This window comes from Actinosynnema sp. NPDC053489 (genome assembly GCF_044544865.1).
In the GTDB taxonomy this organism is placed as follows: Bacteria; Actinomycetota; Actinomycetes; order Mycobacteriales; family Pseudonocardiaceae; genus Actinosynnema.
In genome coordinates this window covers 57672-139907 of record NZ_JBITXT010000018.1, presented here as the reverse complement: position 1 = coordinate 139907, position 82236 = coordinate 57672, and the positions used below count along the sequence as shown (strand labels likewise).

The 82236-nt window shown below is 72.3% G+C and carries 81 protein-coding genes (1 of these 81 cut by a window edge); 42 read left to right on the top strand and 39 right to left on the bottom strand.

All coding sequences use genetic code 11. The features are described 5' to 3' along the window. Window positions 1-167: 167 nt before the first annotated feature. Window positions 168-653 (top strand): RrF2 family transcriptional regulator, encoded by a 486-nt coding sequence (locus ACIGNX_RS31320; protein ID WP_396544544.1) that lies wholly within the window; start codon window positions 168-170, stop codon window positions 651-653. Between the two features lie 259 nt (window positions 654-912). Further along, entirely contained in the window at window positions 913-1065 is a 153-nt protein-coding gene (locus ACIGNX_RS31315) for a hypothetical protein (RefSeq protein WP_396544542.1), read from the top strand. Window positions 1066-1127: 62 nt separating this feature from the next. Here ACIGNX_RS31315 and ACIGNX_RS31310 read toward each other — a convergent pair whose 3' ends face one another. From ACIGNX_RS31310 to ACIGNX_RS31290, 5 genes are all read right to left on the bottom strand, one after another. Continuing rightward, the gene (locus ACIGNX_RS31310; RefSeq protein ID WP_396544540.1) at window positions 1128-1997 is read right to left on the bottom strand and encodes a carbohydrate-binding protein; all 870 of its coding nucleotides are present in this window, start codon (window positions 1995-1997) and stop codon (window positions 1128-1130) included. Between the two features lie 154 nt (window positions 1998-2151). Next, entirely contained in the window at window positions 2152-3045 is an 894-nt protein-coding gene (locus tag ACIGNX_RS31305) for an AraC family transcriptional regulator (protein WP_396544538.1), read from the bottom strand. A gap of 123 nt (window positions 3046-3168) precedes the next feature. Continuing rightward, window positions 3169-4629 carry an AAA family ATPase gene (locus ACIGNX_RS31300; RefSeq protein ID WP_396544536.1) on the bottom strand — a complete coding sequence of 487 codons (1461 nt, stop codon included), beginning with the start codon at window positions 4627-4629 and terminating at the stop codon, window positions 3169-3171. A gap of 25 nt (window positions 4630-4654) precedes the next feature. Further along, window positions 4655-6349: an HNH endonuclease gene (locus ACIGNX_RS31295; protein ID WP_396544534.1), complete on the bottom strand. Its 1695-nt coding sequence runs from the start codon at window positions 6347-6349 to the stop codon at window positions 4655-4657. Continuing rightward, the gene (locus ACIGNX_RS31290) at window positions 6346-8232 is read right to left on the bottom strand and encodes a DNA/RNA helicase domain-containing protein (RefSeq protein ID WP_396544532.1); all 1887 of its coding nucleotides are present in this window, start codon (window positions 8230-8232) and stop codon (window positions 6346-6348) included. The genes ACIGNX_RS31295 and ACIGNX_RS31290 overlap by 4 nt, the downstream gene beginning before the upstream one ends. Window positions 8233-8401: 169 nt before the next feature. Between ACIGNX_RS31290 and recQ the strand changes: the two genes are divergently transcribed. Genes recQ through ACIGNX_RS31275 form a run of 3 tightly spaced genes read left to right on the top strand, consistent with a single transcriptional unit; the run spans window position 8402 to window position 11499 of the window. After that, window positions 8402-10204, top strand: a complete 1803-nt coding sequence (gene recQ / locus ACIGNX_RS31285; protein WP_396544530.1) for a DNA helicase RecQ — start codon at window positions 8402-8404, stop codon at window positions 10202-10204. Next, a complete protein-coding gene (locus ACIGNX_RS31280; RefSeq protein ID WP_396544528.1) occupies window positions 10201-10998 on the top strand; it encodes a pentapeptide repeat-containing protein in 798 nt (265 codons plus the stop codon). The genes recQ and ACIGNX_RS31280 overlap by 4 nt, the downstream gene beginning before the upstream one ends. A gap of 60 nt (window positions 10999-11058) precedes the next feature. Continuing rightward, on the top strand, window positions 11059-11499 hold the full coding sequence (locus ACIGNX_RS31275; protein ID WP_396544526.1) for a hypothetical protein: 441 nt from the start codon (window positions 11059-11061) through the stop codon (window positions 11497-11499). Here the strand turns inward: ACIGNX_RS31275 and ACIGNX_RS31270 are convergent. Then, window positions 11468-13525, bottom strand: a complete 2058-nt coding sequence (locus ACIGNX_RS31270; RefSeq protein ID WP_396544524.1) for an NACHT domain-containing protein — start codon at window positions 13523-13525, stop codon at window positions 11468-11470. The two genes, ACIGNX_RS31275 and ACIGNX_RS31270, sit on opposite strands and share 32 nt — an antisense overlap. Window positions 13526-13642: 117 nt before the next feature. Then, window positions 13643-14443: an alpha/beta fold hydrolase gene (locus tag ACIGNX_RS31265; RefSeq protein ID WP_396544523.1), complete on the bottom strand. Its 801-nt coding sequence runs from the start codon at window positions 14441-14443 to the stop codon at window positions 13643-13645. Window positions 14444-14532: 89 nt separating this feature from the next. Between ACIGNX_RS31265 and ACIGNX_RS31260 the strand changes: the two genes are divergently transcribed. After that, window positions 14533-14916, top strand: a complete 384-nt coding sequence (locus ACIGNX_RS31260) for a RidA family protein (RefSeq protein WP_396544521.1) — start codon at window positions 14533-14535, stop codon at window positions 14914-14916. Window positions 14917-14979: 63 nt separating this feature from the next. Further along, on the top strand, window positions 14980-16173 hold the full coding sequence (locus tag ACIGNX_RS31255; RefSeq protein ID WP_396544519.1) for an MFS transporter: 1194 nt from the start codon (window positions 14980-14982) through the stop codon (window positions 16171-16173). On the opposite strand, the gene ACIGNX_RS31250 is transcribed toward ACIGNX_RS31255, so the two are convergent. The 4 genes from ACIGNX_RS31250 to ACIGNX_RS31235 form a co-directional block, all read right to left on the bottom strand. Beyond that, window positions 16174-16593 carry a CoA-binding protein gene (locus ACIGNX_RS31250; RefSeq protein ID WP_396544517.1) on the bottom strand — a complete coding sequence of 140 codons (420 nt, stop codon included), beginning with the start codon at window positions 16591-16593 and terminating at the stop codon, window positions 16174-16176. Window positions 16594-16733: 140 nt separating this feature from the next. Further along, a complete protein-coding gene (locus ACIGNX_RS31245) occupies window positions 16734-17567 on the bottom strand; it encodes a serine protease (RefSeq protein WP_396544515.1) in 834 nt (277 codons plus the stop codon). A gap of 78 nt (window positions 17568-17645) precedes the next feature. Next, window positions 17646-18155, bottom strand: coding sequence for a DinB family protein (locus tag ACIGNX_RS31240; protein WP_396544513.1), 510 nt, complete (start codon window positions 18153-18155; stop codon window positions 17646-17648). A gap of 10 nt (window positions 18156-18165) precedes the next feature. After that, the gene (locus tag ACIGNX_RS31235) at window positions 18166-19749 is read right to left on the bottom strand and encodes a thiamine pyrophosphate-binding protein (RefSeq protein ID WP_396544511.1); all 1584 of its coding nucleotides are present in this window, start codon (window positions 19747-19749) and stop codon (window positions 18166-18168) included. A 263-nt stretch (window positions 19750-20012) separates the two neighbouring features. On the opposite strand from ACIGNX_RS31235, the gene ACIGNX_RS31230 reads away from it, so the two are divergent. The 7 genes from ACIGNX_RS31230 to ACIGNX_RS31200 all read left to right on the top strand — a co-directional run bounded on the left by ACIGNX_RS31230 (window position 20013) and on the right by ACIGNX_RS31200 (window position 26954). Continuing rightward, a complete protein-coding gene (locus ACIGNX_RS31230) occupies window positions 20013-20975 on the top strand; it encodes a hypothetical protein (RefSeq protein WP_396544509.1) in 963 nt (320 codons plus the stop codon). Window positions 20976-21181: 206 nt separating this feature from the next. Then, complete coding sequence (locus ACIGNX_RS31225) at window positions 21182-21787, top strand: ANTAR domain-containing response regulator (RefSeq protein ID WP_396544507.1); 606 nt, start codon at window positions 21182-21184, stop codon at window positions 21785-21787. 278 nt (window positions 21788-22065) lie between these two features. After that, entirely contained in the window at window positions 22066-23241 is a 1176-nt protein-coding gene (locus ACIGNX_RS31220) for a branched-chain amino acid ABC transporter substrate-binding protein (protein ID WP_396544505.1), read from the top strand. A gap of 123 nt (window positions 23242-23364) precedes the next feature. Next, a complete protein-coding gene (locus tag ACIGNX_RS31215) occupies window positions 23365-24327 on the top strand; it encodes a branched-chain amino acid ABC transporter permease (protein ID WP_396544504.1) in 963 nt (320 codons plus the stop codon). Further along, entirely contained in the window at window positions 24324-25487 is a 1164-nt protein-coding gene (locus ACIGNX_RS31210; RefSeq protein ID WP_396544502.1) for a branched-chain amino acid ABC transporter permease, read from the top strand. The genes ACIGNX_RS31215 and ACIGNX_RS31210 overlap by 4 nt, the downstream gene beginning before the upstream one ends. A gap of 32 nt (window positions 25488-25519) precedes the next feature. Then, entirely contained in the window at window positions 25520-26260 is a 741-nt protein-coding gene (locus ACIGNX_RS31205; RefSeq protein ID WP_396544557.1) for an ABC transporter ATP-binding protein, read from the top strand. Further along, entirely contained in the window at window positions 26250-26954 is a 705-nt protein-coding gene (locus ACIGNX_RS31200) for an ABC transporter ATP-binding protein (RefSeq protein WP_396544501.1), read from the top strand. The genes ACIGNX_RS31205 and ACIGNX_RS31200 overlap by 11 nt, the downstream gene beginning before the upstream one ends. A 70-nt stretch (window positions 26955-27024) precedes the next feature. Here the strand turns inward: ACIGNX_RS31200 and ACIGNX_RS31195 are convergent, their stop codons facing one another. Then, the gene (locus ACIGNX_RS31195; RefSeq protein WP_396544499.1) at window positions 27025-27588 is read right to left on the bottom strand and encodes a DUF4352 domain-containing protein; all 564 of its coding nucleotides are present in this window, start codon (window positions 27586-27588) and stop codon (window positions 27025-27027) included. A 60-nt stretch (window positions 27589-27648) separates the two neighbouring features. Beyond that, entirely contained in the window at window positions 27649-28071 is a 423-nt protein-coding gene (locus tag ACIGNX_RS31190; RefSeq protein ID WP_396544497.1) for a hotdog fold thioesterase, read from the bottom strand. 52 nt (window positions 28072-28123) lie between these two features. Between ACIGNX_RS31190 and polA the strand changes: the two genes are divergently transcribed. Next, window positions 28124-30799, top strand: coding sequence for a DNA polymerase I (gene polA, locus ACIGNX_RS31185; RefSeq protein WP_396544495.1), 2676 nt, complete (start codon window positions 28124-28126; stop codon window positions 30797-30799). 122 nt (window positions 30800-30921) lie between these two features. Next, the gene (locus tag ACIGNX_RS31180; RefSeq protein WP_396544493.1) at window positions 30922-31371 is read left to right on the top strand and encodes a hypothetical protein; all 450 of its coding nucleotides are present in this window, start codon (window positions 30922-30924) and stop codon (window positions 31369-31371) included. Here ACIGNX_RS31180 and ACIGNX_RS31175 read toward each other — a convergent pair. Continuing rightward, window positions 31360-31815, bottom strand: a complete 456-nt coding sequence (locus ACIGNX_RS31175; protein ID WP_396544491.1) for a winged helix-turn-helix transcriptional regulator — start codon at window positions 31813-31815, stop codon at window positions 31360-31362. The genes ACIGNX_RS31180 and ACIGNX_RS31175 overlap by 12 nt on opposite strands. 77 nt (window positions 31816-31892) lie before the next feature. On the opposite strand from ACIGNX_RS31175, the gene ACIGNX_RS31170 reads away from it, so the two are divergent. The 4 genes from ACIGNX_RS31170 to ACIGNX_RS31155 all read left to right on the top strand — a co-directional run bounded on the left by ACIGNX_RS31170 (window position 31893) and on the right by ACIGNX_RS31155 (window position 34641). Next, complete coding sequence (locus ACIGNX_RS31170; protein WP_396544489.1) at window positions 31893-32396, top strand: GNAT family N-acetyltransferase; 504 nt, start codon at window positions 31893-31895, stop codon at window positions 32394-32396. 65 nt (window positions 32397-32461) lie between these two features. Then, window positions 32462-33418 carry a Gfo/Idh/MocA family oxidoreductase gene (locus tag ACIGNX_RS31165; protein WP_396544487.1) on the top strand — a complete coding sequence of 319 codons (957 nt, stop codon included), beginning with the start codon at window positions 32462-32464 and terminating at the stop codon, window positions 33416-33418. 9 nt (window positions 33419-33427) lie between these two features. Beyond that, window positions 33428-34024, top strand: coding sequence for an AAA family ATPase (locus ACIGNX_RS31160; RefSeq protein ID WP_396544485.1), 597 nt, complete (start codon window positions 33428-33430; stop codon window positions 34022-34024). After that, a complete protein-coding gene (locus ACIGNX_RS31155; RefSeq protein ID WP_396544483.1) occupies window positions 34021-34641 on the top strand; it encodes a hypothetical protein in 621 nt (206 codons plus the stop codon). The genes ACIGNX_RS31160 and ACIGNX_RS31155 overlap by 4 nt, the downstream gene beginning before the upstream one ends. Window positions 34642-34785: 144 nt before the next feature. On the opposite strand, the gene ACIGNX_RS31150 is transcribed toward ACIGNX_RS31155, so the two are convergent. The 5 genes from ACIGNX_RS31150 to ACIGNX_RS31130 all read right to left on the bottom strand — a co-directional run bounded on the left by ACIGNX_RS31150 (window position 34786) and on the right by ACIGNX_RS31130 (window position 39741). Continuing rightward, window positions 34786-35379 carry a TetR/AcrR family transcriptional regulator gene (locus tag ACIGNX_RS31150; protein ID WP_396544481.1) on the bottom strand — a complete coding sequence of 198 codons (594 nt, stop codon included), beginning with the start codon at window positions 35377-35379 and terminating at the stop codon, window positions 34786-34788. Beyond that, window positions 35376-37271, bottom strand: a complete 1896-nt coding sequence (locus ACIGNX_RS31145) for a YhgE/Pip family protein (RefSeq protein WP_396544480.1) — start codon at window positions 37269-37271, stop codon at window positions 35376-35378. The genes ACIGNX_RS31150 and ACIGNX_RS31145 overlap by 4 nt, the downstream gene beginning before the upstream one ends. Then, the gene (locus ACIGNX_RS31140) at window positions 37268-37891 is read right to left on the bottom strand and encodes a hypothetical protein (protein WP_396544478.1); all 624 of its coding nucleotides are present in this window, start codon (window positions 37889-37891) and stop codon (window positions 37268-37270) included. Before ACIGNX_RS31140 ends, ACIGNX_RS31145 begins: the two co-directional genes overlap by 4 nt. Window positions 37892-37976: 85 nt before the next feature. Beyond that, the gene (locus ACIGNX_RS31135; protein WP_396544477.1) at window positions 37977-38900 is read right to left on the bottom strand and encodes a GNAT family N-acetyltransferase; all 924 of its coding nucleotides are present in this window, start codon (window positions 38898-38900) and stop codon (window positions 37977-37979) included. A gap of 10 nt (window positions 38901-38910) precedes the next feature. After that, a complete protein-coding gene (locus tag ACIGNX_RS31130) occupies window positions 38911-39741 on the bottom strand; it encodes a class I SAM-dependent methyltransferase (RefSeq protein ID WP_396544475.1) in 831 nt (276 codons plus the stop codon). Between the two features lie 190 nt (window positions 39742-39931). Between ACIGNX_RS31130 and rpsA the strand changes: the two genes are divergently transcribed. The 3 genes from rpsA to coaE all read left to right on the top strand — a co-directional run bounded on the left by rpsA (window position 39932) and on the right by coaE (window position 43365). Next, window positions 39932-41425, top strand: coding sequence for a 30S ribosomal protein S1 (gene rpsA / locus ACIGNX_RS31125; RefSeq protein ID WP_306750136.1), 1494 nt, complete (start codon window positions 39932-39934; stop codon window positions 41423-41425). A gap of 140 nt (window positions 41426-41565) precedes the next feature. After that, on the top strand, window positions 41566-42174 hold the full coding sequence (locus tag ACIGNX_RS31120) for a hypothetical protein (protein WP_396544473.1): 609 nt from the start codon (window positions 41566-41568) through the stop codon (window positions 42172-42174). A 27-nt stretch (window positions 42175-42201) separates the two neighbouring features. Then, a complete protein-coding gene (coaE, locus tag ACIGNX_RS31115) occupies window positions 42202-43365 on the top strand; it encodes a dephospho-CoA kinase (protein WP_396544471.1) in 1164 nt (387 codons plus the stop codon). Here coaE and ACIGNX_RS31110 read toward each other — a convergent pair. Both ACIGNX_RS31110 and ACIGNX_RS31105 read right to left on the bottom strand, forming a co-directional pair. Continuing rightward, window positions 43362-43868, bottom strand: a complete 507-nt coding sequence (locus ACIGNX_RS31110; RefSeq protein WP_396544469.1) for a DUF402 domain-containing protein — start codon at window positions 43866-43868, stop codon at window positions 43362-43364. The genes coaE and ACIGNX_RS31110 overlap by 4 nt on opposite strands. 148 nt (window positions 43869-44016) lie before the next feature. Next, the gene (locus ACIGNX_RS31105; RefSeq protein ID WP_396544468.1) at window positions 44017-44529 is read right to left on the bottom strand and encodes a DUF402 domain-containing protein; all 513 of its coding nucleotides are present in this window, start codon (window positions 44527-44529) and stop codon (window positions 44017-44019) included. 108 nt (window positions 44530-44637) lie between these two features. Here ACIGNX_RS31105 and ACIGNX_RS31100 point away from each other — a divergent pair, with 108 nt between their 5' ends. Beyond that, window positions 44638-45873: a DUF5685 family protein gene (locus ACIGNX_RS31100; protein ID WP_396544466.1), complete on the top strand. Its 1236-nt coding sequence runs from the start codon at window positions 44638-44640 to the stop codon at window positions 45871-45873. An 81-nt stretch (window positions 45874-45954) separates the two neighbouring features. After that, complete coding sequence (gene uvrB / locus ACIGNX_RS31095; protein ID WP_396544464.1) at window positions 45955-48114, top strand: excinuclease ABC subunit UvrB; 2160 nt, start codon at window positions 45955-45957, stop codon at window positions 48112-48114. A gap of 311 nt (window positions 48115-48425) precedes the next feature. On the opposite strand, the gene ACIGNX_RS31090 is transcribed toward uvrB, so the two are convergent. After that, the gene (locus ACIGNX_RS31090; RefSeq protein WP_396544462.1) at window positions 48426-48818 is read right to left on the bottom strand and encodes a hypothetical protein; all 393 of its coding nucleotides are present in this window, start codon (window positions 48816-48818) and stop codon (window positions 48426-48428) included. Window positions 48819-48883: 65 nt separating this feature from the next. On the opposite strand from ACIGNX_RS31090, the gene ACIGNX_RS31085 reads away from it, so the two are divergent. Continuing rightward, window positions 48884-49249 (top strand): MmcQ/YjbR family DNA-binding protein, encoded by a 366-nt coding sequence (locus ACIGNX_RS31085; RefSeq protein WP_396544460.1) that lies wholly within the window; start codon window positions 48884-48886, stop codon window positions 49247-49249. Between the two features lie 99 nt (window positions 49250-49348). Here the strand turns inward: ACIGNX_RS31085 and ACIGNX_RS31080 are convergent, their stop codons facing one another. Continuing rightward, a complete protein-coding gene (locus ACIGNX_RS31080; RefSeq protein ID WP_396544458.1) occupies window positions 49349-50275 on the bottom strand; it encodes an ABC transporter permease in 927 nt (308 codons plus the stop codon). Next, complete coding sequence (locus tag ACIGNX_RS31075; protein ID WP_396544456.1) at window positions 50272-53184, bottom strand: alpha/beta fold hydrolase; 2913 nt, start codon at window positions 53182-53184, stop codon at window positions 50272-50274. The genes ACIGNX_RS31080 and ACIGNX_RS31075 overlap by 4 nt, the downstream gene beginning before the upstream one ends. 314 nt (window positions 53185-53498) lie before the next feature. On the opposite strand from ACIGNX_RS31075, the gene ACIGNX_RS31070 reads away from it, so the two are divergent. The 4 genes from ACIGNX_RS31070 to ACIGNX_RS31055 all read left to right on the top strand — a co-directional run bounded on the left by ACIGNX_RS31070 (window position 53499) and on the right by ACIGNX_RS31055 (window position 57777). Further along, the gene (locus tag ACIGNX_RS31070) at window positions 53499-54509 is read left to right on the top strand and encodes a TerC family protein (protein WP_396544455.1); all 1011 of its coding nucleotides are present in this window, start codon (window positions 53499-53501) and stop codon (window positions 54507-54509) included. 53 nt (window positions 54510-54562) lie between these two features. Continuing rightward, window positions 54563-56473, top strand: a complete 1911-nt coding sequence (locus ACIGNX_RS31065) for a S9 family peptidase (RefSeq protein WP_396544453.1) — start codon at window positions 54563-54565, stop codon at window positions 56471-56473. 101 nt (window positions 56474-56574) lie between these two features. Beyond that, window positions 56575-57168 (top strand): hypothetical protein, encoded by a 594-nt coding sequence (locus tag ACIGNX_RS31060; protein ID WP_396544451.1) that lies wholly within the window; start codon window positions 56575-56577, stop codon window positions 57166-57168. Window positions 57169-57213: 45 nt separating this feature from the next. Beyond that, complete coding sequence (locus ACIGNX_RS31055) at window positions 57214-57777, top strand: GNAT family N-acetyltransferase (RefSeq protein WP_396544449.1); 564 nt, start codon at window positions 57214-57216, stop codon at window positions 57775-57777. Here ACIGNX_RS31055 and ACIGNX_RS31050 read toward each other — a convergent pair. From ACIGNX_RS31050 to ACIGNX_RS31035, 4 genes are all read right to left on the bottom strand, one after another. Next, a complete protein-coding gene (locus ACIGNX_RS31050; RefSeq protein WP_396544447.1) occupies window positions 57759-58415 on the bottom strand; it encodes an RES family NAD+ phosphorylase in 657 nt (218 codons plus the stop codon). The two genes, ACIGNX_RS31055 and ACIGNX_RS31050, sit on opposite strands and share 19 nt — an antisense overlap. Window positions 58416-58454: 39 nt before the next feature. Beyond that, window positions 58455-59039, bottom strand: coding sequence for a DNA-binding protein (locus ACIGNX_RS31045; RefSeq protein ID WP_396544445.1), 585 nt, complete (start codon window positions 59037-59039; stop codon window positions 58455-58457). A 184-nt stretch (window positions 59040-59223) separates the two neighbouring features. Next, window positions 59224-60051: a hypothetical protein gene (locus tag ACIGNX_RS31040; protein WP_396544443.1), complete on the bottom strand. Its 828-nt coding sequence runs from the start codon at window positions 60049-60051 to the stop codon at window positions 59224-59226. Between the two features lie 170 nt (window positions 60052-60221). Next, entirely contained in the window at window positions 60222-60596 is a 375-nt protein-coding gene (locus tag ACIGNX_RS31035; protein WP_106620349.1) for an FKBP-type peptidyl-prolyl cis-trans isomerase, read from the bottom strand. A gap of 146 nt (window positions 60597-60742) precedes the next feature. Between ACIGNX_RS31035 and ACIGNX_RS31030 the strand changes: the two genes are divergently transcribed. Further along, window positions 60743-62644 carry a beta-propeller domain-containing protein gene (locus tag ACIGNX_RS31030; protein WP_396544440.1) on the top strand — a complete coding sequence of 634 codons (1902 nt, stop codon included), beginning with the start codon at window positions 60743-60745 and terminating at the stop codon, window positions 62642-62644. On the opposite strand, the gene ACIGNX_RS31025 is transcribed toward ACIGNX_RS31030, so the two are convergent. After that, window positions 62637-63389, bottom strand: a complete 753-nt coding sequence (locus tag ACIGNX_RS31025; RefSeq protein WP_396544555.1) for an EI24 domain-containing protein — start codon at window positions 63387-63389, stop codon at window positions 62637-62639. The two genes, ACIGNX_RS31030 and ACIGNX_RS31025, sit on opposite strands and share 8 nt — an antisense overlap. A gap of 110 nt (window positions 63390-63499) precedes the next feature. On the opposite strand from ACIGNX_RS31025, the gene ACIGNX_RS31020 reads away from it, so the two are divergent. Beyond that, entirely contained in the window at window positions 63500-63718 is a 219-nt protein-coding gene (locus ACIGNX_RS31020) for a hypothetical protein (RefSeq protein ID WP_396544438.1), read from the top strand. A gap of 124 nt (window positions 63719-63842) precedes the next feature. Here ACIGNX_RS31020 and ACIGNX_RS31015 read toward each other — a convergent pair whose 3' ends face one another. Further along, window positions 63843-64025 (bottom strand): hypothetical protein, encoded by a 183-nt coding sequence (locus ACIGNX_RS31015; RefSeq protein ID WP_396544436.1) that lies wholly within the window; start codon window positions 64023-64025, stop codon window positions 63843-63845. A 191-nt stretch (window positions 64026-64216) separates the two neighbouring features. Further along, a complete protein-coding gene (locus tag ACIGNX_RS31010; protein WP_396544434.1) occupies window positions 64217-64663 on the bottom strand; it encodes a DUF309 domain-containing protein in 447 nt (148 codons plus the stop codon). Window positions 64664-64725: 62 nt separating this feature from the next. On the opposite strand from ACIGNX_RS31010, the gene ACIGNX_RS31005 reads away from it, so the two are divergent. Beyond that, window positions 64726-64905 (top strand): hypothetical protein, encoded by a 180-nt coding sequence (locus ACIGNX_RS31005; RefSeq protein WP_396544432.1) that lies wholly within the window; start codon window positions 64726-64728, stop codon window positions 64903-64905. A 61-nt stretch (window positions 64906-64966) separates the two neighbouring features. Next, window positions 64967-65302 (top strand): hypothetical protein, encoded by a 336-nt coding sequence (locus ACIGNX_RS31000; RefSeq protein WP_396544430.1) that lies wholly within the window; start codon window positions 64967-64969, stop codon window positions 65300-65302. On the opposite strand, the gene ACIGNX_RS30995 is transcribed toward ACIGNX_RS31000, so the two are convergent. Further along, window positions 65272-66060, bottom strand: coding sequence for an SDR family NAD(P)-dependent oxidoreductase (locus ACIGNX_RS30995; RefSeq protein ID WP_396544428.1), 789 nt, complete (start codon window positions 66058-66060; stop codon window positions 65272-65274). The two genes, ACIGNX_RS31000 and ACIGNX_RS30995, sit on opposite strands and share 31 nt — an antisense overlap. A 47-nt stretch (window positions 66061-66107) precedes the next feature. On the opposite strand from ACIGNX_RS30995, the gene ACIGNX_RS30990 reads away from it, so the two are divergent. Then, a complete protein-coding gene (locus ACIGNX_RS30990) occupies window positions 66108-66485 on the top strand; it encodes a winged helix-turn-helix transcriptional regulator (RefSeq protein ID WP_396544426.1) in 378 nt (125 codons plus the stop codon). A gap of 83 nt (window positions 66486-66568) precedes the next feature. Here ACIGNX_RS30990 and ACIGNX_RS30985 read toward each other — a convergent pair whose 3' ends face one another. Continuing rightward, on the bottom strand, window positions 66569-67285 hold the full coding sequence (locus ACIGNX_RS30985) for a S1 family peptidase (protein ID WP_396544424.1): 717 nt from the start codon (window positions 67283-67285) through the stop codon (window positions 66569-66571). Between the two features lie 131 nt (window positions 67286-67416). On the opposite strand from ACIGNX_RS30985, the gene ACIGNX_RS30980 reads away from it, so the two are divergent. Continuing rightward, a complete protein-coding gene (locus ACIGNX_RS30980) occupies window positions 67417-68250 on the top strand; it encodes an ADP-ribosylglycohydrolase family protein (protein WP_396544422.1) in 834 nt (277 codons plus the stop codon). A gap of 223 nt (window positions 68251-68473) precedes the next feature. On the opposite strand, the gene ACIGNX_RS30975 is transcribed toward ACIGNX_RS30980, so the two are convergent. After that, complete coding sequence (locus ACIGNX_RS30975; RefSeq protein WP_396544553.1) at window positions 68474-68770, bottom strand: ArsR/SmtB family transcription factor; 297 nt, start codon at window positions 68768-68770, stop codon at window positions 68474-68476. 158 nt (window positions 68771-68928) lie between these two features. Between ACIGNX_RS30975 and ACIGNX_RS30970 the strand changes: the two genes are divergently transcribed. Continuing rightward, complete coding sequence (locus tag ACIGNX_RS30970; protein ID WP_396544420.1) at window positions 68929-70062, top strand: PLP-dependent aminotransferase family protein; 1134 nt, start codon at window positions 68929-68931, stop codon at window positions 70060-70062. Between the two features lie 8 nt (window positions 70063-70070). Here the strand turns inward: ACIGNX_RS30970 and rnhA are convergent, their stop codons facing one another. After that, the gene (rnhA, locus tag ACIGNX_RS30965; protein WP_396544418.1) at window positions 70071-70562 is read right to left on the bottom strand and encodes a ribonuclease HI; all 492 of its coding nucleotides are present in this window, start codon (window positions 70560-70562) and stop codon (window positions 70071-70073) included. 248 nt (window positions 70563-70810) lie between these two features. Between rnhA and ACIGNX_RS30960 the strand changes: the two genes are divergently transcribed. Continuing rightward, a complete protein-coding gene (locus ACIGNX_RS30960; protein WP_396544416.1) occupies window positions 70811-71065 on the top strand; it encodes a hypothetical protein in 255 nt (84 codons plus the stop codon). 510 nt (window positions 71066-71575) lie between these two features. Here the strand turns inward: ACIGNX_RS30960 and fxlM are convergent. The 4 genes from fxlM to ACIGNX_RS30940 form a co-directional block, all read right to left on the bottom strand. Next, window positions 71576-72823, bottom strand: a complete 1248-nt coding sequence (gene fxlM, locus ACIGNX_RS30955; RefSeq protein ID WP_396544414.1) for a methyltransferase, FxLD system — start codon at window positions 72821-72823, stop codon at window positions 71576-71578. A 29-nt stretch (window positions 72824-72852) separates the two neighbouring features. Beyond that, window positions 72853-74001: a lanthionine synthetase C family protein gene (locus ACIGNX_RS30950; RefSeq protein ID WP_396544412.1), complete on the bottom strand. Its 1149-nt coding sequence runs from the start codon at window positions 73999-74001 to the stop codon at window positions 72853-72855. Beyond that, window positions 73998-76991: a lantibiotic dehydratase gene (locus ACIGNX_RS30945; protein WP_396544410.1), complete on the bottom strand. Its 2994-nt coding sequence runs from the start codon at window positions 76989-76991 to the stop codon at window positions 73998-74000. The genes ACIGNX_RS30950 and ACIGNX_RS30945 overlap by 4 nt, the downstream gene beginning before the upstream one ends. Window positions 76992-77059: 68 nt before the next feature. Next, window positions 77060-77212: an FxLD family lanthipeptide gene (locus tag ACIGNX_RS30940; protein WP_396544408.1), complete on the bottom strand. Its 153-nt coding sequence runs from the start codon at window positions 77210-77212 to the stop codon at window positions 77060-77062. Between the two features lie 335 nt (window positions 77213-77547). Here ACIGNX_RS30940 and ACIGNX_RS30935 point away from each other — a divergent pair, with 335 nt between their 5' ends. From ACIGNX_RS30935 to ACIGNX_RS30920, 4 genes are all read left to right on the top strand, one after another. Continuing rightward, window positions 77548-78789, top strand: a complete 1242-nt coding sequence (locus ACIGNX_RS30935; RefSeq protein ID WP_396544406.1) for a helix-turn-helix domain-containing protein — start codon at window positions 77548-77550, stop codon at window positions 78787-78789. Window positions 78790-78852: 63 nt separating this feature from the next. After that, on the top strand, window positions 78853-79233 hold the full coding sequence (locus ACIGNX_RS30930; RefSeq protein ID WP_396544404.1) for a hypothetical protein: 381 nt from the start codon (window positions 78853-78855) through the stop codon (window positions 79231-79233). Between the two features lie 241 nt (window positions 79234-79474). Next, window positions 79475-80953, top strand: coding sequence for a DUF4145 domain-containing protein (locus ACIGNX_RS30925; protein WP_396544402.1), 1479 nt, complete (start codon window positions 79475-79477; stop codon window positions 80951-80953). Then, window positions 80856-82236, top strand: partial view of a type I restriction-modification enzyme R subunit C-terminal domain-containing protein gene (locus tag ACIGNX_RS30920; RefSeq protein WP_396544400.1) — the 5' portion only. Its footprint extends 749 nt past the window's final position; the window shows 1381 of its 2130 coding nt (coding positions 1-1381); its start codon is at window positions 80856-80858; the stop codon falls past the right edge of the window. Before ACIGNX_RS30925 ends, ACIGNX_RS30920 begins: the two co-directional genes overlap by 98 nt.

Here is an 82236-nt window from a genome sequence, read left to right as displayed (position 1 = left end):
CGTCCTCTGGGCACTGCTGCGCGACGGCCGAACCTTCACACCGACCGCGCCACCACCGGCCACCACCGCAGCTTGACACGATCATTCAGATTCCTTCCGCTGCTGTGCTCCACCGCGAACGTATCTCGGACTAAAAAGATCCGCAATATCGGGGTTAGACTGGCCCGGTGAAGCTGCCGGTGAGCACGGAGTGGGTCCTGCACTGCGCCACGACGCTGGCGCAGCTGGAGCCGGGCGCCACCGCGTCGGCGGGTCAGCTCGCGGCCTACTACGACGTGCCGGCGCCCTACCTGGCCAAGCAGCTCCAGTCCCTGGTCAAGGCGGGCGTGCTGGCCGCCACGACGGGCCCGCGCGGCGGTTTCCGGCTCGGCAGGCCGGCCGCGGAGATCACGTTGCTGGACGTCGTGGAAGCGGTCGACGGCGCGGCGCGGCCCTACGAGTGCCGGGAGATCCGGCAGCGGGGGCGGGGGGCGTTGCGCCCCGAGGACTGCCGGGACACCTGCGTGCTGGCGGACAGGATGGCCGGCGCGCACGAGGCGTGGCGGCGCGCGCTGGCGGCGGAGACGCTCGCCGACGTCCTGGCCACGCTGCCGCCGACGGCACCGGCCCGCACCCGCGCCCTGCTGGCGGCGACGCCGCGGCGCGGTTCCTGACCCCGGCCGCCGGGCCGCACGCTTCTGCGGCGTCCTATGTGGACTGCGCCGTCACGCGCGCGGTGGCGGGCCGTGTCGCGAGTGGACGACGGGGTGTTGTGGAATTCCGTGGTGGTCGTGCCGGAACGACGTGTACCGTGGGTGTCATCGGGGTATTGCACGTTCACGAACCCCGAACACCCTCGCGTCGTGCGCAACCCTCCGTGCCGGCACCGCCGGCCGTGAGCACGCACCGAACGCGGAGAAAGTCGGAAAGCACATGTCAACGACGTACCACGAGCTGTTCAGCCACCCGGACACCGAGCGGGCGGAGAACTTCGCCCTGCCGCGCCGGGAGGAGCAGCGCTCCTACACCGACCTGTTCCGCGAGCCGGTCGACGTGCCGCCGCAGGGCACCGGCGGCGGTTCCTGAGCTGATGCGGGGAGACCCCTCGGCGCGCCCGTGCGCGCGCCGAGGGGTCGATGGGGCAGCGGTCACTCCGCGCGCCACAGCGCGGGCACGTTCGGCGGTTCCCACCCGGGCTGGGCCAGGTGCCCCTGCAAGCACACGTACCCGACGCCGTTGTAGGTGACGGTCGCGCCGACCGCGTAGTTCGTGCCCACCGCCCACGTGCCGCCACCCGGCGACGACGGGGTCGTCGTCGTGGAGGTCGGCCGCGTGGTCGTGCTCTGCGGCACGTTCAGCACGAAGTCGAACTTCGCCTCGCGGGCGTTGCCGACGGTGCTCACCTCCATCAGCAGCCGGGGGTCGAAGATGGTGTCGGTGCTGTTGCGCGGCTCGCCCGGGAAGTACAGCTGGGTGGTGAGCACCGGGCGCCCGGGCGCCTGCAGCTTCACGTGGATGTGCCGCGTGCGGCCGGGGTAGAGGCCGGGCACGATCGTGCTCAGCGTGAACGTGCCGTCGGGCTTGGTGAACTGGTGGCCGCGGAACTTGAAGCCGGTGTTGTCGTAGACGCCGTTGACGTCGGCCTGCCAGAAGTCCATCAGCACGTTGCCCAGCGGCAGGCACGCCAGGCCGAACACGTAGCCGGTGACGGTGAGCCGGGTGCCGGGCGTGCTCGCGTCGACCAGCGACGTGCGCTGCGGCGAGTTCGGCTTGAAGTACGGGCCCTCGGTCTGCGGCGGGGTCGGGTCGTCGCCGTCGTCGCACGCCGGGGTCAGCTCGACCGGGTCGCCGTTCGCGCCGACCGTGCGGGCCAGCGCGGGCACGCCCATCATGGCCACCGGCAGCGCGACACCCGCGGCGAACGCCGCGCGCAGCACCGTCTTCCGGCTGAGGTGGCGGGGATCGGTCTCCTCGCCCGGGGGTCGCCCGGTGAGGTCGCCGTCCGTGGATGCGTCCATGTCTGCTCCTTAAGGCCAGCTCCTTCGGGCCGGCGCCGCGCGAGGGGCGCCGGGTTCGGGATTCGGCTCGAACCTACGGACGCGGTCCGTGCCGCGACGATGGACTGACGCCGCTGTTCGTGGTGATCCTCGTGGTCGCCGTTGCGCGTGCCGCTCACTGTGAACGGCCGGCCGCGCGGCGGAACCCGCCCGGGCTCACGCCGGTCTCGCGCCGGAAGAACCGGCAGAAGTAGGCGGGGTCGTCGAACCCGACCCGGTTCGCCACCTGCCGCACGGTCAGCTCCGTCTTGACCAGCAGCCGTTGCGCCTCCTGCGTGCGGGCCTGGCGGACGAGCTGCGACGGCGTCCGCCCGGTCGCCGCCTTCACCGCCTCGGTCAGGTAGCCGGGGGTGACGCCGATGCGGTCCGCGTAGGCGCGCACGGTCCACAGCCGGTGGTCCGTGCGGCCGGAGAGCCGGACGAACTCCTCCGCCACCGCGCCCGGCCTGGCGGGCGGTGGGGCCGGTGTGGCGGGCAGCCGCGCCGCGCGCACGACCAGCACGTGCAGCAGCGCCCGCAGCACCGTCTCCACGCCCGCCTCCGCGCGCCGGTACTCGTCGTGCAGCTCGGTGATCGAGCGGCTGATCAGGGCGTGGGCGCGCTCGTCCAGCGTCAGCCAGGGGCGTTCGCTCAACCGGCGCAGCAGCTCGCGGTCGGCGGGGTGGTCGAGCAGGAAGTCGTCGGTGAACAGCAGCACGGTGCCCTGCAGGTCGCGGGCGTCGTCCCAGTGGTGCACCTGGCCGGGCGCGATCACGCACAGGTGCGGCGGGTGCAGCGGCCAGCGGGCCAGGTCGACGACGTGCGTGCCGGTGCCGCCGGTGACGTGCACGATCTCGTGGAACGTGTGCCGGTGCGGGAACGACGCGCGCGACATCGGTCCGATGGTGTCGAACGTGCCCACCGCGAACGGCAGCGCGTCGGGCACCGGCACCTCCAGCCGGTGCAGGGGCAGCTCGCCGTCACGTGGCGTCCGGCTGGGCGTTCCCGGTAACACGGTGGTGCCGCGCATCGCCTCGATCCCTTCTCCGGTGAAGGTCCAGACCAATTTTCAGGTCTGGACCACCATGGCACGCCGGGTCGTGCGGCGTAACCGGGGAAAGGTCGGACGGGTGCTGCGCGTTCGGCCCGGGTGCTATGCGTTCGGCGGAGCCAGGCCCGGCCGGGGCGGACCGGGCACGACGCGCGCCGCCGGTGGCGGCCCGTCCGAGCCGCCCAGCAGGACCCCGGTGAGCGAGGCCCGTTCGGCGGCCATCGCGCGCGCCACGTCGACCAGCTCGTCACCCAGCACCGGCACGCCGTCCGCGTCGCCCGCCCGCACCGCGCCCAGCACGGCCCGCCGCAGCATCTCCTTGATGAACGACGCCGTGACGCCCTCGGTCGCCTCGACCACCGGCCCGAGGTCCGCGCGCAAGTCGACACCCCTGGCGTACAGCTCGACCAGCCTGCGGCGACCCTCGGCGTCGGGCCGCGGCACCTCGACGGCGAGGTCGACCCGGCCGGGCCGGTCGGCCAGCGCGCGTTCCAGCTCGTCGGCGCGGTTCGTGGTGAGCACGAACGTGACGTCCGCGTCCGCGCCGACCCCGTCCATCGCGTCCAGCAGCGTGAACAGCAGCGGGTTGGTCGGCCCGGCGGCGACACCGCGGTCCAGGGCCACCAGGTCGACGTCCTCCACCACGACCATCGACGGCTGCAACCGCCGCGCCAGCGCCACCGCCTGCCCGATCAGGCGCAGGGCCGGACCGGTCAGCAGGATCACCGTGCAGTCGCGCAGCCGGCTCATCAGGTAGCGGACGGTGTGCGTCTTGCCGGTGCCGGGCGGGCCGTGCAGCAGCAGGCCCCGCTTGAGGTGCTGCCCCGCCGCGAGCAGCCGTTCCGAGTGCTCGGCGATGCCGACCACGTGCTCCTCGATCGAGTCGAGCACGCCGTCGGGCAGCACCACGTCGTCGGCGTCCAGCGCGGGGCGGGGCAGGAACGTCACCAGCTCGTTGCCGCGGTGCTCGCTCACCCCGAACGCGAGCACCTGGCGGCGGAACACGTCGTGCTCCCGCATCAGCCGCTCGACCTCCGCGCCGACCGCCCGCGCCGCCGCCCGGTCGGCCGCCAGCACCTCCAGCCGGCAGGACGGCGGCCCGAAGTCGTCGTAACCGCGAACACCGATCAACACCGGCGTGCCGTCGGGCGCGGTCGTCGGCACCAGGCCGAGCTGGACGACGTCGACGGTGTCCCGCGGCCCCACCGCCGCGGTCGCGTAGTCGGCCGAGCCGAGCCCGTTGGCCTGGTGCCGTGCGGCCAGGAGCATGGCCATGAGGTCGTCGTGGCCGCGGTGGTGCCCGGCCACCCCGAACCACCGGGCGCCCGGCGTGCGCCCGGCGAGGTACGCGTCGACCCCGCGCTGGAGGTTGACGTGCTCCCACACCTCGAACTTCGTGGTGACCGACAGGGCCTGCTCCAGCTCGCACCCGAGGTGGTCGCGGACGTGCCGGAGCAACGCCCCGCCCCCACCGCCTTCCTCCACCAGCTCCGCCGCGACCCGCACCAACCGCGTCAGGCCGCGCGCGAGCGCCTTCGCCTCGTCACCGGAAATGTCCCCCATGCCCGCCACCCCCCAGGGTCCATCATCACGCAAGCAAGGCGACTTGTCCCGGTTTGGCGTCCTCGGGGAGTGCCGGTGGCGCGATCACGCAGAGCTCCCGGTGGTAGGCGATGTGGTCCGCGTTGATCTCGTGGCCCGGGACCCGGCGCAGCTCGCCGACCACCGAGCCGTCACCGACCCGCCGCACCAGGTCGTCCACGTCCACGTACAACCCGAACCCGTCGAACTCGACGTGGCAGTTCGCGCACAGGCACAACAGGTTCTCCAACTCGTCAGGCCCGTCGTGCACGGTGAGCCCGCGGATGTGCGCGGCCTCGCTGTAAAAGCCGAACCCGGTCTTCAGCCGCGTGCCGCAGAACTGGCACATGTGGTCGTGCAGGGCTTTCACCCGCTTGACCACGTCCTGGGCGCGGACGACCGACGAACTCTGGATCGTCCGCCGACGGCGTTCCCCGCTCGTGCCGTCGCCCCGCTGTCGCGAGCCGCTGACCGTCGCGTAATCCGCCAAGCCGACGCTCGACAGCAGCAGCTCCTGGTCCTCGACGTGGTCCAGGTGCCGCGACCGCAGGGCGTTGATCGCCTTCGTGCGGAACGAGATGTCCATCAGCAGCCTGCGGGAGTCCTCCGTGAAGCCCGCCCGCGGTTCCGTCCCCTCTGCGGTGCTCGGTGGTTCGACCTGCCAGAAACCCGTTCGTCCCAGGTCGTAGAACGGTCGTTCCGGCTCGTCGGCGCCCTCCAGACCGCAGTTGGCGAGCACTCCGGAGACCTCACGTCGGAACGTCGACAACGGGTGCAGGCGCGGCTCGCGCTTGACCTGGCCGATCGCCCACAGCACGGCGACGGAGTCCCGCGACACGGCCTGCGGGTGGCCGTTGAGGGTGAGCAACTCGGCGAGGAGCTCTTCGGCGACGGACCGCTTGGCGACCGGTGGAACGCTCGGCGGCTCCGGCCGGTCGGCCGGCGCGCCGAGCCCTTCGGCGGGGACCAGCGTTACGGAGCGCAGCGTGTCCTGACCCGTCCACCGGCGCACGAATTCGGTCGCGTCCTCATCGATCATCCGGACGTCGCCCAGCGCCATCATGTGCTCGAACGTGTGCCCGGTCTCGTTCGCGCCCCAGATGGCGCGAGCGGCGTCGGGGTTGCGGAACAGCTTGAGGATCACGGCCTCGGCGATGAACCGGTGCCTGGCGTAGAACCGCACCCGGTCGCCCACGCGCCTGTCGCGGATCGCCTTCGCCTTGGTGTTGTTGCCGTGCGCGGGGGAGGTGTTGCCCCACAGCTTCGCCGTCCCGTCGCGGTAGAGCGCCCGCAGTTCGTCGAGGTCCGCGCCGAACGCCTCGGCGTGGTCGGCGAGCCGGACACCCCCGACGACCGTGCGGATGAAGTTCCCCTGCCCACCGTCCCGGGTACCGCCGCGCGGTTGCAGCAGGAGCCGCGGGGGGTCACGGCGCTCCTGCACCACGAAGCCGAGGCGGCCGAGGTGGCGCGCCACGGTCTCGCGACCGCCGCTGAACTCGCCGGGGCCGAGCGCGCGGCCGTCCAGGAACTCGTGCGCCACACCCGTGATCGCCTTCGAGTCGTACTGCCTCCCGTTGTGCACCAGCACGAAGGTGCGCGCCTTGTCGTACCCGTACCGGGCGAGGAAGGCATCGGTACCCAGCTCGTCGCACCTGGCGATCGCGGCGAGCACGTCTTGTTCGCGGACGTCCCGGTAGCTCATGGGCGGAGCGTAGGGGAGGCGACCGGCAGCCCGGCGCGCGGTCGGAACAGGTCGCGCAGGAAGTGCCGGGTCTCCGGGTCGGTGGAGTGGAACCGGCAGCCCGAGGTGCCGCGCGTGGCCAGCACCCAGTACGTGTTCAGCGCCAGCCGCAGGTACTCGTCGGGGGTCACGTCCCGCATCACGCGGTCATGGCTCTGCTCGGGCCGGGCCACCCACTCACCGTCCCTGCGGACCAGGTCGGGGCCGATGATGACACCGCTGTAGTCGTACTCCAGCGCTTGGGCGGTGTAGACGCACCCGACCTGGTCCTCCCCTCCCGGGTCGGTCGCCCAGAACTCCTTCTTCGGCACCTCCCCGCCGTCGTCGGTCCGGCGCGGGTCCCTGGAGTTCCACGGCCGCCGCCAGGTGTGCCGCGCGCCGTGCTCGTCGGTCCACTCGATCACCACGTCCTCGCTGAGCGGACGTCCCCGCACGTCCTTCGGCCACGGCCAGCAGAAGCCGGCCGAGATGCGGGCCGTCCGGCCGTTCGTACCGCGCACCCGGATCCACTCCGACAACTCGGCCGGGCTCTCCGCCACCCCCACCTCGTAGTCGGCCTCCACCCACGGCTCCGCCACACCGCCCACCGAGAACAGGCGGTCCAGCCAGTTCAGGTACCGCTGAGAGCCACCGCAGCGGAACTGGCTGGTCAGGGCGATGTGGGTGAACTCCGCGCCGAAGCGTGCCGCGATCCGCTCCAGCTCCTCGACGGTGACGCCCTCCCGCGGGCGGACGACCTGCCGCTCGTCGAGGAAGAACACGCTGACGGGCGAGTGGCCGACCAGCCGTTCGAGGGCGCTGCGGTCCCGCCGCAACCGTTGGGCCTCGTCGACCAGGGGAATGACGTTGACACCACGCCCACCGGGTCGGAAGGCGTCGGGGACCAGGAAGAGCTGTTTCGCCCACGGCGACGCGGTCGCCCGGACCAACTGCTGCCGCAGGGTCCCGGACGGCGTGATGAACCGGGTCTGCACCTGGCCCCGTTCCGACCGCAGCCGCGGGATGTCGGCCAGGAGCCGCAGCGCGACCACGGTCTTGCCGGTGCCGGGGCCGCCGGTGACCGCGATCACCTGCCTGCCGGTCGACCGCTCCGGGTCGAGCGTGCGGAGGACGCGGACCTGCGCCGCCTGCTGGTCGCCCACCAGCGTGAACTCGGACTTCTGCGACAGCAGGTCGTCGAGGTCCTCGAACACCGACCTCGACGGTCGCTGCTCGGCGGCGAGGAACCGGTCGACCTGCTCGCGCGTGGGTGGGCGCAGGTCCCCGCAGCACAAGGCCCGCGCCAACTCGTCGCCGTTCGCGCCGGACAGCTCGTCGCGCCCGACGATCGGCACGTCGCGGCTGCCCGGGCTGTCCGAGACGGCGTCCCGCAGCCGGTGGACCACGTCCATTGGCGCGTTGTGCATGAACGCCACACCGCGGTACTCCAGGCCGAGCGTCGCCTCCTCCAACCACCGCTCCAGGTGACTCGTGTAGCCGAACGCCTGTCGGCACGGGTGCGGTCGTACGACGTCGTCCAGCGCCACTTCGAGCGACGAGGCCCAGGTGAGCCGGCTCCACTGCTTGAGCTCGACCACGACACCGGTGAGCCCACCCCGGGGACGGCTGCCCAACAGCAGCGCGTCCACCCGCTCCGCGCTGCCGGCCAGCGTGTACTCGAGCAGCAGCCACGACTCGGCCTGCCCGGCTCGTACCAGCGCGTCCAGCAGCACCGGCCAGCTGTTGACCCAGCTCCGCAGCTCGGCCGCACCGGGTCGCTCGCCGTGCTGTTCCTCGAAGCGATCAGCGCACTCGCGCGCGAACCGCTGGGGCGACGACCGGACCGACTCCAGCGTCTGACCCACTTGCCCGCAGTGGACGTGCATGATCTACAGCTACCAGACACCCCGCCGGGGAACGTCGGGATGACGAGCACGGGCACGGGACCAGCACCGTCACCACCGGAAGGCACCTAGTGCGGAGACCAGGTGGACACGTCCCCGGGGTGTCGGAGGGGTCGGTTAGGATCGCGCGATGGCTTCGCAAGAGGTGCTGCGAAGGATCTTCGGGTACGAGTCCTTCCGCGGGGAGCAGCAGGACATCGTCGACCACGTCGTCTCCGGCGGGGACGCGCTGGTGCTCATGCCCACCGGCGGTGGGAAGTCGTTGTGCTACCAGATCCCCTCCCTGGTGCGCGAGGGCACCGGGGTGGTGGTCTCGCCGCTCATCGCGTTGATGCAGGACCAGGTGGACGCGTTGCGCGACCTCGGCGTGCGCGCCGGCTTCCTCAACTCCACCCAGTTCCCCGACGAGCGCGCCCTGGTCGAGGCCGAGTTCCTGGCAGGCGAGCTGGACCTGCTCTACCTCGCCCCCGAGCGCCTGCGCACCGAGCAGACCACCCGCCTGCTCGAACGCGGCCGGATCGCCCTGTTCGCGATCGACGAGGCGCACTGCGTCTCCCAGTGGGGCCACGACTTCCGCCCCGAGTACCTCGCCCTCTCCCACCTGCACGAGCGGTGGCCCGAGGTGCCCCGCATCGCGCTCACGGCGACCGCCACGCCGGCCACGCACGCCGAGATCGCCGAACGCCTCAACCTCGCCGACGCCAAGCACTTCGTCGCCAGCTTCGACCGCCCGAACATCCAGTACCGCATCGTGCCCAAGAACGAGCCGAAGAAGCAGCTGCTGGAGCTGCTGCGCACCGAGCACCAGGGCGACGCGGGCATCGTCTACTGCCTGTCCCGCAACTCGGTGGAGAAGACCGCCGAGTTCCTGGTCCAGAACGGCATCCCGGCCCTGCCCTACCACGCCGGCCTGGACGCGGGCACGCGGTCGCGCAACCAGTCGCGCTTCCTGCGCGAGGACGGGCTCGTGATGGTCGCCACCATCGCGTTCGGCATGGGCATCGACAAGCCGGACGTGCGGTTCGTGGCCCACCTCGACCTGCCGAAGTCCGTGGAGGGCTACTACCAGGAAACGGGCCGCGCGGGCCGGGACGGGCTGCCGTCGACCGCGTGGCTGGCCTACGGCCTGCAGGACGTCGTGCAGCAGCGCAAGATGATCGACGACTCCGAGGGCGACCAGCAGCACCGCCGCAAGCTCATGGCGCACCTGGACGCGATGCTCGCGCTGTGCGAGACGGTCGAGTGCCGCCGGGTCCGGCTGCTGGCCTACTTCGGCCAGGAGTCCGCGCCGTGCGGCAACTGCGACACCTGCCTCGCGCCGCCGGAGACCTGGGACGGCACGGTGGCCGCGCAGAAGGTGCTGTCCACCGTGGTCCGGCTGCGCAACGAGCGGCGGCAGAAGTTCGGGGCCGGGCAGACGATCGACATCCTGCTCGGCCGCAAGACCGCGAAGGTCATCCAGCACGACCACGACCAGCTCAAGGTCTTCGGCATCGGCACGGAGCTGAACGAGAGCGGCTGGCGCGGCGTGATCCGCCAGCTCCTGGCGCAGGGCCTGCTCGCGGTCGAGGGGGAGTACTCCACGCTGGTCCTCACCCCGGCCGGCGACGAGGTGCTCTACCAGGGCCGGCAGGTGCCGATGCGGCGCGAGCCCGAGCGGGCGGCGCGGGTCCGGACCGCCAAGGCGGCCAAGACCGCGCCTGCGGACCTGCCCGCCGAGGCCGCCCCGGTGTTCGAGAAGCTGCGGACGTGGCGGACGGCGCAGGCCCGGGAGCAGGGCGTGCCGCCGTACATCATCTTCAACGACGCCACGCTGCGGCAGATCGCCGCCACCACGCCGACGACGCTGACCGAGCTGAGCGCCATCAGCGGCGTCGGCGAGAACAAGCTCGCCAAGTACGGGCAGCAGATCCTCGACGCGTTGAGCGCATGAACGACCTCCGCGCCGACTGCTCCCGCTGCTTCGCCCTGTGCTGCGTGGTGCCCGCGTTCGGCAGGTCGGTCGACTTCGCGATCGACAAGCCCGCCCGCACGCCGTGCCCGAACCTGCGCGAGGACTTCCGCTGCGGCATCCACACCCGGCTCCGGGACAGCGGCTTCACCGGCTGCACGGTGTACGACTGCTTCGGCGCGGGCCAGCAGGTGGCGCAGGTGACGTTCGGCGGCACGAGCTGGCGCGACGACCCGGCCTCGGCGCGGGCCATGTTCGACGTGTTCCCGGTCATGCGCCGGCTGCACGAGCTGCTCTGGTACCTCACCGAGGCGCTGGAGCTGGCGCCGGCGCGCGAGCTGCACCCCGCCGTGCGCGAGCTGCGGGCCGAGGTCGAGGCGCTGACCCGGGGCACGCCCGACGAGCTGCTGCGGCTGGACGTCGACCCGCACTGGTCCCGGATGAACGACCTGCTGCTGCGCGCCAGCGAGCTGACCCGGGGCAGGGGCCGCAACCGCCGGGGCGCCGACCTGATCGGCAAGGACCTCCGCGGCGCGAAGATGAGGGCGTCCACGCTGCGCGGCGCGTACCTGATCGGCGCCCGGCTGGTCGACGCCGACCTGCGGCTGGTCGACTTCATCGGCGCGGACCTGCGCGGCGCCGACCTGTCCGGCGCGGACCTCACCGGTGCCTTCTTCCTCACCCAGGCGCAGCTCGACGCGGCCAAGGGCGACGAGCGGACGAAGCTGCCGAGGTCGGTGGCGCGGCCCGCGCACTGGGTACGTCGGCAGGCGTAGCCGCGCGAGCCGCCACCGGGCGGACGCGGTGACGGCGTCGGCCCGGCCACGCTGTGCGCCATGAGACCGAAGGCGCGCAAGACGTGGCTGCTGCTGCACGTCATCTCGTCCGTGGGCTGGCTCGGCGTCACCGCCGGGATGCTCGTGCTGGCGCTGGCGGCGTTCGACGAGCCGCGGCTCTACCAGGCGATGGCGCTGCTCGGCGACCTCGTGGTGCTGCCGCTGGCGCTGGCCGCCCTGGCCACCGGCGTGGTGCTGTCGCTGGGCACGAGGTGGGGCCTGGTGAAGCACCGGTGGGTGCTGGTGAAGTTCGTGCTGACCGTCGTCGCCGTGGTCGCCACGGCGTTCGCGCTGCGCTCGGGCCTGCACGACGCGGCGGACGGCGTCGTGGGCACGGCCGGGCGCGACGTGCTGGTCGCGTCGTGCGTGTCCCTGGTGCTGTACACGGTCAACACCGCGCTGTCGGTGTTCAAGCCGTGGGGCCGGACCCGCTGGGGCTGAGCCCGGCGCGCCTGCGCTCGACGGTGGCCGCCAGCTCGACCGGGTCGCACCCGGCGAGGTGGTCGCGGACCAGGTCGTGCGGGAAGCGGTGCTCGTCCACCAGCAGCACCCGGTCGCGCGCGGAGTGCAGGATCGCCTTGCGCCGCAACGGGAACTCGTCCAGCGCGAGCGGCCGGGCCAGCACCTCGGCCACCGCGTGCAGCGGCCGGTCGGCGATCGGCGCCACGGCCAACCCGACCAGCAGCCCGGTCACCGCGCCCCACGCCGACGGCCGGACGACCGCGCCGGCGAGCGCCGCGGCACCCACCCCGACCGCGCCCGCCACGGGCAGCCAGGGCAGCGCGGCGACCGGCCGCACCCGCAACCCGGACCACACCTCCCGCAGGCCGCCGACGAACCCGCCCGTCACCGCGCCCGCGCCGAGCCCGGTCCCCAACCCCGCGAGCAGCTCCGGCGACGGGCCCGTCAGCACCATCACCCCGGCGGGCACGAGCGCGCACACCACCGCCCAGTACCGGTCCCGCGTGACGCCGTGCGCGACGAGCAGGGTGACCACGACGACCAACCCGTACCCGACCGGCGCCGGCCACCGCGCCACCTGCCCGACCAGTGCGCCGCCCAGCATGGCCACCGCGCCGACGACCACCGCGCCGACGACGAAACCCGTTGCCGCCCACAGGTTCCCGCGCCGGGCGTCACCACGCGTGGCGCGGAAGGCGCTGCGCGGCACCAGGACCGCGGCCGCGGCGGTGACGGCGGCGGCCACCAGTCCCAGCCGCACGCCCACCACGAAGCACAACGCCGCCGCCGCGCCCGCCAACGCGCCCGGCACCGCGCGCCGGAACAGCCGCCACACCACCTCGGGGCCGACGAAGTCCAGCCACACGTGCCGCGCGGGCAGCCGCGACCGCGCCAGCAGGTCGCGCTCGCGCCGGGCGATCCGCGCCAGGAACCGCAGCGCCCGCACCGTCCGATCGGGACGTTCCGCGCCCCGGGCCGCCGACTCCACCAGGTAGGTGTCCAGCACGCCCCGGTACTCCGCCCGCCCCGCCCGGTACGCCAGGGCCAGCAGGCCGAACGCCAGCGGCGTGCGCAGCTCGTCCCACAGGTCCGGGTTCTTCTCCAGCTCGTCGCGCAGGCCGGCCAGCCGCGGGCCGCACGCGTCGACCAGGTCCCCGACCGCGGTGCGGGACAGCGGTTCCACCCGGACGACGTCGTACCGGGGCAGGTGCTCGTACTCGTCGCCGGAGGTGCACAGCACGACCTGCGGCACGTTCAGCGCGGTGATCCACGCCAGGCACTCCACCCGGTCGGCGGGCGCCAGCCCGTCCAGGTCGTCGAACAGCAGCACCAGGTTGCGCTCCCGCAGCCACGCCCGCCCGACCCGGGCCGCCACGCGGTACCGGTCGGCCAGCACCCGCAGCAGCCACCGGTCGAAGTCCTCGTCCCGCCGCCACCCGCCCAGGTCCACCACCACGGGGATCGGCCGGAGCGGGTCGAGCGCGGCACGCGCCAGCAGCGCCTCGGCCAGCCGGAGCAGCAGCGTCGTCTTGCCCGAACCCGGTTCGCCCACCACGACCAGCGGGTGGCGCACGCGCGTCGGCAGGCGCGGCCCGACCGCCGGCGCCACGCCGAGCTTGAGCCGCACCTGCTCGGCCAGCGAGCCTGCCACCCGCGCCCGCACGAACCGCTCCACCCGGTCCAGCGCCGACCGCCGGTTCGCCGGGTGCGCGGGCCGCCTGCGCAGCAGCAGCGCGCCGATCCGGTCCCACGCCGCCAGGCACGCGGTGAGCGCCGACAGGCCGACCAGCGACGGCCACAGCCACCGGGCGTGCGGCCCGAGCACGGGCAGCGCCGACCCGCCGGTGGCGGCGTTGATCGCGACGGGGACGAGCACGAGGCACGTCACCCCGCCGACCGCGGCCAGGGCGACCAGGCGGGCGGTGCGGCCCAGCCGGGAGCCGCAGCCGCGACGCGCGTCGAGGTGCCCTCCCCCTAAGTGCCCTTCCCCCGGGTGCTCTCCCATCGGGTGCCCTCCCACCAGGTCGCGCTCGACGGTAACGGCGTTCGCGGCGCGGGGGTAGGCGGGTTGTCGTGGTCGACCGGTCACGGTCCGTGGTGGCACCGTCCACACCGGTCCGGTTCAGCCCTTGAGGAAGTCCACCAGGAGCCGGTTGACGGCGGCGGGCTGCTCCAGGAACCCGTAGTGGCCCGCGTCGGCCACCTCCTCGTAGCGCGCTCCCGGGATGGCGTCGGCGACTTCGCGGGCCAGGTGCGGCGGCAGCACCCGGTCGTCGGCGAACCCGATCACGAGGCACGGCACGGTGATGGCGCGGTAGGCGCCGAGCCGGTCGTCGAACTCGTTCATCTCCATCTGCGCCCGCACGCCCTTGGTCACCGCCGACCCGGTGAACTCGAAGACGTCCAGCCAGTCCCGCGCGCCGACGGGGTCGCGCAGCGTCGCGGGGGACAGGTTCAGCACCGCGTTCACCGCCGCGTAGTAGCGCGGGGGCAACGTGATGCCCTGGTCGTGCAGCGCGCGCTCACCGCGCGACAACGCCGTCTGCACCGGGTCGTTGCGGCCCGCCGTCGCGAGCATCACGGCCTTGGACACGAGGTCCGGCCGCGCCAGTGCCAGCTCCTGCGTGACGCGCGCGCCCATCGACGTGCCGACGACGTGCGCCCGCCCGCCGAGCGAGGTGATCAACGCCGCCACGTCGCCGACGAGGTCCTCGATCGCCATCCCGGACGCGCACTCGTCCGTCGGCGGGATGCCCCGGTTGTCGACGGTCGCCACCCGGAACCCGGCCTCGCGCAGCGCGGGCACCTGGTGCGGGTGCCACACCCGCCCCGGGCTGCCGGTGCCCATCACCATGACGACCAGCTCGCCCTCGCCTTCCACGTGGTAGCTGAGGTTGATCCCGTTGAGCGCGACGACCGGCATGGCCCGCAGGTTACTGACCGCCTCCGCACGACCGCCATCGTCGCGGCGACAATTCCGGGGCGGGGGCGCGGGAAACATAAGGTGCTCCTATGAGGCGAGCGATCCTGTCCGGTTCCACCTTCGAAGAGCAGATCGGCTACGCGCGCGCGGTGGTCGACGGCGACTGGGTGCACGTCTCCGGCACGACGGGGTTCGACTACGCCACGATGACCATCCCCGACGACGTGGTGGCGCAGGCCGAGCAGTGCCTGGTCAACATCGGCGCGGCGCTGGCCGAGGCGGGCAGCGGGTTCGCCGACGTGGTCCGCGTGAGGTACTACCTGCCGGACGCGAAGGACTTCGAGCCGTGCTGGCCCGTGCTGCGGGCGGCGTTCGGCGGGATCCGGCCGGCCGCGACGATGCTGGAGTGCGGGCTGGCCGACCCGAGGATGCGCATCGAGATCGAGGTGACCGCGCACCGCCGGCAGGGGTAGTGCGCCGGCTCACACCGGTCGGCGGTTGAACGTGACACCGGTGTCACGTTCGACCATGCGGGCATGAGCGACACCACCACTCGGGACACCACCACCCCGGCCGCGCCGGACACCGGCCGGCTACCCCTGCGCCCGCTGCTCGCGCTGGCCACGGCCGCGTTCACCACCGTCCTGACCGAGGCGCTGCCCGCCGGCGTGCTGCCCGGGATGAGCGCCGGCCTGGGCGTGAGCGAGTCCGCCACCGGCCAACTGGTCACCGTCTACGCGATCGGCACGGTGGCGTCGACCATCCCGCTGGCCGCGGCCACGGCCACCTGGTCGCGCAAGCGCTTGCTGCTGGCCGGGGTGGCGGGGTTCGCGCTCGCGAACACGGTCACCGCCGTGTCGTCGCACTTCCCGCTCACCCTCGCGGCCCGGCTCGTCGCCGGCGTGGCCGCGGGCGTGGTGTGGGCGCTGCTGGCCGGGTACGCCCGCCGGATCGCGCCCGGGCACCTGCGCGGCAAGGCCACCGCCCTGGTCATGGCGGGCATCCCGGTGGCGTTGTCGCTCGGCGTGCCCGCAGGCACGTTCCTCGGCAACGCGCTCGGCTGGCGCGCCGCGTTCTGGGCCATGACGGTGCTGGCGGTGGTCCTGCTCGCGTGGGTGGCCGCCACCGTGCCGGACCGGCCGGGGCAGCCGCGCGGCGAGCGCGTCGCGGTCCTGCGCACGCTCGCCCGGCCCGGTGTGGCGCCGGTCTTGACCGTCACGCTGCTGTTCGTGCTGGCGCACACGGTGCTCTACACCTACGTCGCCGCCTACCTGGCCCGGGTGGGCCTGGCCGACCGGGTCGACGCGGTGCTGCTCGTGTTCGGCATCGCGTCGGTGGCGGGCATCTGGGTCGTCGGCGCGCACGTCGACCGCCGGCTGCGCCTGCTGGTGATCGCCTCCGCCGCCCTGTTCGCGGTCGCGGTCACCGCGCTGGCCCTCACGCCCCTGGTGTACGTGGCGGTGGCGTTGTGGGGCCTGGCGTTCGGCGGTGCGCCGACGTTGCTGACGACGGCGGTGGGCGACGCGGGCGGCGAGGCCGCGGACTCCGCGCAGGCCCTCCTGGTCACGCTGTGGAACGCCGGGATGGCGGGTGGCGGCGTCGCGGGCGGCGTGCTGCTCGGCCAACTCGGCGCGGGCTCGTTGCCGTGGAGCGCGCTGGCGCTCCTGGTGCCCGCCCTGGCCGTGGTCGTCGCCGCCCGCGCGCACGGCTTCCCGGCGTCCCGGCGGTGATCAGCGCGGGCCGTGCGCGGACCACTCGATGGCGGGGCAGCGGTCCATGACCACGTCGAGCCCGGCGGCGGTGGCCCGCTCGTAGGCGGCCTCGTCGACCACGTCGAGCTGGAACCACACGGCCTTCGCGCCGATCTCCACCGCCTCGTCGGCGAACGCGCCCGCCGCCTCGGACCGGCGGAACACGTCCACCACGTCCACCGGGAAGGGGATGTCGGCCAGCGACGCGTAGCCCTGCTCGCCGTGCACGGTCTCCGCGTCCGGGTGCACGGGCACGATCCGCTTGCCGCGCTGCTGGAGGAACTTCGCCACGCCGTAGGCGGCGCGGTTCGGGTTGTCGGCCAGCCCGACCACGGCCCACGTCTCGCCGTCGGCGAGGACGCGGCGGATCTTCTCGGGGTCACCCCACGGTTCGGTCATGGCACCAGCGTAGGGCGGATCGCGTGGGCGGCGGGTTCGCGCCGCCGTTCGCCACCCTCACGCCCAGCCACGCCCACGCGCCCAGCCACGCCCGCGTGCCCGACCACGCCCGCGGCACCGCCCGCCGAGCGGTTCGAGCCCTAGGCCGACGGCTCGGGCAGCCCGCAACCGGGGGCGGCGAGGTCCACCCTGCCGCCCCCGGTCAGGCACGGGACCACCTGGTGCGTCCGCTGCGCGTACCCGATGCCCCGGCGCACGGTCACGTGGCCGTCCTCGTCCACCTCGCACGGGTTGTTGTCCGTGCAGCTCTCGCCGTCCTCGTTGCCCGTGTTGTTGACCGCCACCACCTTGCCGGTCGCCGCGTCGACGACGGGGGAGCCGGACGTGCCGCCCTTGGTGCGGCAGTCCTCGGTGTAGCGCATCGAGCCCTGCCAGGTCCACCGGCCCTCGCGCAGCTCGTGCACGTACCCGTCCGCCTGGCACGAGTAGATGTGCCGCCAGTAGCCGGACACCACCCGGACGTCGATGCCGACGGCCGGCTGGTCGGGCGACAGCTCCAGCGCCCGGGTGCCCATCGCCTCCAGGTCGCCGTAGGTCACCGCGAGCCGGTACAGCGCCACGTCCGTCGTGTACATCGTGGCGTACACTAGGGACACCGCGTGCAGCGTGGCGATGGAGCCCTCGCCGTCGGTGTCGAGCAGCGTGACCTTCCGGTCCGCCGGCACGTCGACCACGACCTCCCGCGGCTCCAGGAACCGCACGCAGTGGCCGTTGGTCAGCACCAGCGCCGGGTCCGTCCGCTGGTAGGCGGGCGGGCGGACCACCGAGCCCGAGCAGCCGCTCAACGCCACCGCGCCGGTGAAGTCGACCTCGGTGAGGGTGGGTGCCGGCGGCGCGGCGGCGGCGGAGGCGGGCGCGGTGAGGGCGGGCACGGACAGCACGAGCGCGGCGAGCACCGCTACCAGGTGGCGCATGGCCGTTGATCCAATCAGCCGCACCGGGGCGGCGCACGCCGGTTCACCCGCAAGCGTCATCGCGCGGGCGGGCCGCGGCTACTCGCCCTTCTGCCCGTCCGCCAGCTCGCGCAGGAAGTCCAGGTGGCCGACGTGCCTGCCGGTCTCCTGCACGAGGTGGGCGAGCACCCAGCGCACCGTGCGGCCCCGCCCGTCGTGGTCGCCGCGCGTGCGGTCGTCCGGGCCCAGCCCCTCCAGCGCCCGCGCCGACCGCTCCCACTCGGCCCGGTACTCGGCGATCACCGACTCGACCGTGTCACCGTCGTGCAGCCGCCACGACGCGTCCGCGTCCTCGCCCCACAGCGACGGCAGCTCCACGCCGCCCGCCTCGATCGACAGCCACCACCGCTCGACCGCCGTCAGGTGCCGCAGCACGCCGAGCGCGCTGACCACCGGCGAGGTCGGTATCGGCGCGGCGGACGCGTCCTCCCACCCCAGACCCTCCACCTTGGACACCGCCGTCAGGCGCAGGAACGTCAGGAACCCGGTCAGCAACCGCAGCTCGTCCCGCGCGGCCGCTTCGGGCCACACGCGTTCGTTCGAACCCATGTTCGACAGCCTACGTCCTGCGGTACCAGCGCGGCGACGTCGTCACCGGCGGCTTGAGCGCGGCGGCCCGCACCACGAGCACGTTCGGCCCCGACGCCGCCGCGTACTCCTCCAGCCGCGCGCGGAACGCCTCGCCGAAACCGTCCACGGCGGACGCCTCCACGCCGAAGCTGCGGGCGAGCGCCACGAAGTCCGGCGACCGCAGGTCCACCCCGAACGGCTCGTGCCCGTGCCGCTCCTGGTCGTGCCGCAGCATCCCGTACCCGCCGTCGTCCACCAGCACCACGGTGACCGGCAGCTGCTCCTGCGCGGCGGTGGCCAGGTCGCCCACCGCGAACAGGAACCCGCCGTCGCCGCACACCGCCACCACCCGCCCGGTGACGGCCGCGCCCAGCGCCGCGGGGAAGCCGAAGCCCAACGTGCCCCACCCGACCGGGTACGCCAACTCACGTGGTCGGGTGAACCGGCCGAAGCCGCCGACCCAGTACCCGGCCACGCACATGTCGGCCACCACCCGGTGGCCCTCCAACGCCTCCAGCAACGGCACCGCGCGCGGCTCGTCGGCCTCCACCGCCTTGCGCACCAGCTCGTTGAGCCCGGCGACCCGTTCGGCGACCCCGGTGTCCGGGCGCTGCGGCACGGCGGCGGCCAGCGCCGACACCACCACCCGCGCGTCACCCCGCAGCGTCACGTCCGGCCGGTAGTTGCGGATCGCGTCCACGTTGACGTTCAGCAGCCGGGGCGGCGCGGGCTGGAGCCAGTTCTGCGTCATCATCCCGTCGAAGTCGCTGCCCACGCCGACGACCAGGTCGGCCTCGTCCCACAGCGCGCCGACCTCGGGCAGGTGCGCCGGCCCGTGCACGACGTACGGGTGGTCGACCAGGCCGCGCGCGCCGTACGTGGTGAGGATCGGCGCGCCGATGCGGGAGGCCAGCTCACCCACCGCCGCGCCCGCGCCCGACCGCGCCGCGCCGCCGCCCGCCCAGATCAGCGGGCGCTCGGCGGCCGCCACCAGCTCCACGCCCGCCGTGACGTCCGGGGCCGCCGGCGCGCGGGTCGGGATGCGGTGCCACACCCCGGCGTCCGCGGTGAGGAAGTCCGTGGGCACGCCCAGGTACACCGGACCCTGCGGGGCGGTGGTGGCCAGCAGCGCGGCGCTGTCGGCGTAGACGCCGACCGACTCGGCGGCCCGCAGCGTCCACCCGCCCTTCACCACCGGCAGGAACATCGCCCGCTGGTCGCGCGTCTCGTGCAGGGTGCCCCGGTACTCGCCGGGGCGGCGCAGCGTCGACGGGATGTCGGTGGCGACCACCAGCACGGGCGACCCGGACGCGTACGCCTCGCCGGTCGCGCCCAGGCAGTTCGCCGCGCCCGGCCCGGTGGTCACCAGCGCGACGCCGAGCCGGCCGGTGGCGCGGGCGTAGCCGTCGGCCGCGTAGACCGCCGTCTGCTCGTGCCGGACGCCCACCAAGCGGATGCCGGAGGTCCGCAGCGCCTCCCACACGGGCAGGTTGTGCACGCCGGGCAGCCCGAACACGACCTCGACGCCGTGCGCGGCCAGCACGCCCAGCAACCGCTCCGCCCCGCTCACCATGCGGCAGACGCTAGGGACGCGACGCCTCGCGGGCAACGTCACCCGGTCGGGTCGGTCCGCGGGGATCGCGGCGGCGGGTTTTGCTATCGTCGGTGACGGCGTGTGTGAGCAGACGTGAGGCTGGAGCCACTCCCCGGCAACCGGGTGGCGTGATCCGCCGCGGGGTGGGGGCACCCCTGCTCACGGCAGTGCGTTGAAGACCGTCGAACGACGCGTGGAGCGTCCTTGTTGCGCCGAGCCGGGCGGCGGGAGCGAGGACTGCCATGGCGCGATCGTCGTTGACCGAGCAGCTGGTCGACCTACGCCGGGGCTACACCGGCGAGAACCTCACCCAGGCCGTGCCCGCCGTGAAGGCGGTGCTGCACGACCTGCCCGACGACCGGCGCGAGCGCGTGGTCGACGCCCTGCGCGGCAAGGCCGACGTGCGCGGCCTGTTCCTGCCCGACGCCGAGGGCGACGACCAGCGGGCGCTGGAGTGCGTGCTGCTCAAGGCGGGCCTGGACGCCGCCGGGCACCTCCAGCTGCGCCCGCCCGCGAGCATGCTGCGCCCGGCGCACGCGTTCCGCGCCGTCGAGCCGGGCCCGCGACCGCGCGTGCACCTGACCGAGCACGCGCTCGGGCCGCTGCTGTACGAGCTGCTGCCCCGCCACGACGAGTCGTGGGTGGCGGGCGTGGCCGGGCTGCGCGTCACCCACCACCCGCGCTCGGTGGAGCTGCGGCTGATCGGCCTCGACGCGGCCGTGCACCTGGCGGGGGTGGACGAGCGGGCGTGGGCCACCGGCCTGAAGTACGTGCGCACCCTGCTCGCCGGGCGCAACCTCGGCGGCGCGTTCATCGACGGCCCGCTCACCGCGGTCGAGCGGGACCACCTGGCCGAGGCGCCGTACCCGACCGGCGTCGGCAGCGCCCTGCTGCGCCGCTACCACCTGTTCGGCGAGGCGCCCTGGGTGCGCGCGCTGGCGCGGGGCGACCAGTGGTGGGTGGAGTGGCCGGCGAGCCTGGGCGTGACGCGGGTGGCCGACCGGCTGCTGCACCCGGTGTTCGGCCTGCCGGGCGCGGTGGAGACGCCGAGCGCCGGTGGCGGGCTGGGCGTGTCGACCGGGTGGTACGACGTGTTCCTGCGCGAGGTGGAGCCGCCCGACCCGGAGCACGAGCCCGCACTGGCCGCGATGGAGTGGCCGCAGGGCGTCACGGGCTGGTGGGAGCCGCCGCAGGCGGTGCGGTAGGTCGCGTTCCCCGGGCGGGTGACACCTGCCCGGGGAGGCGTCCGCACCCGGCGTTCGGCGCAGCGCGGAGGGCCGAACCGACGAAGTCCTCGCCGGTGGCCGTGATCACGGCCCAACCGCGCGGACCCGGCGGTGCACGCCGGTAGACTGCGGTTTCACCCGACGCGACCGCGTCGAGCCGCCGCCGAAGTGTCAGGAGGACCCCGGTGACCCATCAGGCTGCCGAGGCCCAGCCCGAGGTCGCGCCCCGGCGCGTGCTCGTGGCCGAGGACGAAGCCCTCATCCGCCTCGACCTGGTCGAGATGCTCCGCGAGGAAGGCTACGAGGTGGCCGGGCAGGCCGCCGACGGCGACGAGGCGGTCGCACTGGCCACCGAGCTGCGGCCCGACCTGGTCATCATGGACGTGAAGATGCCCAAGGTCGACGGCATCGAGGCCGCGTCCGTGATCGCGGGCAAGCGCATCGCGCCGGTCGTGATCCTGACCGCGTTCAGCCAGCGCGACCTCGTGGAGCGCGCGCGGGACGCGGGCGCGATGGCGTACCTGGTCAAGCCGTTCGCCAAGCGGGACCTGGTGCCCGCGATCGAGCTGGCGATGAGCCGGTTCGCGGAGCTGCAGGCGCTGGAGAACGAGGTCGCCGGGCTCACCGAGCGGCTGGAGACGCGCAAGGTGGTCGAGCGCGCCAAGGGATTGCTGATGACCAAGCAGGGTCTGTCGGAGCCCGAGGCGTTCCGTTGGGTGCAGCGCACCGCGATGGATCGGCGCACGACCATGAAGGCCGTGGCCGAAGCCGTCATCGAAAACTTCGGGTGAGTATCCCCGCGCGAGTTGTACCCGTTCGAGTATCGGACGCCCGTCAGGTCATTCTTGGTTACTGCGCGCATTGACCCTGTGACCTGCGGCGATTTGACCTGGATTTAAGGTGGTTAACACCGGCGCATTTTCCGGTGACTACCGTCACGATGTGGACACAGAGCAGTAAGACCACCTGTTCACCGAACTCAACTGAAGCTACGTTCCCTGCCTAACCCAGCCCTCGTGTGAGGGCTCCGCGTACCGGCGGGATGGTTGGTGTCATGGGAGGTATTCCGGTGTCAGGAGCACGACTCGGCCGAGTTCTGGCGCTGGCGGCGGCTTCGTCGCTGGTGCTCGCGGCTTGCGCTGGAGGCGGCGGCGGTGGCGAAGCGGGTGGCGACGTCACCTCGGTCAAGATCGGGTTCATGGGTGACCTCACCGGTGAGAACGCCGCGATCGTGATCCCGCCCCGGAACGGGGCCGTGATGGCGGTCGACGAGTACAACGCCAAGAACCCCAAGGTCAAGATCGAGCTGGTGCAGTACGACAGCCAGGGCAAGGCCGACCAGGCGACCTCGCTGATCACGAAGGCCATCACCCAGGACAAGATCGTGGCCCTCATCGGCCCGGCCTTCTCCGGTGAGTCCAAGGCCATCGGCGGCCAGCTCGAAGAGGGCAAGATCCCCAGCGTGTCCCCGTCGGCCACGAACCCGGGCCTGGCGCAGAACGGCTGGACCTACTGGCACCGCGTCGTCGCGAACGACGCCGACCAGGGCCCCGGCATCGCCGACTTCCTGGTGAAGGCCAAGAGCCCGAAGAAGGCGTTCGTCCTGTCCGACGACCAGGAGTACAGCGTCGGCCTGGCCGACGCCGTCGCCAAGTCGTTCGAGGGCAAGGGCGTCGCGGTCGAGCGGGACAAGTTCTCGAAGGACGCGTCCGACTACTCGTCCACGGTGACCAAGGTCGCCTCGGCCAACCCCGACGTGATCGTCTTCGGTGGTTACTACGCGCAGGCCGGCCGCCTGCTCAAGCAGCTGCGCGACGGCGGCGTGAAGGCCATCTTCGCCTCCGGTGACGGCTCGCTCGACCAGCAGCTGGTGACCGGCGCGGGCCTCGAGGCGGCCGAGGGCGCCGTCCTCGCCTGCCCGTGCAACATCCCGACCCCCGACGTCACCGGCGCGCTGAAGACGTTCTTCGACAACTACAAGAAGAGCGCCAACGTCGACCCGGCGATCTACGCGACCGAGGGCTACGACGCCGCGACCTCGTTCATCAAGGCCGTCGAGGCGGGCAACACCACCGGCGAGAAGATCAACGAGTACCTGAAGTCCGCCAGCTTCGAGGGCGTCTCCAAGCCGATCAAGTTCAAGGCGAACGGCGAGCCCGAGAACAACGCGATCTTCATCTACCAGGTGAAGGACGGCAAGGTGAAGCTGCTGGGCCCGGCCGCGTCGGCCAAGCTCGAGGGCTGATCCGAGACGGAATAGGCAAGCAAGCTTGCGCTGGGGAGCGGGAGTGTCGTGGGAACGACAGCTCCCGCTCCCCACCACTATGGCGAAGTTTCTCTCCCCGCCCGTCTCGTGAGGCAACCTGTCATGCTTGATGATTTCCTCAACCAGTTCCTGCCCAGCACGGTGGGTGGACTGGTGTTCGGCTCCATCTACGCGCTCGTCGCCCTCGGCTACACGATGGTCTACGGCGTGCTGCGCCTGATCAACTTCGCGCACTCCGAGATCTTCATGATCGGCACGTTCACGTCGCTCGTGGTGATCACGGCGATCGCCCCCTCGGCACCCCTGACGGGGATCGCCCTGTTCGGCGTGCTGCTGTTGATCATCGTGGCGTCCGCGGCCATCTCCGGCGGCGCCGCGATGCTGCTGGAGCTCGTGGCCTACCGGCCGCTGCGCCGCAAGGGCGCGACCCGGCTCACCGCGCTGATCTCCGCGATCGGCGCCTCGCTGTTCCTCCAGGAGCTCTTCGCGCTGGTCATCATTCCGTGGCTGACCGGCAACGCGGGGCGCAACCAGCAGTCCTCGCCCCGCATCGTGGACCGCGACACCGTGTTCACCATCGGCAACGCGGCCGTCCGCACCGACCACATCATCGTCGTGGTCGCCGCGGTCATCATGATGATCGCGCTGGACCGCCTGGTGAACCGCACCAAGATCGGCCGCGGCATCCGCGCCACGGCCCAGGACCCCGAGGCCGCGGTGCTGATGGGCGTCAGCATCGACAACATCGTGCGGGTGACGTTCCTGCTCGGTGGCGCGATGGCCGGCGTGGCGGGCGCGCTGTACCTGATGGAGTTCGAGAACACCGTCTTCAACGTCGGTTTCGTGCTGGGCATCAAGGCGTTCACCGCGGCCGTGCTCGGCGGTATCGGCAACCTCCGCGGCGCCCTGCTCGGCGGAATCGTGCTCGGCCTGATCGAGAACTGGGGCGCGATCTTCCTGGGTTCGCAGTGGAAGGACGTCATCGCGTTCACCGTGCTGGTGGTCGTGCTGATGTTCCGGCCCACCGGCATCCTCGGTGAATCCCTTCAGAAGGCCCGCGCATGAAAGGCAGCGGAGTGACTGGCAACGCGAATCCGTTGAGGCGCGTGGGCGCCCTGTTCGACGGCGCACGGGACTGGTGGGAACGCGCCAGGACGTGGCAGCGGTACCTGGTGTACCTGGGTGCGATCGTGTTCGCGCTGATCCTCCCCGCACCGTGGATCGGCTCGTTCATGTCGCCCGGCGCGGACTGGACCACGGTCCTGATCTACCCGATCGGCACCTACATCCTGCTGGCCGTCGGCCTGAACGTGGTGGTCGGCCAGGCGGGCCTGCTCGACCTCGGCTTCGTGGCGTTCTTCGCCATCGGCGGCTACACCCTGGCCTACTTCGCCACCAACCACGGCTGGTGGTACTGGCCGACGGTGGTGTTCGGCGTCTTCCTGGCCGCCGTGTCGGGCGTCATCCTCGGCGCGCCGACGCTGCGGCTGCGCGGCGACTACCTGGCCATCGTGACGCTCGGCTTCGGTGAGATCATCCGCATCACCGCGAACAACACCGACGAGATCGGCGGCGCGCGCGGCATCCCCAACATCCCGCACCCGACGGACATGCCGGCGATCGGCATCGAGTTCGGCGTGCTGCCCGCCCCGTACTACTACCTGATGGTCCTCGCCATCGCGCTGGTGATCATCTTCTCGGTGCGGCTGCAGAAGAGCCGCGTCGGCCGGGCGTGGGCGGCGATCCGGGAGGACGAGGACGCGGCCGAGCTGATGGGCGTGCCGACGTTCAAGTTCAAGCTGCTGGCGTTCGCCATCGGCGCCATGATCGGCGGCCTGGCCGGCGGCATCTACGCGGGCAAGGCCGTGTTCATCGAGCCGAACACGTTCCCGTTCATCCTGTCCGCGACGATCCTCGCCGCGGTCGTCCTCGGCGGCGCGGGCAACCTGCCCGGCGTCATGCTGGGCGCGTTCGTCATCGCCTGGCTGCCGGAGCGGTTCCGCGAGGTCGCCTGGCTGAAGGACGCGCTGGGCAAGGACCCGGCCGAGTACCGCATCCTGCTGTTCGGCGGCGTGCTGGTGCTGATGATGGCGTTGCGGCCGGAGGGCCTGCTGCCCTCCCGCAGGCGCAAGGCCGAGCTGCACGAGGGCACCGGCGGCATGGGCGCGATGGGCGCCGAGGTCGCGGGTCCGGACACCGAGGTCTCGACGGAGGCGGCCAAGTGAGCACTCCCGTCCTTCAGCTGGACAACGTGACCATGCGCTTCGGCGGCGTGGTCGCCCTGCGGGAAGCGAAGATCAGCGTCGGCCAGGGCGAGATCTTCGCCCTGATCGGGCCGAACGGCGCGGGCAAGACCACCGTGTTCAACGTGGTCACCGGCGTCTACCAGCCCAGCGAGGGCCAGGTGCTGTTCAACGGCGAGCGGATCGACGGCACCAAGCGCTTCCGGATCACCAAGCAGGGCATCGCCCGCACGTTCCAGAACATCCGGCTGTTCCACAACATGTCGGCGCTGGAGAACGTGATGGTGGGCGCGGACGCGCACCACCGCACCGGTGCGATCGGCGCGACGCTGAACCTGCCGTGGCACCGCAAGGAGGAGCGGCGGGGGCGCGAGCTGGCGCGGGAGCTGCTCGACTTCGTCGGCATCCCCGGCCGGATGACCGAGACGGCGAAGAACCTGCCCTACGGCGACCAGCGGCGGCTGGAGATCGCCCGCGCGCTGGCCACGGACCCGAAGCTGCTGCTGCTCGACGAGCCCGCGGCCGGCATGAACCCGGCCGAGAAGGAGGCGTTGCAGGCGCTGATCCGCAAGATCCGCGACAGCGGCCGGACCGTGCTGCTGATCGAGCACGACATGAGCCTGGTCATGGGCGTCAGCGACCGCGTGGCGGTGCTGGACTTCGGCCAGCTGATCGCAGAAGGGCTCCCGCAAGAGGTGCAGAACAACCCGAAGGTCATCGAGGCGTACCTGGGGGTGTCCGAAGATGCTTCTTGAGCTGAAGGACGTCCACGTCCACTACGGCAAGATCGCCGCGATCAAGGGCATCAGCCTGGAGGTCGCGGAGGGTGAGATCGTCTCGCTCATCGGCGCCAACGGCGCGGGCAAGACGACCACGCTGAAGACGATCTCCGGGTTGCGCCCGCTGACCAGCGGCCAGGTGCTGTTCAACGGCGAGGACATCTCCAAGATGGCCGGCCACAAGCGGGTCGTGGCGGGCATCGGCCAGTCGCCGGAGGGCCGCGGGGTGTTCCCCGGCATGACGGTGCAGGAGAACCTGCTGATGGGCGCCTACACCCGTCGGGACGCGCTCGACGCCGACCTCGCCGAGGTCTACGAGCTGTTCCCGCGGCTGGCCGAGCGCAAGAGCCAGTTCGGCGGCACGATGTCCGGCGGCGAGCAGCAGATGATCGCCATCGGCCGGGCGCTGATGACCAAGCCGAAGGTGCTCCTGCTCGACGAGCCGTCGATGGGCCTCGCGCCCATGCTCATCGCGCAGATCTTCGAGATCATCAAGGAGATCAACAAGCGCGGCACCACCGTGCTGCTGGTCGAGCAGAACGCGCAGCAGGCGCTGAAGCTGTCCGACCGCGCGTACGTGCTGGAGACCGGCCGGGTCGTGAAGAGCGCACCCGGGCCGGAGCTGCTGGACGACCCCCAGGTGCGCGCCGCGTACCTCGGCGGTCACTGACAGTAGGCGGCTGACGGTCGTCGACTGACGGTGGACAGCTGACGGTGGGCACCGGATCCCGCCGGCCCGGCTACTGCTGGGCCAGCGGGATCTCGGTGCCCGTCTCGTCCTTGAGGTCGGTCAGCGTCGGCCCGCCGAACACCCGCAGGGCCAGCGGCTTCACGTCCGTCGGCACGTCGTAGTAGACGTCGTACTCCAGGCGCACGTTCGCGCCGAGGTCGATCGTCTCCGGCTGCCGCTTGATCGTCATCGCCTGCGTGTCCACCGTGTGCTCGGCCTGGTGGTCGTCGACGAGCACGTGCCTGCGGGCGGCGAACGACACGCTGCTGCGCCCGTTGTTGATCACGCTCATCCGGATGCGGACGAACTGGCCCTTGGCGTGGAACTCGGCGTGGCTGCCGATCAGCGTCGGCATCTCGGTGGTCAGGCCGACCAGCGTGAACGCCGTGTCGCCGTCCGAGGTGGTGGGTATCTTGAGCGGCTTCTCGTCCGGCCGCACCGTCTCCGGCGGCACCGGGTAGGTCGCCGCCGACGCGGTCGTCGTCTGCGGCCCGGCCACCACGGGCGCGTCACCGCACCCGGCCGCCGGCACCACGGCCGCCACCACGGCCACCACCGCCATCACGCGCCGCACGCCCACCTCCGACTCACCGGTCCCCCTAGATTGCACACCCGGGCCGGCCGAACCGCACCCTCACACCTTCGGGGCATCTTTCAGGAAGCAGGTCAGCCGGGCCGTGCAGGCGCGCCGACCCTGCTCGTCGGAGATGACGATCTCGTAGGTCGCGGTGCTGCGGCCGCGGTGGACCGGCGTGCACACGCCCGTGACCGAGCCTTCGGTGACCGCCCGGTGGTGCGTGCAGGACAGCTCCAGGCCGACGGCGAGCCGCTCCGGCGCCGCGTGCATGGCCGCCGCCACCGAGCCCAGCGTCTCGGCCAGCGCCGCGTTCGCCCCGCCGTGCAGCAGGCCGTACGGCTGGCGGTTGCCCTTGACCGGCATCGTGCCGACGAGCCGGTCGGCATCCCATCGGGTGATCTCGATGCCCAGCTTGGCGGTGAGCTGCTCGTGCGCGACGCGCTGGTCGGCGCCGGGGATGTCCTCGGGTGCTGGCGTCACGGGTTGCTCCAGTCGGTGCGGCGCTGTCGGACCCCCACCCTAGACTCGCCGCGTGAGCACCTCAGAAGCCTCCCGCCTGCTGCTGGTCGACGGTCACTCCATGGCCTACCGCGCCTTCTTCGCGCTGCCCAAGGAGAACTTCCAGACGGGCACGGGCCAGACCACCAACGCGGTCTACGGCTTCACGTCGATGCTCATCAACCTGCTGCGCGACGAGAAGCCCACGCACATCGCGGTGGCGTTCGACGTCTCGCGCAAGACGTTCCGCACCGAGGCTTACGCGGAGTACAAGGCCGGTCGCAGCGAGACACCGGACGAGTTCCGCGGCCAGGTGAGCCTGATCGAGGACGTGCTGGGCGCGCTGTCCATCCCGGTGCTGTCGAAGGCGAACTACGAGGCCGACGACCTGATCGCCACGCTGACCACGCAGGCCACGGCACAGGGCTTCGAGGTGCTCATCTGCACCGGCGACCGCGACGCGCTGCAGCTGGTCACGGACAAGGTCACGGTGCTGTACCCGGTCAAGGGCGTGTCCGAGATGGCCCGCTACACCCCCGAGCTGGTGCTGGAGAAGCAGGGCGTGCCGCCGGAGCTGTACGCCGACTACGCGGCGGTGCGCGGCGACTCGTCGGACAACCTGCCCAACACCCCCGGCGTGGGCCCGAAGACGATCGTCAAGCTGCTCACCCAGTTCGGCTCGCTCAACGGCCTGATCGACCACGTGGACGAGGTGCCCGGCAAGGTGGGCGAGGCGCTGCGCGCGAACCTCGCCAACATCATGCTGAACCGGCAGCTCACCGAGCTGGTGCGGGACGTGGAGCTGCCGGTCGGCCCGGCGGAGCTGGAGGCCAGGCCGTGGGACCGCGACGCGGTGCACCGGCTGTTCGACGAGCTGGAGTTCCGGGTCCTGCGCGACCGGCTGTTCTCCACCCTGCCCACGGCGGAGCCGGAGGCCGAGGAGGGCTTCGCCGTGAGCGGCGGCGCGGTGCCCGCGGGCGGGCTGGCGGCGTGGCTGGACGCGCACGCCCGGTCGGCCCGGGTCGGCGTCGCGTTCCGGGTGGCGGGCGGCGACGTGGAGGGCCTGGCGCTGGCCTCGGTGGGCGGCGAGGGCGGGTACGTCGAGGTCGCGTCGTTGACCGAGGCGGACGAGAACGCGCTGGCCGCGTGGCTGGCCGACGAGTCGGTGGTCAAGGCCGCGCACGACCTGAAGCTGCCGCTGCGGGCGTTGCGGGCGCGCGGCTGGCGGCTGCGCGGCGTGAGCAGCGACACGGCGCTGGCCGCCTACCTGGTGCGGCCGGGGCAGCGGTCGTTCGCGCTGGACGACCTGGCGCTGCGCTACCTCAAGCGGGAGCTGCGCGCCGAGGAGCCCGACGACGGCCAGCTCTCGCTGCTGGCCGACGAGGCCGAGGAGCGGCAGAAGGCGGCGCAGGCGGCGATCGTGCGGGCGTTCGCGGTGGCGGAGCTGGCCGACGCGCTGGACGCGGAGCTGGTCGCCACCCGCCAGGAGTCGCTGCTGGCGACCCTGGAGCTGCCGCTGATGATGGTGCTGGACGAGGTGGAGGCGGTCGGCATCGCGATCGACGCCGAGCACCTGGCGGCCCTGGAGGCGCACTTCGCGGCGGGCGTGAAGCAGGCCGCGCAGGACGCGTACTCGGTGATCGGCAAGGAGATCAACCTCGGCTCGCCCAAGCAGCTCCAGACCGTGCTGTTCGACGAGCTGCAGATGCCGAAGACCAAGAAGACCAAGACGGGGTACACGACCGACGCGGACGCGCTGCAGAACCTGTTCGAGGCCACCCAGCACCCGTTCCTCCAGCACCTGCTCGCGCACCGGGACGTGACCAGGCTGAAGTCGACGGTCGACGGGCTGCTCAAGTCCGTTGCGGACGACGGCCGCATCCACACCACGTTCCACCAGACGATCGCGGCGACCGGGCGGCTGTCGTCCACCGACCCGAACCTGCAGAACATCCCGATCCGCACCGACGAGGGCAGGCGCATCCGCGAGGCGTTCGTGGTCGGGCCGGGCTACGCCGAGCTGATGACCGCGGACTACAGCCAGATCGAGATGCGGATCATGGCCCACCTGTCCGAGGACGCGGGCCTGATCGAGGCGTTCCGCAGCGGCGAGGACCTGCACACGTTCGTCGCGTCGCGCGCGTTCTCCGTGCCGACCTCGGAGGTCACCGCCGAGCAGCGCCGCCGGGTGAAGGCGATGTCGTACGGGTTGGCCTACGGGCTGTCGGAGTACGGCCTGGCGCAGCAGCTGCGGATCTCGGCGGCCGAGGCCCGGGAGCAGAAGGAGGCGTACTTCGCCCGGTTCGGCGGGGTGCGCGACTACCTGCACGCCGTGGTGGAGGACGCCCGGAAGAAGGGCTACACGGAGACGATCCTGGGTCGCCGCCGCTACCTGCCCGACCTGACGAGCGACAACCGGCAGCGCCGGGAGATGGCGGAGCGGATGGCGCTGAACGCGCCGATCCAGGGCAGCGCGGCCGACATCGTCAAGGTCGCGATGCTGGGCGTCTTCCGCGCGCTGGAGGAGTCGGGCCTGCGCTCGCGGATGCTGCTGCAGGTGCACGACGAACTGGTGCTGGAGATCGCCGAGGGCGAGCGCGAGCAGGTCGAGGAGCTGGTCCGCGCGCAGATGGGCGGCGCTTACGCGTTGTCGGTGGAGCTTGAGGTCTCGGTGGGCGTCGGCCGTTCCTGGGACGCCGCCGCCCACTGAGCCGGGCCCGGTCGGTCGAGGGGCCGCACCGGGAGCGGGCGCCACCGCGGCGCGCTACGGACAGCCGTACTTCCCGGACCGGGCCGCCGGCTCATCATTCGTGGTGGCGGAGGGGGTGCCCCATGGTCGAGGGTTCGGTGTCACGCGGCGGTGCCGGGTGGTCGCGGTTGTTCACGCCGATCGCCGTGTTCCTCGCGCTGTTCGGCGTGCTGAACTTCGCCGAGCTGCCGCTGGGGTGGAAGGACCGCCACCAGCAGGTCGGCCGGTACCTCGACGCCACGCTGGGGCTCGGCGCCGACTGGGTGACGCCGGTGATCTGGCTCGCCAAGCTGGCCGAGCTGGGGCTGGGCCTGGTCGCGGTGGTCGCCCTGCTGACGCGCGGCACCCGGTGGCTCACCGCCGCCGTGGTCGGGTGGCTGGCCTGGTTCACGCTGTTCAGCGCGATGGACGTGTGGGCGGCCGACCGCGCGGAGCTGCAGGAGCACACCGTCTACTTCGTCATGTTCGCGGTGCTGCTCGGGCTCGTCCACGTCGTCACGGCCGTGGACCGCGTGCTCGCGTCACGCACCTGAGTCGCGCAGCGGCGTGACGCGGACGTCCCGCGCGGTCAGCTCGGCGCCGCACCCCTCGCAGGCCACGTGCACGGCGACGTCGCCGCCGCACGTGCGGTGGTGCAGGTCGAACGACGGGCCCTCGGGCGGCGACATCCACCGGTCGCCCCACTTCCGCAGGGCCATCAGCACGGGGTAGAGCTCCAGGCCCTTCTCGGTCAGCCGGTACTCGTACCGCGTGCGCACGTCCTTGTACGCCTCGCGGCGCAGGATGCCCTCCTCGACCAGCGTGCCCAGGCGCTCGGTGAGCACGCTGCGGGAGATGTCCATCGTGGTCTGGAAGTCCTCGAACCGGCGCGTGCCCAGGAACGCCTGCCGCAGCAGCAGCAGCGTCCACCGCTCACCCAGCAGGGCGGCGGGCAGCGACAGGGTGCAGAGCTCGTCGGCGACCTTCACGTGGGCCATGCCGTCCCACGATACCCCTTGCGTTCGGAAAACGGATCCAGCTAGGGTTCGGAATCCGAACTCAAGGGGTGTCCGCCATGAAGGTCCGCGAACTGCACGCCGCCGAGGCGGGGCACGCCGTCGACACCGTGTTCCACGGCCTGTCCGCGCGGAGCCGCTACCTGCGCTTCCACGCGCCGGTGCCCCGCCTCACCGAGTCCATGCGCCGCGCGCTGACCGACCTGGACGGCCACCGCAGGGCCGCCGTCGTGGCCGAGTGCCACCGCACGCCCGTCGGCATCGCCCGCCTGATCGCGACCGGCGACGACACCGCCGAGGTCGCCGTCGCCGTGGTCGACCCGTGGCAGCGCCGGGGCGTGGGCTCCGAGCTCGTGGCCGCCCTGAGCCGGCTGGCCACCGACCTGCGCTACGCCGAGCTGCACGGCGACGTGCTGGGGGAGAACCAACCGATGTTGCGGCTGGTGACCCGCGTCCTGCCGGGCGCGAGGCTCACCCGCGAGGAGGACGACGTGGTCCACGTCAGCTACCCGCTGACCTTCGAGCTGACCCACGAGGAGCTGGTGGCCGGCCTGAGGTGGTGACCGGTGGCCGCGCTTGACGGCGCGTGGGCCGGCCGGGCCGGCGTGTGGAAAACGCTTACCCGGAGGTGTGCACGGCACGCGGGCGTTACGCGGTCGTCGGCACCGGCGCACGGGCCGAACTGCACGTCGACGCGATCGTCCGGCACGCGGGGCAGGGCGGGCTGGTGGCGTTCTGCGACGTCAACCCCACCCGCATGGCCGTGCGCGACTCGCGCCTCGACCGGCCCGTGCCCGCCTACGCCACCGCGGACTTCCTCCGGATGGTCGAGTGGGAGCGCGTCGACGTCGTCGTGGTCTGCGCGGTCGACCGCCACCACGGCGCCTACGTCGTCGAGGCGCTGGACAAGGCGAACTCCGGCGGCCTGCTCGTGCACAAGGCCACCCACCACTTCGACCTGCTCGACTGGTGGACCGGTGCGGTGCCCGAGGTCGTGTACGCGCAGGGGCGGCTGTTCTTCTACGGCGAGGGGAACGGCGAGCGCCACGGCCACCGCCGGCTCTACCTCGACGCCGAGCACGAGGACGGCTGCCACCGCGACCGCGACCCGTTCGCGCCCGGTGTGTCCATTGAGGACCACCTGGCGGTGCTTGTGCGCTACCCGGGCGGCGCGAGCCTGAACCACCACCTCACGGCCTGCTCGCCGTGGGAGGGCTACCGGCTGATGGTCAACGGCAGCCGCGGCCGGCTGGAGCCGGAGGTCGTGGAGAACAGCTGGGTCAGCGGCCCGCGGTGCACGGCGGGGGCCAACCCGGAGGAGGGACACGCCCGGCTCACCGTGCAACCGCTGTTCGGGCGAGCCGTCGAGGTCGGGGTGGCGGCCGGGGGCGCCGGGCACGGCGGCGCGGACGCGCGGATGACCGCCGCGCTGTACGGGCCCGCCGGCCGACCGGACCCGCTCGGCCGGCGCGCCGACCACCGCGCCGGCGCGTTGTCCCTGGCCACCGGCTTCGCCGCCAACCGCAGCCTGGAGACGGGGAGCGCCGTGCGCGTGGCGGAGTCGTGGGGCCGGGGTTGGCGGTAGCCTGGCCCGGTGCCGCTCCTGGGACCAGCCGACGAGTTGCCGCACCCGCCGCGCCGGGTGCTGGTGGCCGGCACGTCCGGCGCCGGCAAGTCGACCCTGGCCGGTCTCGTGGCGCACGCGCTCGGTCTGTCCTATGTGGAACTGGACTCGCTGTTCCACGGTCCACGGTGGACGCCGAGGCCGGAGTTCGAGGACGACGTGCGGCGGTTGGTGAAGGGCGACGCGTGGGCCACCGAGTGGCAGTACCGCGTCGCGCGGCCGTTGCTGCTGGAGCACGCCGACACGCTGGTCTGGTTGGACCACCCGAGGCACGTGGTGATGCGGCGGGTGACCGCGCGGACGGTGCGGCGCCGGCTGCGCCGCGAGCAGCTGTGGAACGGCAACGTCGAACCGCCCCTGCGCACGGTGCTCACCGACCCCGAGCACCTGCTGCGCTGGGCGTGGAAGTCGCACGCCCGCACCGGCGAGAGGGTCCGCGAGGTGCTCCGCGGCGCGCACGCGGACCGGCTCGCCGTGGTGCGGCTGCGCGGGCAGCGTCAGGTCGACCAGTGGCGGTCCGGCCCCTTGCGGCGGGCCGCCGAACGCGGCGAGGAGTCGGTGCGATGAGCGGGCGGACGGCGTTGGTGCTCGGCGGCACGGGGATGTTGAAGGGGTGCGCGGACGAGCTGCTAGCGCGCGGCTGGCACGTGGTGCTGCCGAGCAGGCGGCCCGAGCGCGCGCTCGGCAGCGCGGCGAGGGCGGCCCTGCGCGGTCGCGGCCACGTGCCGCAGGGCGGGGGCGGGCCGGAGCGGCACGAGGGTGGGGGCGGGTCGGAGCGGCGCGTCGCCGTCGCCGCGGACTGGGCCAGGCCGGCGGAGCTGGCCGACCGGGTGCGCGAGGTGGTGGACCGGCCCGCCGACCTGCTGGTGGCGTGGGTGCACGCGAGCTACCGCGACGCCGTGCTGCGCGCCGTCGAGCCCCTGCTCGCGCCCGGCGCGCCCGTGGTCGAGGTGCACGACAGCGGCGCGATCCGCCCGGTGCACGGGCTGCCGGGCCCGGCCCTGGAGGGCCACCCGACGCAGCGGGTCGTGCTCGGGTTCGCGCGGCAGGCGGGCCGGACCCGCTGGCTGACCCACGAGGAGGCGGCCGCGGGCGTGCTCGAAGCCGTCCACCGCGCCCTCGACGGCCGACCGCCGTCGGTGCACGAGGTCGGCGAGGTCGACAGCCGGGTGATGCGGCAGTAGCGGCGCCGGGCCGCCCGGTCGGACCGCCCGGTCGGACCGCCCTGTCGGACCGCCCTGTCGGACCGCCCTGTCGGACCGCCCTGTCGGACCGCCCTGTCGGACCGCCCTGTCGGACCGCCCTGTCGGACCGCGTGGCCGGGCGGCTCAGCCGGGCCGCAGGCCCCGCACCAGCGACAGCACCGACTCGCGCACCTCGTCGCGGCGGCGGTCGGGTTGGAAGACCTGCCAGTCCAGCGCGATCACCAGCACCGTGCCGAACAGCGCGGCCGACGCCGTGCCCACCTGCACGCCCTCCGGCAGCCGGCCCGCGTCGGACAGCCGCTGCATCTGCGCGCGCACGATCGACACGATGTCGTCGCGCAGCAGGCTCAGCGTGCCGTGCCACTGGCCGGGGGTGCGCCACAGCTCGGACACCAGCAACTGGCCGAACGCCGGGTACTCGGCGAAGAACCCGAGCATCCCGTCCACCAGCGACGCCATCGCCGCGGCCGTGTCCTCCTGCTCCTCGGCCGCCCGCAGCCGCGTCGCCAGGAGGTCCACGCCGTGCCGCAGCAGCGCGTCCACCAGCGCGTCCTTGCTGGCGAAGTTGTAGTAGACGGTGCCCTTGGCGACGCCCGCCTCGGCGGCGATCTCGTCCACCGTGACGCTCGCCGCGCCCCGCTCGCCGACCAGCCGCAGCGCGGCGTCGAACAGCTTCTGCTTGGTCGCGGCGGTGCGACCGGGGCGCGCGCCGGTCACAGCACCAGCTCGGGCTTGAGGCGGCTGGGTGTCCACACCCGCTGCTTGTACGCGGCGAGCGTCGACAAGGCAAGGGCGCCGACGAGGTAGCCGACGAGGATCAGCGCGTCCCGGCCCACGCCGCCGAGCTGCCCGCCGTACATCAGGTGCCGCAGGCCGTCCACGGCGTACCCCATGGGCAGCCCGTAGTGCAGCGGGTACAGCGGCACGGGGATGGTCTGCCACGGGAACGTGCCGCCCGCGCTGACCAGCTGGAGGATCAGCAGCACCAGGCCGATGAACTTGCCCACCGCGCCGAACAGGGCGTTCAGCGCGTGCAGCACCGCCACGAACGTCGCCGACACCAGCAGCAGGAACGCCAGCGCGCCCACCGGGTGCGCGGGCCGGATGTCGACCACCAGCGTGACCACCGCGTACATCACCACGACCTGCGCCACGCCCAGCAGCACGCCGGGCAGCCAGCCGCCGACGGCCACCCGCACCGCCGACTGCCCGGCCGCGAGCCCGCGCCGGGACAGCGGCCGCAGCAGCAGGAACAGCACGAACGCGCCGATCCAGGTGGCCAGCCCGAGGAAGAACGGCGCCAGTCCCGCGCCGTAGCTGCCCGCCGAGGTCTGGCTCACCCCGCGCACGTTCACCGGGTCGCCGATCGTCCGCGCGGTCGACTCGCGGGTCGGGTCGTCCGGGTTGGGGATCTGCGAGACGCCCTGGTTCAGCCCGTCGCGCAGCTGGTTCGAGCCGTCCACGAGCTGCGCCTCGCCGTCGCGCAGCTTCACCGCGCCGTCACGGGCCTGCGCCGCACCGGACGAGACCTGCGCCGCGCCGTCGTTCAGCTGGGTGATCGCACCGGTCAGCGCGGGCGTGCTCGCGGCGAGCTGCGCCGCGCCGTCGGACACCTGCCGCGCGCCGTCGGCCAACTCCCGCAGCTGCCCCGCCGTGCCCTGCACCTTGGCGTTGGCGTCGTCGACGGGCCGGCGGCCGTCGTTCAGCGTGGCGAGCACGCGCTGCACCTGCTCCTCGGTGAACCCGGCCGCGCGCAGCCGGGCCGCCACGTCGCCGTTGACCGCGTCCAGCCGGTTGACGAGGTCCTGCGCCCTGGCGGCGTAGTCCTCGGCGGTCCTGGCGACGGTCTCGTTGCCGTCGGCGACCTGCTTGGCCCCGGACGCGAGCTGCTGGGACTTCACCGGCAGGTCGGCGGTCGAGTCGCGCAGTCGCACGAGGCCGGACGAGAGCTGCGCCGCGCCGCCGGCGAGCGCCGAGGTGCCGTCGGCGAGCTGCTGCGCCCCGGTGTAGGCGTCCTGCTGACCCGAGGCGAGCCGGGTCGCGCCGTCGGCGGCCTCGGCGGTCTTCTGCCGGATCGTGGAGAAGCCGAGCAGCAGCTTGTCCGCGGCCTCGGAGCCGACCTTGACCGACACCGACCGGCGCACCTCGGCCACGACCTGGTTGGCGATGGTGGAGCCGAGGTAGTTGTTCGCGTCGTTGGTGGTCAGCACGATGACGCCCTGGCGGGGGGTGAACTCGCCGGAGGAGAGCAGCGCCTGCGAGAAGTCCTCGGGCAGGGTGAGCGCGAACGTGTAGGTCCCGCCGCGCACGCCCTGCTCGGCCTCCTCGGCGCTCACCCGGTGCCAGTCGAACCGGTCGCCGCCCACCAGCTCGTCGGCCACCTCGGTGCCCGCGTCCAGGTGCGTGCCGTCGCTCGCGGTCGCGCCCTTGTCCTCCACGACGAGCGCGGCGGGCACCTGGTCCAGGTGGGCGTACGGGTCTTTGTTGGCGTAGAGGTACAGCGACGCGTACAGCAGCGGCACGAGCGCCAGGGCCAGCACCGCGAGCCTGGGCAGCGTGCCGGAGGTGACCCGGCGCAGCTCGTTGAACGCCATCCGGACGGCGGTCACTCCGACTCCTCGTCAACGTTGTCGGCGCCGATCCGCGCGACGGGGGCGTCGAGCAGGGCGGCGCTGGTGGTGGTGCACAGGACGACGACGGACCGCTCGGGCGTGACGTGCCGGCGCGCCAGCTCCACCCACCCCTTCGGGTCGCCGTGGTAGCGGTCGGGGCTGTCGAGGACGAGGGTCGTCGCGCCGGGGCGCGCCGCGGCCAGTTCGAGCATCAGCGCGCACCGCGTGGCCGCGGGCACCTGCTCGAACCGCTCGTCCAGGTACCGGTCGGCGCCGCGGTCGACCAGCCAGTCGGCCACCGCCTTGCGCCCGCTGGGGGCGCCGTTGACCGCCAGCTCCTCGCCGACCACGGCGGCCAGCGCCAGGACGGGCTCGGGCTCGCTGACGTCGGGGGAGTCGACCAGCACGACGTGGTCGCGCAGCTCGGCGGCGGAGGGGGAGACCTCGCCCGTGCTCGGGCGCATCCGCCCGGCCAGCACCAGCCCGAGGGCGGTCTGCCCCGCGCCCGGCTCGCCCGCCACGAGCACCAGCCCGCCCGGTTCGACCAGCAACGACGTGGGCTTGAGCAGCGGGCCGTGCGGCCCGGTGACGCCGACGCGCCGAGCGTGGATCCGCACCGTGGGACCTCCCGTTTTGAACTGACCGGTCAGTTCAAATAGTGGCCCGCGTGGGGGTGCCCCGCAAGTCGGCGGGGTGTGACACCTAGCGCAGCGCCCCGGCCGGGCGCACCTCCCACATGGTCCACAGTGGACGATAGCCCTGTCGCGGCCAGAACACCGAGGACAGCGGGTTCGGCGGGTTGTAGTACAGGTACGTGCCGACCGTGCCCAGCCGGTGCAGCTCGCGGTGCGCGTGCGCCATCAGCTGCCGGCCCACCCCCGTGCCCCGCGCGCCCGGCAGCACGGAGACGCAGTTCACGTACCCCCAGCGGCCGTGCGGGAGCCTGGTCGCCGTCCAGTTGCCCGGTTCGGAGGTCACCACCGCGCACTCGGCCAGCGCCACCGCGATGCCGTCCCGCTCCGCCAGCCACGCCGGGCCGCCCGCGGCCAGCCGGTCGGCCAGCGTCCGCCGCTTCAGCGCCGCCGCGTCCGGCCGGTGCACCGTCGACCCCACCATGGACGAGTAGCGCAGCTCGGCCAGCGCCAGGGTCAGCACCGTCTCCAGGTCGGCGGGCGTGGCCCGGCGGATCGTCGCGCCGCCCGTCACCGGCGGCGGGGGCGCCTGCCGCACGGCGATCACGGTCAGCGGCACCAGGCCGTGGTCCAGCAGCGCCCTGGTCGCCTCCGCGTCCCGGCTCGGCCAGGTCAGCACGCACGCCGAGTCGCGGTCGGCGGGCCCGAGCAGGTCCAGCCGCTTGCGCCAGGCGCGCAGCAGCGCGTCCATGCCCGCCGCGCCCGCGCCGCCCAGCAGCGGCGTCAGCTCCCACACCTCGGTGGCCGACCACAGCCGGGCGGGCGAGCGGCGGTCGTGCACCTGGCGCTGGAGCACGCCGGCGACCCGCGCGCCGTCCGGCAGCGCCGCGGTGATGACGTCGCCGTCCGGCGGCGCGACCACCGCCGGCAGCAGCGGGTCGACGCTCGCGAAGCGCGCGCTCTGCGCCTCCACCAACCCTTGACCGACGGTCATGCCAGGCAGGCTACGGCCTCCGGGTGCGGAAGATCGCGGTGCCCGGGAACAGCCGGCCGCGCAGCGGGCTCCACTGGCCCCACGTCCGGGTGTGCCCGGCGGGCCACTCCGGCTCGACCACGTCCAGCAGCTCCAGGCCCGCCCCGACGAGCGCCCGCACGTAGTCCCCGGTGGTCCGGTGGTGCTCCACGTACGTCGCCCGGCCCGCGTCGTCCACCTCGACGTACGGCGTGCGGTCGAAGTACGACTGCGTCACGGTGAGCCCACCCGGTCCCGGGTCGTCCGGGAAAATCCACCGGATCGGGTGAGTCACGGAGAAGACCCACGGCGCGCCGGGCCGCAGCACCCGCGCCACCTCCCGGAACACCTCGCCCACGTCCGCCACGAACGGCACCGCGCCGAACGCCGAGCAGGCCGCGTCGAAGCTGCCCGACGCGAACGGCAGCTGGTCGGCGCTGGCCTGCACCAGCGGCACGGCCACGCCGGTCGCCGCGTTCGCCGCCGCGGCGTGCCGCAGCATGCCCGCCGAGAGGTCGAACGCCACCGCGTGCGCGCCCCGCGCCGCCAGCCACCGGGCGCACGGCGCCGAGCCGCAGCCGACCTCCAGCACGCGACGACCGCGCAGGTCACCGAGGTAGCCGACCTCCTCCTCGCGGACGCCCTCGGGGCACCAGACGAAGTCCGCCTCGCCCAGGAAGTCGCCGTGCTCGGCGTGGTAGTCGTCGGCGTCGGCGTCCCACCACATCCGGTTGGCCGCGCGCGACTCGGCCGCGTCCACGTCCCGCTTGGCGATGCCGGTGGTGCCGAGCGCCAGTTCCGCGCTCGCGTGCTGGTCGGACACACTGCTCCATTCAAGGGTGCCGGTTTGCCCGGCGGGCTCCGAGCCGCGTACGATATCGCCCGCGTAGTGGGTTCGCGCTGTCCTCGATCGCCTGGTCTCCGCCGAGTGGGTCTTCGCGGTGGGCGCGCCCTCCGCGTAGCGTTGAACCCGCAGGCCACAAACCCCAATCCGTACCGGAGCCACCTACCTAATGTCCACCGACACCACCACTGTCCCGGTTGCCGCTGCGCCGAAGCAGGTCGCTATCAACGATATCGGGACGGAGGAGGACTTCCTCGCCGCCATCGACAAGACCATCAAGTACTTCAACGATGGCGATATCGTCGAGGGCACCATCGTCAAGGTCGACCGGGACGAGGTCCTGCTCGACATCGGCTACAAGACCGAGGGTGTCATCCCCTCGCGCGAGTTGTCGATCAAGCACGACGTCGACCCGAACGAGGTCGTCAAGGTCGGTGACGAGGTCGAGGCCCTGGTTCTCCAGAAGGAGGACAAGGAAGGTCGGCTGATCCTCTCCAAGAAGCGCGCCCAGTACGAGCGCGCCTGGGGCACCATCGAAGCCCTCAAGGAGAAGGACGAGCCGGTCAAGGGCACGGTCATCGAGGTCGTCAAGGGCGGCCTGATCCTGGACATCGGCCTGCGCGGCTTCCTCCCCGCCTCCCTCGTCGAGATGCGTCGCGTCCGCGACCTGCAGCCCTACGTGGGCCGCGAGCTCGAGGCGAAGATCATCGAGCTGGACAAGAACCGCAACAACGTGGTCCTGTCCCGCCGCGCCTGGCTGGAGCAGACCCAGTCCGAGGTCCGCAGCGAGTTCCTCAACCAGCTGCAGAAGGGCCAGGTCCGCAAGGGCGTCGTGTCCTCCATCGTCAACTTCGGTGCCTTCGTGGACCTGGGTGGCGTGGACGGCCTGGTGCACGTCTCCGAGCTGTCCTGGAAGCACATCGACCACCCGTCCGAGGTCGTCGAGGTCGGCCAGGAGGTCACGGTCGAGGTCCTGGACGTCGACATGGAGCGCGAGCGCGTGTCGCTGTCGCTCAAGGCGACGCAGGAAGACCCGTGGCGCCAGTTCGCCCGCACCCACGCGATCGGCCAGATCGTGCCGGGCAAGGTCACCAAGCTCGTCCCGTTCGGCGCGTTCGTCCGGGTGGACGAGGGCATCGAGGGCCTGGTCCACATCTCCGAGCTGGCCGAGCGCCACGTCGAGATCCCGGAGCAGGTCGTGCAGGTCGGCGACGACGTCATGGTCAAGGTCATCGACATCGACCTGGACCGCCGCCGCATCTCGCTGTCGCTCAAGCAGGCCAACGAGGGCTTCACGGTCGACTCCGAGTTCGACCCGACCCAGTACGGCATGGCCGCCGAGTACGACGACCAGGGCAACTACATCTACCCCGAGGGCTTCGACCCGGAGACCCAGGAGTGGCAGGAGGGCTTCGACAAGCAGCGCGAGGAGTGGGAGCGGCAGTACGCCGAGGCCCACACGCGCTACGAGGCCCACATGAAGCAGGTCGCCAAGGCCGCCGCCGCCGAGGAGGAGGCCGCCGGGGAGACCAACTACTCCTCCGGTGGCGACGCCCCGGCCGCCGCGTCGTCCAGCACGGGCGCCCCGGCCCAGGCCGGTGGCACCCTGGCCAGCGACGAGCAGCTGGCCGCGCTGCGCGAGAAGCTGTCGGGCGGCGCCTGAGCAGCACCGACCGGCGCACCCCCGCCGGTTGACTGAACGACCCGGTCGCCCCTCGCCCACCTCGGGCGGGGGGCGATCGGCGTTCACTCGTTCGGGGGTGAGAAGGCGTTGCCGTGCGCTAAGTTGAGAATGCTATGGGCATGCGGACGGCAGTGGTGGCGGCGGTGGCGGTGCTCCTGTGCGCGGGCTGCGCGGCCGTGCGGACCGGGCCGGCGGAGCAACCGCGGATCCCGACGATCGTGCCGCCCACGACGATCAGCCGGGTCCCGCAGATGGTGGACCGGCCGCTGCCCGACGACTGCGCGCTGGTCGTGCCGGTCGAGGTCGTGCACCAGCGCCTCGGGCGCGAGCTGCCGGGCGAACCGATGACGATCATCGGCCTCCCCGAGCCGTCGCTCGGCCGCACGGGAAAGATCGACTGCTACTACGGCGTGGCGGACAAGCAGGCCGTCGCCACCTCGCCGGTGATCGTCGGCCTGGCCACGTACACCGACGAGGCGACGGCCGCGGGCCGGGTCACCGAGAGCGTGGACGCGGAGCGCGGCGAGGGCGCGTCGGTGACCGAGGTCGACGTGGGCAAGAAGAAGGGCCGGTTCGTCAGCACCAAGGACGAGCGGCTCGTCGTGGGATCGCTGGGCAAGACCACCTACGTGGCGCGCGCCAAGGTCGGCGTGCTGCCCGACGACGCGATCAGCGGTTTCCTGGCCGCGCTCGCCCAGCAGTCGATGACCCCCGTCGAGGGGAGCTGAGGGTCACGGCGTGGCAGGCTTGGCGCCATGCTGCGCGTGGGTCTCTCCGGGGGAATCGGGTCGGGCAAGTCGACGGTGGCGGGCAGGTTCGCCGAGCACGGCGCGGTGGTGATCGACGCCGACCGGCTGGCCCGCGAGGTGCTCGAACCGGGCACCGACGGCCTGCGCGAGGTCGTGGAGGCGTTCGGGCCGGAGGTCCTCGGCCCGGACGGCGCGCTGGACCGGCCGGCGCTGGCGGCGAGGGTGTTCGGCGACGAGCGGGCGCTGGCCGCGCTCAACGGCATCACGCACCCGCGGATCGCGGCCCGGACGGGCGAGCTGATCGCGGCGGCGCCGGCGGACGCGGTCGTCGTGCACGACGTGCCGCTGCTGGTGGAGAAGGACATGGCCCCGCTGTACCACCTGGTCGTGATCGTGCACGCGGACCTCGACCAGCGCCTGGTCCGGCTGCGCGACCGGGGCGTGGCGGAGGAGGACGCGCGCCGCCGCATCGCCGCGCAGGCCGACGACGAGCGCCGCCGCGCCGTGGCGGACGTGTGGCTGGACAACTCCGGCACGCCCGACCTGGTGCTGGCCCGGGTCGACGCGCTGTGGGCGGACCGGCTGGTGCGCTACGAGTCGAACGTCCGGCTGCGCCGCTACGCCGCCGGGCCCCCGATCGTGGTGCCCTACGACGGGACGTGGCCCGCGCAGGCCGCCCGGGTCGCCGCGCGCATCCGCCTGGCCGCCGGTGGCCGGCACGTCGAGCACATCGGCTCCACGGCCGTGCCCGGCCTGGCGGCGAAGGACGTGCTGGACCTCCAGCTCGGCGTGCGCTCGCTGGAGGAGGCCGCGGAGCTGGAGGAGGCGCTGGCGCAGGCGGGCTTCCCCTCCCTGGGGCACGCGGAGGACAGCGTGAAGCACCCGGGCGACGCGCCGGAGGGGTGGCACAAGCGGCTGCACGCGGGCGCGGACCCGGGGCGGAGGGTCAACCTGCACGTCCGCGTGGAGGGCGGACCGGCGTGGAACTGGGCGATCCGGTTCCGCGACTGGCTGCGGGCGGACGCGGCGGCGCGGGACGAGTACGCGGCGGTGAAGCTGGCGCTGGCGGAGGAGCACCGGGGCGACGCGGACGGGTTCGCCTACGGCGAGGCGAAGGAGCCGTGGATGGCGGCGGCGACCGCGCGGGTCGACGCCTTCTTCGGGGACTAGAGCGACGGCCAGACGTCGTAGATGCCCCGGTGGGTCAGCCAGGAGCCGAGGTCGTGCCGGTGCAGGCTGACCTCTTCGAGGGTCCGGTGCACGGTGCGCAGCGCCTGGTCGGCGTCACCGGGGCCCAGGACCCGCCCGGCGACCGCGGCGGCGAACTCCTCGCAGCGCACGATCCGCGCGGTCGTGCCGCCGGGGACGGCCAGGCCGAGCAGCAGGTCGGTGGTGCGCCACGCCCGGCCGTCGCGCTCCACGCGGACCGCGCTGAGCACGCTCGGGCCGCTGCGCGCGTGCCTCGACCGGGGGCGGTGGTGGGTCAGCCGCAACCCGAGCGAGGGCATCAACCAGGTGACCTCCGAATCGGAGAACGGGTCCTCCGGGGTCGGGCACTCCAGCCGCAGCCCCCAGGGTTCGACCCGACACGCGGACAGGTGTCGCGAAGTGCCGCTGGAGTAGCTGCGAACTGCGCTTACGGTGTCGACCACGTCGACGAGCTGAGGTGTCATGACCGCTCCCACGCGACCTGAGGGTAGCCGGAAGTGTGCTGCGGGTAACTATCCGGGTTGATTCGTTACATCACGGTCTGTGTGGTATGCGGTCACTATCAGGTGACGGACTCGGATAGCGGTTGACCTGCGAGTGTGACGGTCTGTATTACCGCCGACGCCACGTGGTGATCGTTCCCTGGGCCGCCAGCCAGCGCACCGCGTCGTGACCGTGCGCGGCGATCCCGGCCACCGCCCGGTACGTCGTCTCCAGCGCCCACTGCGCCCGGTCGGCCCGGATGAGCCCGCGGTCGAGGGCGGTCAGCAGCTCGTCGGTGTCCAGCACGGTCACGCTGCGGCCCGTGCGCACGAGCAGGTCCAGGTACAGGTCGACGGTCTTCCACACCGAGCCGCTGGAGCTGATCTCGACCACGTCCACGTACAGGTCGTAGTCCCGCTCGTGGCCCGGGTGCCACGACTGCCGGGTGACCCGCAGGCCGTGGCCGGGCAGCAGCCACGACTCGAAGTGCGACAGGTGCGGGTGGCCGGGCACCGGGCGGTACATGTAGAGGCCGTGCGGGGTCAGCCGGTACTCCTCGACCCCGCGCAGGTGGCCCTTGGGGTCGGTGTTGCTCTTGGCGTCGAGGTCGAAGTACTCGATCTTCGGGGGGTGGATGTGCATGCGTGTCCCGGTGGCACTCGACGTCACAGCGCCGACCTTAGGCACGGACATCGGAGGAATGCTCCATTTTGTCACCCGAAAGTAGGATGATCGCTTACTCTTCCCGCCATGTTCGGCATCATCCGCCCCTGTCGCAACCGCCTGGACGCGGAGCTGCGGGAGTCCTGGCTGGCGCACCTGTGCGGGCTGTGCCTGGCGCTGCGCGACGACCACGGCCACCTGGCCCGCGTGGTGACCAACTACGACGGCCTGGTGATCTCCGCGCTGGTGGAGGCCCAGGTCGGGCGCTCGCGCCGCGCCGCCGGGCCGTGCGCCCTGAGGGGCATGCAGCCGGCGGACGTCGCCGTGGGCACGGGCGCGCGCCTGGCCGCCTTGGTGTCCCTGGTGCTCGCGTCGGCGAAGGTCGGCGACCACGTGGCCGACGGCGACGGCGTGTTCGCGCGGGCGCCGATGCGGGGCGTGGGCAGGCAGGTGGCGCGCCGGTGGGCGGCGCAGGCCGCCGAGACCGGTCTCGACCTGGGGTTCGACACGGCGGTGCTGGTGGACGCCGTGCGGCGGCAGTCGGAGGTGGAGGCGGCGGCCGGGCCGGGCTCGTCGGTGCTGGCCGTGACCGAGCCGACCGAGACGGCGGCGGGCGAGGCCGTGGCCCGGACCGCCCTGCTGTCCGGGCGCCCCGGCAACGCGGCGCCGCTGCGGGAGGTCGGCCGGCTGTTCGGGCGGTTGGCGCACCTGCTGGACGCGGTGGAGGACCTGGCGGAGGACCGGGCGTCCGGCGCGTGGAACCCGCTGGTCGCCACCGGCACGACGCCGCGGGAGGCGCGGCGGCTGTGCGACGACGCGGCGCTGGGCATCGAGCTGGCGCTGCGCGAGGTCGAGTTCGCCGACGACCGGCTGGTGCACGTGCTGCTGGTGCACGAGGTGCGCCAGTCGATCAAGCGGGCATTCGGCGACCCCCACGTGCACACCCCGCACCGACCGCCGCACGCACCGGGCGCGCACGGCGGTGGCGCCGTGCCGCCACCGGGTCCCGTGCCGCCGCCCTCGGCACCCGGCCGCGGTGGGCCTCCCGTGCCGCCGCGCGACGGGAAGAAGGGCCGAGGCGGCGCCGCGCAACGTCCGGGCAGCGGGCTGTGGGCCTGGCCGAAGCTGAAGACGCCGCCGGTGTCGCGGGGCGTGCTGCTGGGCTGCCTGGCCGTGCTCTACCAGTGCGGCACCTGCCAGTTCTGCTGCCGGGACCCGCACCCGGGGCCGTTCAGCGGCAAGGGGCGCGAGGCGTGGTGCAACTGCGACTGCCCGTCCTGCGACTGCAACGGGTGCGACAACTGCTGCGACTGCGCCTGCTGAGGGTGCCGCGGTGGCCGGTCTCACGTGCCCTGACCTGGGCCGGATCGGAAATTGTCGTACCCCCGGCGTACCGTCGTACCCGTGGCATTCCCTACCGAGATCCCGGTCAAGGCGCACTCGTCGCATCGTCCCGTCGGTGACATCCCCCGCACCGACGGGAAGTTCCGCGTGGTCAGCGACTACCAGCCGGCGGGCGACCAGCCCGCGGCGATCGCGGAGCTCGAACGGCGCGTGCGCGCCGGGGAGAAGGACGTCGTGCTGCTCGGCGCGACCGGCACGGGCAAGTCGGCCACCACGGCGTGGCTGGTGGAGAAGGTGCAGCGGCCCACGCTGGTGATGGCGCCGAACAAGACGCTGGCCGCGCAGCTGGCGAACGAGCTGAAGGGGTTCTTCCCGGACAACGCGGTGGAGTACTTCGTCAGCTACTACGACTACTACCAGCCCGAGGCGTACATCCCGCAGACGGACACGTACATCGAGAAGGACTCCTCGATCAACGAGGACGTCGAGCGGCTGCGCCACTCGGCCACCATGAGCCTGCTGACGAGGCGTGACGTGATCGTGGTGGCGTCCGTGTCGTGCATCTACGGCCTGGGCACGCCGCAGTCGTACCTGGACCGGTCGATCAAGCTCGAGGTGGGCGCGGAGGTCGAGCGCGACCTGCTGCTGCGCGCGCTGGTCGACATCCAGTACACGCGCAACGACATCGCGTTCAACCGGGGCACGTTCCGCGTGCGCGGCGACACGGTGGAGATCATCCCGGCGTACGAGGAGCTGGCGCTGCGGGTCGAGTTCTTCGGCGACGAGGTGGACAAGCTCTACTACCTGCACCCCCTGACCGGTGACGTGGTCAAGGAGGTGGACGAGCTGCGCATCTTCCCGGCCACCCACTACGTGGCGGGCCCGGAGCGCATGGAGAAGGCGATCCGCAACATCGAGCTGGAGCTGGCGGAGCGCCTGGCCACGCTGGAGCGGCAGGGCAAGCTGCTGGAGGCGCAGCGGCTGCGCATGCGCACGTCGTACGACATCGAGATGATGCGCCAGGTCGGCTTCTGCAACGGCATCGAGAACTACTCGCGCCACATCGACGACCGGGGCCCGGGCAGCGCGCCCGCCACCCTGATCGACTACTTCCCGGACGACTTCCTGCTGGTCATCGACGAGTCGCACGTGACGGTGCCGCAGATCGGCGGCATGTACGAGGGCGACGCGTCCCGCAAGCGCAACCTGGTGGACCACGGGTTCCGCCTGCCGAGCGCCCTGGACAACCGCCCGCTGACGTGGGAGGAGTTCGCCGACCGGATCGGTCAGACGGTCTACCTGTCGGCCACGCCCGGCCCGTACGAGATGGGCCAGACCGGCGGCGAGTTCGTGGAACAGGTCATCCGCCCGACCGGCCTGGTCGACCCGGAGGTCGTGGTCAAGCCGACCGAGGGGCAGATCGACGACCTGGTGCACGAGATCCGGGTGCGCGCCGAGCGCGACGAGCGGGTCCTGGTCACCACGCTGACCAAGAAGATGGCCGAGGACCTGACCGACTACCTGCTGGAGCTGGGCATCCGCGTCCGCTACCTGCACTCGGAGGTCGACACGCTGCGCCGGGTCGAGCTGCTGCGGCAGCTGCGGCTGGGCGAGTACGACGTGCTGATCGGCATCAACCTGCTGCGCGAGGGCCTGGACCTCCCGGAGGTCTCCCTGGTCGCGATCCTGGACGCGGACAAGGAGGGCTTCCTCCGCTCGGGCACGAGCCTGATCCAGACCATCGGCCGCGCCGCCCGCAACGTGTCGGGCCAGGTGCACATGTACGCCGACCGGATCACCGACTCGATGCGGCACGCCATCGAGGAGACGAACCGCCGGCGCGCCAAGCAGATCGCGTACAACGAGGAGCGCGGCCTCGACCCCCAGCCGCTGCGCAAGAAGATCACCGACATCCTGGAGCAGGTCTACGCCGAGGCGGAGGACACCATCGCCCCGGGCGGCTCGGGTCGCAACACCTCGCGCGGCAAGAAGCCGATGGGCGACCCGGGCGCCAACGGCCGCGCCACCTCGGGCGTCCTGGTCGACCGCGACACCAGCACCATGGCCCGCTCCGAGCTGGCCGACCTGGTCCAGCAACTGACGGACCAGATGATGAACGCGGCCCGCGAACTGCAGTTCGAACTGGCCGCGCGCCTGCGCGACGAAATCCAAGACCTGAAGAAGGAACTGCGCGGAATGGACGCCGCTGGCGTCAAATAACCCACACCCGGAACGGTCGACCGCTCCGCGAAACTCGCCGCCGTGCCGCTCGCAGATCGATCGCCCAAGGCGACCACATCGGACCCGCCACCCACCACCGAGGCTTGATTTGACATGGGTTCGGGTGCCATAGGCTGGACGGAGCCGGGCAGGCTCGGCGGGTGCTCTTTCCGCCGGGCCTGCCCGGCTTTGGCCTGCCTGGGGTGCCCGTAAGGGCCCCGTGTCAAATCAAGCCGAACCCGGCCACCCGCACAACCACACCACACCTATCCACACCCACACCCATCCACACCCGACCTCACCCCTGCCCACTACCGAGCAGCGAGCGCCATCCGCACCTTCTCGACCACCGCGTCCTCCGCCTCGCCAACACGCCCGTCCGCCGCGGCGACCTCTTCGCACACCGCGAGCACGACCGCCGGAAAAGCCGCGGCCTCCTCCGGAGTCCTCGTCTCCAGGATCCCCACCGAGCGCCGCAACGCCTCGAGCACCCCGGTCTCCACGTCCTCCGTCGAACCCTCGGGCAACTCGGGCCGGTCCGCGCCGAGAACCTCGCGCAACCGCGGCGAGAACGACGCCATGGCCCGAATGCCCGCGTAGCTCTCCTCGTCCAACGCGCCGGGCTCGGCCGTCGAAACCAGCACCATCGCACCGAAGACCGCCGTGCGCAGGGTCCGGCCTTCCTCCTCCGTGTACTCGCTCACCGGACCACCCTAATCCCGTGAGCGCGGCGAACGCCCGGGATTAGCGTTGTGCCATGACGGACCAGATGACGCTCGACGACGTGATCCGGCACTGCCTCGCCAAACCCGGCGCGGAAGAGACCTACCCGTTCGGTGACGCCGACCTGTGCTGCAAGGTCGGCGGCAAGATCTTCGCCTTCATCGGTCTCGAGGGCGGCGGCACCGTGGGCGTCAAGTCCGGTGCCACCGCGGAGGAAGCGGGCCTGTGGCGGGAGCGTTACCCGGACGACATCGCGGTCAGCGCCTACATCGGTCGCCACGGCTGGAACCGCGTCCGGCTCGGCGGCACCGTCCCCGCCGACGAGCTGCGCGAACTCCTCGACCTCTCCTACGACCTCATCGTCGCGAAACTCCCGAAGTCGAAGCGCCCCGCAATCTCGGACCAACCCTGAAACGCCTGAAACGCCTGAAACGCCGAGAGGCGCCGGCCGCAACGCGACCGACGCCCCTCCACCTCATCGAACCCCGCACCCCGAGCGGGACCCCGCACTTCAGCTGGTGATGTCCTTGCGCGCGAACTTCCGCGCCGCCAGCAAGGTGAAGAACGCCCCGAACGCCAACGCCGAGAACGTCCCCTTCGCCGTCTGCGACCAGTCCACGTCGGTCGACAGCAGGTCCACCCAAGCCAGCGCGTAGTGCGTGGGCAGGTAGTTGCGCAGGTCCTCCAACGCCGTGATCTGGTCGAGGATCTGCGACACGATCGACGCCAGCACCGCCCCGCCCACCGCGCCGAGCGGCGCGTCCGTGGACACCGACAGGTACAGCGCGAGCCCCGCCACCCAGAACAGGTGGATCGAGATGTAGACGACGGCCAGCGCGAGCCCGTACACCCCGGCCCCGAACGACGACGCCTCACCGGTCGGCGACACGGCCTCCCCGGCCCCGTACCAGATCACCCCGACGGCCAGCGCCACCGCGGGCAGCAGCACGAGCGCGAACACCGACATCAGCCCGGACGCCACGGCCTTGCGCCGCAGCAGCCGGTGCCGGGGGATCGGCGCGGCCAGCAGGTACTTCAACGACGACCACGACGCCTCGCTCGCGATCGTGTCGCCGAAGAACAGCGCCACGATCATCGGCAGCAGGAAGCTCCCGCTGACGAACAGCGTCAGGATCACGAAGTTCACGCCGCTGGCCGTGGCCAGGTCGACGAACCCGCCCGCCCTCCGGTTCGGCGAGGACTGCCCAAGCTCGAACGCCACCACCAGGATGAACGGCAGCAGCACCAGGAACCCCAGCACCAACTGCGTCCGCCTGCGGCGCAGCTGCCGCACCAGCTCGACCCGCACGGGCAGCGTCCGCCCGGCCCGGTACCCGACCTTCGACCCGTCCGGCGCGACCGACGGGTGCTCGGCCGCCGCCGCGTCCGTCAGGTCGGAGATCGCGGTCGGGTCGGTGTGCACACCGTTCTCGCTCATTCGCCCACCAACTCCAGGAACGCGTCTTCCAACCGGCGGCGCGGACCGGCCTGGTCCACCGCCACGCCCGCGGCCACGAGCGCCTGCAACGCCGACGCGCGCGGTGTGCCGTTGAGGCTCGCGTGCACCTGCTCGCCGTCCACGTGCACGTCGTGCACGCCCGCCAGGCCGCGCAGCACGGTGGCCGCCTCCTCGGGCCGGTCGACCCGGAAGCTGGCCTCGCCGCCGCCCGTCGCGATCTCCTCGACCGGACCGGCCGCGACCAGCGACCCCTTGTGCATCACGACCACGTGGGTGCACGTCTGCTCGACCTCGGCCAGCAGGTGCGACGACACCAGCACCGTCCGGCCGGCCGCCGCGTAGCGGCGCAGCACCTCGCGCATCTGGTGGATCTGGGGCGGGTCGAGCCCGTTGGTCGGCTCGTCCAGCACCAGCAGGTCCGGCAGCCCGAGCATGGCCTGCGCGATGGCGAGCCGCTGCCGCATGCCCTGGCTGTAGGTCCGCACGCGCCGGTGCACGGCGTTGCCCAGCCCGGCGATCTCCAGCGCCTCCTCCATGTGGGCCTGCTCCAGCGGACGGCCGGTGGCCGCCCAGTACAGCCGCAGGTTCTCCGAGCCGGACAGGTGCGGCAGGAAGCCGGAGCCCTCCACGAACGACCCGATCCGCGACAGCACCGGCGCGCCGGGGCTGATCCGGTGGCCGAACACCCTGATCCCGCCCTCGGTGGGCCGGATCAGGCCCATGAGCATCCGCAGCGTGGTGGTCTTGCCCGCGCCGTTGGGCCCGAGCAGGCCGAGCACCTGGCCGTGCTCCACCCGGAACGACAGGTCCTTCACCGCGGTCAACCCGCCGGGGTAGGACTTGGTCAGGTTCTCGATCACCAGCGGCACCGACTCCAGCTCCGGGTCGACGTCCGCGGTCAGCCTGCGGCGGAACCACGCGACCACGGCGGCGATCAGGCACACGACCAGGACGATCGCGATGCCCCACAGCGCGCCGGTCGGCACCTCGCTCACCGCGTTCACGCCCGCCACCACCGGCACGGACAGCGCGGGGGAGGCCAGCGAGACCCGGTACGCGGCGGGCGTCGAGGCGTTCGAGTACGCCATGTCGGTGGTCGACACGACCAGCTGGAACCGGTGGTCGGCCTCCACCGGGCGCACCGCGCCGGGCAGCGTCACGGTCACCTCGACCGGCGTGCCGTCGGCGGGCAGGTCCGTCACCCGCACGGGCGCGACGGCCGAGCCGGGCAGCGTCCGCACGCCGCTCGCGTCGGCGTCGTACAGCTTTACGAACAGCACCGCGCCCTCGGCGGGCACAGGCTGTCCCGGCACGGCGGCCACCCGCAGCCGCACGGTGGACGCGCCGGTCAGCAGCGTCTGCCCGGTCTGCGGCTCGCTCTGGAACACCGCCGCCTGGCCGGGCATGTCGATCGCCAGCCGCGACGACAGCGAGCTGGACCGGGTCACCACCGACCCGAGGCCGGGCAGGCTGGACACCGCCGCCGGGTTGCCGCCCGCCGGGTTCACGATCACCTGCTCGCGCCCGGAAAGCGGCACGTCGCGGCGCTGGGCGGGCGCCGAGCCGCCCAGGCCCGGGTAGGCCGGGGCGACGACGTTGCGCAACGAGGGCGCGCCGCTGCTGCGGAACGCGCCGACCACGGTGTACTCGAAGCCCGTGCCGGGGTCGGCACCCTCGCCCCTGAGGTGGAACGCCATCCAGTCGGCGATCTGCCCGCGCAGCTCGGGGCCGGGCGAGCCGCCGTCGTGGCCGCCCGAGTACCAGACGACCTTGACCTTCGCGCCGTTGGCGGCGATCTGGCGGGCGTTGGCGTCGGCCTGGTCGAGGCCGAACAGGGTGTCCTGCTCGCCCTGCACCAGCATCGTCGGCTGGGTGATCTTGTTCGTGACCGACGACGGCGACGCGCGGCGCAGCACCTCCAGCGTCTGCGGGCCCGCCTTGCCGGTGGTCGCGACCTCGGTGTACGCGGCGCAGACGTCGGCCTGGAACCGGCCGCACGCGCCGGTGACCGGACCGGCGGGCCGCGGGTCGCCCTGCCGCGGGTCGCCCTGCTGGGGGTCGCCCTGCTGAGGGTCGCCCTGCTGAGGTGGCACAGTGGCCGCCGCGGTGCCGGTGTCGGCGCCCTGGCTGTCGGCGTCCTGGCCGGGCTCGCCCGCTTCCTGGCCCGGGTTGGCGGCGTCGACGCCGGACAGGCCGGCCGAGAAGAAGATGCCCGCCCACGACCGCTTGAACACGCCGTCGTCGGCGAACGCGCCGGCGGCCGGGGTGCCCGTGGCCACCTCGTCGGCGCTCGCCGAGTTCGGCAGCAGCGCCTGGGCCAGGTCGTTGTAGGTGATGACGGGGGCGATGGTGTCGACCCGCGGGTCGACCCCGGCCAGCGACAGCGCCAGCGCGCCGCCGTAGGAGCCGCCGGTCACGCCCACCTTCGGGTCGCCGCCGCCGTCGGTGACCACCTCCGCGCGGGTGGCCAGCCAGTCGAGCAGCTTCTGCGCGTCGCGGACCTCGTGGTCCAGCGAGTTCAGCGCGATCTGGCCGGTGCTGCGGCCGAAGCCGCGGGCCGAGTAGGCCAGCACGACGAAGCCGCGGCGGGCCAGCTCGGTGGCCTGGGACGCGACGCTCGCCTTGCTGCCGCCGAAGCCGTGCGGCAGCAGGATGGCGGGCGCGGGTGTGCGTTCGGGCAGGTACAGGGTGGTGTCGATCTGCACGGTGCGGTCGCTGTCCGGGCTTTCCGGCACGTCGATCACCGCGTCGCGGGTGCTCACCGGGACGGGGTCGTCCCCCTGGCGCGTGAAGACCACGATGGCGCCCACCAGGGCGACCAGCACGACGAGCGCGGGGAGCGACCACCTGCCGCGGAGGCGGTTGAGGGAGGCCACGGAGTTGACCATATGCGTGATTGGCTGAGAGCGGGCTGTCGGCACCGGTGTCGTGCTCTCAGCGAAACCGGCGGCGGACCGGCGGCGGGCCGGTACCGGAACCAGCCGGTCGGGCGACGCCGGGACGGGTGCCCCTGATCACCCCCGCTGGCGCGAACCCGCACTCATGCGTGAGACTGGTAGTGCGTGGAGGGGAGTACTCCCTAGCGGCGGTGTCGTCAGCACGGAGCCTGGCGTGAGGTTCCCGGTGCCGCCGGTCGGTTGGTCCAACCGGCGGAGGAGACCTCCGGTCATTGGCGTGCGCGCGATGCACCGGAGGTTGATCGATGTCTGTTCCCGTGTGGCTGTGGTTCGCCACGATCGCCGGTCTGATGGCGCTGCTCGCCATCGACCTCTTCATCGTCGACCGCAAGCCGCACGAGGTGACCATCGGCGAAGCCGCCCGGTGGGTGACCTTCTACGTGGCCGTGGCGATCCTCTTCGGGCTGGGGATCTGGCACTGGTCGGGCGGGGTCTACGCGGGCGAGTTCTTCGCCGGGTACATCACCGAGTACTCGCTCAGCGTCGACAACCTGTTCATCTTCCTGATCATCATGACGGCCTTCAAGGTGCCGTCGATCCACCAGCACAAGGTGCTGCTGGTCGGCATCCTGATGGCCCTGGTCATGCGGGGCATCTTCATCGCCGTCGGCGCGGCGGTCATCGCGCAGTTCAGCTGGGTCTTCTACCTCTTCGGCGCGTTCCTCATCTACACCGGCTACAAGCTGGCGCGCACCGACCACGAGGAGGAGGAAGAGGACTACAAGGAGAACCGCGCGGTCCGGGTCGTCCGCAAGCTGTACCCGGTCACCGACCGCTACCACGACGGCCGCTCGTTCGTGAAGATCGACGGCAAGCGGTTCGTCACGCCGATGTTCATCGTCATCGTCGCCATCGGCACCACGGACCTGCTGTTCGCGCTCGACTCCATCCCGGCGATCTTCGGCCTGACCAAGGAGCCGTTCCTGGTCTTCACCGCCAACGCGTTCGCGCTCATGGGCCTGCGTCAGCTCTACTTCCTGCTCGGCGGCCTGCTGAACAAGCTGGTCTACCTGTCGATCGGCCTGTCGGTGATCCTCGGCTTCATCGGCGTGAAGCTGATCCTGGAGGCGCTGCACACCAACTCGCTGGCGTTCCTCAACGGCGGCGAGCCGCTGCACGTGCCGACGATCGGCATCGAGGTGTCGCTCTCGGTGATCGTGGGCGTGCTGGCCATCACCACCATCGCCAGCCTGGTCAAGGTGCGGCGGCACCCGGAGGCGGTCAAGCAGGTCGCGGGCCCCGGTGACCATCTGTGAGCGTCAAAAGCTCGTAAGCCTTGCTAATAATCTGTGGGGTAACGTGCTGAAGCGTGCGCCCCGATGACTTGCAGTCGTTGACCCAGCCCGGCTCCGTCTCGGTGCGGGGTGATCTCGTCCTGGTGAACGTGGTCACCCCGGACGTCGCCGTGAACGCCTACCGGGGCGGGCTGCACCGCGTCGCCCTGGACGGCGGCGGCACGACGCGGTGGACGTGGGCGGAACGCGACCTGGCGCCCCGGATCTCCCCGGACGGCCGCTGGGTGGCGTTCCTGCGCGTCACCGAGCGCGGCAAGCCGCCGCAGGTGCACGTGATGCCCTCCGACGGCGGCGAGGCCCGGGCGGTCACCGACCTGGAGCTGGGCGCGGGGGCGCCGGTGTGGTCGCCGGACTCGCGGCGGATCGCGTTCACCTCGCGGGTTCCCGAAGCCGGCCGCTACGGCGCGCCGCTCGTCGAGGGCGGGGAAGCGCCGAAGCCGGACGCCGAGGCGCCGCGCCACATCACCCGGCTCGACTACCGGCTGGACGACGTGGGCTTCACCGCGGACCGGCACTCCCGGGTGTTCGCGGTGGACGCGCTGGAGCCGGGCGCGCAGCCGCTGGAGCTGACCGACGGCACGTTCTCCGCCGCGGACCCCGCCTGGAGCGCCGACGGCCGGTCGGTGCTGTTCCTGGCCGAACGGGACCTCGGCGCGAGCGAGACGTTCCACAACGACCTCTACCGGGTGCCCGCGTTCGGCGGTGAGTCCGAGCTGGTCGTGCGGGCGCCCGGCGCGGCCATGCTGCCGGTCGCGCTGCCCGACGGCGGCGTGCTGTTCTACTCGCCCGAGCACGCGCCCGGCACGGCGGCCATCGCGCGCAACACGAGCCTGTGGCGGTTCGACGGCGAGCGCCTGACCCGGCTCACCGACCTGGAGACCGTCGACTGCGAGAAGGCCGCGGGCGCTCCCGTCGTGACCAACGGGGGCGTGCTCGTGGCGGTCCGCAACCGGGGTGCGGTCGAGCTGCGCCGCGTGCCGCTGGACGCCGACAACGCCGTGCTGGCCGACCTGGAGCTGCTGGCGGGCGAGCAGGCCGAGGTGAAGTCGTTCGCCGCCGACGGCGACCGGGTCGTCGCCGTGGTGTCGACCTCGGACAACACCGGTGAGGTCGAGCTGGTCGGCGGCGGCACGCTGACCGACTTCGGCTCGGCGGTGCCGCTGCGCCCGTCGATCGAGCTGACCGGCACCGCGCCGGACGGCTACCCGGTGCACGGGTGGCTCGTGCTGCCCGAGGGCGAGGGGCCGCACCCGGTGCTGCTGGCCGTGCACGGCGGCCCGTTCATGTACCACGGGTGGGGGTTCTTCGACGAGGCGCAGGTCTACGCGGCGGCCGGCTACGCGGTCGTGCTCCCCAACCCGCGCGGGTCCGCGGGCTACGGCCAGGCGCACGGCCAGGCGATCGTCGGCGGCTTCGGCACGGTCGACGTCGACGACGTCCTCACCGTGCTCGACGTCGCGCTGGAGCGCCCGGACCTCAACGCCGACCGGGTCGGCGTGATGGGCGGCTCCTACGGCGGCTTCATGACCTCGTGGCTGGCCGCGCACCACGGCGAGCGGTTCCGCGCCGCGTGGAGCGAGCGCGCGGTCAACGCCTGGGACTCGTTCGCCGGGTCGTCGGACATCGGCTGGTTCTTCACCGACGCCTACTGCGGCCCGGGCCTGGAGGCGCAGCGCGCGATGAGCCCGCTGACCTACGCCGAGAAGATCTCCATGCCGTTCATGGTGGTGCACTCCGAGCACGACTGGCGCTGTCCGCTGGAGCAGGCGCAGCGGCTCTTCGTCGCGCTGCGCCGCAACGGCGTCGAGGCCGAGATGCTGCTGTTCCCGGGCGAGGGGCACGAGCTGACCCGCTCGGGCAAGCCCCGCCACCGCGCGCAGCGGTTCGAGGCCGTGCTCGACTGGTGGGCGCGCCACCTGGCCTGAGCCCGACCCGGACCCGCACCGGGGGCGGGGCGTCGAACCGGGCAACGGGAAACCCGGTGACGGCCCTACTCCCGCGCCCGCGCCGGCGGGATGCTCCTCCGGTGACGCTGGAAATGGTGACGCCCCTCCGCGGACTGGTCTACCGCCTCGTGGTGGCCGTGGACGTCGAGGGCTACAGCAGGCTCGACGCGCTCGACCAGTCGCTGGTCCAGTCGCGGCTGAGCGACGTGCTCGACGCGGCCGCCCGCGAGGCCGGGCTGGACCGCGACCGGTGGTACCGGCAGGTGCGGGGCGACGGCGAGCTGGCCGTGCTGCCGACCGACTCCGACGCCGCCCGGGTGGTCGGCCACTTCACCGAGCGGCTCGCCGCGGCGCTGGCCGACCTGCGCCGGGCGGGCACCCCGCTGCGGATGCGCGTGGCCATGCACTGCGGCCCGCTCACCGCGGGCGCGTTCGGCCTGGTCGGCGACGCCCCGATCGTGACCTGCCGGCTGCTCGACGCCAAGGTGGTCCGCGACGCGCTGGCCGCCGCGGACGACGACCTGGTGCTGGTGATCTCGCAGCAGCTGCACGACGACGTGGTGCGCACCCGGTTCCACGACCTGGACCCGGCCCGGTTCCGCCCGACCCGGTTCCGGGTGAAGGACCAGGTCTACTCCGGGTACGTGTGCGCGGGCGCACCCCGGCGGGGTTGACCCAATGGCTAGCGGACCCCGTCGTGGTTGCGGCACGCTCACCCGATGCAGTGGACCGTGCGGGTCGGACGACCCGACGACGCGCCCGAGATCGCCCGGATCAACGTGGACGCGTGGCAGCACTCGTACCGGGGGATAGTGGACGACCCGGTGCTGGACCGGATGCTGCCCGAGAGCAGGCTGCCGGCGTGGGCGCGCGTGCTGCGGCTGCCCGAGCCGAGCCGGGTGTTCGTCGCGGTCGACGAGGCCACCGGGCGGATCGGCGCCTACTGCGCCGTCGACGCGGTCCGCGAGGCCGCCGACGCCCACCCCGACCTGCACACCGGGGAGCTGGTCGCGATCTACGCCGACCCCCGCTACCACGGTCGGGGCGCGGGCCACGAGGTCCACGAGGCCGGGTTGCGCCACCTGGTGGACCAGGGCTTCCGGTACGCGGTGCTGTGGGTGTTCCAGGACAACGCCCGCAGCCGCGGGTTCTACGAGGCCCACGGCTGGCGGCACGACGGCCTGGTGCACCGCTACGAGCTGGGCGAGCAGGAGCTGCCCGAGGTGCGCTACGCCCGGTTCCTGCCGGCGCCGCGCCGGCGCGGTCAGCCGAGCAGGGTGTAGTTCAGCTCCTCGCACACCCGGGACAGCGGAAGGTCGAGGCCGGGGTGCTCCAGCGGCAGCAGCACGTCCGGTGACGCGGGCAGGCCCGTGCCGCCGGGTGGGTCCCACAGGCAGACCGCCGGCGCGCCGGAGTCCATCGACGACCGGTACCACAGCCCGTCCAGCTCCGGGTAGGCCGCGCGGATCGCCCGCGCCCACTGCTGCGTCAGCGCCTTGGGTCCGGAGCTGATCTCCTGCGACGCGCCGGCCCGGGTCGGCCACAGGCCGGTGAGGTCGAGCAGCCGCAGCGTCCGGCGCGGCCGCAGCACGACCAGGAACGGGCTGCGGGTGCGCCGGTCCACCACCGACGTCGCCTGGAACACCTCGGCCACCGACGTCCGCACGGTCAGCCCGAAGTACAGCACGCCCTGGTCGTGGGCGTGCGTGGGCGAGCCGTCAGCGGCGGGCGGCTGGGTGTCGAACCGCGCGTGCGCCAGCGGACCGGTGTAGCGGAAGCTGTTCCACCGCTGCGGGTGCAGCCCCTTCGCGGCGAAGACGCGCACCAGCCTGGTGGCCCGGTGCACCGCGACGACGTCCTCGGTGCGGCGCAGGGTGGCCTGGAGCACAGCGGGAGAGGGCGGCTGGGGTAGCCGTGACATTCGCGTCCAAGGTTCTCGGCGACAGGGGGTGGCGACCGGTCAGGCCGGGGTGCCCAGCTGCTCGGCCAGCACCGCCACGCGGCGGGGTTCGCCACCGGCCAGCAGCCACTCGCGCGGCGCCGTCGGCGTGCCGTCCACCAGCAGGTCGGGCTGCTCGGTCGTCATGAACCCGGCGACCACGAGCGCGGGTTGGTCCGGCGGCACGGCCGCGAGCACGGCCTCCAGGCCCGGCAGCACCCCGCCGCCCGCGAACTGCCAGGCGGGCAGCCGCCAGCTGCCCCGGTCCTTCCAGCCGACCAGCCTGCCCACGCCAAGGCGGTGCCGGACGCGGCTGGTGTCCACGCCCAGCTGCCGGGCGGCCTCGGCGACGGTCAGCGCGGAGTCGCGCAGCACGGCGTGGGCCACCACGGTCCGCGCCCGACCCTGGTCGTCGGCGACCCGGTGCGGGCCGAGGTCCAGGCCCACGTCCTCCAGCGCCTCGCGCTCGTCGGGGGCGAAGTAGCCGGCCGGGTCCGGGTGGGGTGGGGCCAGCTTCTTCGCCGCGTCGGCCACGAGCGACAGGAACTCGTCGGGGGTGACCTGCAAGCCTGCCTTGGCCAACACCGCCTCCAGCGCGGGACTCATGCGCACAGGGTATCCCGATCGTGCGCTTCTGTGCGCATAGGTAACCCGATCGTCGGAAGCTGTCGACAGAGTGCGCACACCTAGCGACTCTACGTAAACGAATGAGGTCGAGCACGGTGACCTCGGCCTCATTCGAAGGTCCGGGGTGTTCGGCCCGGTGTGCTCGGTGGGGGCCGCCGAGCGGTCAGGCGCCGGTGATCAGCGCGGCCGCGCGCTCGCGGGTCGCCTCGTCCACCTCGCCCAACCGGAACCCGCGCGCCACGACGTGGGCCACCAGGTCCGGCTCCGGCGGGAGGCCGTGCTTGCGCAGGTAGTGGGGCACCGCGCCGGCCCAGATCCAGGTGCCGTCGGTGCGGAAGTTCAGCGGCACGTCCCGGTCGCCGGGGACGAACGCGTCCACGTCGAGGTCGCGCGCGGTCAGCACGACCGGCGCGGCCTCCAGGTAGTCGAGCAGCGCGTCGACCAGGTGGGGGTCGAGCACCTGCCGGTTCACCACCGGGCGGCCGGCCTCGTCAAGGCCGTCGTAGACGTGCGCGGTGCGCAGCTCACCGTGCTGCCGCGGCGGGGTCAGCGGCGGCAGGCCCACGCGCTGCCGCAGCCACGGCGGGATCCGGTCGTCCTGGCGGGGGAACGCGCGCAGCTCGTCCTGGAACCCGATCACCGGCGGCGGGTTGCGCCAGCGCGGCTCGTCGTCGGCGTTGAAGTCGACCGAGAACGCCGCCGGCGCCTCGATCTCGTACACCGCGCTGAGCCACGTGCCGCGCACCGGTTCGTGCATCGCGGCGCGCAACTGCCCGAACAGCCGCACCACGTCCATCGGTGGGCGCACCGGCCGCCACTGCCCGTCCGGGCCCGCGAACGCCAGGTCCACCTCGATGTGCCTGCCGGCCGCCCGGTACTCGGCGCGGATGCGCTGCCAGCCGGGCGGCAGGGCGGGGAGCATGGCCCGGCCGATCTGCTTGACCAGCCGGTTCTGCTCCTGCTCGGTCAGCGGTGTGGCTGGCTGGCTCATGCGTCGAACACCCCTTCGGCTCCCCCCGGCACGGTGCGCCGATCTTAACGGCCACGACACACGCGCGTGGCCGTCTTCCGAGGTGGCGCAACGTCGAACGGCCCGGCTCCGCCCGAACCGGTCGCTCCGAACGGAGCAGGGGTCGCGGAACCGGGCCGTCGGCCGGTTCGTCAGTTCACGCCGAGCAGGTCCACCACGAAGATCAGCGTCTCGCCGGGCTTGATCACGCCGCCCGCGCCGCGGTCGCCGTAGCCGAGGTGCGCCGGGATGACCAGCTTGCGCCGGCCGCCGACCTTCATGCCCGCGACGCCGCGGTCCCAGCCGGCGATGACGCGGCCGCCGCCGAGCGGGAAGCTGAACGCCTCGCCGCGGTCCCACGAGGCGTCGAACTGCTCGCCGGTGGAGTGCGACACACCGACGTAGTGCACGTGCACGAGCTGACCGGGCGCCGCCTCGGGCCCGTCGCCGACGGTGATGTCCTCGATCACCAGGTCGGCGGGCGGTGCGCCCTCGTACGGCTCGACCACGGGCTTGCTCGGGGCCATGTTGTTTCTCCAGGTGTCGCGTCACCCCCGGAGCCGGGGGTGGTGGGCAGTTCGGCCCTACTCAACCACGCCGCGCCCCGCCCGACCGACCGGCCCGGGACGCGATCGGGCGCAACCGTTTGCCGGGTCGGTCCCGTCCTGGGTCCATGAGGCGATGGTCGTGGGGTGCGCGGGCGGCGCTGTTCGGCGGCGCGGCGCTGGTGGTGGGGATGAGCGCGGCCTCGGCCGTGCCCACGCGGGCGGGGGACGGGCGGGTCGGGCCGCCGATCGAGGCGGTGCCGGTGGACCTCGTGTCGTTCGGCACGTGCGAGACCGCGCTGGCCGGGCTGCGGGCGGCGGTCGCGCCGCACGTCGGCGCGTACGGGTTGGGGGGTCGGGGATTCCTCACCACCAAGGCCGGCGGCGAGATGGCCGCGGAGTCGCGGGCGCAGGCCGACTCGGCCGCCGTGCCGGAGCACTCCACGACCAACGTCCACGAAGCGGGCGTGGACGAGCCCGACCTGGTGAAGACCGACGGGAAGCGGGTCGTCACGGTGGCCGACGGCCGGTTGCGCGTGCTCGACGTGGCCACCCGGCGGCTGACCGGGACGGTGGACGTGCCCGCCGGCCACGCCTCGCAACTGCTGCTGCACGAGGACCGGGCGCTCGTCGTCGGCGCGGGGGAGGGGTTCGCGGAACGGGGGATCGCCGTCGACGGCCCGTACGGCGGGTACGGCGAGGGCTCGTCGGTGACGCTGGTCGACCTGTCCGGCGAGCCGCGCGTCCTGGGCACGCTCACCGTCGACGGCCGCTACGTCGACGCGCGTCAGGTCGGCGGCGTGGTGCGGGTGGTCGTCCACTCCGGACCGCGGCTGCCGTGGGTGTACCCGGTGGACGGTCGCAGCGAGGCGGAATCCCTGATCGCCAACCGGGAACTCGTGGCCACCGCGCCGATCGGGTCGTGGCTGCCGCGCTACGAGCTGACCTCCGCCGACGGCTCGCGCTCCGAGGGGCAACTGGTCGCGTGCGACCGGATCAGCCACCCGGCCGACCACTCCGGCACGTCGATGCTGTCCGTGCTGACCTTCGACTTCCCGGGCGACCTCGGCACCGGCGACGCGGTGACGCTCGTCGCCGACGGCGACACCGTCTACGGCACCGGCGCCTCGCTCTACGTCGCCGACGACCACCACCTGCGGCCGATGACGCGGTTCGCGCCCGACACCCCCGCCACCACCGCGATCCACCAGTTCGACGTCTCCCGGCCCGGCCCGCCCGCGCACGTGGCGTCCGGCCGGGTCGCGGGCACGCTGCTCAACCAGTACTCACTGTCCGAGCACCAGGGCCACCTGCGCGTGGCGACGACGTCCGGCGACGCGCCGGGCATCCCCGAGCGCGCGCCCGCGACGCAGAGCGCGGTCACCGTGCTGAAGCGGGACGGCGCGCGGCTCGTCGAGGTAGGGAAGGTCGACGGGCTGGGCGTCGGCGAGCGGATCTACGGCGTCCGGTTCGCCGGGCCCGTCGGGTACGTCGTGACGTTCCGGCAGGTGGACCCGCTGTACACGCTGGACCTGTCCGACCCGGCCAGGCCGCGCCGGGTGGGCGAGCTGAAGATCACCGGCTACTCGGCCTACCTGCACCCCGCCGGCGACGGGAAGCTGATCGGCGTCGGCCAGGAGGCCACCGAGCGGGGCCGCGCCACCGGCACGCAGGTGTCCCTGTTCGACGTGTCGGATCCGGCCGCGCCGACCAAGGTCGCCGGGCACCACCTGCCCGGGGCCGGCTCCGAGGCCGAGTTCGACCCGCACGCGTTCCTGTACTGGCCCGCGCGCGGGCTGGTGGTGCTGCCCGTCGTGGACGCGACGGGCGCGGGCGGGGTGCTGGTGCTGCGGTTGGGCGGTGGCGCGTTCTCCGCGCTGGGCACGGTCCGCCACGACGGGTCGACCTACGACCCGGGCATCCGCCGCGCGCTGGTGGTCGGCGACGACCTGTGGACGGTGTCAGCTGCGGGCGTCGCGGTCGACGGGGTGGACGGGTTGGCCCGCCGGGCGTGGGTGCCGTTCACCTGACCCGGTCGTGCAGCAGGCGGTGTGCGAGGACCGTGCCGCCTGCCATGGCCGCCGGCAGCACGACCAGCGCCGCCAGCGGGATCAGGCACAGCAGGTAGGTCGGCACGGCGAAGCCGAGGGTGACCGCGCGCCGCTCGCGCAGGGTGCGCCGCCGCACGTCCAGCTTGAGCCCGCGCCGGGTGAACGGGATGGCGGTCAGCTCGATCGCCAGCAGCGACGCGTTGACCAGCACCGCGATCACCGGCACCACGGTCTGGCCGACGACCGGGATGAACCCGGCGGCGAACAGCGGCACGCCGCACAGCACCGCGAGCCCGACCAGCAGCACGGCGTCCCGCGCGCCGACCGCCGCCGACCTCAGCCACGACACCCGCTCGGCCTCGGGCACGCCGCCGAGGTGGGTGTCCTCGACGGTCTCGGCGATGTGCTCGTAGAACGGGCCGCCGATGATCAGCGTGATCGCCGTGAACAGCAGCAGCCCGATCGCGACGAACGCGCCGATGACGGAGAACCCGGCGGCGAACCGGACGGCCGCGCGCAGCCCCTCGGCCCAGTCGTCGGCGAACGGCGTGATCCAGGCGGCGATGTCGTCGATCCACACCGCGAGCCCGACCACGCCCCCGATCAGCAGCGCGGTCGTGATCACCGCGGGCACGGCCCCGATGAGCAGCAGTTTCGGCGACCGGAAGACCAGGGCGAACCCCTGGCCGAGCAACTTGACACCGGTGGAGAAGTCCCGCAGCACCCTGATCACCGGCGGAGCATATCCGCGGAGGGCCGGCGGAGTCCCGAACCGGCGGTCGCGGGCTCCTGGGAGCGGTGTCAGACTGCTGGTCCCTGGGGAGAGGACTAATCATGGCACTGGATCGCACCCAGCCCGTCTTATTGGTGCGCAAGCGCGCGGACTTCGCCGGAGAGTGGGAGCGCAGCTGCCACCTGGCGCCATTGCCCCAGGAAGGGGCACGTTCGACGCTGCTCACGCTGTGCGGTGAGCGGATCGAGGCGGGCACCGCCGAGCTGCTGCCGGAGCCCGAGGGCATGCCGTGCGTGGCGTGCCTGCTGTCACAGTCCTGAAACGTTCCATTCGGGTCGCTGATGGCATCATCGCCGTTCCGGATGGACGATCGGCCCGTGACCTGGTCACACGCCGACCGTCCTCGTCCGGGAACGCTCCCACGCGCAGTGGGGCGGTCGTGGGTCAGCGGCGGCGGCGGAAGCTGAACGCCCGCGCGCCGGCGCCGACGCCGGCCAGGTGCAGGGCCACGCAGAGCAGCCCGGCCACGAGCAGGGTCCCGCCGTCCAGCACGGAGCCGAGCGAGGCGTTCGCCAGGTCCAGCAGGAGGGCGAGGCCGAAGATGACCGCGGCGATGATCGCGAACACGGGAACCTCCAGGGTGGGGTGGGTGACCTCGAATTACCCCGCCGCGGAATTCCCCACGCAGGCGTTCGGCGCAACTTGCGAGCCCGAACAGGTCAACGGCACCTCGATCCCGCCGGGCCGAGCCGGTCGTGGGGCGCGCCACCGAGGCCGCCGTCCCCGCGGCGCGTCCGACGGTGCCGGCTCCGGGCCGGTCACGACCCCCCGGTCAGCCGCGGCACGCCGGTGCCCGTCGCGGCCCAGGCGACCAGGCCGGCGACGTCCACCCCGTGCGGCGGGTCGTCCCGGTACGGGGTGATGTTGCGCGCGCCGCGGGTCAGCAGCGCCGAGGCGCCCGTCGGGTTGCCGCGCAAGGCGTGGGTGAGGCCCACGGCCAGTTGCGCCAGCCCCCGCCACAGCTCCCGCTCCGCCTCGGGCGCCGCCTTCCAGGCGTCCTCCAGCACCTCGTGCGCGTGGAACGGCCGGCCCAGGTCCAGCAGGCGCTGCGCCTCGGTCAGCGCCTCGTCCGGCGTGCGGGGCACCCCCTCCGGCTGCCGCTCGACGCCCGGCGCCCCGTAGGGCAGCGGGCGGCCGAGCCCGTCGCGCGGTCGCGCGTTGCGGGCCCGTCCCTGCTCGTCGCGGTCGCGGGGGCTGGTCGACACGTCTTGATCGTGTCACGGTCGCCGTCGGCGCGAAACCGCCCGCCCCGGCCGATACTGGCGGGGTGCCCGGAGCGGACCGGGTCCTGCACGCCGACCTCGACCGGTTCGTCGCCGCGGTCGAGGTGCTGGGCCGGGACGAGGCGTTCCCGGGCGTGCGCACCGACGACCCCGGGGCATTGGCACGGTCGCGGAGCCGGCGCGGACCTCACCGGAGGAGCCGGCCGCGCGGTTCGGCCCGGTGATGGGCCCGCACCTCCGGAACCTGGCGCTCGGCGCGGGCGGGACGGAGGTCGTCGCGACGCCGTGGGGGCCCGGTCGCGCAGCCGCGAGACCACGTTCCAGCACGGCCTGACCGAGCCGGACGAGATCCGGGAGCAGGTCCGGCTGCTCGCGCGGAGGGTGGCGCGGGACGTGCGCGACGAGGGCCGGCCCGCGACCCGGGTGGTGGTGAAGGTGCGGTTCGCGCCGTTCTCCACCCGCACGCGCGGCGTGGGGCCGGCGGAGCCGGAGCAGATCGAGGCCGCGGCGGCGCCGGCGAGGTTCGACGACAGCCGCGCGGTGCGCCTGCCGGGTGTGCGCGCCGAGTTCGGCGAGGGCGAGCGCGCCGGTCAGGCGGTGAAGCCGTCGAGCAGGGCGTAGAGGCGGGCGGCGGTGGCCCTGTCGAACTCGGGCCGGTCCAGGGGGACCGGCGTGCCCGCGCGGGACGCGGTCAGCGGTGCGGCGGGCGGGTCGACCAGGAACCGGTGCACCTGGCCCGCCGCGGTGGCGGTGGATCTCGCGAACAGCCGGGCAGCCACGTCCAGGGCCCGGCCGCGCAGCCCGCCCACCTGCGCGCCGAGGCCGCTGTCCACGAACATCGGGTTGTGCAGCACGTACCGCACGGCGCTGCCGGGGTGCCGGTCGGCGAAACCCGCGCCCAGCAGGTCGGCGGCCCGCGCGCCCTGGCTGACCGCGTGGAACGGCCGGTACCCGCGGTGGTGCGCGAGGTCGTCCCAGCGGATGCCCGGCCCGCGCGGTCCCGCCACCCCGCACAGGCTCACCACGACGGGCGCCGCCGACCGCTCCAGCACCGGCAGCAGCCGTTCGACCAGCAGGAACCGGCTCACCGCGTAGAGCGCGAAGGTGTGCTCCAGGCCGTCGGCGGTGATCACGCGGCGGGGGTTGAACCGGCCCGCGCCGAGCACGAGGTGGTCCACGACGTCGAACTGCGAGGCGAGCTGCCCGGCCACCGCGGCGGTGCCGGCGACCGTGCCGAGATCGCCGCGGACCAGCTCGACCCCGGCGGGCGCGGCGGCCGACCGGCCCACCACCGCGACCCGGTGCCCCTCGCGCGCCAGTCGTTCCGCCAGGGCCCGGCCGATGCCGTTCGTGCCACCCGTGATCACCGCGTTCGCCATGATCCGAGCCTGACCCGTGCCCCGACGACCCGGAAGAAGGCACATCCATGTCACTGGTCCCCGTGCCCGTCACGGCCGCCGACCGCGCCGCCTGCTCGGCGGCGGACCTGCTGTCGCGCGTCGGCGACAAGTGGAGCGTGCTCGTGCTGGCCCTGGTCGCCGAGCGGCCCTACGGCTTCAACGAACTCGACCGCGCCGTGCACGAGCTGAGCCGCCGCATCCTCACCCGCACGCTGCGCGCGCTGGAACGCGACGGGCTCGTGAGCCGGGAGGTGCGGCCGGGCCGGGCGGCGGGTGTCGAGTACGCGGCGACCGCGCTGGGGCGTTCCCTGCTGGAGCTGGTGGTCCCGCTGGGGCTGTGGGCGGTGCGGCACCAGGACGTCATCGCCGCCGCGCGGTCGTCGTTCGACGCCGCCCGCCGGTGAACGCGACCGGTTGGCGCGACCGGTGAACGCGCCCGCTCGCGCGACGGGGTGACCGCGTCGCGCGAGCGGGGGTGTGGCGGTGATCAGACGCCGGCGATGGACTGGATCCAGGACCGGTACCGGGTCACGTTGGTGTAGGCGGTCGTGGTCTGCCGGTCGCTGGTGGACGCGACGCCGACCTGCACGCCGCCGGCCACCATCGGGCCGCCGGAGTCGCCGCCCGCGGTGATGCCGTCGCCGCGGCGGGCGCAGATCGCGCTGCCGCCGTAGGCGTCGGTGCACCCGCCGGTGACGACCACGTTGGCCACCTTCAGGTACTGCGACTGGCAGTTGATCTCGGACCCGCACTGGGACGTGGCGCCCCAGCCGTAGACCTGGACGGTCTGGCCGACGGTGACCGTGCCCGGCTGGCCGAGCCGCGCGTAGGTGGTCGACACGGAGCGGTCGAGCCGGACCAGCGCGAGGTCGGCCGAGTGGGTGTAGGTCTGCACGCCGTTGGCCAGGGTGCCGCCGGAGGTCTGGTCCAGGCTGCCGATGCGGAACGACAGCCCGCCGCCGCTGACGCAGTGCTGCGCGGTCAGGATCCACGTGGGCGCGATGATGGTCGCGGTACAGGTTTGCCTGCCGTTGGAGAAGAGCCTGGCCGCCCACGGAGCGTTGCTCGCGTAGCCGCCGCCGATGATGTACGGCGTCACGCCGCCCTGGTCCGCCGAGGCGGGCGCCGCCGACGCCGTTCCGACGAGGCCGAGCAGGGACAGCGCCGCCGCGGCCAGAGCCGGGATCAACCTGGTGATTCGCAAGGGTTTCCTCGATTCCGAAGACACGCGATCGCTCGCGCACAGGGGTGTCTTGGGTCACGAGATTCGTACCACCCGCCCGAGTGAACCGGGATATATCGAAACAGTTATACCGCCGCTATAGCGTGTGCCCCATGCTCGTCGAACTGGCCATCGGGGACGCGTACGGCGCGGGCTTCGAGTACGCCGATCCCGAGTTCGTGACCAGGCACAACACCCTCGCCGGGTACGTGCGGCACCCTCGGCACCACGGTATTCGACCCGGCTCGTACACCGATGACGCGCAGATGACGCTGGCGTTGGCCGAACTGCGGGCCTCCGGTGCCGAGTGGACGCCGGAGTCGGTCGCGGAGGCGTTCGTGACCGCCTTCCACCGCGACCCGCGCGAGGGTTATGCGCGCGGTTTCCAGGCGTTCCTGGAGACCGTGCACACCGGCGCGGAGTTCCTGGCGCGCATCCGGCCCCACAGCGACAAGAGCGGCGCGGCGATGCGCGCCTCGCCCGCCGGCCTGCTGCCCACCGTGGCCGACGTGCTGCACCACACCGACGTGCAGGCCAAGGTCACCCACGACACCCCGGACGGCGTGGCGGCGGCACGGGCGGCGGCGCTGGCTGTGCACTACTGCCACCACGGGCTCGGGCCGGTGGCGGAGGTCGGCCGGTGGGTCGCCGACCGGCTCGGCTCCGGGGTGTGGGCGCGGCCGTGGCGGGGCGAGGTGGGCTCGAAGGGCGTGATGAGCACCCGCGCCGCGCTGACCGCGCTGGCCGGCGGCGGCTCGCTCGCCTCGGTGCTGCGAGCGTGCGTCGCCTTCACCGGTGACGTGGACACGGTGGCGACCATCGCCCTGGCCGCCGCCTCGCGGTCCGCCGAGATCCGGGACGACCTGCCGCGGGCCCTGGTGGACGGCCTGGAGAACGGCCCGTACGGCCGCGATCACCTCGCCCGGGTGGACGAGCGGCTGCGGTAGCGGTCGAGCAGGTCGGTGGCGCGGGTCCTCGGGCCAGGGGCGGCGGACCTCGCCGAACACCGCGGCGAAGAACAGCTCCCGTCGATCGCCACCGCAGCCGGGAACCAGTGCGCCGGCTCCGCGGGCTCGGTGACGACCCGCCACACCCCGGCGGGCGGGTGCGCGAGGACCCGTTCGAACCCCGGCACGGGCCCGCCGTCGATCCGCCGCAGCTCGGCGCCCGTCAGCTCGTCCCGTCCGGTCGGCGTTCCACCGCGTCGAGGCCGTCCTCCCACATCCGCCGGTAGGGCGCGAGCCAGGCGTCGACCTCGGCCAGCGGCTCCGGCCGCAGCCGGTAGAGCCGCCGCTGGGCCTCCCGCCGGACCTCGACCAGCCCGGCGTCGCGCAGCACCCGGAGGTGCTTGGACACCGTCGGCTGGCTCACCGACAGCCGGTCGACGAGGTCGTTGACCGGCCGTTCGCCCGCCCGCAGCACGTCGAGGATGCGTCGCCGCTGCGGGTCGGCGAGCACGGCGAACATAGATGCCACATCGGCAATATAGCCACAGCGGCATATACCCGGTCAACCCGGTGGACCCACCGGATACGATGGGGACCGGCGCCTCGACCCCGGTCGCCCCTCCTGCGTGGCACGACCGCGTGAACCTTCTCCGCTCGACCGTCATCGAGGAGCCCTTCATGCCGCGCACGTTCGCCGGCTCGCCCGTCCGCGACCTGCTCGCCCTCACCTCCCGCCCCGAGGTCATCTCGTTCGCGGGCGGCCTGCCCGCGCCCGAGCTGTTCGACGTCGAGGGCCTGCGCTCGGCGTTCGACCAGGCGGTGTCGCGCCGCTCGCTGCAGTACGCGCCCACCGAGGGCGACGTCGACCTGCGCGGCCTGGTCGCCGACCGGTTGACCCGGCGGGGCCTGCCCACCGCGGTGGAGGACCTGCTGGTCACCTCCGGCTCGCAGCAGGCGTTGACGCTGGTCGTGACCGCCCTGCTGGAGCCGGGTGCGGTCGTCGCGGTCGAGGAGCCGACCTACCTCGCCGCGCTGCAGTGCTTCCATCTCGCCGACGCCCGAATCGTGCCCGTCGCCGGGGACGAGCACGGCATGGACCCCGCCGCGCTGGCCGAGGTGATCGAACGCGACCGGCCGCGGCTGCTCTACCTGGTGCCGACGTTCGCCAACCCGACCGGCCGCACGCTGACCGCCGCGCGGCGGGCCGAGATCGCCGCGCTGGCCGAGCGGCACGACCTGTGGGTGGTCGAGGACGACCCGTACGGCGAGCTGCGCTACCGGGGCGAGCCGGTGCCGCCGCTGGCGTCGATGAGCGACCGGGTGCTGTACGCGGGCAGCTTCTCGAAGGTCGGCGCACCGGGCCTGCGGCTGGGCTGGCTGCGCGCGCCGGCGTCGATCATGCGCACGCTGGTGATCGTGAAGCAGGCGGCGGACCTGCACACGTCCGCGATCGACCAGGCCGCGGCGGCGGTGTACCTGAAGTCGACGGACCTCGACGAGCACATCCGCGGCCTGTGCGCGGCCTACCGGGAGCGGCGGGACGCGATGATCGGTGCCCTGCCCGGCGCGGTGCCCGCCGGCACGCGGTGGAGCGACCCCGACGGCGGGATGTTCGTGTGGGTCGAGCTGCCGGGTGGGGTGGACACGTCGTCGCTGATCGCGGAGGCGTTGGCGCGTGACGTGGCGTTCGTGCCGGGTGCGGCGTTCTACGCGACCACGCCCGACCGGTCGACGCTGCGGTTGTCGTTCACCACGAACACGCCCGAGGAGATCGCGGAGGGGATGCGCAGGCTGGCGCCCGTGCTGCGGTAGCCCCGGGGTCAGCCCCCGTCGTGCACGACCTCGGCCCGCAGGTCCGCTCCCATCGCCGCGCGGACACCCCGCACGGCGAGGCGGTCGGCGCGCTCGTTCTCGGGGTGCCCGGCGTGGCCCTTCACCCAGTGCCACTCGACCTGGTGGGGAGCGGTGGCGGCGTCGAGGCGCCGCCACAGGTCGACGTTCTTGACGGGCTGCCGGGCGGAGGTGAGCCAGCCGTTGGCCTTCCACTTCGCCATCCACGACAGCACGCCGTTGCGGACGTACGTGCTGTCGGTGTAGATCCGCACGGTGGACGGCCGCTTCAACGTCTCCAAGGCCCGGATGGGCGCCATCAGCTCCATCCGGTTGTTGGTGGTGGCCGCCGACTCCCCGCCGAACAGGTCGCGCTCGTGCGCCCCGTACCGCAACACGGCACCCCACCCGCCGGGCCCGGGGTTCCCGCTGCACGCGCCGTCGGTGTAGATCTCCACCACCTGCTCCATGCGGGGCAACATACCGACCTCGTTCGCGCGTGGTCCGGTGTGCTGCGCGTGGCGGCACTGCGTCGGTGGAGGCCGTCGCGTAAGGAGAGTTCCGCGACAACCCCGCTGCTGTCATGGACGCGTTGCGCGCAGAGTAGGAGAAAGCATCTGCCGACGGCCGGATCTGGTTCAGCGGCAGCAGTCTCGCTCATGACCTGCCCGCTCCGAAGCTGACCGCTAGGTGGACCAGCACAGGCCAATCAGCCCAAGGGCAGGCGGAAGTGCGCCACATTCCCGAGGAGTTGCTCACCAGAGCGACGCAGGCCGTCGATAACGCCCGGCGCCACCTCACCGGCGGCGTCATCGCGGGCGATGTCTCCGACAGCAGCGCCGGTGACGACGTCGCCCACGCCACGGCGGACATGCTCATCGCGGTCGCGAGGGCACTCGATGATTCTGAACCGGGTGCCCTGGCCGAGGTGGTCGGCGTCTACGAGCGGGCCGCCACAGCACCACGCAGGGGCCAGCCTTTCTGACAGACCGAGGTCGCAGCAGCACTACGCACCGCCGCACGCGACGTGTTCAAGGCGGGCATCTTCTCCAATGAAACAGCACCGGCCTGCTTGCCGCAGCCCTTGTCCTCGCGCTTGTCGCACTGCTGGTCCAGATCGCCGCGTGGAGACAGCTGAGCCGCCAGCAAGCACAAGCCACCGCCGCCACCCGCGCGGCGGCCAGGATGCACAACTACAGCGCCTACCTGGCCAAACGGCACCCACCAACTGACCGCCCGGAGCCGTTCTCATTTCAACCAGACCCGACTATCAGGCGCACACGCTGAACCGCGCGGAGCACCGGACCAGAACCGGTGCTCCGCGCTGCCCAGCCCTGGACCTTTGTCGGACGCCGAGCGGGTCGGCACAGGAGTGTGGAGTCCTGTGCCGACCCGCTCGACGTCTGCGGTCGACGGACCAGCCTCAACGCGGGCCGTGCGGACCTGGTTGGGAGTGTGGACCTCACCCCTTAGTCCGCACAGCGTGGTCTTGAGGTCACCCGGCTACGTCGTTGTAGGTGAGCAGGAACCTGCTGTGGGTCTTGTCAATGGCAGGGCCGGCCAGCTCGCTTTCCGGCGTGGCGGCGGGGTAGACGATCAGCGTGGGCTTGCGTCGATCGCGCTCGGGCGTCCAGGCTCGGATCTCATCGCACAGGTGCTCGCTCAACTCGTCGGCGGCCGGGCCGTGGCCGATCGCGCCCAGCTCCCACCGCACCTCGTCACCATTGGTCTGGCGGCGCGACGTGAGGTAGGCCAGGGAGTCGCCGTCGACCAGCGCCGGGGACCGGAACGCCTGGATCGGGTCGCACACCTCAGGCGCGACGTCGGAGTGGGCGTCGATCCGGCATACGCGCTGGTCGGTGACAGTAAGGCGGAGCCAGATCCCGTCGTGTGACTCGTCGCCGGCGATGGTGACGCCCGACCAGGCGGTGGTGCGCGGCTGGTCGAGCACTCCGCGCAGTGCGTCCAGGTCAATGGCTTGGTCCCGGTCCCAGTGGAGCTTGACCGTCTCGTCGGCGGTGATCGGGCCGCTGAGTTCGCCCTCGTCGGCGTTGACCAGGTACACGAAGCCGCACAGGTGGATCGAGTCGGCGACCAGCCGACCGTCGGTATAGGTAAAGCCGACGCTGCGTGCCTGACCGCGCCAGCGCAGCGGCGCGACCAGCCGTGCGCCGGGGGCGAGCTGCTGCCACCAGGCGGCGGGGATGTCCCAAGGCGAGACGGTGGCGATGAGGCGATCATAAGGCGCGTGGTCGGCGGAGCCGAGCCCGCCATCACCGGTAATCACCTGGACGTCGGCGTGACCTGCTGTGGTCAGGTTGCGTGAGGCTTGCGCGGTGACATCCGGGTCGATATCGATGGTGGTCACCAGGTCGGCGCGGCCGGTCAACCGAGCGAGCAGGCTGGCGTTGTAGCCGGTTCCGGCGCCGATCTCCAGGACTCGATTGCCCGGCTGGACGTCGAGCTGGTCGAGCATCATGGCGACCACGAACGGCGCCGATGCGCAGGACAGCGAGCGGCCGTCCTCGAAGCGGTGGGTGATCACCGCCTGCCACGGGTTGTAGGCGGACTTCAGGTCGGCCTCGGGCACGAACTCGTGGCGGGGCGTGTTCCGCAGGACCCGCTCCACCTCCTCGCGCTGGGCATACCCGGCCTTGCGCACCTTCTCGACCATCTCAGCGCGCAACGCCTCGGGTGAGGCGGCGGTCTCGGCCGTCGGGTCGATGGCGGTGTCGGAGTCCATCGGGTCCTTTCGTCGTTCAGCGGTCATGGTCAACCGTCCAGCAGCAGGCAGGCGTCCCATCGCGTGATGGGCGTCGTGTCGGTGGTCGCGGCACGCTGTGCCAGCCGGACACCGGCTTCCCCGTTCAGCAGCCCGTGCGGAGGCGGCGGGTGGTGGAGCAGGTGCTCGGTCAGCCGCTCGACGAGCCGGGGAACGTGGGCGCGCACCTGTTCATCGTGCTCTCCCACCCGCCAGGCAGTGTGCAGCACCCCGGCCCACCCATGGCACAGCGACACATCGCTGAGCTGGGCTAATTGGGCTTCGTCAGTCAGGCACCAGGCCAGTGCCCGCTGGGCGAAGCGCTGCCGGCGGATGTCGCCGAGGGCGAGTGCGGCCAGTTGTTGGGCGCGGGCGATGCCGGGAGTGCCGTAACACCAGGACGGGCGGTGCGGGCCAGCCGATCGTAGGGCGCCGGTGAGGTGTTCGGCTCGAGTGATCGCTCCGGGCCACCACGACCGGTGCCCGCTCCCGCGACGCCAGTGGTCCAGCCAGCGGCAGATGCGGTCCACCGCCTCGGCGTGACCGGGTACGACAATCCCACGCCGCATCGCCAGCGCCAGGAGCGTCAACGGTCCGGCGATGCCGTGCGCGACGCCGAGGTTGCCGTGTCCGCCCGCCCAGTCGGGGCCGGGACCGGTTGGTCCGCTGGTGGTCCACCAGCCCGGCAGGCCATCGTGGCGTGGTTCGGTCAGACGCACCAGGTAGACGAGCACGTCAGCCAACTGCACTCCGTGCCGCTCCGTGCTGCCGTGGCGGCGCAGGAGGTACGCGCCGAGGCCGGTCAGCCCGGAGACGAGGTCGAACTCCCGCTTGGCAGGCAGTTCGCCGGAGTCGATCCGGCGATGAGCGGCGTCCAAGCGGGCGCGGATGACCGCCTCGACATGCTCGTTCACTGCGGCCAGCGCACGGTGGTGGGTGGTTGCGGCGAGGGTGAAAGCCACAGCCGGTGCGCCGTCGAACAGCGTGGCCTGGTGCGGGTGCGCCAGCACCGGTTCGGCGACCATCGCCGTCAGCCACTCCTCAGCGTCCTCGCCCAGCTCCAAGTGCAGCAGTGCCGTGCCCGCCGCACCGTCAGCCAGTGACTGCGCCCATCGGGCGGTCCTGACGTCACGGACCTGGCCACGTCCTCGGACTGTCATGCGATGTCCTGGGTGGTTCGCCAGGCTGCGGCGGCCTGCCGCGCCAACCGCAGACAGATCGCCTCGCGGTCACGGTTCACGCCCAGCGCGCGGTTGTGGTGCATGTGCAGCAGTGAGTGCAGCACGCGGTCGATGTCCACACCTTCGGGCAGCGCTCCGCGGTACCGGGCGAGCGCGTCGGCTCGTTGCCGGTGAGCCTCCGAGACGGCGGACCATCCGGGAATGCCAGCCTGCCATCCGTCGCGGACCAACCGCGTGACCTCGTTGACCTCCGCGCGGTCGGGAGCAGCGGGCGTGGCCGGGGTGCTCAGCCAGTCCGAAGCCACGGCACGGCTGCCGAGGAACGCGGCGGCCATGTCGAACATCGACAGCCCGGTGAGCACGGTCGGGGCGACGGTGTCGGGGGCCAGGTGGGTGAGCTGGGCGAGCACCAGGTGGGAGTCCGCGGTGAAGACTTCCTCGGCCTCGTTCATGGCGATGTAGCGGCCGACCTCGGGGAAGTAGGTGTCGAACGCCAACCGCCCGATCAGCCCTTCGGCGCGCAGCCGGTCAGCCCATGCGGTGACGGCGGCCAGCGTCTGGTCGGTATCGCCCGGCGTGTCGCGGTGCACGCGTACCCGCAGCCGCAGTTGATCGGGTTCCTCCCCTTCCCGGGCCTGCGGGTAGCGGACGAACCAGCACGCGCGGTCGCCGAGCGCGGCCAGCAGTGCGGGCAATTCATGGACGAGCAGGTGGTCCATCCGGCCCGCAGAGAGGTAGAGCTTGGCGTACAGCCAGGAAGAGCTGGCCGAGCCGGGCAGGTGGCCGTGTTCGCGGGTCAGGATCGGTAGCACCTCGACGGCCGGAGCGGGCTCAGGCACCCGCACGGACGTCAGCGGCAGCACCACGGTGTGCGGATGACCGGAAAGCCACCCGTCCGCGTCCGGGTCGGCTGCTTCCAGCAACACGGCTTCGGAGTGCTTGCGCAGGTGCCGGTAGAGGATCGTTCGATGTGCGGACACGTCGAGGTCCAGCGGCAGCAACTGGTCGAAGTCGCGCAGCTCGACCCGTGCCGGGCAGCGCCACGTCGTCCGCCAGGAGTGCAGGGCTTGATCCCACTCAGCCGGATTCATCGGCAGATCCGCCTGCACAAGCCGCCACCGGGCCGCCGACAGGATGACCCGCCCGTAGCGCACTCGCGGCCGGAAGGGCAGCGCGTCGGCCGCGCCCCAGTCGAACCCGATCCAACCGACGTCCAGGGCGCGGGACAGCTCGCCGACCAGACGTGCCATCGCCGGCTGCTGCTTGGGTGCCAGGGCGTGCAACACCTGCGGTTCGACGACGCGGCGACGAGGAAGGTCCACCAGGTGCAGGCGTCGGTGCGTTGCGGTGATTGCAAGGTCGTCAACGCGGATCGCCCCATCAGGGACGTGCTCGCCGATCGACACGACGTCCGGCAGGTACGCGGGCACCCGGCACACGTTCTCCGCAGCCGGGTAGATCGGGGAGAACGACAGTTGCACCGGCGCCGCGCCGGCGGTCGTGGTCGGCAACGCGGCGAAGATCGCTGCCAGCCCCGCCTCTGGCACCAGAGTGGTGAACCGTGAGGTCAGCGTCCCGGCGGCCCGTCCGGGCGACACCGTCAGCGTGAACTCGCCACGGTCCAGAGCGGCGGCATTGGCTGCGTGGATGCGCGCACCGAGGTCGACGTGCGGCGGAGGTGTCCCCCGCTCACCGCTGGCGGCAGCCAGCTTCTCCACCAGCGCTTCGTCCAGCTCGACCTCTCGCTGTCCGAGGGCGGTGGCCTCGGCAGCCAAAGCCAGCAGCAGCTCGTCACGTGCCGAGAACACGTGCCGGTGGGCAGGCCGCGGGCTGCCCGGATAGCCGCGGGGCAGGCCGATTCCGCCGTCTCGATCCAGGACCATCCGCAGTGGTATGAGCGTGCCGGTGCCGTAGCGCTCGCAGAACGCGGCGAACCACTCTCGCCACTCGCGGCTGCCGGTGGTTTCACGGGTCAGCCGTGCCAGCACGCCAGCGGCGCGCTGCATCTCCCGGACCACCTGCTGCGGCAGCTGCACGTGAGCGTCGAGCCGGAGATCGACCGACAGCGGCACGCGCACCGAGTCCGCGACCTCCCGCATCCGCGAAGCCAGGTCAACGCGGGCCTGCTCGCTGGGAGTGTGGTTGTGTTCGGTGATCGCGCGGTGAATCCGGTTCAGTTCCTCCGCCAAGGGGGCGATGGGCAACGAGTCGGAACCCGCGTCCCGCAGACGTTCCACCAGGAACGCCAGCGGGTCGGTGACCGTGCCCGTGGCGCGCAGCGAGGTGAGCAGGAGACCGTTTCGCAGGAGGGACATCAGCATCGCCGAGGCGTCCCCGCCCTCCGGGAAGGCGTGGGCCAGCTTGTCCGAGAGGACACCGAAACCGATTGGCACGGCGGCCTCGTCCCGAACCATCGCCACCGCGGATGTCGCTCGGACGCTGACTTTGCGCGGGCCGGGCAGTTCCCACCGTCCGGCGCGCAGTTCCGCCGCGTCGTTGACGGTGACATCCAACCGCGCCACCAGCTCAGCGCAGTCCTCCAGGCGTTGCACGACCCGGTGGAGCCAGCGCGTCTCCGCACGCACGACAGGACGATGACCCGTACCCAAACGAGCGTCTGTCGAGGTTCCCACGGCCAGCGTGCTCACGCCGGCGAAGGTGCCGAACGGGGTCGGTCGGCCACGAGCGCGCAACACGTACCGGACGACGGACAGGGTGGCGCGTCGGACGTCCCGTGCTGCCACCGCGTCGCCCGACAGGATCGTCTCCACGCGGGTGGCAAGGACGGGGCTGGCGTGCCGGATCGCCGGGGCGATTCCGGGAAGGGGCCAGGCTTCGACCAACCACGAACGACAGTCCTGCTCGTCGTCAGGATCCGGCCAACGGCGGACGTCGATGACTTCAGCCGTTGCCCGGAGCAACCCGGTCCCGTGGTGTTGGTAGTGGACGAAACCCTTGTCAGCGCACATGTCTACGCCCTCCTCCCGGCATGGGGCCGGGCTTCGCACCCGGCCCCACGTCGCTCGTCGTCGTCAGATCACCGCTGCGAGTGGCAGGCAGAAAGCTCGCAGGTGTGCCCGCAGCCGTCGTCGGTCGCACACGCCGCGTCTTCGACCCCCACCTGTTCGGTCTCAATCCGTACGTCCAGGTCGAAGGCGCCCGTCGGGGCGTCCTGAAGGGCAGTAGTCACGTTGGTCTCCTTCGTTCGTTACACGCGCATCGCACGTGTGATCTTGCGGTTGGCAGCAGAGGCCATTCGGGAAGGCGGCACGGTGGTGCAGCAACTTGGTGGTGATCGGTGTCGCCGTGAGGACGTCGAGGTCTTGGTAGTCCAGTCCTCTTCGGCGAAGGGTGAATCACGTGGGATGCTCCGTTTCACCTGGTCCGCTGGACGCCATGTCCGCTGGAGCCAGCTAACGACGGTTCAGGTCGCATCGGGAGCTCGTGTGCGCTGCGTGCGCACGGTGTGCCGATTCCGGGCAGCCTCTTGACCCGATTGGGTCTGGTGGAGTAGAGGCGGGACACGTGAGGATCACGGAGATGTCGGATCCATCCCCTGGGGACGTCCTGCGCGCCGAGCGCCAGAGACGCCGCCTCACCCTGGCCCAAGCTGGCAAGCTGCTGGGCTACTCCGGCTCGGCGCTGTCCCGCATCGAACGTGGACGTCCGGTGGACACTGACACATTGCGGCGGCTGGCCGACCGCTACGGCATCCACCCGCAGCGGCTGGGACTCGCTACCGTAGGGCCAGCAGACCCTCTGAATGGCGGTGATGACGTGCTGCGTCGAGAACTGCTGGCCGGGGTGCTCGGTGTCGCCGGGGCCGCGTTGCTCGGCCTGCCCGACGCCCACGCCCAGTCCACGACAACCGGACCCGTGACCGTCGACGAGCTGCGTCGCCTGGTCGACCGCGTTCAAGCCGACTACCTGGCCTGCCGGTACTCCCAGTTGGCCGCTGGCCTGCCGCAGGTAATCCGCCACGCGCAGGCCACGCGCGCCGCCGTGGACGCCGAACAACGTGGCGAAGTGGACGCGCTGATGGCCACCGCCTACCGGCACGCCACCTGGCTGGCGCTGCGGCTAGGCGAGGACGGACTGGCCACCGGTCTGTCTGACCAGGCACTCTCGGCTGCCCGCGCGTCCGGGAACCTGCTGGTGGAGGCCGAAGCCGCTCAGATGGGTGCGGTCGTGCTGCGCCGGTTCGAGCAGCCTGACAAGGCCCAGCACTTGGTCGTGGACACCGCAGGCAAACTGCATTCCGATGCCGGCCTGGCCAGCTCTGGGTACGGCGCGGCCTACGCGATGCTGCTGGAGACCGGCGCGTATACCGCCGCCATCGCCGGCCGCCGTGACACCGCTCTGGAGTTGCACGCCGAGGCGACCACCGCGGCCCGTACCACCCGGACGGCGTTGCCCACCACGCTCACCCCGTCAGCGGTGGACGCCCGCTACCTGGGGTTGTACGAGATCAGCGTGCACCGCAAGCTCGGCGACTACGGCACCGCCATCCAGGCGGCCCGCGCCATCCGGCCCGGCACGATCACCGTCACCGAGCGGCTGGTGCGCTACTGGGAGGACGTCGCCCTGACCTTCGGCGCCTGGGGCAAGCGAGAACAGGCATTCCACGCGTTGCTCGCCGCCGAACGCGCCGCCCCGCAAGAAGTCAGGCTGCGCCCGTGGGCGCACCGCTTGACCCGGCAACTGCGCTCTTCCGGGCCGTCGCTGACAGGCTTGCGCGAGTTCGCCGTCCGTGCTGGTGTTGCCTGATCACCAGCCTGACGCGCCCGAACCGACCGCAATCGTCACCATAAGGATCCAAGGAGAACGCGCGTGTCCGCGAGCAACACCGAAGGCGGAAGGATCTTCCGGGAGGCGTGGATCGCCGGGGTCCGCAAGCACTACCTGGGCGAGCCGAAACCTGGCTACGTCGCCGCCTGGGAGGACACCCCCGACTGGGAACGCGCCTCCGCCTCCGCGGTCTACTCGCAGGTCCTGGCTTTTCTCACCATCACCGCTGGTCAAGCCGCCAAGCTGACTCGCACCCAGAAGGGCCAGTTCATCGCTGCCTGCTGGACTGGCCAGATCCACCGGCACTTTCCCGACCCCAAGCCTTCCTACGTTGCCGACTGGGACGAGCTACCAGCCTGGCAGCAGGAGACCGATGCCGACATCTTCGAGCGCGTCGAACAGGACTACGTCCCTGGGGAGTGAACTGTCGCCACCTCAGACGTCGAGCGGACCGCGCCACAGCGAACACCGTGGCTTGGGGGCGGAATTCGCTGATCAGCGTCTTGCATCGTCTGCGAGGCGGAACCGATGGTGACCAGTGCCGACTTGTCTCGTAATTCCACGGCGAAGCAGCGCGTTCGAGTTGTAACATCGTCGCCGCGTTGCGCGATGATCTCTAGCTGAGCCAAGCGCAACAGGGGCGCGGAGTCAGGCAGGGGACGTTATGGGTGTAGACCAGCAGGTTCATGAGCTGGCTCAACGTACGGCGAACTTCGGTCACTTGTTGACCCATGAGCCTGTGCTGGTCGTGCACGGCGCGGCTGCCGAGGCTGCGGTGTTTACCGACCCGAATACGGCGATGTTCAAATGTCGCCTGTTCGGTGAAGCGCTGACGGCGCGAGCTTTCATTCAGTTCGGCATACCCAATATGCCGGACAAGCAGTTCAAACGCCTTAAGATACTCAGCGACCAAGGGTTGATCAACCAACGCGTTCATGGTTGGTTTGAACAAGTTCGCACTATCGGTAACCAGGCTGTTCATGAAGGGTACGCCGCTCAGCGAGACGCCTTGCTGCTGGTCAGGGCATGCTACGAACTTGGCGCCTGGTTCAGCCGCACGGTCAGCGGAAGCCGCGACGCGGCCCCGCCGTTCGTGTCGCCTCAGCCCTCGGCCGCCCCGGAGCCGGTGGTTGCCGAGGAGTCGGAAGCGCTGGCGGAGCTGCGTCAGCTTCTGAGCCAGTACCACGCCGAACTCGTCGAGATGAAGACGACCATCGACGACAGGACGGCTCGGGCCACCGCCGAAGTGGCTGCTCAGGCAGCGGCGAGCCAGGAGATCCTACGCGCGGTGCAGGCACAGGCCGGATTGCAGGAACTGGTCCGGCAGCTCTCCACCAAAGTGGACGAGTTGCAGCGCCAGCTCAACGCGAAGGCTTCTGACGCGGCACCCATCGACTCCGCCCTGCGGGACGAGTATGTCGAGCGTGCGGCGATCGCGAGTCGTCCGCTGCTCAGTGAGGCTCAGGTCCGGCGGATCATCGACCGGATGCTCACCACCGCCGGGTGGGTAGTGCAGGACCGCGCAGCCATGAACGTGCACGCAAAGCTCGGTGTGGCCGTCCGTGAGGTGGCGACGGCCACGGGCCGGGCGGACTACCTGCTGTACGTCGGTGCGAAACTGGTGGGCGTCATCGAGGCCAAACGAGAAGGCGTGAGCCTGGGTGCGGTGAACCGTCAGACCGAGCGCTATGCGTCCGGACTGGATGCCGGCCAGCAGCTCGCGGCGTGGCGCACGCCGCTGCCGTTCCGCTACGAGTCGACCGCGGTGGAGACCCGATTCACCAACACCCTCGACCCGGTCGGCCGGCCGCGGCGACTGTTCTCCTTCCACCAACCGGCCACCATCGCCCGGTGGATCAGGGAGGCCGAGGCCAACACGGAGGCTCCGACCTATCGGCACAGGCTCCGTCGTATGCCGGAACTGATCACCGAAGACCTACGAAAAGCGCAGGTAGAGGCGATTAGCGGCCTGGAGGCGTCCCTCGCCGACGACAAGCCGCGGGCTCTGATCCAGATGGCCACGGGGGGCGGGCAAGACGTTCACGATGGTCACCGAGACCTACCGGCTGCTCCGCCACGCGGGGGCGAAGCGCGTGCTGTTTCTGGTGGACCGCAACAACCTCGGCCGCCAGGCGCAAGGTGAGTTCGAGAACTTCAGGACGCCCGAGGACGGGACGCCGTTCGGTGAGCTGTACAACGTGCAGCGATTGCACAGCGGTGTCGTGCTCGACTCAACCCACGTCGTGATCAGCACGGTCCAGAGGCTGTACTCGATGCTCCGTGGCGAGGAAGTGCCGGAGGATGAGCGCGACGACGACTACCAGGTGGATGACGCGGTCGAGGTCGAGTACAACGTCGCGCTGCCGCCGGAGACGTTCGACCTGGTGATCGTGGACGAGTGCCACCGGTCGATCTACGGCAAGTGGCGCGCGGTGCTGGAGTACTTCGATGCCCACATGGTCGGCCTCACGGCCACGCCGGTGGCCCAGACGTTCGGCTTCTTCCACGAGAACCTTGTCAGCCAGTACACCTACCGGCAGGCCGTTGCCGATCAGGTGAACGTCGACTTCGACATCATGCGGATCCGGACTGTGGTCGGCGAGCAAGGCGGCAGCATCCCGGCGAACGTCCCGGTGCGCATCGTCGACCTGCACACCCGGCGTGAGCGGTACGAGCAGCTCGACACCAACCTCGACTACAGCGCGGACGCCATTGGCCGGACCGTGATGAACCTGAGTCAGATCCGCACAGTGATCCAGCGGTTCCACGACGACTGGCCCCAGTACTTCCCGAAGCGCAAGCTCGTACCCAAGACACTCATCTTCGCCAAGACCGACCAGCACGCAGACGAGATTGTCGACATCGTCCGTGAAATCTTCAGCGGAGACACGAAGTTCTGCTCGAAGATCACTTACCGGGCGGAGAACCCCGAGCAGCTAATCGCCGACTTCCGCAACGACGCAGCGTTCCGCATCGCGGTCACCGTCGACATGATCGCGACTGGCACCGACGTGAAGCCGCTGGAGTGCGTCCTGTTTCTCCGCGGTGTGTCGAGCGCGACCTACTTCGAGCAGATGAAGGGGCGAGGCGCCCGCACGATCGACACCGACGAGTTCCAACGAGTCACCCCCGACGCGCGTGCCAAGGAGAAGTTCCTGCTGGTCGACCCGATCGGCGTGACCGACTCGCCCTTGGTCGACGCCAAGCCGTTGCAGCCTGCTACCCAACGGCAAGTCAGCCTGGAGAAGCTGCTCAACCGCGCCGCCAGCCAGGGTATCTCCGTGGACGAGGCAGCCGCGCTCGCCTCGCGGCTAAGCGCGCTCGACCGGCAGATCACACCGGACGAACGGGACGAGCTGACCGAGCTTGCCAGTGGCGAGACGATCAAGGAGATCGTCCAGGGCTTGGAGCGTGCCACCGATGAGG

Coding starts and splice junctions, on each gene's coding strand:
- ACIGNX_RS31315 (WP_396544542.1), top strand. CDS start 913: ATGTCAACGACGTACCACGAGCTGTTCAGCCACCCGGACACCGAGCGG.
- ACIGNX_RS31310 (WP_396544540.1), bottom strand. CDS start 1,997: ATGGACGCATCCACGGACGGCGACCTCACCGGGCGACCCCCGGGCGAG.
- ACIGNX_RS31305 (WP_396544538.1), bottom strand. CDS start 3,045: ATGCGCGGCACCACCGTGTTACCGGGAACGCCCAGCCGGACGCCACGT.
- ACIGNX_RS31300 (WP_396544536.1), bottom strand. CDS start 4,629: ATGGGGGACATTTCCGGTGACGAGGCGAAGGCGCTCGCGCGCGGCCTG.
- ACIGNX_RS31295 (WP_396544534.1), bottom strand. CDS start 6,349: ATGAGCTACCGGGACGTCCGCGAACAAGACGTGCTCGCCGCGATCGCC.
- recQ (WP_396544530.1), top strand. CDS start 8,402: ATGGCTTCGCAAGAGGTGCTGCGAAGGATCTTCGGGTACGAGTCCTTC.
- ACIGNX_RS31280 (WP_396544528.1), top strand. CDS start 10,201: ATGAACGACCTCCGCGCCGACTGCTCCCGCTGCTTCGCCCTGTGCTGC.
- ACIGNX_RS31275 (WP_396544526.1), top strand. CDS start 11,059: ATGAGACCGAAGGCGCGCAAGACGTGGCTGCTGCTGCACGTCATCTCG.
- ACIGNX_RS31270 (WP_396544524.1), bottom strand. CDS start 13,525: ATGGGAGAGCACCCGGGGGAAGGGCACTTAGGGGGAGGGCACCTCGAC.
- ACIGNX_RS31265 (WP_396544523.1), bottom strand. CDS start 14,443: ATGCCGGTCGTCGCGCTCAACGGGATCAACCTCAGCTACCACGTGGAA.
- ACIGNX_RS31260 (WP_396544521.1), top strand. CDS start 14,533: ATGAGGCGAGCGATCCTGTCCGGTTCCACCTTCGAAGAGCAGATCGGC.
- ACIGNX_RS31255 (WP_396544519.1), top strand. CDS start 14,980: ATGAGCGACACCACCACTCGGGACACCACCACCCCGGCCGCGCCGGAC.
- ACIGNX_RS31250 (WP_396544517.1), bottom strand. CDS start 16,593: ATGACCGAACCGTGGGGTGACCCCGAGAAGATCCGCCGCGTCCTCGCC.
- ACIGNX_RS31245 (WP_396544515.1), bottom strand. CDS start 17,567: ATGCGCCACCTGGTAGCGGTGCTCGCCGCGCTCGTGCTGTCCGTGCCC.
- ACIGNX_RS31240 (WP_396544513.1), bottom strand. CDS start 18,155: ATGGGTTCGAACGAACGCGTGTGGCCCGAAGCGGCCGCGCGGGACGAG.
- ACIGNX_RS31235 (WP_396544511.1), bottom strand. CDS start 19,749: ATGGTGAGCGGGGCGGAGCGGTTGCTGGGCGTGCTGGCCGCGCACGGC.
- ACIGNX_RS31230 (WP_396544509.1), top strand. CDS start 20,013: ATGGCGCGATCGTCGTTGACCGAGCAGCTGGTCGACCTACGCCGGGGC.
- ACIGNX_RS31215 (WP_396544504.1), top strand. CDS start 23,365: ATGCTTGATGATTTCCTCAACCAGTTCCTGCCCAGCACGGTGGGTGGA.
- ACIGNX_RS31210 (WP_396544502.1), top strand. CDS start 24,324: ATGAAAGGCAGCGGAGTGACTGGCAACGCGAATCCGTTGAGGCGCGTG.
- ACIGNX_RS31205 (WP_396544557.1), top strand. CDS start 25,520: ATGCGCTTCGGCGGCGTGGTCGCCCTGCGGGAAGCGAAGATCAGCGTC.
- ACIGNX_RS31200 (WP_396544501.1), top strand. CDS start 26,250: ATGCTTCTTGAGCTGAAGGACGTCCACGTCCACTACGGCAAGATCGCC.
- ACIGNX_RS31180 (WP_396544493.1), top strand. CDS start 30,922: ATGGTCGAGGGTTCGGTGTCACGCGGCGGTGCCGGGTGGTCGCGGTTG.
- ACIGNX_RS31175 (WP_396544491.1), bottom strand. CDS start 31,815: ATGGCCCACGTGAAGGTCGCCGACGAGCTCTGCACCCTGTCGCTGCCC.
- ACIGNX_RS31170 (WP_396544489.1), top strand. CDS start 31,893: ATGAAGGTCCGCGAACTGCACGCCGCCGAGGCGGGGCACGCCGTCGAC.
- ACIGNX_RS31155 (WP_396544483.1), top strand. CDS start 34,021: ATGAGCGGGCGGACGGCGTTGGTGCTCGGCGGCACGGGGATGTTGAAG.
- ACIGNX_RS31135 (WP_396544477.1), bottom strand. CDS start 38,900: ATGACCGTCGGTCAAGGGTTGGTGGAGGCGCAGAGCGCGCGCTTCGCG.
- rpsA (WP_306750136.1), top strand. CDS start 39,932: ATGTCCACCGACACCACCACTGTCCCGGTTGCCGCTGCGCCGAAGCAG.
- ACIGNX_RS31120 (WP_396544473.1), top strand. CDS start 41,566: ATGCGGACGGCAGTGGTGGCGGCGGTGGCGGTGCTCCTGTGCGCGGGC.
- coaE (WP_396544471.1), top strand. CDS start 42,202: ATGCTGCGCGTGGGTCTCTCCGGGGGAATCGGGTCGGGCAAGTCGACG.
- ACIGNX_RS31110 (WP_396544469.1), bottom strand. CDS start 43,868: ATGACACCTCAGCTCGTCGACGTGGTCGACACCGTAAGCGCAGTTCGC.
- ACIGNX_RS31105 (WP_396544468.1), bottom strand. CDS start 44,529: ATGCACATCCACCCCCCGAAGATCGAGTACTTCGACCTCGACGCCAAG.
- ACIGNX_RS31100 (WP_396544466.1), top strand. CDS start 44,638: ATGTTCGGCATCATCCGCCCCTGTCGCAACCGCCTGGACGCGGAGCTG.
- ACIGNX_RS31085 (WP_396544460.1), top strand. CDS start 48,884: ATGACGCTCGACGACGTGATCCGGCACTGCCTCGCCAAACCCGGCGCG.
- ACIGNX_RS31080 (WP_396544458.1), bottom strand. CDS start 50,275: ATGAGCGAGAACGGTGTGCACACCGACCCGACCGCGATCTCCGACCTG.
- ACIGNX_RS31075 (WP_396544456.1), bottom strand. CDS start 53,184: ATGGTCAACTCCGTGGCCTCCCTCAACCGCCTCCGCGGCAGGTGGTCG.
- ACIGNX_RS31070 (WP_396544455.1), top strand. CDS start 53,499: ATGTCTGTTCCCGTGTGGCTGTGGTTCGCCACGATCGCCGGTCTGATG.
- ACIGNX_RS31055 (WP_396544449.1), top strand. CDS start 57,214: ATGCAGTGGACCGTGCGGGTCGGACGACCCGACGACGCGCCCGAGATC.
- ACIGNX_RS31050 (WP_396544447.1), bottom strand. CDS start 58,415: ATGTCACGGCTACCCCAGCCGCCCTCTCCCGCTGTGCTCCAGGCCACC.
- ACIGNX_RS31045 (WP_396544445.1), bottom strand. CDS start 59,039: ATGAGTCCCGCGCTGGAGGCGGTGTTGGCCAAGGCAGGCTTGCAGGTC.
- ACIGNX_RS31040 (WP_396544443.1), bottom strand. CDS start 60,051: ATGAGCCAGCCAGCCACACCGCTGACCGAGCAGGAGCAGAACCGGCTG.
- ACIGNX_RS31035 (WP_106620349.1), bottom strand. CDS start 60,596: ATGGCCCCGAGCAAGCCCGTGGTCGAGCCGTACGAGGGCGCACCGCCC.
- ACIGNX_RS31030 (WP_396544440.1), top strand. CDS start 60,743: ATGAGGCGATGGTCGTGGGGTGCGCGGGCGGCGCTGTTCGGCGGCGCG.
- ACIGNX_RS31020 (WP_396544438.1), top strand. CDS start 63,500: ATGGCACTGGATCGCACCCAGCCCGTCTTATTGGTGCGCAAGCGCGCG.
- ACIGNX_RS30995 (WP_396544428.1), bottom strand. CDS start 66,060: ATGGCGAACGCGGTGATCACGGGTGGCACGAACGGCATCGGCCGGGCC.
- ACIGNX_RS30990 (WP_396544426.1), top strand. CDS start 66,108: ATGTCACTGGTCCCCGTGCCCGTCACGGCCGCCGACCGCGCCGCCTGC.
- ACIGNX_RS30980 (WP_396544422.1), top strand. CDS start 67,417: ATGCTCGTCGAACTGGCCATCGGGGACGCGTACGGCGCGGGCTTCGAG.
- ACIGNX_RS30975 (WP_396544553.1), bottom strand. CDS start 68,770: ATGTTCGCCGTGCTCGCCGACCCGCAGCGGCGACGCATCCTCGACGTG.
- ACIGNX_RS30970 (WP_396544420.1), top strand. CDS start 68,929: ATGCCGCGCACGTTCGCCGGCTCGCCCGTCCGCGACCTGCTCGCCCTC.
- rnhA (WP_396544418.1), bottom strand. CDS start 70,562: ATGTTGCCCCGCATGGAGCAGGTGGTGGAGATCTACACCGACGGCGCG.
- fxlM (WP_396544414.1), bottom strand. CDS start 72,823: ATGGACTCCGACACCGCCATCGACCCGACGGCCGAGACCGCCGCCTCA.
- ACIGNX_RS30950 (WP_396544412.1), bottom strand. CDS start 74,001: ATGACAGTCCGAGGACGTGGCCAGGTCCGTGACGTCAGGACCGCCCGA.
- ACIGNX_RS30945 (WP_396544410.1), bottom strand. CDS start 76,991: ATGTGCGCTGACAAGGGTTTCGTCCACTACCAACACCACGGGACCGGG.
- ACIGNX_RS30925 (WP_396544402.1), top strand. CDS start 79,475: ATGGGTGTAGACCAGCAGGTTCATGAGCTGGCTCAACGTACGGCGAAC.